Raw genomic sequence first — 115,343 nt, 5'->3', positions numbered from 1 at the left:
GTAGCTCCTCTTTTCTAGTAAATTAAACGGGCAATATACTAAGGTATTATTGGATTATAGGTTCATTCTATAAAGATTATTTCTTTTATATATTAGACCAATAAAGGCCTGTAGCGATATTATGTTATTTATAATAATAATGCGGAGGAATGGTCTGATGTCTATTTATGATTTTCAAGCGAAGTCAATTAATGGTGAGCCTGTTGAATTGTCAATTTATCGTGGAAAAGTTCTGCTTATTCTGAACACTGCCAGTAGATGCAGCTATTCTCGCCAATTACCTGATCTTCAAAGCCTTTACGAAATTCACCATGAGCAAGGGTTTGAAATACTAGGTTTTCCTTGTAACCAATTCAACGAGAAAGAGCCAGAGAGTAACTCGGAAGTACATGAATATTGTGAGAGCAACTTTGGAGTTAAGTTTCCTTTATTCGAGAAAGTTGAGGTTAGGGGACCGTCTGCTCATCCGTTATTTCAATATTTAACACAGCAAGCACCATTTCAAGGGTTCGATACTGAGACATCAGGCGGTCAATGGATGCAGGATTTTCTGCGGGAAAAGTATCCGGACATATATGCCGGTGACGGGATCAAGTGGAATTTCTCAAAGTTTTTAATCGATCGAAACGGTCACATATATGGTAGATACGAAACTACGACTGAACCATTTGACATAGAGGTATTTATTGAATCACTTCTTTTAAAGTAAATGAATCCGATTAGTGATTAAGCTAACGGGCAGGATAGTTCAATCGTTTCTCGAATATTTTATGAGTTGGATAATTTTATGACCTTTGTGATTATAACGTTATCTGAAAAATACGCAAAGATAATTTTTTGAAGGGATGATTAAATTGAAGCAAGGGATACTAGTTTATCTAAATGGAACTTCAAGTTCTGGAAAGACCTCCATATCGACTGAACTGATAAATCAGAAAGAGATTCCTTTTTATCATTTATCAATTGATGATTTTTTTAATAATTACAATGATTTTATTAATAATAAATTTCCAGATGAACCTCCAAGAGAAATAGATCATCAAGTTGTCTCACAAATACTTGATGATTCCATATTCTCAGTGTACCATTCGACAATTAAATTGTTATCAGAAGTGGGTTTTAATGTAATAGTAGATACCGTAATCGACAATGACAAGAGGTTTAATCAGTTTCTTGATCAATTTTTCGATCAGCCTACGTTATTTATAGGTGTAATATGCTCGAAAGAAGAACTCATAAGAAGAGAGCAAGCAAGAGGAGATAGAAAAATTGGACTAGCAACTTCACAGTTTAGCAAAGTATATTGCTTTGATGAATATGACCTCGAAGTAAATACTGAAGAGATGAATCCAAAAGAATGTGCCGAAAAGATATTAAGTTTTATTAAGTCCAATAAGGAATACTCGGTATTTAAGAAATTAAGTAAAAGAAATGTTAGTGTTTCCTAGTAGGCGTATCCATCAGATAACACCATATCAAGCGTTGGGGCTATCGCCTCTCGGTCTGCCCGAGGGATTTCGGAATTAAGCTAACGGGCAGTTTAGTTGAGTGTCAACCAATAGGATTTGAGTATTAGTTTGCAGAGTTTATAGACGAACACTTCAATTTCGAAAGCAGGTGAATAACTTGACAGTGCCACCATTGCTGGATGGAGCAAATGTTTTGATTTATACAGCAAACGAGCATTTCAATAATAACGGATATGTTTTGTTCGAGGGTGAAAACAAAAAAGAGGTTATCACTGCTTTCGCGGTAGCTAAATATGACGGTGCCAGAGGTTACTATCTATTCTCATGTGACCTGGAGTGGAATGTTATTGGTGACACTCTGCACGATTCATTGCAGGAAGCTAAAGATTGCGCAGAAAACTCAAGCCATGTACCGATAAATTGGATTTCAATAGTCATTCATCATTACGAAATCTTAGTCGAACGTTTTAAGAATAAGGAATACGGAATTGAAGAATTACAGCGCAGATTAAACACCGCTGTAATGCCTGATCCTCCAAAAACTGAAATTTCGACTAGACTCTTAAAATTGGATAATGATTTAGAGATGTACGCCCAGCATGGGCGTCATCTCTAGGGTGAAAGTCTCTCACGGGGGCTGGCAAGTTTACCTTAAGCGAAGGGCAAGGGTATCTACCGCGAGGTGAATCTGAAGGAAGTTGGAGGCAAAAGTACGGGCCAAGGCAGACGAATCTACTTTGAGGCGGCTGCAGCCGTAAAGATGACGTTCTTATTCTTAGGAGGCCTGACGGATCGATGAGGTTAAATGGGTACGCTTTTATCATTGATTTCAAAACATTGTGCTATTTGCCGAGAACATGCGGTAACAAGGGAAGCGTGCATTTTCGCTGGGGGAGATATGCTCTGATCCAACGGTGTCTCCGCCGTTTTTTGTGCTGTTTGGTAAGTGAAGCAAGAGGCTAATTTGAAAAACACTGGCCTAGCTGTGCTAAGCTATCTGTACCTCAAAGCCGTCCGGGTCCAGAACATAAAAGAACCGCAAGCGGGGATTCGGCGTGATCGGCCTGCGCGCTACCGGGATGCCCTGATTTTTCAAATGATCTATTGCCTCATCCAGTGACTCCACCTCGAACCCAACGGAAGCGCCGCATTCTGGCTTCAGAGCCGGTCGGTTCCCTGTATAAGCTTGATCTTGGGCTGTCCCTCCGTGCCTAACATAAACAATCTGTTTTCCTCTGCTCTCAAATCTGCGGTCTATCGGAAGTCCCAGAATCCTGTGATGAAAATTAAGGGATGCCTCCAGATCGCGCACCCTTAGCGTAATCCAATTCAGGCTCAATTTCATGACTTTAATATCCCCTTATGTGAATTTATATTTTGTTCATTATACGCCATTTTGCACTGAAACCGGGGAGGATGAGGAATCGTGGGGCGTTTATAAGGGATTTGGCAAGCGGCTTACCCCTAGTCAAAAGTATGAAAGGGGTCCATCGTGAGACGGGTTTTCTTTTTTGGAAATGAAACAGTTGGAAATTGATCATTGCTTTGTGAGGTGAAGTATAGGGCAGTGCCCCTGACCACCACGCCAGAGCGCATCGCTGCAGCGATGAGGTCAGGGGTTCGATCCCCCATGGCTCCACCAACAATTGTATACATGGACTCTTAGCTCAGTTGGTAGAGCCGTTGACACTTAATCAATTGGTCCAGGGTTCGAGTCCCTGAGAGTCCATCCAGAAGAAAAGGCGGAAATGCAGTTTTTTTGTTGTTAATGGGAGTTGGAGGAATATGCAGAGAGTGGGGGGTTCTGAGCTGCAAATGCCAACGGCAACAGCCCGCTCGTGCATCCAGACCGGAACTCACCCTCTGAACTCTAGATGTTAAAGCTAAACGCCAAGCCGATCGCCAGTTACGATCGGTGCTCGCTAACCCCGAAATTCAACTTCAGACTAACCAAGTTCTTGTCCCGAGCTGAGTACAAGAACTTACATCGTTAGCCGAAATGAACAAGAACTTTGAATCATAGCTGATTAGATGTATGTCTAATATTTGAAGGGACACGAGAGATAAAAAAACAGTTGGGGAGGCAGCCTGGAGATCAGCTGTCTTATTCTCAACGGGCAGGATAGCGCAACAATCGCCGAATTCCCTTGAAAGACGCAGTCTTAGCATTATGACTAAAGAAATGCAGCCAAACTAATGTGAACTCTAGGGGGTTACAGAATGTCTGTCATACCTGATGAATCAAGACGAGCGAAGTTCTCTACCCTAGCCAATGCGATAGTCTATTAAGTTTGATTATCCGACAAGGGAGCATGTAGATGGTCGATTTGTCTTAATTAAAAAGCCTAATCAGGTAAAAAATCAAAATATAACTGAATCCCCAAATAGTCCCCTAAAAGCCTAAAAGTACGTTTCTCTTCATGTTCATGCCGTTGAATATAAGATCACGCTTGATGTCAAAAAAGTGTATTCAACATTATGCTAAGCTGATAACGAATCAAACCAGATAATCCGTTCTAATGATTATGTCCTGATTATGGACTTCCTTTAATCTCATCTCTATAATAGGTGAAACATTATTGAAAACGTTCACAAGGGAGTTGCCATGAAAATTCGTTCCAGCAACTATTTCACCCGTCTCTTAATGTACAGTCTGCTGATTGGCTCTATTCCAGTGATCATCGTTGGAATCATCTCATATTTCAAAGCTTCCTCAATCGTGCAGGACAAGGTAAACCAGAGCAGCATGGCGACACTTCAGCAGACCCAACTTCGTGTGGAGCAAACCCTCAAGACGATCGATCATTCGGTTACGCAGTATATTAGCTCGCCCCTTGTGGTGAATGCGATGTCGCTCCCTTATTCTGCAGCCCATTATCAGGTTTATAATGAGATGTACCAGAACATGGTGCGCAGCCAAACCTTCGAGCTGACGATAAACAATATGACTGTAGTAAATTTAAAAGGTAAATGGGGCGTCGACAACAACAATATTTTTACATTTGACGATGTAAGGAATCTGGATCATCTTCTCCGGTATGAGAAGCTGCCTTCATTTTCTCTTTGGGTAACGGACGAGGACAAAAGCTCGCCAAGTATTAGTCTCGTGAAGAAAATCCCGTTGAATTCGCTGAAAGCCAACGGACTGGCCATCGTGACCATCGCCGAATCGCAGCTGGCGAGCCTTCTGGCGGCCGACAACCAAATCGGTAGCATTATGGTAATGGATAAAGATTACCGGCTTTTGTCCCGAAGCGATCGGAAAATACAGCAATCCGGTTTTGAGCAACTTGTTGCCGAGATGCAAAGGCGAAATGAAACGGAAGGACAATTCAACGTTGAGCTTGATGGGGACAATACAACCGTTATCGTTCGTAAGTCAAGTTATAATGACTGGATTTATGTTTCCGCCATATTCATCAAGGATATTACCCGAGATTCCCGCTCTATAGGCTGGGTTACTCTGTTTGTATGCCTGCTCATGGTTCTGATAACCGGCGGACTCGCACTACTTGGTTCCCGTAATTTCTACCGGCCAGTTCGGAAATTGGCCGCAACGATTGCCAGCAGATTCGGAGATCCGCCAGATGAAGCCCGTACCGACGAATTCACCATGATCGGCTGTCGGTTGCAATCCATGCTGCAGACGGAATCCCGCCTCCTGGCTCAGCTGACAGGACAAGTACGGGAACTAAAGCAATTTTTTGTCATGAAGCTGATTCGCGGCGAGGAGAAAGAATCTCAGTTACCGGCCAGATTGAAAGAATATGGCTATCACGCCGATTGGAACTGGTATGCCGTACTCGCCATTCAGATCGATTTTCTGGAGCGGTCCCGGTATAGCGAAAACGACCGTGATCTGCTGCTCTTCGCGATCGCCAATATCGTCGGCGAGCTGATCCCCGCCGAGGAACGGCTAGATTCTGTGTTGCTGGAACAATCCCAGATCACGGTTGTCGGAGGTGCCGTAACTACGGATGTGGAGTACAAGAACCGGTTGTTTGCTGTAGCAGAACTGATCCAGAGAACAGTACTGCAATACCTGAAGCTGCATATTAGCATCGGCATCAGCCGTCCCCAAAATCAGCTCGTCGATATTTCTATCTCTGCCAAGCAAGCACTGGAGGCGCTTCGCTATAGGATCCGTTTCGGCGCGGAATCAGTTCTGTTTATCGATGATGTCCAGCCTGAAGACTTAGTATCCAGCGTGTTCCCGCACCGTGCAGCCAAAGAGCTCTACGATGCAGTTAAGCTCGCGGAGCGGACAAGGGCTGACGAACTGTTGGAGCGCTGCATTGGATTGATCTTTGAAGAGCAAGCCGACTGGCGCCAATATCGGATGGCATTGGTCAGGCTGTACACGATACTGACCGAGCTTGGACAGTCCGAGATAACAGCAGATACAAAGAAGAATACAGACGCGGAATTTCCACCCGATCAGGAAAAACAGCTTTTTGACAGATTGCTTGATCTAAAATCCCAGGAGGAAATCCGATTTTGGTTTAGTGAGACAGTCATTACTCCAATCATGCGCAGGCTGGAGCACCAGAGAAAGTCTCATGTCAAGAAAATATCGGACCAGCTAACTGATATGATCCATCAGAACTTCGACACCGAGCTTACGCTTGAAGCATGCGCAAAGCAATTGAATTATCACCCCAACCATTTGGGGCCGCTGTTCAGCAGGGAAAAGGGGATCAGCTTCAGCGAGTACCTGCAAAACTACCGTTTACAGATGGCGAAGCAATGGCTGGTAGAGACTGATATGAAGATCGGAGATATTGCGGATCGATTAACCTACACCAATCCCCAGAACTTCATTCGCTTTTTTCGCAAGATGGAGAACATGACGCCCGGACAATACCGGGATTTGCACTGCCATCAGAAAAAATGAACGCTTCAGCCGAAGACTCCCTGCGATAGGTCCACAGCCTGTCGTTGGGGGTCTTTTCATTATGATGTTACAGAGTAACAAGAAGTTACTCCTGATCGTATCCTCATGATTGTTCCGCACGTGATCATGATTATAACCTAAATAGTGGCAAATACCTTCCTTGATGATTATCCCTTGATTATAGACGTCGGCTTGTCGGACGCTTATCTTGAAGGTACGCACAAATAACACGAAGGTGGAGTCGAAGATGAATCAACCCAAAGGAAATCTTGCGATTGAAATATCTGCCCCGTTGAGAAAGAGACCCTATTTCTGGGGGCAGATACGGAGAAACAAATGGTTGTACGGGATGCTGGCCCCCGGGGTCCTTTACTTCCTATTATTCAAATACGCCCCGATGTGGGGACTTCTCTTGGCTTTCAAGGATTATCAGCCTTTCTTGGGCTTTTTCGGCAGTCAGTGGGTTGGCATGAAACACTTCGAGCGGCTATTCCATGATCCCGCGTTCTGGATGCTTCTGAGGAATACCCTGGTACTGGCCGGATACAATATTCTATTCTTCTTTCCTGCACCGTTCCTGCTCTCTCTTATGATTAATGAAGTGCGCCGTGAGAAATTAAAAAGAACCATACAGACCGTCATCTACATCCCGCATTTTGTCTCATGGGTCGTGGTAGTCGGCATCGCCTATACCTTCTTTACAATCGACGGCGGACTGGTGAATGAAGCCATTATGGCAATGGGTGGAGATAAGATCAATTTTCTCGCCAGTTCAGGCTGGTTTAGAACCATGGTTACATTGGAGGTGATTTGGAAGGAGACGGGATGGGGAACCATTATATTTCTTGCAGCCTTGGCAGGAGTTGATCCCCAGATATATGAAGCGGCAAAAATGGATGGTGCAGGAAGGTTGCGACAATTATGGCATGTGACACTTCCGGCCATTCGCTCCACCATTATTATTCTTTTCATCCTCCGGTTGGGAAGCTTTTTGGATACGGGCTTTGAGCAAATTTTCCTGATGCTAAATCCGATTAACCGTGAGGTCGGAGAAGTGTTTGATACTTATGTATATACGGCGGGGATTACGCAAGGGCAGTTCAGTTTCAGTACCGCTGTTGGCCTTTTTAAGTCGCTGGTTGGATTTGTACTGGTCATCGGTTCCAACTGGTTGGCCAAAAGATTCGGCGAGGAAGGAGTGTATTAATCTATGAATCAACAAAACCGAAGCTGGAGCACCCGTATGTTTGACGGGATCAATGTCGCAATCCTGCTATTGGTATCGGCTGTGATGATCATCCCGTTTATTTACATCATATTGATTTCCTTCGCTACAGAGCAGGAGGTGCTGTCCAAGAGCTTCGTCGTATTTCCAACGAAATTCTCGTTAGAGGGCTACCGATATATCTTCTCTACTCCAATATTGCTGCGCAGCCTGGCAGTTACCATTGGGGTGACTGTGATCGGGACATTGGTGAACCTGCTGCTGACTGTGCTGATGGCGTATCCACTTGCCCGCAAAGATCTTTACGGACGGCGCGTTGTCATGCTCATGGTTATCTTCACAATGCTATTCAACGCCGGTATTGTACCTACTTTTTTGATTGTCAAAGAGCTGCACCTTACCAATACCTACTGGGCGCTTATTATTCCCAGCGCGATCAGTGCTTTTAATATGATCATCATCAAAAATTTCTTCCAGCAGTTGCCTGACGGCCTGGAGGAATCGGCCAAGATTGACGGTTGCAATGACCTTGGGATTTTATTCCGTATAGTCATCCCACTATCTCTGCCTGCGCTGGCAACCTTTTCACTGTTTTACGCAGTAACTCATTGGAATACCTTTCTGAGCGCTATTTTGTATATCAACGATTCGAATAAATGGCCGATCCAGGTCCTGCTAAGACAGATTGTGATTCTCTCGGAGAAGGGGTTGTCTGATATGAGCGAGGCCCCTCCGCCGCCGTCCAAGATTATCAATATGGCGGTTATTGTGTTCTCCACCGTCCCGATTCTGTCAATTTATCCATTTTTGCAAAAGCACTTTGCCAAAGGAGTGCTGCTAGGTTCGGTTAAAGGATGACCCTATTCATCTTTTAATACAATATCTTCAATATAATGAGGGGGAGTAAGACATGAAACAGTTAAGCTACAAAATGTTCCTGACAGGTCTCTTAGTCATTCTGACAGCCGCAAGTTTGTCGGCGTGTGGAAGCAAACAGGAAGGGAAGAGCCCGCAGGCAGGTGGACAATTTTCATTTACAATGATGAACCAGTATTCCTCGACTGAGCCGCCCAAAGCCGACAATTCGATTATCAAGCAAATCGAAGAGTATACGAATACCAAAATCAATGTCACTTGGGTTCCGGCGTCTGCTTACAATGACAAGGTCAACGTCTCTATCGCCTCCAATGATCTACCCCAGGTACTGATGATTGGGGATACCAAGTCCTCATCTATCATCAATGCGGAGCGGTCGGGTATGTTCTGGGAGATCGGACCTTATATCAAGGACTATCCTAATCTGAGCAAGTACAACACCAATGAACAGGTACTGAAGAATATATCGGTAGATAGCAAGGTTTACGGTTTGTACCGCGCCAGAGCTTTGGCCCGCCAAGGCATAACCTTCAGGCAGGATTGGTTAGATAATCTAGGCTTGCAGCAACCCAAGACCATCGATGATCTCTATAATGTTATCCGCGCATTTGCCCTAGACGATCCGGACAAAAATGGAAAAAACGATACATTCGGGCTGGTGGAAGCCGAGGATTCCGGCGGCGCAGGGTCCACAGGTCTCCTTGGATTCCAGACCATCGCGTCCTTCTTCGGAGCGCCCAACCAATGGGATATTCAGGATGGCAAAGCAGTTCCCGAGTCTATGACTAAAGAAAATATGGAAGCCATGAAGTTCTATAGGAAGCTGTATGAGGAAAAGCTGATTAATCAGGATTTTGCGGCTACCAAAGTCAACAAACAGCAAGAGCAATTCTTCCAAGGTAAGGCCGGGATGCTGTTCACCACCCTTGACTTCGTGATCACAGGAGGAAACGAGCTGAAGAAGGCCAATCCTGACGCCAAAATTGATATTGTCAGCAGAATTCAAGGACCAAAGGGGGAACAGGTATTTGCGACCACTGGATATAACGGAATGTTCGTGTTCCCAAAGGCTACAGTCAAGTCGGAGGCGGAGCTGAAACAGCTTCTTGGTTTCTTTGACAAAATCGTCGATGACCAAATGTTGTATACCTGGACGTGGGGTATCGAGGGGGTCCATTACACCAAAGGAGAGGACGGAGAACCGAAAATCACTGACCAAACAGCGTATGCCAACGAGGTATCTCCACTAAAGCAGCTGCCTACCTATGATGGTGCGCTGATGATCTGGAAAGGGAAGGGGGAGACGGACAATAAATTCCGTACCATGATGAAAGAAAACGAGGCCATTGCCGTATCCAACCCGGTGGAGCCCCTGATCTCTCAGACCGCTGTGGAAAAGGGAACGGAGCTGAACAAGATCATAACTGACGCCCGTGTCAAATTTATTATGGGAACTCTTGATGAAGACGGCTTCAATAAAGAAGTGGAGAAGTGGCGCTCTCAGGGCGGGGACCAGATGATCAAGGATTATACGGAGCTGTATGCGAAGCAGGCTAAGAAATAATGTGGCTATTTAAAGAAAATGAGGTGCGTTATGAGTTATTTGCTGGAGGACTTTGCATTTGATCTGCGGGCTTGTCTTGCGCCTAAGGAGCATATTTGGGTATGTAGCGGTTATAGCACCGTAGCTCCGGAACGAAATATGGTAATGGGAGTTAAGGGGTGCTACTCGCCCCCTTTTGCCGCTAAGGATCTGCATGCTGGGATTCACATGATCGTGAACGACCACGATATTGAGGATACAGGAAACTTGGGCAAGGGAGACTGCGGAGTACTTTACGCCGAAGAGCGCTGGCGCCCCGATCGAATTTTCCGCCGTGGCACATACCATCATTTTATCGGAGAAAGGCTGATTTCCTTAAGCGTTTGCAGTGAGCTGGTTCCATTATTGAACACCCATGGATTTGTTCTGAAGGTGACCATCCGCAACCGCAGCGGCAGCCCGGTGCCAGTTAGGTTGCGTCCCCGAGTAACACCGGGCAGCCCGGCTTATGTAGCTTATGACTTGTGGGACTATGGCTGGCCAGAGGCGGCAGCAGCGCCTGCTCAGGAATTGGAGCCTGGCTTGTGCGAACGCGAATCTGGGGGCTTGACCTTTGCAGTGTCCGGTGTTTGGGAGAATGAACAGGTCCGAGTAACTCTGCTGCGGGAAGGAGTTTGGGAAGCGGAGCTGGCCGACGGGGAAGATCTGGAGGTACGTATTGGCATCATCATGACCGAGTCTGGAAATCCATTTTGCCCGGATGAGACGCTGGCAGAGCTGGAGCAGCGGACGACAGCAGGTTGGGAGAAGCGATTGGAGGATGCCGGCAAACGTCTGCCTTACTTGCAATCCGATATTCCTGGGCTGGAGGATTATTATAAACGTTCGCTTATTAGCGGACTCGTATGTTTATGGGAAAACCCTGAGTTCGTCATGACGCCGTTTCCTGCGGTATCTGGTATGGAGGGGGCGGGCATATGCTGCTATCCGTGGGATGTTGGCGGCTACGCAGCCAAAACGATGGTTCTTCTGCTTGGCAAGGAGAAGAGCCTGGAGTTGGCCAGACTGATGGTGGCAAGTGGAATTGACCGCCACTCTCGGTTTGCCCCAACCGGCAGAGGAGCGGACGTCCCTTACTCCTATAGCCTGTGGTCCTTTATCCATTTTGCTTGGTCCGCTATTGTGCTCCATGGGGAAGGGAGCGATCTGTTCCCGGCGATGAGACTGCTAACACTGTATGATGACCAGCGCCTTACCGAATGGAATGATTTGCTGGATTACGGTTTGCAGCATAATTTGCTCGAAATGCGCGGGGCGGGCTATGAGCACATTGTAGCCAGCCCTAATGCCGAGCGGGCCTGGAGCTACGACCGTCTGGCGGAGTTGGCATTGCATTTAGGAGCAGACCATGAGCCGGTTAAGGAGTGGCGGGAAAAGGCGGAGCGGATTCGAAAGTCAATCCGGGAGCATCTGTGGGATGATGAGGCTGGCTGGTTCAAGGCACTCTATCCCGGGGGCCACGAGGAAATAATCTACTCGATCCAATATTATGACGCTTTGCGCTTTGGCGCTTGTAATGAGACCATGATGGCCGGAATGCTCAGACAGGTAACAGACGATGCATTCCTCGGAGCTTACGGAGTAAGCAGTGTATCCGCCAGGGATGAACTTCATTATGAACTGAATGATCCGGACTGGTCCGGCAGTGGATCATACACGGGAGACGGACCGATGCTGGCTTTGACTTTATGGGAAAATGGCCAAAGTGGACCAGCTTGGAATGTACTGAAGCGTTTACTGTGGATGGGAAGGCATCTGCCCTATTATCCGCAAGAGCATTATTGTGACAGGCCTGCTGTACCTGCACATAAACGGGCCAATGTGGTGGCGGGGTTATCGGGGATGGAAGCTCTACTGTTTGGTATGGCGGGTATCGAACCAGGATTGGACGGCAGCTTATGGATACGTCCGAACCCGCCGGAGGAAGGTACGGTACGCGTTTCCGGTTTCCTATTCAGGGGACAAAGCATTGACGTCAGCATGAACCCCGGATATTGCGAGATTTCATGCAATGGCAGCATCGTTTATAGCGGTGCTCCGCAACGAGTATGGGTAGGTCGTTTTTCCGCAGAGGAGAGAGAAGTTACGGATTTAGGGGGTCTAACGATATGAACAAAGAGTCTTTTGATTTTGATATTATCATCGCGGGTGCGGGTGTCGGAGGTATTAGCGCGGCGCTTGCTGCTGCAAGATTGCAGATGAGGGTGCTACTGATCGAACAAGCCGGGGAAGTGGGGGGAACAGGTGTATTCTCGAGTGTATCCTTAATATGCAACTTCCGGGATTCACGTGGAAAACCGATTACCAGCGGCATTCACCGGGAGTTGTTCCCCGCCGCATATACGCATTACAATGAGAAGCTCGTTCCTACCTATGATGAGCAGGAGTTGAAGGCTGCATATGAGGGGCTATTGGCTTCCGAACCGACCCTTACGCTGTGGACCGACTGTAAGGTCTTCCAAGTTGATATGAAGAATGGACGAATTGTCCGTCTGCATATTCAGGGCAGCCGAACAACTGCGGTTACCGCTAAGATATACCTCGACGCCACTGCCGACGGCAATCTTTCCGCGTTGGCGGGATTGGAGTACAAACTGGGCAGAGAAGGCGACGGTAAGCTGCAGTCCGCCACTGCCACCTTCAAGGTCAGCGGTATAGACTGCTCCCGGCTGAAGGAGCCGGATATTCGGCAGTGGTCAGCCATTCATTCGTTGCGAAGGGAGCTGTTGCCTTATTACCTCGACATGAAAGCGGCAGGCCTCACCGGCAACACCCGGCAGAGCATTACTTGTTTTCCTTATCCAGATGAAAAAGCCCTGCTGTTCAACTCTACTTCGGTGCTGGATGTAGACCCCACCCGGCCGGAAACAGTTATTAGAGGGAAAGGAGAAGGTATTCGGCAGGCGCAGGAGTTGTTTGAGGCTATTAAGCAGCATCCCGCTTTCCATCATGCCCAGCTGGAATACATCGCCCCTAAGCTGGGTATCCGAGAGGGGCGGCGAATTGTCGGAGAATACGAACTGACTGCAGAGGACTGCCTGCAGAGCAGGCGCTTTGATGATATGGTGGCAGCATGCGCTTATTCCTTGGATATTCATAGTCCGGATGGAGGCGCCAGTAGGCTTGAGAGCATCCCTGAGCCAGGCTACTACCATATTCCATACCGTTCGCTTATCCCCAAGGGCTGCACCAATCTATTACTCAGCTCCCGATGCATCAGCGGCACCCACGAAGCTCACAGCTCCTACCGGATCATGGCCTCGGTAAGCGCCATCGGGGAAGCATCGGGTACAGCTGCTGCGCTCTATATATTCCAGGGGCTACAGAATGTCCGGAAGGTTCAAACTTCCCACATCCGGTTCCTTCTCCAGCTGCGTGGTCAATTTATAGAAGGAGAGGTGGAGCGGATTCCAATGCCAGCAAGCTCTGCATGGGCGGAAGAGATAAATTAATACGGAAAAACTCTAATAATCTTTGATAACGCTTACAGAGTCATTTGTGATTGAGTTCCAGTTCAAGATAAGGGAGTGAACGTCATGTTCGTGAAAAAGTTGATGATCCGTTTGGTACTTGTCTTGCTTGTGTCAGTCAGTGTTATTGGGGCGGTAGCACCCCATACCGTCGCTGCCCAGCCCCAGGTCGACGTAATTTTGAGCTCACCCCCAATATACAGCGGTGTTAACAAGGCTTGGCCTGGTGACGCAGACAAAGACCCGACACACGCTGCGACGACCAGGAACGGCAGGGCGTGCTGGACGACGTCACAAGATCCCCTAAATCCCTTTCTCTACATTGATGTAGGGAGCTCCGCGAAACCTGATGGCGCGACGTACGCAATCGTGTCCGTTGACTACTTTGACGCAGCGGCGACGACCATGGCCATCGAGTATGACGGTCAAAACAACGCATACCAGGCCACCCCTTGGATGCCTACAAGCGGCAGTCAGACTTGGAAGAATCAGATTTTTGAACTGAACGGAATTAGGTTCGCAAATGGCACAAACGGTGCAGATTTCCGTCTGCGCGTTCACAGTATCAATGGCGTCATGCCGGAAATCTGTTTCGCGCGAGTCCAGGTGACTTTTGCAACGACCCCAGCGCTATCCGTGATGAACCCGAGTCTGCTCTTCACAACCAATTCCGCAAACCTGGATTTTGGCACAGTGGGTGACTTGGTTTCATATGAAATTACGGATGATCAGGGCGTGAGTCTTCGCACGGGATCTGTACCCGTAGGAGCTGACGGACATGCTTCGCTATCGGTGCAGGACCTCGGTCCGGGATTCTACAACCTCACTTTCTCAAGCCTGATTGATGACCAGACGGTAACGCGCACCACAACGTTTGGCATTGTGACCCCGACGCCAGCCGGCGCCTTAAGCCCTGATTCCTTCTTCGGGATCGACACACACTTTGGTCACTACAAATCCCTTGAAGACGGACTCATGAATTCTCTGGCGACAATCGGCTATGGCCACATTCGCAGCGATATTAACTGGTCATTAATTGAAAAGCAGCCAGGCGTGTACAACTGGGCTGGGTATGGTTTTGAAGCCAAATCACAACAGTCTCTTGAACTCGGCATGACTCCCCAGGGTGTTCTGGCCTATAACAATACAAATTATGACAACGGGAAAACGCCGAGCTCCGCGGCTGGCCTAGCCGCGTTTGGTCAGTTCGGAAAAGCTGCCGCCGAGCACTACAAAGGGAAGGTCAGCGATTTCAACATCTACAACGAGTTCAATGGCACCGGCTTCAACAACGGTGCTTGCGGTACTACTGCAGCCTGCTATGTACAGATGCTTCAGGCTATGTACGGCCCCATTCACGAAGGAAACCCCGACGCGAATGTCATAGGCCCGATTCCATCTACCATTGACGATAACTGGAATAATGCCTTTTTCGCTGCCGGCGGCATCAACTACATTGATACGTTCGCGACGAATGTCTACGGTTACGCTCTCAAGGGGGCAAACACCCCGCCCGAGCAAACCCTATTGGTATCGAAGCTTCCTGCGTTGGTGCAGCAGGTGAGGCAGGCGGCTGGAAATCGGCATGTCCCCGTGTGGATTACGGAGAACGGTTGGCCCACGTATGCCCCTGGCTCTACGGAGCTCCAGCAAGCGGATAATCTGGTGCGTGCTCAGGTGCTGGCAAAGGCAGCAGGCGTGGATGTCTTCAGTTGGTACTCGGCTATGGATGACGGTACGGACCCCAATAATAGGGAACATCACTTTGGACTGTTCGGGCAACCCGTCGATGGCGTAGTCGGCGTAGCTCCGAAACCGGGAGCTGTCGCAAACGCTGTGCTCATTCGCGCGGTGACCGGAAAGACTCTTGGTGCCCGCGACAGCCTCGGCTCCGCTACCGCCTACTCGTATCCGTACACAGGAGGAGGCTCGACGACTCGGGTGATGTGGTCCACGGGCTCCGAGGACATTGCTTTGCATACTACCCAGCCTCTGATCGTCACTGATGAATATGGCTCGGCTCAGACGGTGAATCCGACAGACGGCGCGGTCATTCTGACGCTCAACGGCAGCCCGATCTACGTCACAGGCAATGTTGACAGCTTAGGCTTAGCGCAGTCAGCGATCACGATGAAAGTTGCCGACCAGTCGATAAAAGGAGAGGCGATTCTTGTAACGGTGACTGCAGATCGCTCGGACCGCAAGACGGATCTTCCCAATGAGTTGACGATCATTGCGAACGGGGCACAACCTATAAAGCTTCGAACTTCCCCAGGCAAGGTAACGAGCGCCACTATCAGCGTTCCTGCAACCATGCTCCTTGGCCAGCGAACTATAGCCGTAGATGTAACGAAAGCGAAGCCGGGGAAAGGGGGCAACAATAAGCACGAGCCGAGTCTTGTTGCCGGCTTGAGGGTAACGACAAATGTCGTCAAGCCGTTCGAGATCAGCGTCCAGCCAACAATCACCTCAGATGCGACGTCCCGAAGCTATTTTCTCGACATCGATCTGAAGAATAATCGAACCAGCGCCTTCACGGCGACCCAAGTTACCTACCAAGTTGGGCCGGCATCTGGGGAGGTGCCGGATGTGGCCAATGTCTCTGCGAATGGAACTGCATCGATGCGGTTCCCGCTCTCCGACATTCCGTTGTTCGATTCCCTGAGGTATAGCGTGACCGTCGATAGCGAGAACGGTTCGGACACTTTATCCGGATCGATTTCCTACGCTCCCATCGAGCCCACAGACCACCAATCGTTGCCCGCAATCGACTTGGCGACGCAAGCGACATGGGTATCGATTTCCGGGTCACGAAGCGGCAACAGCGATCTCAGTGGGCATCTGCGCATCAACTACAACAGCGACGCACTTGTGATTGACGCCATGGTCACAGACGATAAACATTTCGGCGCGCGCACTCCAAGCACACTATGGCAGACCGATTCCATCCAGTTCAGTACCTATGACCGAGTGCCAGGACACGCTGGCGGACAGCGTGTTGAAATCGGGGCTGCACTTCTCGACAGCGGACCGTCAGTTTACACATTCGCGGCGCCGGCCGGCCAGCAGTCGGGACCAACCCCTGGCGCTAAAGCGAACATCGTTCAAGACGGAAGTAACATGCACTACGTCATCTCTGTCCCGTGGACCTCGCTAGGGTTTAGCGGACCGCCGATGCAGACCATTGGAATCTCGTTCCTGGTGAATGACGATGACCGGGGATCCAGTGGCGATTCCCGCGATGGTTTCTTGCAGTGGGGATCAGGAGTCGGCACGACACCGAAGAACCCCTCATTGTTTCGCCACGCACAGCTGGTACTGTAAAGAACATATCTGAACCGAAGATGCAGAAGATTTGATTTATAAGCACGGAACAGGACACGAGATAAAAAAACAATAGAGACAGCCGGTAGATCGGCTGTCTTTTTCTATTATAGCGTGCCCAGAGGCAAGCATTATCTAGTTGGTGAAAGTCCAACCAAAGGTGGGGCTACAAAGTCTTATAGGTCCCTTCGGGATTTCCCTTAACATGGTGAGGTCTTTCGATGGTGGGGCTATTCCAACCGTACTTAACGCAAATAGAAAGGATCCGATTATTCCGAACGTTTGTCCGGTGAGAAGCAACGGGACTATCAGAGCGCTTACGAGCGTGAGCATTATGCGTAAAAAGCAGACATGCAAAGGGCAAGGAAGGAACGGTTCAAAGATGAAGTACCAATTACAGATGGCTACACAAATCAAACTTTAGAGCGAGATGGCCAATCACATATCGAACATGTCATATCCGCAAAAGAACTTCATGATGACGATTGGCTTCGATTATATCTAGACGTAGATGAACGCAAGGATTTAGCGAATAGCGACAACAATAAGACTTGGACGAATGCCAGTTTAAATAAGTCTAAACAGGACCAAGACCTGATAAAATGGATGGAAACTCCATCTACAAATGACGAAACAAAGACAAACGCGCAGTATTATAAAGTAGACAAAGAACAGGCCAAAGAACTTTATTCACAAGCTCGCCGGGAAAGAAACAAACGTCTATACAACAAAGTCGGGAAGGAAGTCATGGTGCAGTGTGAAAGATTTGCTGAGCAAAAAGAAGAAACAATCCATTAAACTAAAGGACGAGCTTCCAGGACGCCTGAAATCCATTGCCCTCCTTATCACGGACAAATGGAAGGAAGTCATTAAGCAGTTTATAGACGGTGCAATTACTGGATTCGTATCAGAACTAATCATCTTCCTGATCAACAACTTCATTACCACGATGAAACGCATGGTTCGGATCATCAAAGAAGGACTTATGTCCCTTGTTAGTATGATTCGCTTCCTTCTTAATCCACCGGAGGAGATGTTACCGGAAGAGGTCCATCACCAGTGTATGAAGTTGGGGATGTCTATCCTCGTCACATCGGGCGGTATTTTGCTGGAGGAAGTAATCGAAAAGTTTCTCATGGCCTAGGTGTGGATAGCACCGATAGCGAACTTCCATGCACCTGTAATAGCAGGTCTTTCAACGGGACTCATTCTTTCCCTCTTAACTTATGGGATCGACAAACTCGATTGTTCGGTGCACGAGAGAGAAAAATCGACAGACAAATATCGCAATCTATCATGGACCAGCTTTGGGAAGTTGAAGTGGAGTTAAGCAAGATATATTTATCGAAGAAATCGTCACATCGTTCACTAGTGCCTGTTCAGCTAACTGACAGGATGATGTAGCAATGATCCCGAATTTCTAACTAAGTAAATTATTGGAAGTGAAATATTTATTAGAAATGCTGAGGTGAAAATGAATGATAAGAGAAGTAGAGATGCTTGCTCATTCCATTAAAGAATTGAAGGAGTTTTATGTGGATTCTCTGGGGCTAACTGTAATTAAAGAAAATCAAACTTCATTTAGTGTAAAAGTTGGGGAGTCTAGCCTATCCTTTAAAGAGTCTGAACAAAGCGTAAAACCTATGTATCATTTTGCTTTTAATATACCTGAAAACAAAATGGACGAGGTGGTGCGATGGATAACTCCTAAGGTCCCTATAATACTCGATCAAGACAAGCAAGTAGTGCACTTCAAGGACTGGAATGCCCATTCTATTTATTTCTGTGATCCCGCAGGCAATCTTGTAGAATTGATTGCACGGCATAATTTGAACAATTCAACCGATCAATTATTTTCTCAAGCGAGTTTATTATGCGTAAGTGAAATCGGTTTGCCTGTACCCAACGTTGAAAATGCAGTACTCAAACTATCACATGCAAGGATCTTTCCTTGGCGGGAATATCACAGCAAATTTGCTGCTGTCGGTGACGAGCAAGGGTTGCTTATTGTTGTAAAGGAAGGCAGGGTCTGGTTTATGTCAGACAAAGAATCGTATCCATATAAACTAACAATAAAGACTGATGTCTGTGAAGTTACCCTCGATGATTCAAATGGAATGAATGTCACGAGGTTATAGAACCTACGTAGAAAGGCCGCTTCTTCAACTAACGGGAAACGTTAGTTAAATGAACCAGCGACAGTCGAGGATTTTATCGTCCTTTGCTGTCGCTGTTTCAATTTCTAGGGTCAGTCTAAAACTTATTTTTATGGATTCTGATGGTATGATAGTTCGAAAAGCCTCGTGGAATAAAGACATTCAGTCTAAATGCTGTCAAAAGGAAATAAAGTTGTAGACTGAGAAAATAAAGTATTAGACTGAAGGTGCTTCATTGATCGGGTAGGTTAGTTTAACTCAGGAAACAAGAATAGAGAACAAGCGTGCTTTATATATATAATATATTAGTATAAATCAAAACGAAACGGAAACGGAGATCTGGTTTGCTTGATAAAGCAATGTAGATTCTTCTTTAGTGTAAGAATATTATAAATAACTCAATTTTGGAGGAGTCTGTATGCCATATTGTTAACTTATATTATTTATAAAGTTGGGTTTGGTGAATTAAGACAAGGTTTTGGTACGGCGCTGGCCATGGTCTTGTTCAGAATCATACTGATCATTACAGTCTTCCAGTTGGGCAAATCGCACTTTTTTTGGTTACCTTAGTAGTGGCTATTCTATTTTTCTTTCCTATTTTCTTTAATTTGATGTCGGCCTTTAAGAGTAATGCAGAGATCATGAAGGATGCCATTGCTTTTCCGAAAACCCTTTATCTGGACAGCTTTAAATACCTGTTAACAGAAACAGAGTTTCCACGAGCGATTCTGAACAGTCTGATTCTGACAGCGGTGTCTATCTCCGCACAGGTCTTGATCATTCCCATGGCAGGGTATGCCATTGAACGTAGAAATACTAGATGGACTCGATTTATGTTCGTATATTTTTTGGCTGGTATGATGATTCCTTTTCAGGCGTATATGATTCCTTTGTTTAAAGAGCTTAGAATGCTAGGATTGTACGGTAGCCTTGCGGGACCCATTCTTATTTATGTAGCCGGTGCAGTAGGTTTTGGATGTCTAATGTATACCAGTTTTGTCAAAGGAATACCTAGAGAAATTGAAGAAGCGGCAGAGATTGATGGCTGTTCTCGGTACGGGATATTTTGGAGAATTGTTTTCCCGCTATTAGGGCCTGTTACGGCAAGTATGGTTGTCTTGAACGGACTTGGAATCTGGAATGATTTCTTGATGCCGATGCTGGTATTACCTTCAGGACAGGCTAAGACGATGGTTGTGGAAATTTACCGTTATATCGGAGAATTCTCTTCCCGTTGGGATATGATTTTTGCGGGAACAGCGATGTCGGTGGTGCCTGTGTTGATTGTGTTTATCGCTTTGCAGAAGTATTTTGTGAAGGGGATTGCGTCGGGAGCGACGAAGGGGTAATTCATAAGAGGGATGTATCCTGTAACCACTTAGTGGACAGCGGAATACACCCCTTTTTTCGTAGGCGTAAAGATCTTTAAAGTGTGCTTGGATTCGCAGTTAAACGGCGATAGCCCATTGGCGGGAGACCTGTCCAGCGTTTGAATTGTTTGCTGAAATGGGACACATCACGGTACCCCAGTCGTTGAGCAACCGATTCGACAGATAGACTATTATCCATCAGCAGCAGTTTGGCGTGTCGAATGATTAAGCGTGATAAATATTGCCTTGGTGACATCCCATAGATTTGATGAAAAGCACGATTACAGTGAGTAGTGCTATATCCGAGCTTGGCAGCAATGTCCTCAATACCGCCACCTCTTTCGCCTGTGCTGGCAGCGGTGGAGACGGATTCCTGCAATAGTCCTTCAATAGCGTTAGCCAGGGCAACTGTATTTTCTGTAGCTTCTGTATCTGCTGGGAGAGGCATTTCCGAAAGCACCCAACCGCTGAGCGCGGTCAGAAGCTGCAGTGAAGCATGCAGTGTGATCAAGCGATTTCTATGTGTGTCTTTAGACTCTGACAAGATGGAAGAGTTAATGATTACATCTAGCGCGGAACGGATGGCCAGCAGTTCGGGGGTGTTCCCGCTGAGACTAACAGCATCTGCTGTAAGTAAGGCACGCCGCAAAATCAGGTCATCAATATCAAAATGCAGGCAGTAATAAGTCATGTCACAGTCAGCATTTGAACCCATACTACTATGCTCAACACCGGGACGAATGAATAAAATATCACCGCTTTTCTGTATAAAAGACTTATTGCCTACCGTCATTTGTTGCTCACCTTGAAGGACAATATTAATCTCAAACATCGGATGAGTGTGTACAGGATATTGCCAATCCGAATTTACTTTTCTCCAATGTGCGGCGAAGATATGAAAGGCTGCTTGAATGTCTGGTGACATCTGACCGTCAATAGAATTATGGAAGGCGGGATCATTCGAGATCATTTCAATCCTCTTTTACAATAAAATTTGGCTTAATTATATCATAGGTTGTTATCGATGTTTGATTTGCCCAAATAATAGAAGGCTTTAGCCCTGTTGCACTTCCAGAAATATCGATAACATGGATATATAGCCCGGAGGTATCCGGGATCATGTTGGAGGGAGTGCATTTATTTATGTCACATAATAAATTCTTTAATGCTCATCATTCACCGATCGGTGCATTTGCGAGTTTTACCTTAGGATTTAAAGGAGCTAGTGGTGGTTTAGATTTGGAGATGGCCAAACCTCCTAGACAGAATATATTCATAGGATTAGAACGCACTGATGGGAAAGGGTATGACACACTACCATTTCACGAGATTGGCGGAGATGACGAGAGCAAACGCTATGACATCGAGAATCCAGACCCCAATCCAGACAAGGAGAATATTCTATTCCCTTTTCAAGATCGTGAGATTTCTAGAGATTTTCAAGTAGCTACAGACAGCTGGAGTGCGGGGGATCTGACCTTCCGGATTCTCTCGCCAGTTCGATCAGTACCAGATCCTGAAACTGCGTCTGTGGAAGAAATGAAGGAAGTGTTGCTGCCAGCAGTACTGGTTGAGCTCGAAGTGGATAACACCTCATCAGCTACCTCACGTCGCGCGTTCTTTGGTTTTCAGGGAACAGATGTGTATAGCGGAATGAGAAGACTGGATGATGTGTCATCTGAAATTACAGGCGTTGGACAAGGAAGATTTATTGCGATTGCTGCCGAGAAAGGCACTACAAAGTCCGCACTTCATTTCACGATGGAGGATATTCTAAGTGAGGAGCTTCAGGAAAATTGGACCTTTGGACTGGGTCGCGTGGGTGCTTTAATCATGGATGTTCCAGCCGGAGTAAAAGAAACGTACCGGTTTGCGATTTGTTTTCACCGTTCGGGTTATGTTACCTCTGGTATGGATGCTTCCTATTACTATAATCGCTATTTTAACAATGTTGAGGCAGTAGCCGAATATGCATTAGCTAAATTCGATGTTCTTAAACAAGCAGCGGAGAAAGCTAACGAGATGTTTAATCATGCAAACCTATCCGAAGACCAAACCTTTATGCTAGCGCATGCGATTCGTAGTTATTATGGTTCCACACAATTACTGGATAATAAGAATAAGCCATTCTGGATCGTCAACGAAGGCGAATACCGGATGATGAATACCTTTGATCTGACCGTCGATCAGTTATTCTACGAGCTGCGTCTGAATCCTTGGACGGTTCGTAATGAGCTGGATATGTTCGTAGAGAGATTCAGCTATGAAGATACGGTACGTTTCCCTGGGGATGATACAGAGTATCCAGGTGGGATTAGCTTCACACATGATATGGGTGTAGCCAACGTAGTTTCACGTCCGGGCTATTCCTCCTATGAGTTATATGGCATTGATGGTTGCTTCTCTCATATGACACATGAACAATTGGTAAACTGGGTGCTGAGTGCGGCAACTTATCTTGAGCACACGGGTGATCGGAGCTGGATGGAACGTAATCTGAGTATCTTGGAGAAGTGCTTGGATAGTATGTTAAATCGGGATCATCCAGATCCTGAGCAAAGAACCGGTGTTATGGCGCTAGATAGCTCACGTACGATGGGTGGAGCAGAGATTACTACCTATGACAGTCTGGATGTCTCTTTAGGTCAGGCTCGCAACAATATTTACTTGGCAGGAAAATGCTGGGCGGCTTACTTAGCTATGGAGAAAATATTTGCAGAGTATGAGCGTGTGGAGCTGTCCAAAACAGCAGGGGTTCAAGCAGAGAAATGCGCCGCAACGATGGTGGCAAGCGTTACAGCAGATGGATATATCCCGGCTGTGATTGGAGAAGGTAACGACTCCAAGATCATTCCAGCTATCGAGGGTCTTGTATTCCCATACTATACGGGTTGTAAAGAAGCTCTTGATCGCAATGGACGATTCGCCGCATATATCAGCGCACTCGACAAACATCTTCATGCGGTGTTGAAGCCGGGCGTTTGTTTATTTGATGACGGCGGTTGGAAAATCTCATCCACTAGCAATAACAGCTGGCTTAGCAAAATCTATCTCTCGCAGTTCATCGCCCGCAACATTCTGGGACTGGAATGGGATGAACGCGGAGCGGCAGCAGATCGCGCTCACGTGGCATGGCTTACCCATTCAGAATTATCGATCTTCAGCTGGAGTGATCAAATTATTTCCGGGGAGATTACGGGCAGTAAATATTATCCTCGTGGAGTAACAGCGATATTGTGGTTGGATGAGAAGTAGGGATTTGGAGTTTCATTGAATAAATGGCAAACGGACCTCTTATTAGGGGAGCGTTTGCTTTTTTTTGTTAAATTATGAATTTCTTTTTTTGATTTATATTCCCAAAACTAGTACTATAGTATTAATTTGTAATTAATTCTAATAGGATGCGGAGCGGTGTATATGGTAAAAGTTACACGTACAAGGTTGCGACTAACAATTCGGAAAAAACTGCTCATGATGTCACTCACACTACTAATTCTTCCCATCGGAATATTAGGAGCAGTTATTTATCAGATTTCAGTCAAAGAAACGAATCAGCTCATTGAGAGTAAACTGAGTTCAAGCGTAAACCTGGCTGTCGCCTTAATTGAGAATTTGGAAAATTCCGTTCAATCGGGGCAGTTGACTGAAGTGGAAGCCCAAGAGCAAGTACGGACCTTACTACTTGGAAACAAAAATGAGGATGGTACTCGGCCTATTAATCAATCAATTGATTTGGGTCCAAACGGCTACTTCTTTATATTAGATAACAAGGGGGAACTGCTTGCTCATCCCAAACTAGAGGGAGATAATATTTGGGATAAACAAACCTCAAACGGTACTTTTTACATACAGGATTTGATTAAAGCAGCACAGAACGGTGGTGGAGCTACTTACTATAAATGGCCGCTACCTAAATCGGATGGTACTGGAAACGCTGTAGGAGAAGAAGCGTTGAAAATATCTTATGCTAAACTATCGCCCTCTTGGGGCTGGGTCGTAGCAGCAGGCTCTTATATGCAAGACTATAATACCGGGCAACAAACCATTCTAAAGGGAATTATTACTACATTGATTGTATGCGTTGTCATCGGAATCGCTGTAATATACATATTTGCACAACATATTTCAAGACCGATTGTACGCATAGCCCGTGAAGCTGAACGGATCGCTCAAGGGGATCTAAGCGGTAAAGCATTGACTGTGCGCAATCGGGATGAGATCGGACAGCTCGGAATCAGCTTTAATCAATTATCGGGTAATATTCGGGAATTAGTTGGGAATTTAACTATAAGCTCGGAGTTATTAGCTTCTTCCTCCAAACAGTTGTCTTCAACGTTAGGTGAAACCACAGCGGCACTTGTTCAGACTTCATCCTCAATGACTGAAGTGGCGAACAATAGTGAGAAACAAGCTTCCTCAACGCAGGAGACTTCCCAATCGATGGAGGAGATGGTAAAAGAGATTCAGCGAGTAGCTGAATCCTCTACACATGCCTATCAGCTGTCCATGCAAACACTGGAAGAGGCTGATAAAGGAAACAGCCTTATCATTAACTCTTCCGAACAAATGAACGCAGTAAGTAATACTGTTGTTGATTTAGGAATCACCGTTACTAGTTTAAATGACCAGTCTCAACAAATAGGCACCATCGTCAGTACTATTAAAGGAATATCTGAGCAAACGAATCTATTAGCGCTTAATGCGGCAATTGAAGCTGCTCGATCAAGAGAACAAGGCAGAGGATTTGCAGTGGTAGCTAGTGAAGTCCGTAAGCTGGCAGGACAAACAAGTGAAGCAGCTGAAAGGGTTTCAGTCATGGTTGAAGAAATTATTACGAGTATAGGTCATGCCCATCATTCGATGAGTAAAGGCCAAAATGAAGTCGCAGCAGGGGTTCAAGCGATTGATGATACGGGTAAAGCATTTGAACGCATTTTGCAGGCCACCCGGACCATCGTAGATCAGGTGGAGCAATCCTCGACCGCTGCACAACAGATGTACACGGGCTCCGAACAAATATCTGCTGCGGTGATGGAGGTCGAGCAGGTTTCATTGCACTCAGCTTCGGCTGCACAGACAGTATCTGCTGCCACTCTGGAGCAGCTTGCATCTATGGAGGAAATTGCCGCATCTGCTCGCAAGCTCCAAGAGGGTTCAAATGAGATGCGTGCTTTAGTAAATCAGTTTAAATTGGAATAGATGTTCAGACTTAGAGTTACAGAAATAGAATATGTAAAATATTAAAGAGGGGAATTAACCCCTCTTTTTTGCTGTTCTGACGTAAATAACCTTTTGAATACTATGAGGAAATTAATATAGCTTTTACAGCTCATTGACGCGGAGCGTATACTGGCTTGCTATATTGAAGGGAAAAGGGGGATGAATATGAAAGAAATGGAAGAATCGTCCTTTGCAGCTGCTCAGCCTGTCCTTGCAAGTGATACTTTTGGTTGGGATAAGCTTCAGGTTTCGCAATGGTATAGCCCACAGCAAGCTTTCACCCCATCCTCGGAGTCTAAATATTTAATAGGAATTCACTGCACAGCCTACTACGAAAATTACTACACCATTCATATTACCCCCTGTAATGAGAGCCTTCTTTGCCCTTGGGGCAGAACCTCGCTCTATTTTTTGAAAATAGAAATTACGCCAGCGGTACTCGAAGAGATTGCTCGTGAATCTGGTTATCTAAAGGAAGGCCATATCCAGTTGGACCGCAAATTTCATGTCAAGGATTCCAAGCTACTGCAATTAGGGCTTTGGATGCTGGAGGAATTACAGAATGGTGGTGCCAAAGGAAAAATATATAGCGACTCTTTATCCAACATGTTAATTATTCACTTGTTACAACACTATTCTTCAGTGATTCCCCAGCATTCAAACCGAAAAACGCCAGCCAATCAAGAAATATTTCAGGTCATTCAATTTATGCGTGAGCGTTTAGAAGATGAGATTCAACTGACTGATCTCGCTGGCATGGCTAATATGAGCCAGTCGCATTTTATTCGGATTTTTAAACAACAAACAGGATATACTCCCCATAATTATTTAATTCGCCTGAGAATCGAACGTTCTAAATTTCTTATTCGTTCCGGAAAAATTGGTTTGAAGGAAATTGCATCTCAGGTTGGTTTTGCCGATCAAGGTCATTTTACTAGATTATTCAAACGAGAAACCGGCCTAACCCCAAAGCTGTATGCGAATCAAAGCTCCTCCAAACCTAATCATATGATTTATTGATTTTATTCTTGCAAATGAGAGTTTTGTTCAAGGAAAGAAGTGTTTTGTTCAATTAGAGAGCTGTTGCCAGCTCCTATAATAAGGTTGAAGTAAGGCGCACAAATGCCGAACTACAACCTTATTAGGAGGAGAGAAAACATGAGATTAAAGAGATTATTCAGTCTGATTTGCGCGGGGGTACTTACGACCAGTTCTTTATCTTTAGTAGCATCTGCCACACCAGTCGGACCGGATAACCTAGTAAACACTGAGGTAGAAATCAGTGCAGAGTCAACTTCGACTTCAGCTACAACTGCTGGAACTTGGCATGAAGTATCTAAGCAAACCTTCTGGTTACTTGATGCCCTGGAACGGGGACAAGGGGTGGCTACAGATGGGAATTCATGGATCTTTAATTCCTCGTATGGGCTCTTACGGACTGGACTTGATGGAAAATCCGTAAAAGCACGGAATGAATTGGCTATTCCACTGGAGATTGCCTCCCAAGGTGGAGACCATATCGGTGATATTTCCTACTATAACGGTAAAATATACGCTCCTATTGAAGACGGCAAAAACTATCAGCATCCTTACATCGCTCTCTATGATGTGAACACTTTGAAATATACGGGTACATCCTATGCTTTACCGTTGAATCTGCATATTGGCGGTGTGCCTTGGGTAGCCGTTGATGCTGCTCGCGGTCAGGTCTACACAGCTCAGTGGAGTAATGCAAGCGTCTTGAATGTACTAAGTCTTGACGATATGCATGTGATCACAACCATTCCACTTTCCCAAAGTATTGATCGAATTCAAGGTGCCGAAATGTACAACGGTGTTCTGTATGCTTCTACGGATAACGCAACCCAAACGGTTTATCAGATTGATCCGGAGACTGGAAACGTATCTGTTGCCTTTGATCGCAATCTGCCTAGTGGTACTGAAGCCCAAGGAATTGCTGTATTGCCTACCGCTGATGGTGCACAGCTCCATATTCTTGATGTAGGCTCGAATCGCATTAGTGTGAACTTTCGCCATTATGCATTTTAATTCAAATCCAAGCGAAAAAAGGGGCTAACAGAAATGCTAAAGCAAACCAAAACTATTCTAACACTGCTATCCGTCTCAATGCTGGCAGTAGCGGGCTGCGGACAATCTAATAACAGTACGGCTGAAGCCAAAGAAAATACCGCTCAACCCACAGCAATCGCTGCAACTCCGGAATCCACAGAGACTCCAGCCGTTAAGCCGGTGGAGATTACATTTTATTATCCGGTTAATGTTGGTGGTCCCCTTACAAAAGTAATCGATGGGATGGCTAGTGCATTCATGGAGCAGCACCCGGAAATTAAGGTTAATCCCGTGTACACAGGTAATTACGGTGACAATACCGTGAAAATTCAAGCAGGTGTGCAGGCCAAACAGCCACCGGATGTCGCGGTCATGATGTCAACAGAGCTGTACAGTATGCTCGATATGAATGCAATCATTCCGCTGGATGATTTTATTGCAAAGGACACGGATATTCAGATGGCTGATTTTTATCCCGCCTTTGTAGAGGATACACAGTCTGAAGGTAAAACTTACAGTCTGCCTTTTCAGCGGAGCACGATTGTTATGTACTACAACAAAGAAATGTTCAAAGCCGCAGGACTTGATCCAGAGAAACCACCCACTACATGGGATGAGCTTGTAACCTATGCTAAGAAACTGAACAAAGACGGTCACGTGGGGCTGGAAATTCCGGGCAATGATGATTCGTATTGGATGTTTCAAATGCTTGCACGGCAAAATGCTTCCGATCCGAAGCAAAACATAATGTCCTCCGATGGCAAAAAAGCGATGTTCGATACGCCGGAGAATGTGGAGGCATTGCAATTCTGGTTAGATTTGTCCCATAAATATAAGGCGATGCCGGAAGGTGTTATTGATTGGGCAACCGTTCCGACAGATTTCATTCAAGGCAAAACAGCCATGATGATGCATACAAGCGGCAACTTAACCAATGTAAAAAATAACGCGAAGTTCGAATTCGGCGTAGCGTTCCCACCCGCACAAAAGCAATTTGGATCACCTACTGGAGGAGGTAACCTGTATATTTTCAAGGACACATCTCCTGAAAAACAAGCTGCAGCTTGGGAATTTGCCAAATATATGACGGCTTCAGAACAAGCTGCCCTCTTTAGCAGCTCATCCGGTTATGTTGGCGTAAGAAAATCCGCATACGATACAGATGCTATGAAGAAGTATACGGCGGATTTCCCGCAAGCATTGGTAGCGAGAGATCAATTGGAATATGCGTTTCGGGAATTGTCCACTCATAATCATGGTAAAGTATCGACGGCAATTACGAACCAGATTCAAGCGGCATTGGCAGGAGAGATTGATGCAGCAGGTGCACTTAAAAAGGCTCAAGCAGAAGCAGAACAGGCACTTGCTCCCTTCAATAAGTAAGCTTTGAGGTATGGAATACGCCAGGACGGCTCGATAGCTTGTTCTGGCGTCATTACTTTATTCATTAATCGTAGAAACCTTAATCATGGAAGGATTGAATGGTATGAATGCCGGATGGAGTGAGAGGCTTAGACGAAACGGATTCGGCTGGGGACTAGTGTTGCCTTCGCTGCTCTTTCTTTGCTTGTTTACTTATTACCCTATGTTTAAATCGTTCTGGCTTAGCTTTTATGAGAAAAATTTGGCGACTCCTGAGCCTCTGTTCGTCGGTTTTGACAATTACGCTAATCTATTGCACGACAATGTCTTTATGAAGGTGTTCAGTAACAATATATGGTTCGCCATTGGCACAGTACCCACTTCATTAGCTTTGGCTTTCTTGATGGCACTGTTTGCCGACAAGGCGATAAAAGGGCGGGGACTGGCACGTTTTTCATTTTTCTATCCGAATATGATCCCGATGATCGCTGTGGCGAACATCTGGTTGTTTCTGTATACCCCTCATTTTGGGCTCTTTGCCAGACTGGCTTCATGGATCGCGGATCAGCCTGTGAATTTGCTGGGAACACCTGATACGGTGATGGGCGCATTAGTCATTATGATGATTTGGAAAGAAGCCGGATATTTTATGATTTTTTATTTAGCAGGAATGCAGCAGATTCCCAAGGATTTATATGAAGCGGCTGCAGTAAGCGGAGTCGGTACATTCACTTCCATCCGCAGAATCACAATTCCGCTCACGATGCCGACTACGTTGTTTGTGGCTGTTGTGGCGATAACCAATTCTTTTAAGCTGGTAGACCATCTCTGGATTATGACAAAAGGCGGTCCGAATAATGCAAGTAATCTGCTGCTTTATTATATCTACGAGTCCACCTTTAATTTCTACGATCAAGGGATGGCCGCATCGATGACGGTGGTCATGATCGTGCTACTGCTCCTGATTTCCTCTTTGCAGTTTTTTGGCTGGGATCGGAAAATCCATTATGAATAGGAGGTGGAATCCATGGAGGATAATCCACTAAAGCTGCCCTTAGTATTAAGGCAGAATACACGCAAAGCTTTAGAAGAGGAGCGCATGCTGAACTCCGAAAGAACGAAGCGCCGAATCGGGCAGATACTGTGGCATGCGGTTGGATTTACTTTTGCCGCGGCCTGGATCATTCCCTTCCTATGGGTGGTCAGAACGGCTTTTCTACCTAAAGATGTTGCTATTGATGCGGGATGGTCTTGGGGCTTCACGTTTGAGAATTTGATTCATGTCTGGAATGGAGCGCCTTTTGGACGATTTTTTATGAATACATTGCTTGTGTGCGGTGTTGTGCTTGCTGTGCAACTCATTACAATGACGATGGCTGCTTATGCGTTCGCACGGGTACGATTCTTCGGAAAAGATCTACTATTCATGTTATTTTTGGTGCAAATTATGGTGCCGCCGGATGTACTTATCTTTTCCAACTATCAGGTGTTGAACGAAATGGGTCTGCTGGATACCAAGCTGGGGATTATGCTACCTTACTTTGCCTCCTCCTTTGGAGTGTTTCTGTTAAGGCAATCCTTCAAGCAATTACCCTATGAGCTGGATGAAGCTGCCCGGGTGGAAGGCGCCTCACGCCTGCATATTCTTTCAAGAATCTATGTCCCACTGTCACGCCCGATTTATGTGTCCTTTGCGATCGTGTCGGTCAGCTTTCATTGGAATGATTTCTTGTGGCCCCTTATTGTAACCAATTCGGAGGAGAATCGCTTATTAACTGTAGGCTTGGCGATGTTCGCAAAAGCCACAGAGTCGGGTGCACAGTGGTCTGATGTCTGCGCGGCTACGTTGATTGTTTCGGCACCCTTAATGATTGGATTTTTATTGTTCCAGCGGCAAGTGATAGGTAGTTTTATGAGCTCTGGCATTAAAGGTTAGGAGGAGGCATTTATGAGGCTGGCGATTATTGGGGACTTACATTACCCGGACGAATTGTTAAACAACAAGGTTTTGATTAAAGAGGCACGAGATGCTTTTTATGAGCAATTTATGAATCTATTCTTGTCCATCCCAGCCGATTATCATATTTCCGTGGGAGATATGGTGCACGCAGGAGAATTTAGCGAATTTAATTATATCATGGGTAAGATTAAGGACAGCAAGCATTCTAGACGTTTTCTACATGTTCTTGGTAATCATGATACGTACACTTATCCTAAGGAAGAAATCCTTTCCGTCACCCGGCAGCAGCGATACAGTGTGATTGAAGAGACAAATGCAATCATTATTTTGCTGGATACCGCACGGGAAAATCGTGACGATTGGAGCGGAACACTTGATGATGAACAGCTGACTTGGCTCGAAGCACAAATGAAGCGGAAATCGGAAAAGCCTTTATTCGTCTTCGGTCATCATCCCTTGTATAATACGACGGCCAGATCAACTGAGCCAATGATGTCACTGGATCCCAGCTTGGACATTTGGCCGATATTGAAGCAATGGCAAGGTGTGGGTTTCTATTTCAACGGGCATAATCATGTGCATTCTATCGTTAGAAAAGAAAACTGGCATTTCATTCAAACAGCCTCCATCCTGGATATTCCTGCTGCTCGAATCCTTACTGTGCTTGAAGATGAAATCAGGTTAGAGATGGTGAATCTGGCAAGCGAGCAATTGAGTAAATGGTCTTCATTATTTACCTTCAGCATTTTTGATTATGAAAAATATCCGCAGGCTGAAGGGGAGACAAGAGATCAGGAGCTAATCATCAATCGACTTCAAATGGATAGAAAGCAGGTGGACCAGCAATGAATCGTCAGCCAGTAAGATTAGCGATCGTAGGTGGAAATCGCGGAGCCAGTTTTATGAATGCACTGTACTCTCTATCGGATCGGATACATCTAACCGCCACTTGTGACTTGAATGAGTGGGTACTTAACCAATGGAAAGAGAAATTCCCAGAAATCCGAACGTATCGGGATTATCATGAAATGTTAAAAGATTCGGCGATAGATGCGGTGTTTATCTTAAGCCCCATGCATTTGCATGCCAGACAATCTATTGATGCTTTAAAAGCGGGTAAGCATGTCCTAAGCGAAGTGATTTCGATTCAATCTTTAGAGGAAGCTTGGGAGCTTATCGAAACTGTTGAACAAACTGGACTTAAATATATGATGTCTGAAAATTACTGCTTCTCGCGCTCAAATCTGACGATTAAACATATGGCGGATCAAGGCATGTTCGGTGAAATTACTTATCTGGAAGGCGGATATATCCATGATTTACGTCATTTGACTCATCATCCGGATGGTTCTCTGACTTGGCGGGGGCAATTACATCAGCAGTATAACGGGATCAATTATCCGACACATTCTATTGGTCCAGTTGCGCAATGGATTAACCTCAATAAGCCTGAGGGTGATCGATTAAAAAGCGTCTCGTCTTTTGTTTCCAAATCTAGATCCTTACAATATTATTTCGGAGAGCATTATGGAAAAGATCACCCAGCAGCACGGGAGGGATTCTGGCGGCAAGGGGATAGCGCGGTTGCGGTCATTCAAACGGAAAAGGGTGTACTGATTGAACTGCGTGTAGACTGGTCCTCCGTTAGACCGCATAATAAAACTCATTATTTACTGCAAGGAACTGAGGGAGCGTATATTACGGGCCGCCATCAGTACGAAGAGGATTTGATCTGGTTCAAGAATCTCTCGCCCAAAAATATAGCGGATGGAGAGGAAATGTGGGAGCCTTTAAGCAGTTATCAACCACTCTATGATCACCCGACATGGATGAAATGGGGCGAATATGCAGCTGGGACGAAACATGGCGGAGGCGATTTTATGGTGCTTGAAGAATTTATTTCTGCCATTCAGGAGGATCGAACCCCCTCGGTGGACGTATATGATGCCGTTACTTGGAGCTCTGTGTTTACATTGTCTATGGAATCTGTAGAGAATGGTGGAAAAGCAATAGCCTTTCCTGATTTTAGAACGAGAGTGAGGAATTGACGGTGGATCAGGCCCTTTCCAAACTTGTGATGAAAAAAGAAATGCTGTCCGACTTGCCTGTTTTTCACTGTCCTACCGGGTATCTAATTCGTCATTTCGAGCCGGATGATGAACGGAACTGGGAAGAGCTTATACGCCATTCTTTTACAAGGGAAGTTAAATTTGCTCATAAAATGAGTGATCATGTACCCTTGTATTCGGATCGCTTGTTGTTCATTTGCCGCGGGGATCAACCTGTAGCTACTGCTACGGCCTGGGAGTCGGGTAGTGAGGACAATAAGAACTGGTACTTGCATATGGTTGGAGTGCTTCCAGAATATTCTGGTAAAGGTCTCGGCTATGCTGTGAGTCTAGCTGTCTTGCACAAAATAAGAGATTCAGGGGGAACGGTGGCATGTTTAGAAACCGATGATTTCAGACTGCCTGCCATCCGCATTTATTTGAAATTAGGCTTTCAGCCTGTGTACTTGGATGAAAGCCATCCTGGAAGATGGGAGCGAATCCTGCAAAGGCTTTAAATTTGTTGATAATTAGGGGGGGGCTTCATGCCCCTTTATTCATGTTGGAGTTTCAGAAGGGGCAGCATCCAAAAATTATGTTGTCGTTAAGAAGTATTCCTGCTATAGTCAAACTGACTTATTAAATGCATTTAATAAGTCAGTTTGACTATAGGTGGGAGAGCCATGGCAAGTGATAAAAGACTTCCTTCACAGCAACTCAAATCCGAAATTATTCGGAATATTCGAACAGCATTATTAGAATTCGGAAGGGCTACGAAGGCGGAGTTAAGTCAAAGATTACAATACAGTTTTCCAACGATCAGTAAATTTCTAATGCAGATGGAAGAGACTGGGGAAGTGACGATCATTGGCCTTGATGAGTCTAGTGGCGGAAGAAGGGCAATAAGATACGCCTATAATCCGAATTACCGATTAGGGATGGCTATTTTTTTGGAAAAAAATGAAACGAACTATACGATCTATAATTGCATTGGCGATGTTGTAAAAGAAGGGAATTTACCTAGTATTCTTGAGGAAGACGTTAGTACACTGGTCTCGCTTATCGAAGGCGAAAAAAAGGTCAATCCTAAGATTCAATCTGTAGCGATTGGTGTTCCAGGCGCGGTGAAACAGGGGAAGATTTTTCTGATCCCAGGTTATGCGAAATATCAGAATCTAGATTTGAAAAGATGTATAGAAGATCAGCTCTCTATCCCGACAATCGTGGAAAATGATATGAATGCCGCTGTAATCGGTTATATGGCGCAAAGAAATTTGAAGGAGAATATTTCTTTGATGTATCTGTATTTAGGGAAAAACGGACCGGGAGCTGGGATAGCCGTTAATGGTGAAATTGTTCGGGGAAAGACGTTTTTTTCAGGGGAAGTTCAATATATGCCCCAGTATGACAATAGAAATTTCATAGAAGCATTAACTGGAGATCAGGGTGGATCAAGCATGCAGTCGGATCATAAAGTAGATGCGATTAGTCGGTTAGTGGCTACTATGACCTCTATTTTGAATCCGCATTATATTATTTTTTGTGAGGATGAATTAGCTCCAGCTATGCTTAATCAAATCGCTGAGCGAACTGCTACATACGTTCCTAAGGAACATCTTCCGGAATTAGCGGTAAGTGACTTGAAGCGTGATTATCTGAATGGATTACAAAGTCTTGGATTAGGTTTATTAGTTTCACAACAAATAGATTAGAACCCTTAAGGAGATAACGATGGCTACTTTTTTTCTTATTATTATTTATTTAGCATTTATTAGTTTAGGACTGCCAGATTCATTACTTGGATCCGCATGGCCGGTAATGAGAATAGATCTAAATGCCTCATTAGGTACTGCTGGAATCCTTTCAATGGTTATTGCAGTAGGCACAATTGTCTCCAGTTTGATGAGTGGTACAATCCTTAAACGTTTTGGTACGGGGAAAGTGACCCTTGTAAGCTGTATAATGACGGCTGTAGCTTTATTTGGTTTTGCATGGTCACCTTCATTAGTATGGCTAATTGTTGCTGCGATTCCACTCGGTTTAGGTGCGGGATCTGTAGATGCTGGATTAAACAGTTATGTTGCTACGCACTATAAAGCCCATCATATGAGCTGGTTACATTGTTTCTGGGGAGTGGGCGCGACGCTGGGTCCGATTATTATGGGGTCTTTTATCTCTGGTGAAGGTCTATGGCGAGAAGGTTATCTTACGGTTGCTTATATTCAATTGAGCTTAGTTGTAATTCTCTTCGTTACGCTGCCTTTATGGGATAGAGTGGCTGGAAACAATAGCAGCCCGAATGCTGAAAGTGAGCATGAGTTCAATGATCCGGAGCTAGAGCAAGCTGCTGAGAACACAAAACCTTGGAAGCTAAGAGGGGTTAAGCTTGCGATGTTAACCTTCTTATTTTATTCTGCCATCGAAACGAGTATGGGATTATGGGGGAGCAGCTTTCTAGTAAATATCAAGGACATCCCTGCATCCACTGCAGCGACATGGGTATCGGTTTTTTATCTAGGGATTACCTTCGGCAGAATGGTGACGGGCTTCATTACGTTTAGAATGAGTAATAAACAGCTAATACGATATGGCCAACTCATTGCATTAATCGGTACAGTGCTGTTAGTATTACCGCTTCCAACGATAGTTTCGCTGGTAGGCTTTATGATTATAGGTCTGGGCTTAGCCCCCATTTTTCCATGTATGCTACATGAAACTCCTGTACGTTTCGGGAAGAAGCACGCCCAGTCGATTATGGGCTTTCAGATGGCAACGGCATATACCGGTACCACGCTGATGCCGCCGTTTATCGGCTTACTTGCATCGAATTTTACGCTGGGTATATTCCCTGCGATGATCGTTTTTTTCGCTATCGTCATGCTCTTATGTACAGAAAAGCTTAATAAATACTCAGCTAAAGTAAATGTAGGTTAAATTTGAATTGAATATATTACGGACTAACCCTTCATATATATAGATGTAGAAGGGGGGGAACCGTAATGTGGTTGTTAATGGTTATAGGCGTTGGATGTCTCTCCGGTTTTATTTTGTTCAGAAAGAATACTTTGACCACTTATCACGAGCCTATTCAAGGACCGGAGAAATTGTCCATCATCATTCCCGCAAGGAATGAAGAATATAATTTGCGCTTTTTGCTCGATTCACTTCAGTCTCAGACCCTTACACCCTATGAAATTATTGTTGTAGATGACTTCTCGGAGGATCGGACCAAAGAAATTGCTGAGAGCTATGGAGTTAAGGTTATTGCGAACAGCAGTCTCCCTGAGGGGTGGACGGGTAAGAGCTGGGCAGTATGGAATGGATATTTACAGGCCTCGGGCGATATTTTTGCTTTTTTGGATGCGGATATTCGATTAAAGCCTAACGCCCTGGCTTCATTATTAAAAGCAAGGGAGCTATCGAAAGGCGTCATTTCGGTAGTTCCTTTTCATCATACAGAAAAGCTGTTTGAGAAGCTCGCCCTAATCATGAATATGCTGGGGATCTTCACGTTCACCTCAGTTTTTGAAAGGAATAATGCCAAAAAAGGGCTGTACGGCTCGTGTATTCTAGTATTAAGGCAGGATTATGAAAAAGTTAATGGCCATCAAAGCATTAGATCTGAAGTGCTGGATGATTTGTCTTTAGGAGAAAAATTTATTGCGGCAGGTGTTCCGATCACCAATTATATCGGGTATGGCTTAGTATCGTTTCGCATGTATCCGAAGGGAATCAAAAGTGAAATTGAAGGGTTCAGTAAAGGGGCTGTCTTAAGCACTTCAACGATAAGTCCGCGGACAATTATTCCAATCGCGCTTTGGGTAATCGGACTAATCATCTCAGAAACCGTGTTTATTTTTGCGAATACTTCATGGTTTATGCCTTTATTGATCGGTTATCTCCTTTATATGTTCCAGCTCTTTTATTTTATAAAATATGTAGGTGTATTTGGCATCGTTATTCCTGTATTTCACGTGGTAGCAACTGTTTTCTTTATCTTGATCATGCTGTATTCGATTTATCAGGTTGTTTTTCTGAGGCATGTAAGCTGGAAAGGAAGGCATATCCAGGTGGGAGGCCATAGGGACTAATGATCATATTGTGGGTCGCGGGTTTATTTTTGTCGGGATCTCTTATGTTTTCCTATTGGCTTGGTCTAGCGCGTAAAAAGAACCTGAAAGACATTGGCGACGGTAATCCGGGGGCTTTGAATCTATGGAAGTCGTCAGGCTATAAATTCGGCATATTGGGGATTATATTGGATTTTTTAAAAGGGTATCTACCACTTCTATGGGTAATGGGAAGTCATTATAGTCAGGGGTATTTCATTATTCCGTTAGCCCTAGCTCCCATTGCGGGTCATGCCTTATCTCCCTTTCTTAAAGGAAAAGGTGGTAAGGCAATTGCCGTAACCTTTGGGGTATGGAGTGCATTGACAGGATTCAAAGCTTCTTTAGCGCTAGCAGTCATTTTAGCAGTGCTGAAAATGCTCAGCAGTTGGTTCAAAAGCAGAGGAAATTCACCTGTATCGGATGGTGTGCAAGTAGTTAGCGGAATGCTGCTTCTTTCCGTTTTTTTGTACATTAGTAATTGGTCTGCTCCTATCTTATGGGTATGGTTTGGAAGTTTTGTGATCCTTGTGTATACGCACAGGTTAGAATTGGCAGTGTGGGTGAGGAAGTATTCATCAAGGAAACGATAAGGAACATAATATAGGCTTGGTATAAACAAGGGTGTCCCAGCAGCTATCGCATAGCTGTTGAGACACCCTTGTTTGGTGAAGCAGTAGCTTCGTCTTTTCTAATATTAGTGTTCTAGGATTGAGGATTTACGTTTTGACACAGCACGGATAATAAACGCAGAAGCTAAAAGAAGGATTGTGGCAGTGGCAAGGACAACAATAAATGACTTATCAAAAGCTGATTGTGCGGCTTCAACGAGCGCAGATCCAGCAGCAGTAGGCATATTTTCTGCGGCTAGAAGAGCTTCGTCAAGGCTGTCGCGAACGATCGGCGGGACTGTTAGTTCATCAGGGAGAACTAATGATGCTGTATAGATGAATGACGAAAGACTGCCCAGAAGTGTAATACTTAGGGCGCTGCCGAGTTCGAACGATACTTCCTCTATAGATGCGGCCATGCCAGCTTTTTCGACGGGGACATTTAGCATGATTGAATTTGAGGCGGCAGTCATGGCTCCCCCAAGACCTGCACCCAGAATCATTAAGGCTGCGAATTGTAACAATATATTTCCGTCATGGAAGAGTAGAAGGGTGTCCATTCCTATACCTGACACTAACAGACAGACCCACTGTACTTTTATTTTGTCCACTCGATGCAACACAAGTCCGATGAGTATCCCTGAGATGAAGGACGCTATCGAAGTGAATACAACGTACAAGCCTGCTTCCAACGGTGTATATCCAAGAACAAGCTGGAGCCGTTGAGTCACGATCAATTCCATTCCAATAAGTGCGAAACAAGACAATAGAGCTGTAGCCACTCCAGTAGTAAAGTGGGAGTCTCTAAATAGTGCAAAATCTATTAATGGATTCTGGCTCTTACGTTGATGGCGCATAAATATGATCATAGCTACGACACCAATCACGGCAGATAACACAGCGATGGAAATTGAACCTTCACGTCTGCTGATCTCCTTAACTGCATAAACAAGGGCAACCAGACCAATCATAATTTGAACGGAACCAATGAAATCCCATTTCTTATTCTTATTCCCTTTAAGGTTTGGGATTAGTAAGATGGCCAAGATCAGTGCAAGAATAACTATAGGAATATTGATGAGGAACACCGATCCCCACCAGAAATGTTCCAGTAAAAAACCACCAACGAGTGGACCCATTCCTGCTCCCACAGAGGAGACAGATGCCCAAATACCTACGGCTAGTGAACGCTCACGCTCATCCGAAAAGGTAGTTCGAATAATGGAGAGTGTTGCGGGCATCATCATGGCTGCACCAATAGCTAGTAGGGTACGCGCAGCAATAAGCACGAGAGGTGTCGGCGCGTAGGCGGCGATTAATGAAGCCAACCCAAAGATAGTAAGTCCCATAACGAAGAGTTTTTTATGCCCAAGACGATCGCCTAGTGTGCCAAGACCGAGTAATAATCCTGCCATTACAAGTGGATAAATATTTACGATCCATAGTTTTTCCGATGCAGAAGCAGCAAGATCATGCGTAAGTCGTGGTAGAACCGAATAAAGTACGGTCATGTCGATGACGATCATAAAGAGTGCGCTGGACACAATCGCCAGCACGATCCAGCGTTGAAATTTAGATAGATTTGATGAAAACATGGGTAATCCTCCTAAGATGATAGTAGCTAATAACGTTACCTTGACAAGGTAATGGTGTTCCGTTATTGTACTTTGAGGTATAGGGTAACCCGATAGTCAAGAGGAGTGATCTGAATGTCTATTGATTATGATCAATACTTTACGACGAGTGAGTTCGCAAAGGTATGTGGGGTAACGAAGCATACGTTATTCCATTATGATGAAATTGGTATATTAAAACCGGAGATCGTGAAGGAAAACGGATATCGTTATTATTCCTATAAGCAGTTTTATACCTTCGATATTATTGCCGTACTAAAAGGGACAGGAACGCCGTTGAATGAGATCAAAGAATATATACAAGATCAAAACACATTGCATTTTTTATCCATGCTTAAGCAAAAACAGCTGCAGTTGGTTGATGAACAAAAAAAGTTAGAGCGAATGCAGAGGCTTTTACAAGGGGCTATAGATAATACGAATCGTGCGCTCTACGTTGATTGTGGAGAACCCTGGGTCGAGGAATGTGATGAAGAGTATTTTATTGCGGTTAGACTCTCGAAGGAGAAGGGTGAGAAGGATCATGTACGAAAAGTATATCGAATCTTCGATTATTGCGATGAACATCATCTTGAATATGACTTTCCGATAGGTTCGATTATTTGTAAAAGCAGTTTGGAAGAAGGTGACTATGACCCGGATTATTATTGTAATAAAATCAATGAAAAGCATAACGGTGAATTACTTTATATTAAGCCAAAGGGTAAATATTTGATCATGAATCACAAGGGATCTTATGAAACCTTACCTGCGTCCTATGAGAAGCTAAAGTCTTATATTGCTGAAAATGATTTACACATAACCGGAAACGCTTATGAGTATGAATTGCTTAGTTATTTAGCTGTAGGGGATCCGGATAAGTATGTTATTCAAATTGCGATCCAAACCTTTTGAGGTTTAGAGCATTGGATTGACTTTAAAATTGGCTTACAAATTGACACGCTTGGGATTCCAAGCGTTTTTTTTATGGATACCTGATGGCTTGAGCATTAGCCAGATGCGACATTTTTATTATCTATATTGATTGACAATGATAATCATTATTATTAATGTGTAAACAGGCGTGAATCCTTATGCTCACCTTACCGATGCCAATGCCTCTGAGCTGGTGCACTATGATTGAGTTTTGTTGATGATTATCCATAGAAGAGACTACTATTGAAATGAGGTATGCATTGTGAAAATAGATGTTAATCAATTAGCAGAGCATTTTGCACACACTCCTTTCCAAGTAGAAGGAGTATATCGATATGCTGAAAATCCAGGTGTGCCTTACGCTGACTATACAGATTCTTTTCCTGGATTTGTGTTTCCACTTACAGGAAAGATTAAATTTAAATTTAATGGCACGCCTTATATCTTTTCGCCTGGAAAAGTTGTGCATGGGGGTGCAAAAATGAAATTAGATCAAAAAATGTTAGGTAGAACCAATTGGGAATATATTCTTGTTCAATATCGGATATGTAACTCAGAACTAAAAGAGTCAAGCTTTTCTCATCAGCATTTTGAATTATTAACAGGTCAATCTCCTCGTCTTATTGAATTAATTATGCGTCTTTGGCATGTGTATAATCAGCGTGGAGGCATTTCGATGTTTCAGACTGAAATGCTGTTTCGCGAAGTGCTGAATGAGGCCTTATTATGTGTTATTAATAGGGAAGATAGCTGTGAATCACATACTTTATTCGAGCGGGTATCTAATTATATTCATCAAAACTATTATCAAAGTCTTACAATAGCTTCGCTTGCAGAACAAAATAACGTTAATCGAAATCGACTTTCTTACGTATTTAGAACACATGCCGGTATGGGACCAGCAGAATATTTATTAAAATATCGTATAAATATAGCGCAAGAAATGCTATTTACAAGTGATGCGCCTGTACAACAAATTGCGCAAACCGTTGGAATGGCTGACCCCTTTTATTTTAGTAGAGTGTTCAAAAAACAATGTGGCATTTCACCTACCGAATATCGAGAGAAGTTCATCAATAATCCATTGTAAATTCAACCTGCATCCATTCTTATCTAAAAAGTACTTTACTATAATAATGGTTAAGCAAAGAAACCATTATGTTGGAGGAATTTCGTATGAAAAAGATTAGAGGACTGCTAGTCGCAACACTATTATTAGCAGGTATACTAGCGGGTTGTACTGAAACACCTGCTGAAAATAAAGAATCAACTAAAGAAGGCGTATCTTCAACAGCAGTTAATGTAGATGCAGCTGATTGGCCAAGAACATTTAAGGATGCCTTAGGTAAAGAAATTGTTATCGAGAAAAAACCGGAAAAAATAGCCTCGCTATGGTATTTTTATCCTGAAATATTAGTTGCATTAGGTGAGCCACCTGTTGCATCTACAGAAAAAGATTATCTATCTTCTTTATCTTATTTAAAAGGAAAGCTGGATTCAGCTGAAGAACTAGGAGATAAAGTGTCTCCTAGCATTGAGAAAATTCTATCTATTAATCCTGATTATATTTTAGCAACAGAGCATCATGAAGCAGTGTATGATTCACTAGATAAAATTGCACCAGTCATTACATTAAAATACAAGGACATCTATGAAGATTGGCAATATGGACTCCGTACAGTAGCCATGATTATTGGAAAAGAAGACGAAGCGGAAAAAGTAATTGATAAAATGATGAAAGATATTACAACTGGGCGTGAAACATTAAAGTCGATGGAAAGAGAGACAGTATCGCTTATATTGTCTTGGGATGGAAAAACTTTTAATGTTCTAGGTGAAGGGAATCCGGTCTATAAACTTGCTTTTGATAAAGAAAAGGGACTGGGGCTTACACCGGATGATACATATACAGGTAATAATAATGAGTTTACTTCGTTTGAAGGAATATCAACTGTTCAAGCAGACCATATTTTCCTTATAGGTGACATTACAAAAAAGGAGGAATTAATGAATAACTTAAAACAAAGTAATGTGTGGAATGCTATGAATGCCGTAAAGAAAGGCAATGTCTATTTAATGGATAATTCCGCTATTACTGGTGGACCATTAGCTATTGATTACGCTTTACAAAATATATTATCAGCCTTGCTTAAGCTCTAATAAGTTGAGGAAAATAAGGAGTGATTACTATCCATTATCAAGCTATTAATCTGAAAGATAAGTTATCTAAATTTAACGACCTTTGGTCTCCGAAAGTCATTGGTGAAATGAATGACTATCAATTTAAACTTATTAAGATCACTGGGGATTTTGAATGGCATGTTCATCAAAATACCGATAAGGTATTTTTCACGCTCGAAGGGGAGATGATCATTGATTTTCGTGATGGTCAGGTTAAAATCTCCAAGGGTGAGATGTTTATTCTCCCAAAGGGAGTCGAGATGAAGCCTTCCGCCGAAAAGGAATGCCATATCATGTTGGTGGAGCCTAGAAGCGTAGTAAACACTGGCGGTACTGAGTCCGAATTAACAGCAGCCAATGATACTTGGATCTAGTTAAGGCTTTCCTCCGCTATTCCCTTAAGGTTTCTGCAAATTGACATAACACCAAATGGTGTTATAATAAAAATGAAACCAGAAGGTGTTACATTAAAATGAATTTTGGAGGAAATTTATGCAAACTCAAGGACCACTACAAGATATTCGTCAAACAATTACACTCAATGCGCCCATTGAAAAAGTATGGAAAGCTGTTTCCACTGCTGAAGGAATAGCTGCCTGGTGGATGCCAAGTACATTCGAGCCAGTGGTAGGTCATGAGTTCATTCTACATGCTGGACAATTCGGGGATTCCCCATGTAAAGTTACCGAGATTGATGAGCCGAACCGTGTTGGTTTTAATTGGGGGAAGGATTGGCATCTTGCCTTTGAATTGAAAGAAATTGATGGGAAGACGGAGTTCACCGTGATTCACTCTGGATGGGACCCTGAAAAGGTAACTGAATTTGGTCAACCGCATCCAATCGTTCGTGGCTTTATGAACGGCGGCTGGGAGAAAATCGTCCAAGAAAAACTTCCTGCTTATATCGAGGTTTAAGATGCCAGTCGCTGAATCTGGACATGATGTATTTCAAGCGATAGCAGATCCTACCCGCCGCAGTCTGCTAAAGCTGCTTGCTAATAAGGAAATGTCCATAGCATCCATCTCGGACTGCTACCCGATCAGCCGAACCGCTGTTAACAAGCATTTACAAGTATTGTCCGATGCGCAGCTTGTTAGCAGTCAGAAAGTCGGTCGGGAGACTCGGTACAAGCTTCAGCCAGAGCCTCTACTGGAGCTTCAAGATTGGCTTACCTTTTTTGAACAATACTGGGCTAATAAACTGTTTGCGCTTAAAGAATATGTTGAAGCAGATCATAACAATGAATGATAAACCGAGAGGCGTGAGATCGCGCTTCTCGTTTTTTTTGATGCATTGTGCAAAAATATTTAAATGAAACAGATATAATGGATTCGTATATACATATGAACTGCTATTTGCTCATTTTGAGGCATTTGGGGCGAGTTGCGGACTAGAGAGACTTTAATCATCATTATCAGGGGCAATATTGTGTACTTTCAGTCCGATAAAGCTCCATGGAGTCCGTTAGCATTCCAGATGAACATAAGGACAAGGCAGAAGCATTTTTGAAAGAATAAACGGCGTAGCATTGAGCTACACCGTTATTTCTGCATTTACAGGATAGCTTTCAACGGAAAGCATATCTCATTTATAAACTCAGTTTAAACCTTCGTTTAAATTCAGTTTATAAAAGGGAGTTAGCATCACAATACAAACTAAAACGTTGGAGGAATTGTAATGGTTAATGAACGCAAAAAAATAATTGAGCCTAACCCTGGAGATTGGGCCGTCGAGGCGCGTGGACTGGTCAAAACCTTTGGTGACAATCGCGCGGTGGATGGGGTGGATTTGAACGTGAAAGCAGGTACGATCTATGGCGTACTTGGTCCGAATGGGGCAGGAAAGACTACCGTCATTCGGATGCTGGCAACCTTACTTCGTCCCGATGCAGGTACTGGGCGTATCTTCGGGCATGATGTGGTGAAGGAGTCGCAGATTGTTAGGCAATTAATTGGTGTGACAGGACAATATGCCTCAGTCGATGAGTCATTAAGTGCTACAGAGAATCTTATTATCTTCTCTCGGCTATTAGGGCTTGGGCGCGCAGAGTCGCGGAAAAAAGCAACAGAATTACTGGAAGAGTTTGGTCTGACTGAGGCGGCTAAACGGCCTCTTCGAAATTTTTCTGGCGGTATGCGTCGCCGTCTGGATTTGGCAGCTAGCCTTATTGCACAACCACCTTTAATTTTCCTGGATGAACCGACTACAGGGCTTGATCCTCGCACTCGTTCACAGATGTGGGATACCATTCGTCGATTGGTGAATACGGGATCAACAGTTCTTTTAACGACGCAGTACCTTGAAGAAGCAGATCAACTTGCAGACCGGGTGGCAGTTATTGACCGTGGGCAAGTCGTCGCCGAGGGCACTGTGGATGAGCTGAAATCATCCGTGGGTACCACATCTTTACTATTGAAGGTCCGAGAGCTAAAGGATTTTAAACAAGCTCGTCAGCTTGTAGAACATGTTCTGCATGTCCAATCCAATGTGTCTTCGTTGGAGGAAGGGCAGATTTCTGCACCGATGGCGAACGCGGATTTAGTGACTGACCTACTTATTGCTCTGCGCGAAGCAGGCATTCCACTTGCAGAGGTGAGTGTGCAGAAACCAACACTTGATGAAGTATTCTTAACAATCACGGGTCAGGGTGTAACAGATAACGCTTCAAATGCGTCTGGGCAGTCAAACAAGAAGGAGGCAGTAAGAGTATGAGTACAAGAACTTCTGCAATAAACTCAGGAACTACAAGACAATTGAAAAACCATACGAGTCTCAGACAGAGTATACGAAATTCATTCACAATGGCGTATAGAGGTATACTAAAAATACGGCGAACACCTGAGCAATTATTCGATGTTACGCTTCAGCCTATTATTTTTACTCTGATGTTTACCTATATTTTTGGTGGAGCCATCTCTGGTGACATTGCTAGCTATTTGCCTGTTATCATTCCTGGTATTCTCGTTCAGACCGTAATTACTACTTCGATCGTTACTGGAGTTCAATTACGTGAGGATATGGATAAAGGTGTGTTTGACCGATTTAAATCACTGCCAATTGCAAGGATAGCTCCGTTAGCAGGTGCTCTATTAGCAGATACGATTCGGTATACGATAGCGACTGTGCTCACTTTCACCATGGGTTATATTATGGGATTACGGCCCGAGGGAGGGCTGGGGCATGTTGCTGTAGCGGCACTTCTTGTTATTGTCTGTGCTTGGTCGATTAGCTGGATCTTTGCTTTCTTTGGTGTCATTGCAAGAACAGCCTCAAGTGTACAAGGGATCTCGATGATTGTGCTGTTCCCGCTTACGTTTCTGTCTAACGCATTCGTACCGGTAGATACAATGCCTAGCTGGCTTCAATGGTTTGTTAAAGTCAATCCGATCTCACATTTGGTGACCGCGGTGCGGGAGCTTACTAACAATGGTACCGTAGGCTGGGATTTCGTAATCTCTTTGATCGGAGCAGCTGTCATCGTTGCGATTTTTGCACCAATTACAGTTCGTGCTTATATGCGCCGGACATAATATGAAATGAAAAAACGGCAGAAATGCCGTTTTTTTGTATTAGCCGCAAAAAAGCTTCTTTTTTAATTATCGCTTCTAAAGAACGTATGGATTAAATTGGATACTGATCTATCATACAATGTTTTAGCAGCTTCCTCATTTTGAATATGTCCCCCCAAATGCAGATGAATGACGCCATGCAACGATGCCCACACCAGATTCACAACAAGGAGGGGATCTTTCTCCTCAATAAACCCTTGTTCGATGGCTTCTGTAATAAGGGCTATTACTTGTTGAAGTGCCGTGAAGATAGCATGTAAACTTTCTTCCTCCGGTTTGAACTCGCTAAAAGCCCCTCCAAACATAACCATATAATAGCTGGTATGATTCCGTGAGAAATCCCAATAAGCTTGTCCAAGATCGCGAAGATATAAATTTAGATTGTCTTGTTTTGGAACCGCTTGAAAGGCAGCGGCCAACAATTTACACCCTTGCAGAAAAAGCTCCTTCGCTAAACCTTCCTTGTTTCCAAACAAGTTATAAATGATTTTTGTGGGACATTCCATTTTTTCAGCAACCTTGCGAATGGTTACACCTTCAGGTCCGGATTCATGCATAATGGCCGCAGCGGCTTCGATAATATTCAGTCTTAATATTTCTGCATGCTGTAGTTTTGCTTTTGGGTAGGTTGTAACGGATTGAGCATCTATAGAAGATATTTTGGACGATTTTTGCATGTAGTTTCACTTCCTTAGAACTTTACTTTAGCTTTTTCAAATAGCCGTTATTTCTAAACCTTATTTTACTGATGTAGAAGAGAAATAGCCAATATTTAAATGTAGAATTTTATTTGACAACGCAACCTCACTTGGATACAATGATTCATATTGAAACACTGTTTCTAGATGGTCATTAAAGGGAGAGATGATAGCAATGATTACAATTCAAAATAAATGGACGTTGATTACAGGTGCTTCTTCAGGAATAGGTGAAGCGTTTGCTCGAGAACTTGCAGCCAAAGGAAGTCATTTGATATTAGTCGCCCGTTCCGAAGATAAATTGATTGCTTTAGCGGAAAAATTACAAAGAGAATTTCATATTCAAGCGGAGGTTATCGTTGCTGATTTATCGCAAGAAGGTTCTCCTAGCAGGCTCTATCAACAATGTATGGAACGTGGTCTGAACGTTGATATTCTGATTAATAATGCAGGTTTTGCTACGTATGGGCTTTTTGAACAACTGTCTGGTCCAAGACAACATGAAGAGGTGATGCTAAATGTTTTGGCGGTTGTAGATCTGACCCATTTATTTTTGCCAGGTATGTTAAAAAGAAAAAGTGGTGTGATTATAAACGTTGCTTCAACAGCAGCATTTCAACCTCTTCCCAATATGGCTGTATATGGAGCGACAAAAGCTTTTGTATTATCATTTACACAAGCGCTATGGGAGGAAAATCGGAAACGGGGAGTACAATTTCTTGCGTTATGTCCGGGGTCTACGGAAACAGAATTTTTTAATGTTGTGGGAGCCGATGAAGCTTCAGTAGGGAAGCGAGATACTCCAGAAAATGTGGTTCAAGTGGCTCTTCGGTCGCTTCAGGCAAAAAAAATATTTGTTGTCCCAGGATTTTCAAACTATATTTCAGCTCAAATGTCACGTTTTTTCACACGTAAACAAATGCTTTATTTAGTTGGACGTATGCTCCGTACTAGAAATTAATAAGTCAACATTTTGCTTCGATGATGTAAAATAAAGAGCCGTTATCTATGGATTACTCCATGATAGCGGCTTTTTTCAAAAGTTAATTACCTAACTCCGAATTTTAACCCTACTTCTTCATGTCCTTCGATGGTACTATGATATAAAAATAGAATGATGCATATAGAAAGGACGACAGTATGAGAAACTATCTAATTTTGGGGGCAAGTAAAGGTTTGGGAGATGCATTTGTGAAAGGTTTACCTGAGTATGGTGATCGAGTGTGGATCGTCTCCAGAAGCAGACCGGGCAGTCTGGATCTTAATGATGGCATACAGCGGGTATGGATTGCAGTAGATCTATCGCAGCCAGATGCCGCACAAGTCTTATCAAAGGGAATTCAAACGGAGAAGATTGATGTTTTAGTTTATAACGTGGGTATTTGGGAGAAAGAAGGTTTTGAGGATCACTATACTTTTGACAAGGATGAGACGAGTGACATTGCCAACATTATTAATGTGAATATAACTTCAACAATTACCTGCATACAGGCTGTACTGCCTAATCTTCGCCAATCGGAAGCAGGAAAAATTATTCTAATTGGCTCCACAGCAGGACTGGATCATACCAATAACGCCCAGGTATCATTTGTAGCTTCCAAGTTCGGTCTGCGTGGCATTACACATGCATTACGTGAGCATGTTCGTAAGGATGGCATTGCAGTAACTTGTGTAAATCCGGGTGAGCTGGCAGCAGAAATTCCTTATGAGGATGGCGCAGAAAAAGCGATTGCAGAATATAGCGGCACAAGAATTCCTGTTCAGGACATTGTCTCCATTGTGAAATGTATCGTTAACCTCTCTAGCGCTTCCTGTGTCAAAGAAATTCATATTCCAGCAATGGCGGATTTGAATGCATAATAAATCTCATTTATCCGTTAAGATTTCATTAAGATTCAATATGAAGATAAACCATATAATTGGATTATAGAAAGGTTATCAAAAAAATGCTACATAAGCGCGCCGACTAGCACGACGTATTATTAGGTTGTAGTAAAAAGTGAATATATAAGGCTGTCTACCAGTAGAATCTTACTAGTAAACGGCCTATTTCTGTTGGGATTTAATAGAGAGTCGGGTGGGTTTTATTAAAAGAAGACTTATAAATTCCCAACTTTTTTTGGACATATATTGGGCTAACGAGAATATAACTATACAATAAAACACTTGTTGAAGAAGAGGAAAATACATTAACGGTTAGGAGAAATGAACGATGGAATTCGAACTAGGCAGCATTTTGAAACTAGTGAAACGTAGGCTGCTGTTCATCATTGTATTATGTATTGTTGCGGTCGGAATTGCTAGCTTCGTTAGCTACTATGTCTTGAAACCGAAATACGAGGCGACGGCTTCTATTCTTATTCAAGGGGATAGGCAACAGAAAGCAATCAATGACATTATGGCTGGGCAAAAACTAGTAACCACTTACGGAGAAATTATCCGAAGCAGTAGAATCGCTGAAGAGGTCGTTAGAAGACTGCAATTAAACATGACCCCTGAAAAACTATTAGAAAAAGTGAAAACAAGAACAAGTAGCGAGTCACTCGTGACGACGGTAATTGTATCGGATTCTAATGCTCAGCGGGCAACGAATATCGCGAATGGCTTTGGTGAGGCCTTTAATGAGAACATCCAAGCGATTATGGGGGTAGAGAATGTTGTGCTTCTTGACCGAGCCAAGGTTCCTTTCGAGGCGATCTCACCCAAGCCAGTATTCAATATGGTCGTTGCTTTCGGACTTGCATTGATTGCTGGGATCGCATTTTCCATTCTACGGGAATTGGCGGAGAAACCTGTGAAAAGCGCCAAGAATATTCAGTTGGATTTGCAGCTTCCTCTTCTGGGAACGGTGGGAAAATTGAAGCCGCGGAAACGGCGGGAGAAGACGAAATCTAATTCAGTAGAAGGAGCCAGCAGACATGAAGAAGAAAACGCCAAGATTGTATTGCCTGGAACAACCGAAATCATCTAATGGTGACCAATTCCGAACGATACGATCTAATATTCGTTATACCCGAGTTGGTGGAGAAATTCGATCTTTATTAGTTACAAGTTCACTTCCGAATGAAGGTAAATCAACAGTGGCGATGAACTTGGCCATAGCGATGGCAGAAACGGGAAGAACTGTGCTGCTGATCGATGGGGATTTGCGTACACCAACGGTGCATAAGGCATTCGATCTACCCAATTGGATCGGATTAAGTAGTATCCTAGTGGATCAAACCCGTGTGGATGATTGTATTTTCCCTATTGAGGGATCAGAAGGACTTTCTGTAATGACATCGGGTCCGATCTCCCCAAATCCAGCCGACTTACTAGGATCAACAGGAATGAAAAGGTTATTTGCAGAGCTTAGTGAGAGATTTGATACGATTGTCATCGATTCTTCTTCGGTGTTAATGCCTTTTTCGGATGCCCTTATCTTGGCAAAGATGACCGAAGGGGTACTGTTAGTCGTAAAATCCGGGAAAGTGCTCTTAAAGCATACCAACTCTGCAAAACAGATCCTTGAGCAGCAAGGAGCACATATTTTGGGAGCGGTTTTGAATTATCGAAAAAGTAGCAAACGTTACAAGATTCGCGGTGAAGATTTTGCCGATTGGGCCTCAACTTCAGGGTTGGTCTAACGCATTATGACACTTGCTTCTCTTCGTTATTTATTCGGAAATATCACATACGCTGGCGCTCAATTCGTGATTGTAATTTTGCTTAATAAATTTGGCTCATCCGAAATCGTTGGGCAATATTCGTTGGGGCTTGCGGTGACTGCTCCCATCTTCATGCTGTCGCATCTGCATCTGCGTTCGGTCTTGATCGTTGATACATCTGGAAAATATCTTTTTGGAGATTTTTTTGGCCTTCGTCTCGTGACAACCGCAGTTGCATTCACGGTTACAGCAGGTTGTTGCATCCTTAGTGGTGCTGATTGGAATACAGCTTTAGTCATATTTTTCATAGGATTGTATAGAATTGTTGAGTCGGTCAGCGATATTTTATTGGGTATCGTTCAGAAGCAGGAAAGGCTAGATCAAATCTCTTTCTCGAGAGCTGCTAAAGGATTGTTCTCCATACTTGTCTTCGCCCTCGTATTTATCCCTACTCAGAGTCTCATTCTAGCGTTATTAGTCATGATTATCGGATGGTTAGCAATAACCATTGGATATGATGCTCGCAAAGCGAGAATGCATACGTCGCTCAGGCCACTTTTTAACAAAAGACGATTATGGGGCTTGCTGCTCGTAAGCTCACCCCTTGGCGTGGTGCTGGCGTTGATGTCACTAAATACAAATATCCCACTATACGCGATTTCATATTTTAAAGGAGAACATGACTTAGGCATATACGCTACGCTCTCATACATGATCGTTGCCTGCAATGTTATTGTGACTGCACTCGGTGAAGCGATAACACCACGTCTTGCCCGTTGGCACGCTAGCGGACGACATAAGGAGTTCATCTCTTTACTCAGTCGAATGATTGCAATGGGTATAGGAATTAGTGCGATCGCTTGTTTGATCGGGTGGATCTTTGGTCATCAGCTACTAACTCTTCTATTCAGTCCAGATGTGGCTGCTGAGATAGGTTTATTTCATTGGTTGCTCGTTTCTACCCTATTGGTATTTGTAACGTCTTACCTGTGGTATGCCATAACGGCTACCGGGAAGTACAAAGCGCAGATTCCCTTGTTTCTGTGTTCCGTGATCACTAATGGGCTTTCTTGTCTAATATTCGTGCCTATTTTCGGGGTGATAGGTGCTGCGGTGGGGGCTAGCTTGGCCTTATTCGTTCAGATGATAGGTAGTGTGATCGTACTTTTCTTGGTAATCCGCCAGGCAAGGAAACAGGTACAACGGGAATTGGCCGCATAGAAGCAATTTCTCATAGGAAAGTAGGGGCTTGTATGACATCTGTACTCGTTGTAGGGAAACCCTACACCATGCGTAATTTATTTCTGTTTGCGGTTATGGGTTACATCATCTGCCTTCCGGCTCAAATTGATTTCGGCGGCGCATTTCGAATCGCACCCTCTGACCTTTTCTTAATGCTTGGTTTGTTTGCAGCAGGTTTACACCTCAAATTGGACCCGAGGCAGTTCAGTTCATGGCATTGGGGGATGTTGTTTATTTTCGTCCTTGCTTCATTTGTATCCATTTGGCGCAATGGATTCATTACGCAATACGCTCTATTGCAAAAAGATTTTGGGTTTATACTCCTACTGCTGACTTACATCATGCTTGTTCAGGCTGTAGACAGCTGGGATCGGTTATATAAAATGCTACGAGCTTTTTTGATCAGTGTGCTGATCTTCAATGGCGTCGCTTTGTTCGATTTTTTTAGTGGAGTAAAGGTTCCGTTTATGGTGCAAGACGGTCGCCTCTCCGGGATGCTAATTGATCCGAATGCATACGGCGGATTACTAGTTACGGCTTTTGCCATTCATATCATGACGAGTGGAGACGGGGTAAAGCTGCTTAGAGGATGGGTGAGTACGCTAGCGACGATCACCTTAGCCGGGGGCATAATAATGACTTTTTCGCGTTCGTCATGGATAGGATTGTTCCTTGTCCTGCTTACATTACTGCTGACTAATCCTTCTCGACTTCTCAAGATCGGTATGGGGTTTAGCGTCGCGTTTGGAGCATTGCTGTTGTATAAAGGTACAGCTTATCTGGATGTGCTTGGGAATATGGCCAGCAGACCCTCGCAGATTCAGTCGCGTCTAGACATCATTGGGAAGGCTGTGGAGTGGATCGCTCAAAGTCCATTATTAGGGATTGGACTCGGTAGCTATAACTATGAACTGCGGATTATTATCCATAATACTCCGATCTGGTTTATGACAGAATTTGGCTTGTTGGGCTTGATTGTGTACGGCGGATTCATGATCTGGTTCTTCATCGTTGGGATCCGTTCTTATCGCGCGGCAGATAGGGTGAACAGACCGATCATTATGGCATTATTGCTGTCTCACGCAGCGATGATTGGACTTTCGATGGGTATTGAAGCCTTATTCCAGCGGTATTGGTGGTTCATGATGGCTATGAACGCAGCTTGCATCCGATTAACGAATACGGGATGGAAAGGAGTGAAGCGATATCGAACCAAGGGCACTGAAAAGTCAACGGGTCGTAACCTACGACAACAAACAGAACAAGCGCAACAAGCGCAATAATAAGAGGTTCGGGAGCATACCTGCTGAAGACTGTGGGCCGGTAAGAGTTGCTTTTGTAGCCTCCATTTTTGGGCATTTTGAGAGTTTCCATCTACCTTACATGGCGTTATTGCAGCAAAAAGGTTGTGAAGTGCATGCTTACGCGCAGCCCGGGGAAGCGAGATTGCGATTAGAAGAGAAGGGGATCGTGTGCCATGATGTGCCCATTCAGCGTAGCCCTTTACAGATGCAGAACTGGGCAGCGCTAGGGATACTAACGGAAAGCTTCAAGGAGGAGGGGTTCCAGTTCATCCATGTACATACGCCAGTCGCTTCGATTCTCGGACGGATTGCGGCCCATAAAGCAGGTGTACCTTGCACATTGTATACAGCGCATGGTTTTCATTTTTTCAAGGGAGCTCCTTTTCTGAACTGGATGCTTTATTATCCGCTCGAGAGGTTAATGGCCCGCTGGACAGATGTGCTAATCACCATAAATAGAGAAGATTATGAACGTGCCCAGAAATTTTCTATACGGAAAAAGGTGACTTATGTGAGTGGTGTAGGACTTGATCTCCAGGTTTACGGCAGTGAACAGGATCATCCTGAAACTGCGTCGGAGAAGGCAGATAGGCGACGCCAACTGTTTGATCTGCCGAAGAGTGAGCATGATGAACCTCCCTTCGTCATCCTATGCGTTGCGGAATTGAACGCCAACAAGAACCAGAAGCAGTTGATCGAAGCGCTGGGTCAGTTGGGGTCTCAAGCAGGCAACATCCATCTGGCTTTTGCGGGTACAGGACCGTTCGAGCAGACTCTATTGGAACTTGCTAATCGGCTGGGTGTCAGCGATCGGGTGCATATGCTTGGGTACCGTAGAGATATTCCGGATCTACTCAGAGCATGTGATGTTGTAGCACTTGTGTCTTATCGCGAGGGGCTACCTCGGGCGATTATGGAGGCGATGGCAGTAGGAAAACCCGTTATAGGTACGCATATTCGGGGGATTCATGATTTGATCGAACATGAGTCAACAGGCATGTTGGTTCCTGTTGGTGATATTACCGCTACCGCTAAGGCTTTTACTCAATTACGAGATGATCCAGCATTAACTAGGGCAATGGGAGAAGCAAACAAGGAGAGGATCATTCGTTACGGGTTGCCTGCGGTGCTCCGTGAAATGGACTCGATCTATATAGAAGCGCTAAACAAGGAGGAAAGAAAGCGGGTTCCGTCTGAAATGCATGCCAGCCTATCGGGGGATTGAATATTCACTCTCACTTAAAAGGCGAGTAAATGAATTTTTAGTTAATTAGGGAGAAAGAAGTGATGAAAATGCGGATCGTCCGTTTGGTCATGTTGGATGCAGGGATTATTGCGGCTTCAGTGTGGCTTGTGTTTTTACTTCGGTTTGATTTTCAAATCCCTGAGATGTACGTGTGGATGCTTCCGTGGGCAATATTGATTCACATTGCGGTGTATGCGGCCTTCTCATTTGGATTCAAAGTGTATAACAATATCTGGCGATACACCGGAATGAGAGAGTTACTGCAGCTTCTAAAAGTGAGTGTATTAACCCTCGTTGGAGTGATTGTTGTCAACGTATCCACCCATGCAGTAATTCCTTCCTATCGACTACCGATTTCTATCTATTTTGCAGCGGGTTATGTGTTTCTGGGCATTGTTGGGTTACGAATGGTTAAACGTCTTCTAAATGATGGATTTGAGACAACGGGTGTGAAGGATGCCTTCGAAGGTAATCTTCTAATCGTTGGGGCTGGTAAAGCTGGAATCCTCGTTACGAAAGATATCAAGCATTCAAGGTTCAAATTTATGCATCCCGTTGCCTTCATTGATGATGATGCATCTAAACAAAAGCTGGAAGTAATGGGGCTGCCGATTGTGGGTAACCGAAATTTCATTCCCGAGGCCGTGAAACAGCTGGACATTGCATTCATTATTATTGCCCTTCCGACAGCGCCACATAACGACTTAATGGAGATTATTGAGATCTGCAAATCAACAAAAGCACAGATTAAGCTAATGCCTAGTATGACAGAAATTTTGGACGGGAAAATGGCAGTCAATCGAATTCGTGAAGTGTCCGTAAATGATTTGCTGGGTAGAACGCCTGTTGAGATTAATACTGAAGAGATTCGTGAGAATTTAGGGAGTGAGTGTATTCTCATCACGGGTGCAGGAGGCTCCATTGGCTCAGAACTGTGCCGTCAGCTAGCTGCGTATCGTCCGAAGGAAATGTTGCTGCTTGGTCACGGTGAGAACAGCATTTACCTGATTGAACAAGAGCTACGCCAGTTATATCCCGATCAGAAGATTCAACCTATCATAGCTGATATTCAGGATGTGTCGCGGATCGATAGTGTTTTTCAGAATTTCCGACCTACGATTGTGTATCACGCCGCTGCGCATAAACATGTGCCCCTGATGGAGATGAATCCGGTGGAGGCGGTAAAGAACAACGTTATCGGAACAAGGAATGTAGCGGAAGCGAGTGCCAAATATGGTGCTAAGCGGTTCATTCTGATCTCTTCGGACAAAGCGGTTAATCCAACAAGTGTCATGGGAGCTACAAAGCGAGCTGCAGAAATGATTATTAATGATCAGAATTCATCTAGCAAGACGGTTTTTGCTGCTGTCCGTTTCGGTAATGTTCTCGGTAGTCGGGGAAGTGTTATTCCGTTATTCAAAAGACAGATCGAGAGTGGTGGCCCGGTTACGGTTACCCATATGGATATGGTGCGGTATTTCATGACGATCCCTGAAGCAGTGCAGTTGGTTATCCAGGCGAGCGTACTGGCACAAGGTGGCGAGGTGTTCGTGCTTGATATGGGTAAGCCGGTTCGGATATACGATCTAGCAAGAGATTTAATACGTCTGTCGGGCTTAGAACCCGATAAAGATATCCCTATCGTGGTCACGGGCATTCGTCCCGGAGAGAAATTATTTGAGGAACTCCTGACAGAAGAGGAGGGATTGATGGTCACCAATAACTATCGCATCATGATCAGTCGGCCTCAAAGTGTTTCCAGATCCGAATTGAATTTGGTCCTTGGTGTGCTGGAGAATTTGTGCAAACGGTACGAATTTGTGCCAAGCAGTTATCAGATTAAGAAATTATTAAAGCAGCTTATTCCAAGCTATTCGGGCTTTCAGGAAGAACCACAGGTGGCTACTCATGAGCTTGAACGGATCAAATCCGAAGTTCATGCGGGGATCTAAGTGATGAAGTCGTTTATGAGTAGATGGAACAAGAAATTGCGTTTGCGTGGCAAGAGTGACAAGAAATTCACAAGAAAGCAAATAGTCATGCGGCGAATTGGAAGATTCGCCCTGATTAGTTTTCTGATTGTGATTGTAATTGGTGGCATTTGGATTAGAGGGGTATTAAATGCTGAGCAGCGATTTCAAAAGGCTACCCTTAATCCATTAACGATACCTAACTCGAAAATTTCTGCAGTACCTGTGGGGAAGACGCAGTCGGATGGGACTACAAAAAGTCCAGCAAATGCGGATGGCGTGGTACTACCATCGACTGAACCAGCAGCATCGCCAGAAGCAACCGATAAAAAAACTTCATCCTTTAATGTTGTATTAATTGGAACAGATACGTGGGGTGGGGAAATCTCGCGTGCAGACACGATAATGGTTGTGCATGTAATGCCGGAACAGCGGAAGGTGAACATCGTCTCTGTACCGCGCGATACAAGGGTTTATGTACAAAATGTTGGCTACACCAAAATTAATCATGCTCATATTGTTGGTGAGTCCAAAGGTGGGAATGAGCAAGGAACGTTGACGCTCATTCAAGCGGTGAGCGACTTTATGAATATTCCCATTCATCATTACATCAAGACGAATTTCTCTGGAGTTCGTGATTTCATCGATTCAATCGGTGGGATCGACATGGTAATCGATCAGGATGTCACAATAACCCCAGAGATTACCATCAAAAAAGGCGAACAGCATTTGGATGGTGTGCATGCTCTCTACCTTGCTAGGGCGCGTTACTCTACTCCGAACGGTGACTTTAGTCGTCAAGAGGAGCAATTCAATATCGTTAGAGCTGTGGCCAATAAGCTGTTGAGCCCTGAGCATCTTCCGGATCTGGCGGGATTATTGCTCCATGAAAAGAAAGACATTATCGATACAAGCTTCAGTGACAGTGATTTGCTCAGCTTAGCTTGGTTATTCAAGGGAATAACTTCCGAGGACTTTAAATACGAGCAGATTCCAGGCAACAACAGTTTTGGTTCTGATCCGCTAGTCAGAACTAAGGTGTACTACTGGAGTGCTGATTTAAAACAGGTGAACTCACTGAAGGAACGTCTTTTTACGGATTAAGAGAAAGGCGGGAGGAGTACTAACATGTATCGCCATATGAAACGAGGCTTCGATCTTGTGGGAGCGATCGTTATGTTATGTATATTTAGTCCAGTCATGGCTGTGGTGGCGTTGTTGATTCGAATGAAGCTTGGAAGCCCAATCTTGTTCAAGCAGCAACGACCAGGGCGGGGAGAGAAACCCTTCTTTATCTACAAATTTCGGACCATGGCTGAACTGTATGACACGCAGGGTCAGCCGTTACCAGATGAGCGACGATATATCAAATTTGGCGGAATCATCCGGAAGCTAAGTCTGGATGAACTACCACAATTGGTGAATGTTGTGAAGGGAGAAATGAGTCTGATTGGTCCAAGACCCTTACTCATGCGTTATAGCCCATACTATTCCGAACAGGAGAGGTTGCGTTTCTCAGTAAGACCAGGAATTACGGGATTAGCACAGGTGTCAGGACGTAATACTTCGTCGTGGAAAGACCGGCTTTCGTATGATGTCACCTATGTCGAGAATTTAAGTTTCAGACTTGATGCGCTGATATTATGTAAGACCGTTTTGAAGGTGATTCGCCAGGATGATGTTGTAGCCAATCCAGGTCGGCATAGCCTGCCTCTGGATGAGTATAGGCTGAATAAAAAGGAGGGCCAGGCATGAGTGTGCAGTTTAGACCGCTGCATGAAGACGATATACATCATGCATGCCGGCTCTTGAAGAGCAACTTACCGGAGCATGTGTACAATCAAACGATATTTGCTTGTACGGGTTATCCAGCATATCTACAAGCGGCTTGTAAGTGTGGAGGTCATTCGGCCACATTGTTGATTGGAGCCTATATTGGAGAAGTGCTCATTGGATTCGCGGAATGGCGAAGAATGGAACAAATATTGGTTCTGAATAATTTAAACGTGGATGCGGCGTTTCGCAAGGACGGTATTGGCGGAATGCTCATGGCGTACGGAGAGAAATTAGCCAAGAAGGACGATATTAAGAAGTTGGTACTGGATGTGTTCTCGTGGAATGAACAGGCGCATGCTTGGTACCTTCGCCTTGGCTTTGTAGAAGAAGGACGTACTTATTGGTATGTGAGGGATCTGGATCGTTCATTAACGGCTAGCGCAGATGTTATTGCTTCTGGAGTGGATATAGATGATGAAGAAGTGACTTACATTATTGATGATTACCCAATGGCAGAGGCTCATCATCTAAAATACGGATTTTCTTCATTTAGGATTAGAACGAAGCAGAAGACTTCAGTTGTGGGCCGGCTCGGCGAGCAGTATTTTCGCATCCAACTGCAAAGTGGGGAGTGGGACGGCGGATATCCACTAACCGATGTGTTACTCGACCTTGACCGGGAGAGAAAGCTGTTATTGCTCTCATCCGATGCATTCTTACGTGAGAGAGATCCAGCGCTAAGCTTAAGCACTGAAAGTATACGTATGATCAAGATATTGGATTAGCAGCGAATGCTTCCAAAGTAAGTTTTGTCGAAGTACCTCAAGGAAGCGTACGCTAACATAACTTTTAGGAGGTGACGTATGAGTGATTTCATTGTGCTTAATAGCTCGCATTCTGAAGAATGGGATGCTTATTTGAATCAGATGGATAGTAAGGATATCTATTTTTCTGCAGATTTTTTTCGGCTGTTTGAGGATGATGATCACCAACAGGCAGAGCTGTTTGTTTTTAAGCAGGGTGAGAAGCTCATCATTTATCCTTACTTACTTCGCTCCATTAGCCATCTTCCCGCAGTCATCCAGCTGGGACTTGAAGGAGAATGGTATGACATCAGCACACCTTATGGATACGGGGGGCCAATATCTAATGTGCCTATAGGAGCGGAACGAACAGAGTTGTACCGACAATTCAGTGATACGTTTACAGATTACTGCAGAGAGAAAAAGATCATGACCGAGTTTGTAAGATTCCATCCTTTCATAGGCAATGCCGCTGAATACCAAAAAGGGCTTACTACGGAGCTCAATCGGAATACAGTATACATGGATTTGACAGTTGGCTCAGAGTCAGTGCTAATCCAGAACTATGGCAGCAATCATAAAAGAAATATCCGTAAATTAAAGTCAGCTCCATTCACCATTCGAAAGTCGGATCTTAAGGATCGGATCGAGCCTTTCATCGAGTTATATTACGGGACGTTAAATGATTTACAAGCAGATCCCTTTTATTATTTCCCTCGAAAATTTATAGAAGATACAAGCCTTATGCCAGAAGGACGGGTAGCGCTGTTTGAGGCGATGGATGGGGAGAGGAGTGTAGGGGCAAGTATTGTACTCCTTGATCGACCATGGATGCATTATCACTTATGCGGTTGGGATCGAGCTTATCTGCAGTGGTCACCCACCAAATTTCTCATCCACGCAGCAGCCGTGTGGGGGATGGAGAATGGATACGACAAATTCCATCTCGGTGGGGGATATAAGGGGAATGACGAGTTGTTTCAGTTCAAGCTAAGATTCGCTACTCAACTAGAACCACTAGATTATTACTTAGGTAAGCGAATATTTTTCCCCGAGGTGTATGAACGAATGATTGCACTCTGTGACACTGGGGTTGCGGGAAATTATTTTCCGCTCTACCGGCATCCATCTCTGTTGAATCAAAATATCATGGACCACGCTCTGAAGTAAGACAATAAGATATGTATTCCATTTGGATTAAAGCATCCAAATGGAGAAAGGAGCAAGGCATGAGTATTCGTCAACCACGCATTCTACCACGAATCTTGTTATCCCCACCGCATGTAAGTGGACGTGAACAGGCTTATTTGGAGGATGCAATTCACTCTGGCTGGATCGCTCCCATCGGACCACAAGTCGATGCTTTCGAGCGGGAGATGGCCGACTATACAGGTTCAAAGGGTGCACTTGCATTAAGCTCTGGAACAGCGGCAATTCATCTCGCACTACGTCTAGCTGGCGTTTCTCAAGGAGATTGCGTGATTTGTTCGACGCTCACGTTCGTAGCTAGTGCCAATCCTATTTTATATTTGGGGGCTACACCTGTATTCGTAGACTCAGAACCAGAGACATGGAATATGTGTCCACTAGCCTTTCAGCGGGCCTGCCTGGATTTGAATGATAGAGGGATACTGCCTAAAGCAGCTGTTGTTGTCAATTTGTACGGGCAGAGCGCAGACATGGAACCAATTGTAGAAATCGCGAATCGTTACGGTATTGTTTTAATAGAAGATGCTGCGGAATCCCTCGGTGCCTTTTATCACGGAAAGGCCAGTGGTACTTGGGGCCGCTTCGGAATCTATTCTTTCAACGGGAATAAAATTATTACAACCTCAGGTGGAGGTATGCTTGTATCGGATGATACCGATGCATTAGATCAAGCCCGTTTCTGGTCTACCCAAGCACGTGACACTGCTCCACACTATCAGCATTCCGAAATGGGTTATAACTACCGGCTAAGTAACCTGTTGGCAGCTATAGGACGAGGGCAACTGGAGCTACTTGAGGAAAGGGTCGAACGTCGTAGATATATTTCTCAAGTGTACTCAGATCGATTGGGATCCATTCCGGGTCTTCATTTCATGCCGGAAGCGCCAAATTGTCGCAGTACACGCTGGTTAAGTGCGCTAACGATTGATGAAGAAATCGCAGGCTTCTCCGCTAATCAACTCTTAAAGTGCCTGGAATTCAACAATATAGAAGCTAGACCTGTATGGAAACCACTACATTTGCAACCACTGTTCGAGAACGCCTTCTATTATCCATACATGGAGGGACATAGTGTATCTGATCAATTGTTCACAAAAGGTGTATGTCTACCTTCCGGTAGCTCTTTATCGGATGATGATCTGGTACGCGTAATGGATGCGATAGAGTCTTGTATTCAGAACCGCTGAAAAATTACTTAGCAATCCATCCGTTAGCACCGGTTCCGCTTTCCTTCACATAAAAAGTGGCTTTCGCTACACCATCTGTTCGCATAGCCAGACTTCCAATCGGAGCGGTAATGGTTCCCTCAGGCGTTCCTTCCACGATAAATACTGCAGGAAGTAATGTTCCACCAACGAGTCGGACTGCCCGTTTGAAGTTACCATAGGTAGAGAACCATTCAGTTAAAGCATACGGATTATACAAGGTACCAAGAGAAGTACCCTGCATGGCAACCAATGTTTCGAATTCTAGAATGCGTTTTACCTTTACAGAACGGGTATCGAACACTGCTACATTGTTCAGGTGCAGGAAGGGCTTAGCTGCACCATAAGAAGACGCTAGCACGACTTGATTGGTCCCGCTGTTACGGACAATCATATTGTCGACAGTAACCATCGCGTCAGACTCTGTTGTGAATAATTGTAAGGTACTGCCCGTTAAGTCCTGTGCATCTATCGTCCCCACATAAAGATCTCCTCCGTCGATTCGGACTCCGCTTGCTAAGGTGGAACCCGAGCCGTACATCCCTAACGAGCCGATATGCAATCTTGGTTTTCCTCCAGCAGCATTAAACGCAGCGTAGATCGCAGGGCCGCCGATTCCATCGAACCTTGCGCTTCCGATATCAATAAATTGTGAATAGATCGTTTGTAGACCGTAATTAGCTTTATGATCCGTCGAGCGAATAGACAAATGGCTGATTTTTAGCGTCAATCCATAGGACAGCAATGCTGGACTTACTGATCCACTTACACGCATATCTAGTGAACCGATGTCGAGAGTCCAGAGTCTCGTTATCTCATCTGAAAGTCCAGTTGTCATATCATTGCCGAAACCAGTTGTTGTCAAAGAGTCGAATCGCTGATAAAAGCTACGCGTTCCCTTGAAGATGTCGGGTTCTACATCGAGTGAATTGGCGCCATTAAACCCAGGTGCACCACCTCGACTGTTATTTAATACCGCTCTGTTGACATGAAGCTGGTCTACAAAATGGACTACAAAGTTCTTTCGACCAGCCGTTTCACAGTACGCATATCCGATATGCACATTAACGGATGGGATATCTTCTGTCCCTCCAATGAAAATATTATCACCATAGCAATCATGAGAGTACACCGATTCAATCGTTATATTTTGCGAAGAAGAAATGAACAAGCCATGAAGTTGATCGTTGACGGCTGTTTTAACAGTCGAAGCACTTCCGTCTATTTCGAGGCTGCCGGATATCGTGATGTTTGCGGCATTTAACATAACGAGAACTCGAGTATCCGATGGTGGGTTAGGGGCAAGCACCAATTTTGAGCCGGCTTCAAAGCTTAGGTTAGTTCCGGTTGGAATACGAAGACACCACCATTCTAGGACTGAAGGGTTACGCATGTGGCCGGAAGAGACTTTATATACACCAGGCGGAAAAATAACAACCTTGCGTTTGGCATTTCCAGCATTAATTGCATTTTGAATCGCGACGGTGTCATCTTTGGTACCATTCCCTGTAGCTCCATAGGATCGAACATTCACGTAACCGTTAGTTTCAGGATCTAATTTAATAGAAGTGACTGCTCCGTCCGCAATAACGGACGTTGTTACAGAATTATCTGGAATAGGTGCAGTTGCCATATACTTCACTCCTTTATTTTTTGATTTGAAATATAAGGCTAAGTTTCACGTTATAAATCATCCTTATATTTCTACGAGTAACGGTTGTCGTCCATAAAGGATGACAACATCGTTTCTTCTTAAGTATTTTATGTGAACTTTTCTACAGATGCATGGTACAAAGAGCACTTTACAGGGCGAAAGGAGTTTTTTATTTGAAGGTATTAGTAACTGGGGGGCTTGGTTTTATTGGGTCACATGTTGTTGACCGGCTTATAAGAGAGGGGATCGAAACTGTAATTGTAGATAATTTATCGGGTGCTTCCGGCTCATTCTATAGAAATCCTTCCGCTGTTTTATATCCGTACGACATTCGGGACGAGACTCTGGGTGAAGTCTTTATCCGTGAGAAACCGGATGCGGTCATTCATCTGGCTGCACAGATTGACGTAGGAGAATCTCAGCGCAATCCATTGTTTGATGCGAATGTGAATATTGTTGGCACACTTAACGTCCTGCGGATGTGTGAGGCCCATCAGGTTGAAAAGATCGTGTACGCCTCGTCGGCCGCTGTATACGGTAATCCTGAATATTTGAGCATTGACGAGAAACATCCCTTAAATCCTGAATCTTGTTATGGGGTATCAAAAAGTGTTCCTGAGTCTTATATTCGGATGTTTGCCAGCATGCATGGGCTGAAGTACACCATTCTTCGTCTTGCGAATGTATATGGACCTCGACAAAGCTCGCATGGTGAAGCTGGTGTCGTTTCGATTTTTCTGGATCGCATAAAGCAAGGCAAGGAGCTTGTGATTTATGGGGATGGAGAACAGACCAGGGATTTTGTCTATGTTGAGGATGTTGCACAGGCGTTTGTAAATGCGGCTTGTACAGATGAGAATGCGGATAATCAGATCATAAATATTAGCTGCGGGGTGGCGACCTCCATTAATACGATTGTAGAGATGATAGGCGGTATTACAGGTCGGGAATCCCAGACAACCTATGAACAGGCTCGACCGGGAGATATTCTTCACAGCTATTTAAACAATAGTAAAGCAAACGAGTTGATGTCCTGGTCACCTCACCATGATCTTCACCAGGGACTCAAGAAGACGATTGCAGCCCGATTGACTGTAGGCAGTGCTGTGGACCATTAATCGCAAATATCGAAAGGGGTCATCCCCATGGAACGAAAATTAAATTCGGAAATGTTTGTTCTACGTAGTATAGCCTGCTTAAGTATAGCGCTGTTACATGCTTTATATCGAGTCTATGACGATGGGAACACGCCTTGGGTAGAGTCAGTGGGTCTACTGCTTACATTTGGCACACCGGTATTCGTATTTATCTCGCAATTCGTATTGTCTTTTGCATACCCGGGCGGAATTCCCGCGAAATTTTGGGAGAAACGGATCAAGTATATTTTGCTTCCTTACTTTTTTTTCGGAGCTTTGTACGCAGGGTTAAAAGGATTGGATATGGCGGGCAGTGAGGGGATTCCGCTTCTTCAAGCTTTTTGGTACTTTCTCTGGCGTCATTGGTTACTTGGCGATTTTCATGGCTACTTTATCCTAATTATCTTTCAGTTTTATGCCTTGTTCCTCTTATTTCAAAAGCATGCCAAAAAATTCACTCCACGCTCTATACTGATTGCGTCATTCGTTATTAATGTGGCTTACTTAGGTTTTTTCAATTTCACCAAACCCGTAGATACGGTAGCTGCTCAATATATTTGGGATAAATTGTATTGGGTTTTCTCTCCGGGGTGGATTTTCTACTTTACTGTGGCTTATTACTTGGGGCGAAATGAGGCTTGGTTCCGGGAAAAATTAAAACAGTTCCGTTTAGCTGTCTACGTGCTTCCAGTTGTAACAGGCGCGTTTGTGCTATTCGTGAATGGGCAAGGCTGGATTACGGCACATAGTTCCAAGAGAATTGATATGTTACTTTTCGCCATGAGCATGATTCTACTACTATTCACAGTGGCTTCTTCATTGAAAAAAGTGCCGCGTGTGCTGGAGTGGAGCAGTAGATACTCCTTCGGCATATATTTGCTCCACCCGTTGTTGTTGGCTTTATTCGTCAAACTTCCTTCTTCGTTCGGGTTGCAAAACCTTGGACTATTCAGTGTGCTTCTCCAATTTGTTGGATGTGTGGTAGGATCGGCGATCATCATGAACATAGCGAATCGTATTCCAGGCGGAGCCTTTGTGTTCGGTCGAGTCGGGATTGGAATCAATCAGAGAAAACCCCCGAAACCGCTGGATAAGCCCATAAGCTCGAGTATAGGGAACATGAACTAGCTAAAAATAGACCACTAAACTTCCGTTTTTCAGGTGATTAGTGGTCTTTTAATATTGTCTTGGCTCTTACATCGCACTAGTTTCGGACCGTATAGTTGTTATTTCTATAAAAACACACATTTTGGTATTGGTTTTGAGCAAAAAGCAGCATCTGAGTCCAATAATCTCGCAAAATGGACAAAACCATTAAAATAAGGGCACCTCAGACCGATCAATAATCGAGGGGATCTGAAATAGTTGGAATTATCGGTGAATCCTATTATAATGGGTTTCTTGATTAAATGTAATTATGAATATTCAAACAATTACATCCAGAGAATAATGCATCGTGCAGAACTTTAGGAGGAAACGAAAGTGGAACTTGGAATAAGTACCTTTGTCGAGACAACGCCCGATGTCCAAACGGGTGAGACAATAAGTCATGCAGAACGACTACGTGAAGTAGTGGAGGAAATTGTACTTGCCGAAGAGGTGGGACTAGATGTATACGGAGTGGGCGAGCATCATCGTAATGATTATGCGGCTTCATCACCTGCGGTTGTGTTAGCTGCAGCTGCATCGTTGACTTCGAAAATTCGTTTGACCAGTGCCGTAATGATCCTGTCTTCAGCAGATCCCGTACGTGTATTTCAAGATTTTGCAACGCTAGATGGCATTTCGAATGGACGTGCAGAAATTATGATCGGCCGCGGCTCGTTTACAGAGTCTTTTCCATTATTCGGCTATGATCTGAAAGATTATGAAGAACTCTTTAATGAGAAGCTGGAATTGTTATTAGCCATCCAAAAGTCAGAAAAAGTAACCTGGAGTGGTAAACATCGAGCGGCCATAAACAATTTGGGGATTTACCCGCGTCCGGTTCAAGATCCGTTACCGATTTGGATTGGGAGTGCAGGTAGTCCAGAGTCTGCGATCCGCACTGGAGCATTAGGTTTACCTTTTGTATTAGCTATTATTGGAAATGTTCAGCCGCTTGATTATGCGAAGCATGTGCAGCTTTACAAAAAAGCAGCGGCTGAAGCCGGATATGATCTTTCAAGCCTGCCTATTGCCTCACACTCACACGGGTTTATTGCTGAGACTAATGAGTCAGCACTGGAGAAATTTTTCCCTTCAACGCATGCTCGGACCAATGTGCGGGCGAAGGAAAAGGGGACACCACCATACCATCGTTCCGATTATGATTCAGCATGCAGCTTTGATGGCGCTTTGTACGTAGGTGATCCAGAAACCGTTGCGAACAAAATCATTCATCTTCGCAAACATGTGGGAATTACGCGATTCTTTTTACATATGCCTCACGGTACAATGCCTCATGAGGATGTTATGCAGGCGATTAGACTGCTGGGAACGGAAGTAGCTCCTCGTGTTCGTGAAGAAGTAGCGCGCTGGGAAGCAAGTAATCGTTAACGAATAAGCTGCGTCCTTAGGACGTGGCTTTTTTTGTGCGGTATACTAAAATAACGAATAACGTTATATAAGGGAGGGGCAATGGAGACTATTCATTATTTATCTCAATTCAATTTGCTTCAATCGTTAGCGCTGGAAGATCTAATGGAAATGGAAGAGTTAACTCGAATAACAGTAGTTCCGAAAAATACATATATCCAGACACCGACAACCTTCTCTGAAGGATTATTTTTTGTGAAAAAAGGAAAGGTGCGTTTATACCGATTGAATGCGGATGGGAAGCAGTTTACTTCGGATATTCTGAGTGAGGGTAATGTTTTTGGTGAAATGAACGTGATTTCGTTTGGAACCAAAGATCATTACATTGAAGCCATGGAAGAGTGTCATATCTGTACAATTGATCCTGTAAGATTTGAGGAATTCGTAGCTACTCGACCTAGATTTTTGATGTCATTAATGCAAGTATTGAGTGATCGTATAAAAAGTATGAGTCAGTTAACTCAAAACCTAGCCATCGGAAATCTGCATGATAAAATATTGTGCGTTCTTTTAAAGCTATCGGATCAACTAGGCGTTAAAAGTGAGGATAATTATTATAAAATCAATGTTCCACTGTCACATCAAGAAATCGCCAATTTGATTGGTGCGAGCAGAGAAGCGGTTACTGTGGCATTGCAAGAATTGGTAAAAGCTGAGGTGCTTCAGACTGGGTTCAAAACTATACGTATCCATCATGATAAGATTTTGGAAAGAAATTTATAAAGATTATGAGTTGTAAATGAGATTACATCTTTATGGTTAGAAATACCCGTATCCTAGATATAAGAAGAAGGTTATCCAAGCCTTTAAAATCATAGGTGAAGGGAAGATTTATATGGAGCATAGGAAGGGAGCTCGAAAAGTTAGCGATATTCCTGCTGATGTTGTTGGACTATTGCATAAAGGACAATTACAGACTGTAAATCTAACGGAATGGCTTGCTGTGGACCATATGGTCTTGATAGAAAATGTACTGGACGAGCTAGGTTTTAGACAGGAATCCGAACCAATTTTACAAAGGCTTCGCGATTCATCGGAAAAGAAAATCATGAAGCTCATACCGGCTATCGCGCGGGAGTGGCAACAGGTATTGGAGTGCAAATCAGAGGTGGAACAAGTCCGAGTATTCTCAGCATTAGCACAGCATCGTTCCGATAGTGTCCGCTGTTGGGCTGCCTATATGATCGGTCTAAATCAATCTTTAAGTCTATCGCAAAAGCTAATGGATATCCGTCTCTTTGCAGCGGATGATCATTTTGGTGTACGTGAGATTTCATGGATGGCTTTAAGGGAATCGGTCATTGCAGAATTGGATGAATCCATTAAGTTCTTAGAGAGCTGGGTTCATGATCAAGATACGAACATAAGGAGATATGCAATCGAATTGACGCGGCCACATGGGGTATGGGCGAAGCATATTACTGCGCTAAAAGAAAACCCAGCAATAGCACTTCCATTATTAGAACCACTTAAGTCAGATCCGGCAAAATACGTTCAGGATTCTGTAAGTAATTGGTTGAACGATGCGAGTAAAAGCAATCCAGACTGGGTGCAACAGCTTAGTGAGAAGTGGTTAATTTCTTCGGATTCCAAGGAAACGAAACGGATTGTAACACGGGCAACTAGGAGTATTACTGATCTACGTTGAAAATGAATTGTCGCTTTAGAATGGATGATAAACGTCAAACACTATGGCTAATTAGCTAATAAGTGTTGGCGTTTTTTTATTGTACCGAAGAAGGAGGCTTGGATAATTAAAGATATCTAATAGTTCTGATTTATTATTTAAACCTAGAAGCGTATAAATATTTATATTGTTAATCTGGAATCCATCTGTTATACTCAAAAACACAAAATGTTATAAAATCTAACATTGAATTGAGTTGAGGAGGATTTGACTATGAAAAGACGAACGTTTCTGAAGGTTGGTGTCATTTTATCAGCGGTTTTGCTAGCAGGATCGTCATCTAATGTTATTTTTTCTGACACGATGGAAAGTGCGTATAAACCGAAAACGCATGTTCTAAAGGCGAATTCGGAGACTGTTCGCTGGGGGAATATTGGTAAAGGTGATCCAGCTTTAACAGTACAATCGGGAGATATTGTGACGGTCGAGGCCATTACGCATCATTCCGGAGATGATTACGATCGGATGATTAAAGGGGATGCGGGTGTTGAAGATATTTTTCACTGGATAGAAGGGGAGAAGAACGAAGCGCTTCGTGGACCAGGCGTACATATTTTGACGGGACCTATCGCAGTAGAAGGCGCTGAGCCAGGGGATGTTCTGGAAGTGAAGATTCTGGACATGAAGCTGAGACCTAATGGAAATGACAAATATGCAGGCAAAACCTATGGCGTGAATGCCGCGGCGAACTGGGGTTATCTATATGGAGATATGGTTGAGGAGCCGAAAAAACGTGAAGTGGTCACCATCTATGAGATGGATACTGAAGGTGGGACGGATTATGCAACAGCTGTTTATAACTACAAATGGACAGTGCAAACCGATCCGGATGGTCAAGTGCACCCGACAATCGACTACCCAGGTGTAATTGTAGACCATAATACGATTGATAAGAACTTTGATGTATTGAAAGGTATAAAGATTCCAGTACGTCTCCACTTCGGCACGATGGGTGTGGCGCCTAAAGAAGCGGATATTGTAGATTCAGTATCTCCTTCATACAATGGTGGCAACGTTGATGATTGGCGGATTACTGAAGGTGCAACGATGTATTTTCCTGTATCCGTACCGGGTGCGTTACTGTCGATTGGTGACCCGCATGCCGGCCAAGGGGATTCCGAGATTAACGGAACTGCGATCGAGACATCAGTTACTGGTGATATACAAGTCATTCTTCATAAAAAAGCAACGCTTAACCAAAAACTGAGTGGGTTAAGTTTCCCATTACTTGAAAATGAATACGAATGGGTTGTGCATGGCTTCAGCTACGCTAATTATTTGGAGGAGCTGGGGGCTAGTTCTCAGACGGATATTTTTAAAAACTCGTCCATCGACAAAGCAATGAAGGATGCCGCTCATAAAACAAAAGATTTTTTAATGGCTGGAATGGAATTGAGCGAGGATGAAGCGTACTCACTGATGTCTGTGTCCGCGGATTTTGGAATTACACAGGTGGTGGATGGAAACTGGGGTGTGCATGCTTTAATCGATAAAGGCCAATTCGGTGATTCGGAGCGCAAGGCAGTGGGATTACGTAACAGCTTTGAAAGCTTTGGTGCGAAGGTGAGCTGGAAGCCGACTACTCAGACAGTAACTATAAGCTACAATAATAATGTTCTAGAGATGAAAGTCGGGGCGACGACAGGAATGTACAATGGAGAGATCGTTAAGCTCGTTGCTCCAATAGAAGTTGTAAAAGAGAAGGTTCAGGTCAGCGAATATTTCGCAAAATTTTATAAAGCTAAGTTATCTAAAACAGAGTAGGTCGAATTAGCAATCATTTCATAAACATAATAAGATCCAAACCAGAGAAGAACCGTCTTAAAGTCGGTTCTTTTTTTATATATTTAGACCATCCTGATTTTTGTGGCGTTTTAATAAGATTTGGTTTTCTACACGGACTAGACCATCCAGACAGTAGATGGATTCATGCATAAACCGCTCCATCTCTTCAAGGTTCTCAACTAGAATATGAATGTGAAGAATGCATGGCCCTGTCATTTCATAAAGTACGGCTACGCGTTCATTTTCTTTTAGGACTCTGACAATATGATTTAAATGGGCAGGCTCCACTTCAAGCTCTAGATACGCCGAAATTTTCTTTCCTAATTTTTCTGCGTTGATGACGATTGAGAATTGCTCAATAATTCCTTGATTGACGAGCCGATCAATACGATCCTTAACCGCGACACTTGATAAATTAACTTCTTTAGCTAGATCGGTGTAGGAAATTCTGCTGTTTTGAGTTAGGCGTTCTAATATATGATTATCGATTGGATCAAGCATACGGAGTCGTTCACCTCTTTTTCGTAATTGTAACAGAAAAAAACAGGCAATGACTAGTAGTGCGTCACAGCAGGAGTGTGTCTCAGCATTCTCAGCTTAAGATGTTGACATTGAAGAATTATTTCACTATACTGGCTGTAATCTTATATACGATATACGTTGAAGAAGCCCAGTAGTAGCTTAGTCCCTGTTTCAGAAAGCCGGGGGTTGATGAAACCCGGTACACACTAAGAGTACGAATTACACTTTGGAGTATCTCGGCTAACACCGAGCGGAATGGCGAACGATATCTCGTCACGAGTGGCATCAATGCTGTGTTTTAGCATTAGCGTTTCATTGGTGCAATCTGGGTGGTAACACGGTTATTCAATCGTCCCTATGTCTACAATAGACAAGGGGACGATTTTTTTGTTTTTAAATATAAGGATTTATAAGTTTCTCTTCATCAACTATCCTTATATTCGCTTGGCGGACTGATGATTCGTTATAGGATATCTACTAATTTAAGGGGTGTTAGGCAATGAATATTATCGATGAACTAGAATGGCGCGATGCCATCAATCAACAAACCGATGCCGAAGGGCTTAGAGAATTGACCAACCAGAAATCCGTTTCGGTGTACTGCGGTGTAGACCCGACGGGTGACAGTATGCATATTGGTCACTTGATTCCGTTCATGGTACTCAAAAGATTCCAGCTTGCAGGACATCGTCCGGTTATGCTAATTGGTGGTGCTACAGGTACGATAGGTGATCCGAGTGGACGACAATCCGAGCGTTCATTGCAGACGCTGGAGCAAATCCAAGCTAACGTAGATGCGCTTACCGCACAAATGAAAAAACTGTTCGTTACTGATGGCGACAATCAAATTCGTATGGTGAATAACTACGATTGGACGCATAAAATCAATGTGATCGAATTTTTGCGTGACTATGGTAAGAACTTCAGCATCAATTCGATGCTTGCCAAAGATGTTGTAGCGAGCAGATTGGACAGCGGAATTTCCTTTACTGAATTCTCCTACCAAATCCTGCAATCCCTAGATTACCTGCATCTGTACCAGCATGAAGATGTGCAGCTCCAAATTGGTGGCTCCGATCAATGGGGCAACATTACAAGCGGTCTGGATCTGATCCGTAGAAAAGAAGGACCTGAAGCAAAAGCATTCGGTCTAACGATCCCGCTTATGTTGAAAGCTGATGGAACAAAATTCGGTAAATCAGCTGGAGGGGCAATCTGGCTCGATCCAAACAAAACGACTGCGTTTGAGTTCTACCAGTTCTGGGCGAACACTGATGACCGTGATGTTGTGAAATACTTGAAGTACTTTACATTCCTATCTAAAGAGCAAATTGATGCACTTGCGGAAAAAGTACAGACTGAACCGCATAAACGCGAAGCACAAAAAACACTTGCTGAAGAAATGACCAGATTCGTGCATGGTGAAGAATTGCTGGAGCAGGCTAAACGTATTACTGCTGCTCTGTTCAGTGGAGATATCAAATCCCTAACTGCTGATGAGATCGAGCAAGGCTTCAAGGAAATGCCGACCTACGAAACTACACTGGAATCTAAAAATATCGTAGAGTGGTTGGTTGATCTCGGTATCGAGCCGTCTAAGCGTCAAGCACGTGAGGATATCACCAAAGGAGCAATCTCCATGAATGGTGAGAAAGTTAGCGACGTAGCACTGGAAGTTACAGCTAGCGAAGCTATCGGCGGCCGGTTTATCATTATCCGTAAGGGTAAGAAAAACTACAGCTTGGTGAAATTGTCCTAAAAATAAGAGCCTTCCTTATGAATAAGGGAGGTTTTTTGTTGTATTTTAAGTATAGAGGCGGATCATTTGCATATTAAGTGAAATTTGAAAGGTGAAATAGCGAAAATTATGGTAAGCTTAGGATTCGTGTGATTTATGGATTAACATGATATTCTACAACTATAACAGAAAATTAGGAGTGGTAATTTGAGAAGACAAAAACCAATGACCATGGAAGAATTGATGAATGAGTTACAAGGACAGAAAACGTATCAAGAAGATCCCAATCACATCTCTTTCGAGAAATTGTTTAATGAAGCGTTTATGAGTAAGTATTCCAATTACAAAAGTTTCGATGAGTTTGTAACCAAAGGAAACTTTCAAGTAAAGACAGAAGAAGATGTTGCTGACATACCTGATGAACTTTTTGATCGTCATGTAGTTAGAGAAACTAAATTTGCGGATTGGAAATCAATGTTGGAAACAGCGAATAAGGAATACGTCCGTAATTAAAGAAACAGTGTCTGGTAATGCTCTATTTATCTTCAAAGAAAATACACTCCGCATTGTTTTAACAGACAATGGGGAGTGTATTTTTTTATCTCTAGATATTCGACAAACTATGATGTTTTACTCATCGTTGATGCACATACCTATGATTTAATTGAAGAAATAGGAAATAGGTTTCACAAAGCAAAGATTGTATTTACATAGGAGGGGCAGAATCGTATGACAACTTGCATACAGACCTCGAGGCCTGCGACTCTTCATGTCATGTGGAAAACCGTCTCAGAGGATTGTAATCTAGCCTGTGATTATTGCTATTACAGCACAGCAGGGGGACATCCTCATCATCCGATCCGAGTGATGGATACGGATCTTCTGGAGCGGTTTATCGCTCAGTACATGAAAAGATCATCTGGTATAGCGACTTTCTCTTGGCAAGGAGGGGAGCCGCTATTAGCCGGACTTCCATATTTTGAACGCGTGATTTCACTCCAAGCTAAGTACGCTCCACCTCATACGATGATCAGTAATGCGCTGCAGACCAACGGAACGCTAATTCATGAGAAATGGGCGAAATTTTTTAAACGGTACAACTATTTGGTTGGGATTAGTGTGGACGGTCCTGAGCCTATTCATGATGCACATCGTATAACGGGTTCGGGGAAAGGTAGTTATGATCTAGTTATGCGTGGGATTCGCCATCTACAGAATGAAGGTGTGGACTATAGTATTCTGACGGTGATTCATGAAGATAATGTGATGAAACCAGACGAATTGATGGCATTCTACCAGAAACAACAATTTCCTTATATTCAGTTTATCCCTTGCATGGATTTTGTTTCACAGAAGAGTGATATGCCTGGCCGCTTTCGAATTACACCTGAACAATACGGAGCGTTTCTATGCCGTACATTTGATCTGTGGTACAACGATGGGTATCCGGAGCTTCCCATTCGTATTTTTGAGAATATGCTTCTAGTATTCATGCATCATGAGGCGGAGTTATGCGTCCACAACTCATGCTGCCCGAAGATGATGGTGCTTGAAACGAACGGGGATGCCTATCCTTGCGATTTCTTTATAGATGAAGAGCACAAGTTAGGAAATATCGGCCATACCGACCTTGAAGCATTGCTTACCAGCCCCATATATGATGACTTTTTGTTAATGAAACCCAATATGAATGAATCATGCTATAAGTGTGAGTATCTTAGCTTTTGCAATGGGGGGTGCCCGCGCAACCGGAATTGGCTTGATGTTCATGATCGTACTGAGGTTGATTATTTCTGCCGTAGTTATAAAATGTTCTACTCATATGCCTATGAACGGATGATACTGCTAGCAAACCGACTTAAATCGGAGCAGATGCTGGAGTTCAGGAAAAGTGCCAAACCACTTCCAGGTAGAAATGATCCATGTCTCTGCGGAAGCGGGAAAAAATTTAAGAGTTGCTGTCAACCACTATAGCTCAAATTAAAAAAAGGCTGTCCCAACAATCATGCAAATGGCTGTGGGACAACCTTTTTATTATGTTAAAAAACCATTTGATTTCTCACCATAATAGCCGCACCAGTCACCACAGCTTCTTCTTTTAATGTACCTAGGGAGAAGTGAGGTTGGTATTCAGGATAACGGTAAGTGTTTCGCTGTGCCACTTCAACCGCCGTTTGGAAAAACAACTCGTGAGAGTGGATGAGCGCACCACCTAGAATGATGGTCCCAGGATGAAACAGGTTGATAACGTTGGCGAGGCCAATACCGAAGTGAATGGCGGCTTGAGTAAATAATTCACGCGCATGTGGATTACCGTCTCTAAAGGCTTGTACCAATACATCATAAGTTAGTTTCTCAGGCGCCACTTTATATCTTTGGAAGATCAGATCGTTGTCTATTTTCGCCTCTGAGCGCGCACTTTGTTCTAGCGCCTGCACAGATACGAATGCTTCCAGAGCTCCGTAGTTCCCTTCATTATTTAATCGGGGTCCATCTGTCTGGATGATCATTTGACCAATGGCATCTTCCATATCCATCGTGCCATGAACAATACTTCCATGCGACATCATCGCATAGCGGAGTCCTGCTCCAGCATGAACATAGAGCATATGTTGAATGTTAGCGTGACGGATGGACCATCGTTCTCCAAGGAGTGCGGAATTGGCACCGTTGTCGAGTAAAGCTTTGAAGCCCGTTCGTTCCTGCACCAGTTTGCAAATAGGGAGATTGTTCCATCCAGAAGAAGGGAAGTGTAGCGGTTTTAAGATTAAACCATTTTCCCGGTCAAGCGGTCCCACGGCTCCTATTCCTATCCCAATAATTTGACTGTCCTTCAGCTGATGGTCTCTAAGGAAGGCGCGTATTTGATTACTTATGTGATCCATAAATCTTTCAGGTGTGAATGCCTGATCCATTCGCCAGTGAACAATTGATTTTGGGTTCATTTGCATATCAAATAAACCAAGGGAAGAATACAACCTGGAAATCTCTAAACCGATGATGTAGCCGTAGGAAGGATTGATCTGGTATAAAATAGGTCTTCTGCCTCCGCTAGATTCCCCGAATCCGCATTCTATCAGCAAGCCTTCTTCCGTCATTTCATCTAATATTCGGGTCATTGTGCTTTTGGTAAGTGAAAATGTTTGTAGAAGATCTAACTTGGAAACTGTGCCTTGTTCGGCGATTCGGTCGTATAGGAGTTTCTTTGGGGATGGAATGTGTGTCGAGCGCTTTTCCACGATATACCTCCAAGCTATATATAGGATGAACTAGTAAGATCGTTTTTTATAAAGTTTGTATTTATTAACATTAATATAGTATAACGCATAAACCATAGATTGTATTTTACCGTTCAAAAAACTTAATTCCATTTTGGGAAAAAGTGATATAATGAAATTACGACAGAAAATATAAGGGTGGAATCCATGAGAACAACTATGAAAACAAATGCGACGACGAATACAGACCTAAGGATAAGTCTATTGTTCCAGTTGTTTTGGGTATTTGTTCGAATCGGTCCCGTAACTTTCGGGGGAGGTTATGCGATGATCCCTATGATCGAACGGGAAATTTCCACTAAACGGAAATGGCTGGCTGAAGAGGAGATGGATGAAATTCTATCTTTAGCTGGCGCAGCACCAGGTGGGGTAGGTGTAAATGCGGCGGCATTCATTGGTTATCGTCTTGCTGGAGTGAAGGGTGCGATTGCTGCAATCGCTGGGATTACGATTCCAACCTTTATCATTGTTTGTTTGCTTAGCGCCGTTTACTCACAACTGGCCGACCAACCAAAAGTTATTGCCGCCATGAAGGGGATTCATGGTGCTGTTATTGCCTTGATCCTAGTAGCAGCATATCGAATAGCCAAGAACGCTATATTTGACAAGACTACGGCTGTTACGGCGTTGCTTATACCGATTGTTTTATTAGTTTCCGGAATCAATCCCATTTACGTGATCGCAGTTGGATTGATTATCGGTTTTGTATATATGCCAATCAAACAGCTCTTAGGGCTCCAAGTTCGGACAGAGAAGGATTCCTTGAAAGCTTCTGATGAAGAATCGAATTATCCGGAGTATTACATCTAGGGGGAAGCGATGTGATTTGGAATTTATTTTTTATCTTTATAAAAATTGGACTGCTCTCCTTTGGAGGAGGGTACGCCATCATTCCGATGATTCAGCATGAAGCTATGGCTGGTGGTTGGTTATCTGAAAGGGAATTTCAAGAGGTAGTTTCCATCGCTGGGATGTCACCGGGCCCTGTTGCAACGAACAGTGCAACCTTGATTGGATATCGTGTAGCCGGAATAGAAGGAGCGATTGTGTCCACATTAGGCATGGTTCTGCCTTCATTAATCATCATCATTGTTATTTCCATCTTTTTTTATCGGGTGAGGGACAGTCAATGGATTAAAACGTTATTTTATGGGTTGCGACCAGTGATTACAGGTTTGATTGCCTATGCTGCGATTCGGTTTGGTTTAAATAGCGTGGAACACGCCTTCGTTACTTGGCAAACCATTGGCACGTTGATCATTGTATTCGCTGCACTTTATGGTTTAATGAAATATAAGCTGCATCCGCTCACCATTATCGTTGCCTCTGGTATTCTTGGTGTAGCCTTTTTTTAGACAGAGCCGGGACGATCCCAGATTGGAGGTAAGTACATGTCAGAGAATATACGGGCTTGCTGTTCAGCTAGTCGAAATCAAGTCAAGAAACAAGGTTCCATCGATGTTTGTAAGGAGAACACAACTATCCAAAGACCAGAAGGGGATAAAGATTTCTCGGACATGATCCTTATTCCTGGAGGCACTTTTCTTATGGGGACGGATGACAAAGAAGGGTTCCCCGCAGACGGAGAAGGGCCTGCTAGGAATGTTACCTTATCTCCCTTTTTGATTGATGCAACCGCAGTTACGAATAAGCAGTTTGCTGCTTTTATCAAGGAAACAAACTACGTTACAGATGCGGAGCGTTTCGGTTGGTCTTATGTGTTTCATTCTTTTGTTTCCATGGAGACAGGGAAAAAGGTGATCCAAGTAGCTACTCAAACTCCCTGGTGGTGGGTGGTAGAGGGAGCGAATTGGTGTCATCCGGAAGGTCAGGATTCTCAAATAGACGAACGCCTTGATCATCCGGTGATCCACATATCTGGGCATGATGCTGATGCATATTGCAGCTGGGCCGGCAAACGTCTGCCTACGGAAGCGGAGTGGGAGTATGCCGCACGAGGGGGTCTAGTTCAGAAACGATATCCTTGGGGGGACGAATTAAAACCGGGTGGTGAGCATCGCTGCAATATTTGGCAAGGAAAGTTTCCTTATAAAAATCATGCCAGCGACGGTTATGCAGGTACGGCACCTGTAAAATCCTATCTACCTAACGGATATGGTCTTTATAATATGTCAGGAAACGTGTGGGAATGGTGCGAGGATTGGTTTACTAAGGCCTATCATTTAACTTCCGAATCCGTGAATCCTAGAGGCCCGGTAAGTGGTGTAGCAAGGTCGATGCGCGGAGGATCGTATTTGTGCCATAAATCTTATTGTAACCGTTATCGGGTGGCGGCCAGGAGCAAAAATACACCAGACAGCTCTGCAGGAAATATTGGCTTTCGATGTGCGGCTGATTATACCGGTTGAGAATACATAAAGACTACTACATTAGAAGGAGGAACTTCTTTGTCCTCTATCATTCATAGTCAGTTTGATATCACCGTGCTGGACGTCATAAAAATTCAATATCAGAAGCGGGTCTTATTCGATTACGTCCAGTCTTGTTATACCGTCTCTTATATCCAAAAAGGTGAGGTATTGACGACATCCTCCGAGGGAGAATATGTTGCTTCTGCCGGAGACGTGATGATCCACCGTCCTAACGAGCCATTTAATGTGATCTCCAAAATGGAAGGCGTACATTATCTGTTTAATATTAACGTAAAGGTGCGAGACGGAGATGACTTCTTCAAGTTATTCCCGCTAGGCAAGGTGATTCGGATTCGGGATCAAAGCGAATATGAGCGAAGGTTTGACGAGCTGCGAAGCCTGTGGTTGCAGGAGGAGGATGATTTCAGAAATGTTCAGGTCGGTTCATTGGCATTTCTCCTCCTTTATGAAATTATGGAGAGCACCAAGCTTGGCGGGCGCCGCTCATCACGAGATCCCTATGTCACGGACCGCTTTAACGAGGCGTTGAAATATATGGAGGAGAGACTTGATCAGGAGATTAGTAGAGAGGAGCTTTCCAAGCTATATCATATGAATCCTGTTTATTTTAGCCGGGCGTTTCAGAAAATATATAAATTGACACCTATGCAAATGTTACGAAAATTACGGCTGCAGCAAGCTAAACAAATGTTGGAGTATACGGATTATACCATCGAGCATATCTCCCAGAGATGTGGTTATTATGATGCTTCGCATTTCAGTAAGGTATTTCGTGGCGAATACGGCAGGGGTCCGGCAGAGTACCGAAAAAGTATCGAATATACAAAAACAAACATCGCTACTCCATAGCGGAGCTTTCCATATTCATTTACTCTATAAGCATGAGCAGATCATTCTGAACTGCCCGAATCGATGCGTAACCATTTCGATTAAAAGGAAAGGCAGGTTATAACTCATGAGAATCTTGTATTTGGATTTGGATTCGCTTCGCCCGGACCATCTGGGATGTTATGGCTATCATCGGAATACCTCCCCGAATATCGATTCAATCGCTAAAGAAGGTGTCACCTTTACCAACTACTATTGTTCAGATGCGCCGTGTCTACCGTCCCGTTCTGCTTTAATGTCGGGACGATTTGGCATTCATAATGGGATTGTAGGACATGGCGGGACCGCTGCTGATATGCGTAGAGAAGGGGCGAAACGCGAATTTAATGACCGGCTGGGAATGGAGAGTCTTCCCGCTATATTAAGGCAAGCAGCCATGAAAACCGCGTCGATTAGCACCTTCGCCGAACGGCACTCGGCCTGGACCTTTAATGCCGGTTTTCAAGAAGTGTTCAATGTTGGTGGAAGGGGGCATGAGACGGCAGAGCAGGTGCTTCCTGTGGCACTTAAATGGCTTGAGAATAATGGGGAGTCCGAAAATTGGTTTCTGCACCTGAATTTCTGGGATCCTCATACGCCTTATCGTACACCCGAGAGCTACGGTAATCCGTTCGAGAAGGAGCCTTTACCTGATTGGATCACGGAAGACGTGTTTGAGCTTCACCGGAGTAAAAAGGGGCAGCATAGTATTGAAGATATGAATGCACTCGCGAAATCGCATTATCATCAGCATTTTAGGCATCATCTGGAGATAGAGAATCGTGATGACCTGCGAGTTATCTTTGACAACTATGATGCTGGAGTTAAGTATCTGGACGAGCATCTCGGGAAAGTATTTTCTAAGCTCAGAGAACTTGGCGTGATGGAAGATACGGCTATCTTGATCTCAGCGGATCACGGAGAGAGCCTGGGCGAGCTAGGGATTTACTCCGAGCACGGCACGGCAGACGAGGCGACTTGCCGCATTCCGATGATTATTCGCTGGCCAGGCGGCAAGAAGGGAATAGTGGAGGATGGGCTACATTATCACCTTGATCTCGGACCGACATTAGCAAGCCTTCTGAATTTGAAAGGGGCTCCTTCTTGGGATGGTGAAAGTTATGCTGATACCATTCTGGAGGGACAATCAGGAGGGCGTGAGTATCTCGTAATCTCACAATGCGCGCATGTGTGTCAACGCAGCATCCGATTTGAGGATTGGTTATATATACGCACCTATCATGACGGACACCATGGATTTCCGAAAGAAATGTTGTTTGATTTGAAGCATGATCCTTACGAACAACATAATCTCGCCGAAGTGCGTAAAGACATTTGTATGAAGGCTGTCTATCTGTTGAATGAATGGCATGACAACATGATGAGCTCCATGGACTGTGATATCGATCCATTATGGACGGTACTTATGGAAGGTGGACCCTATCATGCGAAAGAGTATGCGAGCTCATCCTCACAGGATGCTTAGCGTTGTCCCTTTGAATGAGGAAAGAAAGACAACTGAGAAGGAGGCTGCCCCTGAATGGGCAACCTCCTTTTTTATTCTCTGGCTTCTTGCTGATCAATTAAAGCCCCGGGAAGTCTCAAAACGGTTTTCGTCCCGCTACCTTCCTTACTGTACAGCAGAACGCCGCAGGGATCACCGTACTTAAGATTTAGACGGTTGTTGACGTTTAGGAGCCCGATATGATCACCGGATTCTATGTTCTTTCCAGCCAGCAGCTCGGTTAGCTGTTCCAGTCTCGCAGCAACGATGCCTACACCATTATCTTCTACAGCGATTTCAAGCAGTCCCGCTTCGCTTTTCTCTACTGTGATCAGCAAGACTCCCTGACCTTGAGCCTCAAGTCCATGACCAAGCGCATTTTCGACAATAGGTTGAAGGATCATTTTAGGTACGGGAATGTGTAACCATTCCTGTGGACAGAACAGCTTGTAACTGAATTTGTCAGGGAAACGGCCTTGGTAAATCCTCACACAAGATTCTGCGATTTTCAGCTCTTCCCCAAGAGTTACCTCCTCCTTGCCTTTGATGCTGTACTTGAGCATTGTGCTTAAGGCGGTAGTCATTTCGTAGATTTCCCGATTTCCTTTTACGATCGCAACGCCTTTGATTGTATCTAAAGTATTGCTTAAGAAATGGGGATTAATTTGACTTTGCAAATACGAGTATTCGGCACGTTGCTTTTCCAGATCTGTCTGGTAAAGCTGGGTGTTTGCATCGATTAATTGGTCCGTCAAATCGTGAATCCGCGTTGTCATATCATTGAACTGTCGAGAGATGATTTCAATTTCAGCATAGCCTTTTAAATCGACCTTGTTGTTCAATATTCCTAGACTTCCGCCTTTTAATTGATTCATATAGCGCATAAGCCTAGACAACGGTCTTAAGAGATTCATCATGAGTACAGAGTAGGGAATAGAGACGACCAATAAGATTAATGCTAGAAGAGCATAGCTGACCTTCTTTAATTTCTCCAGTTCTTTCATTAAATTATGGACAGGAACAGCGGTTATAATTTTTCCAGAGATCTCCGGTAAGATAAAGGACTGAATTGCATAATTCTTTCCGTTAACTGTTTCGACGATTGACTCTCCATCCCTTCCAGTTGCCCGAGTTTGAAACTGCTGGAGCATGTCCTCCGGCTCATCACTATTTGAGTAGATCAGCCCTTTATCATCCATCATAAAAAAGCTGGTTCCGACTAATCGAGGGTACTCTGAAATTTCAGTTTGAATAGCCTTCATATCCACAATAACTGCGATGTAGCCGATTTTTTCGCCATATAGGGACGTGTCACCTGAAGCAAAGATGTTCATCCCGAACAGTAATTTTCTCTTGTCAATGACCTTGTCTGGAGGACTGTATCCGCGATAATGAACGATTCCATCATCCCCAGCCGTCTTCATAAGATCGACGGCATATTTGGTTCTTCCCGCTAAGGAAATACGTGTGTTAGAGCTGCCGATAACAATAATATCTAAAATGTCCGTATTCATATTTCGCGCGATACTCAATAGTCCCTCTACCTTTTGGGATAGGTCGTAGCCTCGAAGCTTATCATTCTCGACTAGGAACTTTTGGACGGTCGAATCGTATCCTACATTCATCATCATGGAAGAAACGTTGGCATAGTTGTTAGAAATCCGTTGCTTGAGAAGGGAGACCAGCTCCGTATTGTATTGCGTATTTTGATTAATGATGGTCTCGCTTGATAGTTGGTAGACTCGTGAAACGATGATTGGGATAATGGCAACAATAAATAAACCAAATAACAGAACCTGAGTACGGATGGATAATCTCTTAAATGTCTTCATTGCTTTGTTCCCTATATTGCGTAGGTGTCATTTTGAGATGCCGCTTAAAAATTCGTGTGAAGTAGAAATAATCCTGAAAACCGCATTTCTCACCGATTTGGTAAATGGAAAGGTCGGTCTCGACCAGCATTTTACAAGCGTATTCAATTCTTAAACGACTGATATGTTCGATGATGGTCTCGCCGACTTCTTTCTTGAATAGTTGGCATAAGTAATTTGGACTTAAGAAGAACTGATTGGCTAAATGCTGAATCGAAATTTCTTGATTGAAGTGGTTGCGGATGTACAACATGATTTCTTTGACTTTGTGGTTTGAAATTCGTGAAATATCAGTTTCGTTTCTGTTCATAAAAATATCAAGTGTCATAAGAATCAAATCATCGATCATAGCTTCAGCCGTACCGTATCGATAATAGAGCTGTTCATATCCTTCAAAAAAACGGCCGTTAACCCGAGTCCCTTCCCGAGGAAATAAGTAGAGGATGGATGTGTAGAGCAAATAGGCTTCTTTAATGGTGAACGTTCCCTCTTTGAATAATTTCTTTATCGATTCCATGGCTGCTATAAAACCGAGCCGGTCTTTATTATGAAGAATCCGGGAGATCTCTTTGAGCTTCTCGTCGATCGGTATTTCCTGTTGTGGATTCACCCGATAACACCCAGGCATCCCCGTTGCGAACATACTGAAAGCAGCATGAGAAGCGGATTCTAAAGCCGCATCCAGTTGATGTATATCCGAAATAGGAGGACCGATCCCGACCCCGCATTCTTGTACAACCTCTGTATGTTCAAGACCCCGAAGGAAGACTTCGTATTGGCACTCTTCCAATAAGTAACCATAACGTCGGCGGCTCATCGGGAAGACCAAGGAAGAGAATTGCCCGACATCTGCGGGCGAACTTAACCCTTGGATAACAATGGGGATATGAGGGCGATCTTCCGACAAGGGTATTCGCTTCTCGTCCAACCATAAGCTAATTCGTTCAAGATCTCCGGAACAAACCGCTTCATATAGTTCGAAGTCATGGACAGGGATTTCTTTAGCCACCTTCGATTCGTGTTGCTGGGCTATTCGGTTAAGCATTCCTTCAATTTCTTCGATTTCAAAAGGTTTCAGGCAGTATCCGAACGTACCATAATTCATCGCTTTTTGTGCATAAGCGAACTCTGCATGTCCGCTGAGTACGATGAAAATTGTATCAGGTGCGATGGCTTTGCCACGTTGAATGAGCTCTAGCCCATTCATTACAGGCATTTTAATATCTGTTAGAACAAGGGTGGGGCGAAGCGATTGAATTAATTGCAGGGCTTCTTGCCCGTTTTCGGCATCGTCGATCACTTCAAAGCCGTATTTCTTCCAATTCACTCCTGCTTTAATTCCCTCTACAATCCACTTCTCATCATCTGCAATAATCACTGAACGCATAAGTGAATCCCCCTTTCTATATGGAGCTCTTAGATTTATCCTAGCGATTGTGGATCAAGGGGGGTATGGACTATCTTACGCTCACTATGTCCGATATTACGTGTCACAGGAAGGTCACTCACAAAGGTGTGAAAAATCCACATGACCGGAGTTGTATCCTCTATACAAGAGAATTTACACTCCCGATATAATTTACCATATAAACCGCTTACAAGCATAAACAATCTCATACAGAAAGGTGGGGAGAAGATTGGCTGATTCTGTAACCGCTCGTACGCCTAAGCGAAGCTTAAAGACTCGTACTCCTAAGCAAAGCCTAGGAAAAACGATTTTACAGTACAAGTATTTTTACCTCATGGTTCTACCGGTGTTAATCTGGTACGCCCTCTTCAGCTATGCTCCCATGTACGGTGTAACGTTAGCATTCAAATCCTTTGATTACAGTAAGGGGATCCTGGGAAGTCCCTGGATTGGCTTAGAGAATTTTCAAACGCTGTTGACCGACCCCGATTTTCGCAGGGCATTTTGGAATACGGTCATTATCAGCTTGATGAAGCTGATCACTCATTTTCCGATGCCCATTATCCTGGCGATTGTTTTATATGAGTTTTCCAGGACAAAAATGAAGCGGTTTTTTCAGACGATCCTGACGTTTCCACATTTTATTTCGTGGGTTGTGCTGTCAGGGATTATCATCAATATTTTAAGCAAGGACGGGATTTATAACCAGATCATCATGTTGTTTGGCGGGGATCCAAATTCTCCGCTTGTAGATGAAAGTGCATTTAGACCCGTTCTGTATATCACACATGTGTGGCGAGAGATCGGTTGGGATTCAATCATTTACTTAGCGGCGCTTGCAGGGATCAATCCTGAGCTGTTTGAAGCGGCGGAAGTGGACGGAGCGAACCGGTTTCGCCGTCTGCTAAACATCGCATGGCCGGGCTTGAAGAGTACCGTCGCAGTTTTGTTAATTCTTCAAGTTGGACAATTATTGACGCAAGGTTCGAGCTTCGAGCAAATATTCAATCTGTATAGTTCACCGGTATATTCGGTTGCCGACACGATCGATACATACATTTATCGGACTTCATTCACGATTGGAGGCGACTTTGGATATATGACCGCCGTGGGTGTCGTCAAGTCCATTATCAGCCTAATCCTTTTATGGGCGGCCAATACGTTCGCTAAGAAGATGGGCGAGGAAGGACTGTATTAATTTGGCAGGAAAAGGGGAGAAGCAAGTGACCGACACAACGGTTAAAAAGAGAAAAAAATGGAGTGTCTTCGATATCGTCGCATTCGTGGTTCTGGGGCTTCTAGCACTAGTAACATTTTTTCCCTTCTATAATGTTCTTATTATCTCAGTTGCAAAGTTCGAAGCGATTAGTAAAAGCGACTTTTATATTTTTCCGCTTTCGTTTGACCTGTCGGCATACAAGCTGTTGCTTCAGGATATGAAGTTTTGGACTTCGATTTTAAATTCTGTCATCGTAACGGCGGTTGGCGTGTTGTTCAGCATGACGATCTCTGTAGCGGGAGCATACGCATTATCCAAGCGGGGCATGCCGGGAAGAAACATAATGCTTAGTTTGATCTTGTTCACTATGTTTTTCAATGGCGGTTTAATTCCCTTTTATCTAGTCGTTAAAGATCTAGGATTCGTAAACAATATACTCGTCATGATCATACCCGCCGGTCTCAATACGTTTTACCTGATCATTATGAAAAACTATTTCAACACGATTCCAGAAAGTCTGGAAGAGTCAGCTAAGCTGGATGGGGCAAATGATCTGTACATCCTTTACAAAATCATTATTCCGATCTCTGCCCCATTCATGGCGACCTTTGCTTTGTTCTATGCTGTGGAAAGATGGAATGAATGGTGGTACGCGTTGATCTTTATCAGTGACGCTTCAAAGGCCCCGCTTCAGATTTATTTACGTGAGACACTCATTACTTCGAATTCCTTGCTAAGTCAAATGGCACAGACGATGGCCGAGCAGGAGCAGACGGGGAAGGTCTACACACCTGCACTTCAAATGGCAGCAATTGTAGTTTCGAGTATTCCGATTATTGTTGTTTATCCGTTCCTGCAGAAGCATTTTAATAAAGGCATTATGGTTGGTTCGATAAAAGGATAAGAAAGATTTTAAATAGATTGATTCTATCCTAAAATAGTATAAAGGGAGGTTTCAAGCATGCTTAGAAAGAAAATGATGACACTGGCATTATGCATAACTTTATTGGCTTCGGTGCTCACGGCTTGTGGTGGAGGCAATAACGACAAAGGGCAGGCGGCATCAAACGGTGAAGTATCTCCGGATTCTTCTAATTCCACGGACAACCCTTACAAGGATCCAATGACCATTTCTCTTGGTTTCTGGGACGCGGATGCTGAAATTGCTAACATCGAAAAAGACCCGATCGCCAAACAAGTATTAGAAAAATTCAACATTACATTAAAACCTGTCAATATGACCTGGGATGACTATACCCAGAAGATTCAAATGTGGGCTGCTTCCGGTCAATTGCCTGATATTTTCGCGATCGACGCTGTCGGTACGCAATATCAGCGTAAATGGGTTGAACAAGGTGTTGTCAAAGCACTTCCGGATCTTTCTAAGTATCCTAACCTTGCAAAATACTTCGAATCGCCGGACATTAAAGGTTTAGGTGTAGACGGAAAGTATTATACCGTTCCTCGCCGGATGTTCCCGAGTGTCGATTGGAGCGCGCTGGATCGTATGGTGTTCTATCGATGGGATCTTGCTCAAAAAGCTGGAATCACAAAAGAACCCGAGACCTGGGAAGAGTTTGAAGCTATGCTTGATGCAATCGTCAAGTCGGATCCGGAAGGTAAGCATATTACCGGTCTTACGACGACAACTACCAAGATGCTGGGCGGATTCTTCTGGTTGTACGGTAACCCGGTCGCCACGAGTGATGGAAGCGGCAGTGACTTTAAATGGATCAAAGAGGACGGTAAGTTTATACCTGCTGTATTTTCGAAAAATGCACTTCCGGCGTTACAAAACATGAAGAATATGTACGAAAAAGGTTTGATCGATCCAGACATCGCGCTTGTAAAGCCTGCAGAGTCTTATGACAATTTCGTAGCAGGTAAAGCAGCTGCTCTTCTAAGCGGTGGCGGCTTTATAAATTTAAATAGCGATATGTATGAAAAACGCTGGAAAACAGCTTATCCGGATAAAGATATCATGGAGAGCGTAAAGGCACTCAAGCCACTTATTGGACCTGATGGTGAACGCTCACATGCTATTTTTAAAACGTACTGGTCGGAAAGTTATTTCAGCAATAAGGTTGACGATAAAAAGATGGATCGCATCATGGCACTCTATGATTATGTGTTGTCTCCTGAAGGTAAGGACCTGTTGACTTATGGCATTGAAGGTGTCGATTACAAGATCGAAAATGGGCAGAAGGTTGTCGTTGAAAAGGGTTCATTAAATGAGAAGTATCCTGCTAGCAGATTTCTAAAAAATTTGGTGGCTTATGAAACTTCAGATAGCTATAACATGGATAACCCGACGATCGCTAACGAAGGGATCCGCAAAGAAGCTGTCGATTATATCGATTGGATTCAGAACAATACGAAGGTTCCAGAATACGACATTCGGTTAACGTATTTGTCCACCCCAACAAAGGATAAATTTACTGTGCTGGACCATGATGATCTGCTTAAGATCATGCTTTCCAAAGAACCCGTTGAGAGTTACTGGAATAACATTGTGAACGATTATAAGGCTAAAGGTCTTGATAAAATGATAGAAGAAGTAAATGCGAAGGCCAAAGAACAAGGTATTGAATAATTGATGGATAGAGAAGATCCGGGCTGAAGCAGCCCGGATCTTCCGTTTAATGATTTGAAGAAGAACCAAGAATGTGCGGCGCTACTGATCGCATACTTATAATAAGATTAGGAGGGGAAAGTCTATGATACATAGCATTCACTTGACAGGGTTAACCGAGAAACAGTTAGCAGCTGTTTCAGAAGTAGCGGGAATATTGAGTATCCGAATAGAACGGTCAGGTATTCCAGTAAATTGTAAGAAACAAGGGAAGGGCATTCGAATATCTTACGATGAGATTCAGGCCACTATTGAGTATGAACAGGAACATCAGTTGATCCGGGCACTCAGCCGATTGCTAGAGAATTTACGTCGTGGTGAGAGAGTTGGAATTAATGAAATGTCGGTTTATGAACAGCTAGGTTTCATGGTAGACTGCTCAAGAAATGCTGTTCTTAACCATGAAGGATATAAGGAATTGATTCGGCGCTTAGCGCTTATGGGATATTCAACGGTTCAACTGTATACGGAAGACACCTACGAACTTGAGGGGTATCCTTATTTCGGTTATTTAAGAGGTCGATATACAGGGGAGCAAATTCGGGAGATGGACCAGTATGCCGCGTTATTTGGTATAGAATTAGTTCCTTGTATCCAGACGCTGGCTCATCTGGGCCAAGCATTGAAATGGCAAGCACATGCACCGCTAGTGGATTTCCAAGACATTCTCCTCATTGATGATCCGAGAACTTACGAGTTAATTGATCGAATGTTCGCTTTCATGGCGACCCATGTAAGCAGTCGTCGCATAAATATTGGGATGGACGAAGCGCATATGATGGGACTTGGTAAATATCTAGACAAGCATGGGTATCAAGATCGATCCTCCTTGATGTTAAAACACTTTAGTACTGTTATGGAAATCGCCAGGAAATATGGTTTCCGTACGATGATGTGGAGCGACATGTTTTTCCGTCTGGCTAGTTCCGGAGAATATTACGATGCTGAAAGTCCAATCAGCCCCGATATTGTTAAGCTGATTCCTGAAGATGTTACCTTGATCTATTGGGATTACTATTCGGAAACGCAGGAGAAATACGACGGAATGTTACGCAAACATAAGCAGCTGAATGATCATATTGGATTTGCAGGTGGTGCTTGGAAATGGATGGGCTTCGCTCCAAACAATGAATTCAGCTGCAAAGTCAGTCTGCTGGCTCATGATAGCTGTGTTAAGCATGGAATTCAAGAAGTGCTGATTACCGCATGGGGAGATAATGGTGCTGAAGCTTCCGTCTTCTCGGTTCTTCCTACCCTTCAACTTTGGGCGGAGCTGTGCTACACGGGATGTTTCGTGGAGAATCATGTCAAAGAAAGATTCAGTAGCTGCGTGCAAGGCCATTATGATGACTTTATGGCACTCGATGCGGCTAACCTGGTTCCAGGTAATTCGGTTCCGGGGGGGTGTTCCATCAATCCGGCTAAATACTTGCTTTATCAAGACATTTTGTGTGGTTTGTTCGATCGACATGTTATTCCTAGCGTGTATTCGAAGCATTATCAGCAAAGTGCGAAAATGCTCGAACAGGCGATTACTCGGAATTCGCCTTGGCAATCCTTATTCTCTGTACAAGCCAGCTTGTGTCGCTTGCTTGCGATAAAGAGCGAAATTGGGATTTCCATACGTGATGCTTATCATCGAGGGAATGTTGAGGAATTGGCTCATCTTGCCAAGGTGACTTTGCCAGAACTATCAGATTTAGCCGTTCGATTTATGGATGACTATCGGGTGCAATGGGAGCTGGAAAATAAGGTGTTTGGTCTTGATGTTTTTGATCTTCGTATGGGAGGTATGCTTCAGAGGATTAGGACGGCTATTCATCGAATCAATAGTTATGTCGAAGTGAAAGTGGAACAGATAGCTGAATTAGAAGAGGAGCTACTTACGTTCGACGGTCTCGTTGACGATGACGGCCCAAGGGCGATAAGTGCGAATTTGTGGCACACGATCGCAACACCGTCCGTCATCGCAGGAGTATAAGAAGGGAGTGAGCTTATGATTGACACTAATCTGGACCATCAAAATGGCTCAAAGCGGCCCAACCTTATGCTTATCACAGTGGATCAGATGCGTTTTGATTGCCTGAGCATCATGGGACATCCCGTCGTTGAGACACCCAACCTGGATTCTCTTGCATCAAGAGGGATATTATTTGAACACGCTTACTCAGCTACCCCGAGTTGTATTCCCGCAAGGGCTGCTATCATGACAGGAATGGGCCAACGATCACATGGGCGGGTGGGGTATCAGGATAAGGTTGAATGGAATTACGCCCATACGATTGCCGGAGAGCTTGCTCAATCTGGTTATCATACGCAGTGTGTTGGCAAGATGCATGTGTATCCTGCACGTAATCTATGTGGATTTCATAATGTAGTGCTTCATGATGGATATCTTCACTACAATCGGGACAAGAGCCAAGCCATATATGATGAACACTATGATCAAGTAGATGATTATTTACAGTGGCTGCGAAGACAAACCAATGCCAATTCGGATATCACTGACTTAGGACTTGATTGCAATGCCTCAACGGTTGCCCGCCCCTGGCATTTGCCGGAATCGATGCATCCAACGAATTGGTGCGTAACCGAATCGCTAGACTTCTTACGAAGAAGAGACCCTGGAAAACCATTTTTCCTATGGTCCTCCTTCGTTCGCCCACATTCCCCCTTGGATCCGCCGCAATGTTATCTAGATATGTACATGGATTTGGAAATTCCTGATCCTCCAGTCGGAGATTGGGTGGACGAGAATGCAGCTTTAAACAGTGCTAAGGATCCAACATCTTCGTTCACTCATTTGCCAAAGCGCAGATTGGATCGTGCCCGTGCCGCATATTATGCACTAATAACGCATCTTGACGACCAAATTGGGAGGTTGATCAATGGGCTGCAGGAATATGGAGTTTTAAATGAAACTTTGATTCTATTTACTTCTGATCATGGTGAAATGATGGGGGATCATCGTTACTTTCGCAAATCTCTTCCTTATGAAGGAAGTGCTAAGATTCCTTTCATAGTGTTTGATCCGGGAGAAACGCTTGGACTTCTTGCAGGCTCCCGGCTTGATTCCATTATAGAGCTTCGCGATATTATGCCGACGTTTCTTGAAGCTGCTGGCGTCCAAATACCAGTTACAGTAGAAGGGCAAAGTGTGTTGCCGCTGTGTAAGGGAGAACAGATAGTGTGGCGGTCTTATATTCATGGGGAGCAAGCCTATGGAGAAAAGTCTCACCACTTTTTAACGGATGGAAGAGAGAAATTCATATGGTATTCTCAGACAGGCGAAGAGCAGTACTTTAACCTAGTGACCGATCCCTTAGAGAAGGTTAATGCAATCGGATGTACCGATAATTTAGAGCGTATACGTGAATGGAGAGAGCGTCTTATTCACGAGCTGGAGGGACGAGAGGAAGGGTTTGTAAACAACGGCGAATTGATTGCCGGACGTCCAATTTCTCATATTCTAAAGGCATCCGAATTGGGGAAATGATCTTAACGAAGGACAACCTGAACATTCAGGTTGTCCTTCGTCTGTTACGGAAAGATTAAGGAGTTTAGCATGTGTTTTGATTTACCAGCTACTCCGGCGCTGAGGCAATGGGTCCTGATCTTGAATCATTCGATTGACGAGCAATTCTACCATCGAACGGCGAATTTCACTATAATCGGGATCTTCAAAACGATTGTAGTTTTCATGAGGATCCTCTTTCAGATCATATAATTCACCGTAGGTCTCTCCTGCAAAGATAACTAGCTTATAACGTGTAGTTCGCAAACACTTAGCGTTTATGCCTCGATCATGAGCAATATAAGCGGTAAGGGCAGAATTACGTACATGGGACTCCCTGCCAGCTAGCACTTCCATCTGTGACACGCCTTGAATTCCGTAGGGGAATTTGAGACCTGCGGCTTCAAGCAGTGTGGGGACAATATCAACATGTTCCATCAAAGCAGAGACCCGTTGCCCGGAAGCAATCCCAGGACCACGTACGATCATCGGGATCCGTGTTAACCCTTCATAAAACCACGGTCCCTTGTAAATTAGTCCATGGTCACCGAGCAGTTCTCCATGATCGCTGGTAAAGAGGATGACAACATCATCGTACATTTCTTTTTGACGCCAAGCTTTTATAATACGTCCGATCTGCTCATCAATGAAGGTAATCATCGCATAATAATTTCGAGTGAGCCGTTTCATATGCGCTTCATCAAGAGAATGCTCCTCACCGCCACCAGGCCAATATCCTCCCTGACTCTGACGCAGCAAATGTGGAGGACGAAGATGAACGTCGTCAGCTTCTCTGGTTGGTGATGGAATGTCAATGTCCGCGTACATATCCGTATAAACTTTTGGAGGGTCAAAGGGATGATGCGGATCAACGAAACTGGACCATAAGAATAACGGTTGCTCGGTTTTGTGGGCGAGGATAGCATCGATACTCCGTTCAGCAATCCAGTAAGTCTGATGCAGCTCCGGAGGAATTTCGCTCTCCCACACATCGTGTTGAGCATCGGAGGCTCTGAAACGGTCTTTACTGAATCGTTCTGCTACTTCCGGGTTGCGTTCCCTAAGCCACTCCATATATTCCCCGATACAATTGTCTTCAGTAATATGATGCTCATCAAATCCGTAGTACGTTCCATCGGAAGCTCTTCCGCGGTCACGATAATCAGGATCTTCATATTCTTGTGAAAAGTCCCCCTTCATTTGTGGACGGAAGTGCATCTTTCCTATACCGATGGTTTTATAATTCGCTGTCTTTAAATGATCGCACAAGGTAAGTTCGTCTTCTTTTAGTGTGGTACCGATGTTCCAAGCACCATGGACATGAGGGTACCTTCCAGTAAAAATGGAGGAACGTGAGGGCGTGCAAACGGGACTAGCGCAGTAAGCTCCAGTGAAGAGCGTGCCTTCTGAAGCAAGCTTGTCAAGCTCAGGTGTCAGTACGGAAGCGTTCTCGATACCTAGTGCATCCGCACGCATTTGATCTGTGGTAATTAACCAAATATGAGTTCTTTTTGACATCCGTAAAACCTCCTATGAATATAGTTTATAGCATCACAAAAGCCTCTAGCAACCAATGAATTCTCCATATATTTCATTAGAATTGTCCATATGGGTTGATATTTTTATTACCTATAATTGAATAGTCTATCTCAATGTTGGAGGAGAAATTATATGCGGAAGTTATCCATATCAGGGGATCATTTTATATTAGACGAACAACCCATCCGGTTGCTTTCTGGTGCGCTTCATTACTTCCGGATCGTTCCGGAATATTGGCAGGATCGTTTGCTGAAGCTGCAGGCTTGCGGATTAAATACTGTTGAAACCTATATTCCTTGGAATTTACACGAACCAGAGGAGGGGAACTTCAATTTTGATGGATTTGCTGACATCGAGGCTTTCGTTAGACTTGCTGGAGAGCTTGGTTTGCACGTGATTTTGCGGCCAAGTCCTTATATTTGTGCGGAATGGGAATTCGGTGGATTGCCAGCTTGGTTACTTGCGGACGATAACATCCAGCTGCGTTGTAATGATAACGTCTATTTATCTAAGTTGGATGCCTATTTCGATGAGTTGCTTCCACGTCTGCGGCCTTTGTTAAGCACTAACGGTGGGCCTGTGCTTGCCCTTCAGGTAGAGAACGAATATGGAAGCTTTGGGAGTGATAAGACTTACCTGCATGATCTAAAAGCAGGAATGATCGCCCGCGGCATGGACGTTCTGCTGTTTACTTCAGATGGAGCTGAAGATCATATGCTTCAAGGCGGTATGATCGACGGAGTGTTCGCCACCGTAAATTTCGGTTCACGGGCAAAGGAAGCCTTTGCTAAATTACGTGAATATCAGCCTACGGGACCGTTGATGTGCATGGAATTCTGGAATGGATGGTTTGACCACTGGATGAAACCGCATAATACCCGCCCCGAATCCGAAGTAGCGGAGACTTTGGATGAAATGCTGGCTCTAGGAGCCTCTGTTAACTTCTACATGTTTCATGGGGGGACGAATTTTGGATTTATGAATGGGGCAAATCTTTTTGACAAATATGAGCCCATCGTAACCAGCTACGATTATGATACACTGCTGGACGAATCGGGTAAGCCAACTGCAAAATTTTATGAAGCTCGAAAAATTATTGAGAAATACGTAACGTTGCCGCCACTGGAATTACCGCCGTTAATAAAGTCACAAGCTTATGGTAAAGTGTTGATGACAGAAGCAGCACCACTGTTCACTCAGTTAGACGTTTTGTCTCGTCCAGAACGTAGAGCATGTCCCGAGCCAATGGAGAAACTGGGTCAAGATTATGGATTTATCTTGTATTCAACGAAGATCAGTGGACCCCGCAGCAGTACGGAGCTCGTTCTTCAAGAAGTTCGCGATCGTGCGCTTGTATTCGCGAATGGGGCCTTTGTCGGTACAGTTGAACGCTGGGATCCGCGAGGAATTTCATTAGAGATCCCGATTGAGGGACTAAAAATCGACATTCTTGTGGAGAACATGGGGCGCGTAAATTATGGCCCTCTGCTTCGTGATCCGAAGGGCATAACCTGTGGCGTTAGACTCGGCTATCAATTTTTGCATGATTGGACCATTCGTTCCTTGCCATTAACAGATCTTAAAGGATTATCATTCACATCGATAGATTGCGAAGAACGTCAGCGGCCCACTTTCTACCGGGGGAGCTTTCAAGTCAGTAAGCCTGAGGATACTTTTTTGCGGCTGGACGGATGGAGTAAAGGTCAAGTTTTTATAAACGGCTTTAATCTAGGTCGTTACTGGGAGGAGGGTCCGACAAAAACGCTTTACATACCGGCACCGCTTTTGCGTCAAGGCGGGAACGAACTAATCTTGTTTGAATTACATGGCGTAATGGAGCCAGTGGTTACTTTTGTAGATACACCTGAGCTCACATGATTTTTAAATATTTAATGGGTGAGTAAGTATCATGATTCTATAGTATGGGTCTGATGATTTTTAATATATAATCAAAACAGCCCAACAATTTATAGGAACTGAAAATGCACGATTAGGGTGGTTTAGAGGAGGATTGCTAATGAGTTATGATTTGATGGCGTTCGAGACGTCTAAAGCACCGCAAGAGAGAGCAGCGTTTATGAAGTGGTATGAGCAGCAAGTGCAGTGGTCGGAAGACCATGCCTATAATGATCCATCAGTTTTATCGGAGGCGCTGCAACGCTTTTATAGTGAGTTGTCCGAGCAATTTCCTAATATGAATGTAGAGGATGAGATTTTTGAGGCGATGGAGGAAGCCGGAACGGATAACCGGTTGACTGACTACTCGCTTGGCACATCCGTCATCTATGCGGCGTTCGCGTATTCCGTAGCGGACCAAGCTTACACGGCGATGCGGGAGTTGGCTATAAAACACAAAGTAGGATTTTTTGATGTAAGCAGTAACGAAGGCGATATTATTTTTCCTTGAAGCAAAGTGATTTAGAGTGTAGACAGCTGGTTGCTCTTCTTGATGTTAATGAAGTGGCAACCAGCGCATGTTTCTAACTTTTTTACTCTATTACAGACGGAATTATACAATCCTTAATCAGAGGCCACCGGTCACGAGGCTGAAGTGTGAATTCTGAGGCGATAGCTACGACAAGTTTTTTTTCTGGAATGCAGCAAATGACATTACCACCATCCCCTAACGCTGAGTAAGTGTAAGTCCCATCTTCTTCGCGTAGCCACCACAAATAACCGTAATGATTAGGGTTCATCGCTGTTGATTCTTCAATCCATGTCTCCGAAATAATCTGATTATTCTCCCATTTTCCACGGTTCAAATATAATAAACCAAAACGCGCCATATCACGTGGAGACAACATAAGTCCCCATCCTCCTGTGGTGATACGATTGGGGTCTTCCACCCATCCCTTCACATTTACCCCAAATAAATCATCAAACCCAAATGATTTCATCTCATAATCCGGGATTTCCGTCATGCCGATAGGGCTGAATAATCGCTCGTTAGCAAACTCACGGGCACTTTTTCCTGTGGAACGAGTGATGACAGCTGACAGTAAGTGCGCCCCTGCGCTGGAATATTTAAAATCACCGACATTCCCTTGGTGGCCAAGGATATCAAGTGTGTATTTGACCCAGTCGGACGATTTACAGAGTTGCTCCAGTGGCTCGTGCCAGTCTTCAAAAGCATAGGGAGCTGTCATGGTGAGCAAATGGCGTATAGTGATTTCTCGTTTTTGTAGATTGGCAGCAGCATCGTCGGGAACATAGTCGGGGAAAAAATCCAGCACCTCCTGATCAACATGCTTGATAAATCCGGCTTCAATGGCAATACCAATGAGGGCGGATAAGATGCTTTTCGTTACAGAAGCCACATGATGCAGATCATCCGGGCCATAGTCATTGAAGTATTGTTCATAGGCAATATATCCATTTCTCACCACTACAATTCCGTTTATATTACTATAGTCGGTTTTAATCTTAGCTTCTAGTTCTGAAAGTTGTTCAGCATCCATTCCTAAGGTAGCCGGATCTGAAGTTTGCCAGTCTTTTGTAGGCCAGTAGTTTCTGTGCATATCGATAACTCCTTTAATTAAATTTTTGTGTGAATATGAGTGTGGCTACGATCTTTTCTTAACTGGAAAATACACCTCAGTAACAAGATCCTCAGGATGAGTAGTTTGCGTGGGGTCTGTTATATATTTTTCATAGGGTGAGTTCACCATTTCATAACCTTCATTTTCAATCCATTCTGTGAGCTTCGCATAAACCGATGTTAATTCTGAATAAGGGCCCTTATAAACAGACTTCGCACACAGCCCTTCACGTAATTCTCTCGTTCCATTTACGATCTCCTCAATAGGTAGGGCAAACTCTGTATCATTCCCGGCAGGATTATATTCCTCACTGTGATAAATTGTTATTGGCGTGCCCAGCAAGGTCAGCTTTTCAGTGGCAATAGTTTCATACAGTTTGCTAAAATACTTACCATATCCAAACGCATAATCATCACTGCTCAACATTTGACGTGTATATAGGATATTCATTGGTTTGGTTTCAACAAGTTGCACTTCTATCTTATTTAGGTAGGACATCATAGATATTCCTTTTTCTAAATTTAGAACATCACTATTAAGTTGCTTTAATGTATATTCGTAAGTTCGTAGTTTCTCTTGTAGTTTTCTTTTTTTGAGATTTAGGGCTGTACTAAGCTTCTCTTCAAAATGATCCTGCTCCCATTCCAGAATATCTTTGATTTCTTCTAGTGAGAAATGATAAGATTTCAAACGATTGATAAAGAGTATTTTTGTTAGTTGTTTGATGGAATAATACCTATAACCGTTCTCGGGATTAATCTCATCGGGATGAATTAATCCAATTTCATCATAATACCGCAGCGTTTTGGTTGACACTTCGCATATCTTCGAGAATTCTCCTATGGACAGCAACAATCTCATCTCCATTTCTTCGATATTTAATGATATATAAACTTTGAATTTCGGTGGTTTGTTCAATTCCACTATGCATCTTCCCCTAAGGGTAAAGTCAATAGCCAGACTTCTTATCTGGAAATAGGTTTAATGTTGTGTCTTCACAAATCGGTTTAGATCATTTAAATATTGATCTTCCACCAATTGTCGTGGAAAGAAAACAGCGGTTAAATAAGTCCTTAAGGGGGATGCGGCATTCTTCTTTGACAGCATAGAGTGGTCAGCGTTGGGAAAATAAGAGACTGAGAGCAAGCTTGCAGGTATTTTTTCACGATAAATACGTTCGGTTTCCTCAATATCTACATTGATATCTTGACCGCCGAGTACTAAATGGACAGGAGCATTGAAGTAACTAAGGTCTTCTGTGGCATCAGACTGATAGTTTTTGGCAATAAATCCCCAGCGTTCCTTAGAAATCAAGTCCTCGGATTGTGCAATACGCAAGTAATCCTCGTAAGATGCTCGTTCGTTAAGTAATTGTAATACTTGAGCATTATAATATTCTTTCGCTTGGATCTCATTTTCCGAGAAGCCTTCTTGTTTCATTTCTAATCTTGTATTGTATTTACCTTGAGAAATCCAGTTCACCGCAGGCGATACAAGAATACTGAACGCGAGATCAGGAACTTCTTTTACAATCTTGGGAATCACCCAACCGGCCTGACTTGCTCCCCACAAACCAATAGACTTCTTATCAATCATTGGTAAGTTCTTCGCCCAGTTAATCGCAGATATCGTTTCCTGAGCACGATCTTCCATGCTTTGCTCCAACCAGTTACCAGAGGAACCACCAATACCAGGCTTGTTAAGAGACAAAGACGCATATCCGGCAGATGCGAATTTCTCCCATAAAGGTTTATATCCGTCATCGTATGTGTCATTTATGGGACCATCACCATGAACAAAAACTATTAGCCCTACGTTTCCAGAATAGTGCTGGGGTAGAATTAAAGTTCCTGTTAGTTTACCCTGAGGGGTTTCGATTTCTATCTTTTGCTCATTCATTGCATAGGAATGCTGATTTAATACGAATAAGACTGAAGCTGCCATTAAGCCAATGATCAAGCATGCGGTTAATTTAATATTTTTTTTCATTTATTGAGCTCCTAGGATGTAGTGGTAAACGCCTCGTCATGTAATGCCAATTAGCCTCTTTAAAAAGAAGGTGTCTAATCCCGCTATAGTTTGATTGATCGATAGCAAAGTCCATCTGTTGGTACATATGAATAGCTCGTTTATTATTTTTAGCAACATGTAGCGTTAATTTGTCCACTTCTGAGTGACTGTTTACAAAATCTATTGCCCAACTAAGCAACTGCTTACCGATTCCTTTATTACGGTGGCTAGATCGAACGGCCAAATGATCGACATAACATTCTTTTGCGCGAGGCTGATAATTCAAAAAATGTAACCCAACCATTAACTTACATACATTTAGATATCCAAATTGCTTAAATAATTGTGAAAAGGAACTATGGTGAGATGATATAAATTTACTTCTGTCTGAGGCTTGGTTGTCCTTCCACTTAATGCTGAGTGTACCGACAACCTCTCCATTTTCTTTAGCTACGATTTGTTGTGATGATGCGGACGGTTGATCATGCTCCCAGAGCCCAAGAAGTAGTTCAGCAATATCATCGTCCTCTAGTGAGATGAGGGAGTGGAACTTACCGTGGAACGCATCCACTAAAAGACTGCACACTGCTCTATGATCTTGTTCTTGGTAGTGAGCGATTGTTATCTTGTTCGGACTTATCATGCTACACCGTCAGAGTCATGCTTGATATTAATTTGGATTTCATAATGAAGCTTGTCATTGTTGAATAGGGATAGATATGATTTTTCCAAAAGGATCAATGGTCCCTGAATTGTATAGTGATGTTGTGTTATATAGTGTTCCAGTTGAGCAATCTCAAGTTCAATATCATGATCATCCGTCACGAAAAATGCTTTATATAAGTAGCTGCCTTTTTCTAGGATGATGTCCGGTAAGTGAGTGCTTTCAAAACATAAGGTTACTTGTTCAGTATCGTATAAATAATGCAGATCTGTTTCAAATAAATGAGTCGGTTGCGGCTTTTTTTCATACAGACTTCGAGCGGTGAGTGACTCATCTTGCTCTATTTCCATCCATTTTTTTAAATGACGAGTATCCAATTGTTTAATGTGATATTTGTCTTCTAGAATGTCGGAGTGCTCGTATTCCTTAAGTACCTTTTGTAAAAACTGCTGCAACAACATTAGCTGGTTTATTTCAGAGTTTATTTTACTTAGAGACTGCTCCAAAAGTTGATGGTAGTCATTTTTGGTGAAGTTATTCATGCTTTTGTTAATCGTACTGACAGGCACGTTCAATTTGCGGAGTAATAGGATCTGGGCCAACTGATAAATCTCATTAATTCCGTACATCCGGTATTGATTGCTATCGGTATAGGCTGGAAATAAAATCTCTTTCTCTTCAAAATATCGGATTTGATGTACGGATACATTCATAAGTTTTGAAAGTTCACCAATCGTAATGTAATGATTCAATGGAGGTGCTCCTAACTATATTGGTATTTGTTGATTTAACTATAAACCTTAGGTCTGACCTAAGGTCAAGCGTGGATCTCAGTTTCGTGTCATCGCTAATCACCATTTATTTTGTCGAAACATGAAGGAAAACAGAAAATTTTATAGAATTATCTATCCTATATAATCCAAGTGTTGCACGATGCCCCAAGCGTTTGCGCAGCTTAACATCACCATAGAAAAGGGGCCTACGATGCTCAAAAGGACGTTACTTATTTATTTAATTGCTTTCATCTCGTTAGCAACAATCCCACTATCCATTTTTATAGATAATGATCAACATGAGAATTATCTGCAAGTTCAGAAGGGGAGCATGGATCTTTCAACTTGGGATTATGGGCAACAAAAGATCATCAAGTTAGATGGTGAGTGGGAATTTTATTGGAACCAGCTGCTAATGCCTGAGCATTTTATAGAATCAAGCACAGACAAACCTGCTCCTACAGCATTAATGGAGGTCCCCTCACGATGGAATGGCAAAGTGGTTGATGGACAACCTTTACCTGCATTCGGTTCTGCTACTTATCGGATGGTGCTGAAAAACTTACCTGTAAACGGTGTATTCGCTTTGAAAAAAACGAATATCCGCTTTTCGAGTGCGATTTATGTGAATGGGCATTTACTCATTAAGGATGGAAACCCCACTATGAGTACTGCCGATTACCAGTCGGGGAATATTCCGCAGATTGGGCTTTTTTCGTCTGAAAAAGGTGATGTAGAGATTATCATTCAAGTTTCTAACTATGAATATGTAAATGCAGGTATTCCGGTATCTCTAACTTTTGGCGAGGAAGCCGCTATGCTGGAGAACCAGCAGAAGAGTACGGCTCGTGAATTTAGTACAGTTGCAATATTGGGAACATTATCACTTATTTTTGTCATCTGCTTTGTAGCGGCTGCTTTATACCGTAAGAAGGATTACTCCTTACTTGTATTTGCTATTATTTGTTTACTGCTTGCGATCTATCATGGCTTGATTGGAGAACGTTCGCTGTTACTGTTTTTCCCAAACCTTTCGTTCATTGTGTTATACAAAGTGAAGGATATTAGCTCCATATCGTGTTTTATTGTTCTGGCTATATTTTTCTACCAAATGCACAAAAGCATAATCTCTTTAAAACTTACGCAAGTCGTAACCATTATACTAGGCAGCTTTATAATATTGGTAGCAATCCTGCCTATTCGTACTTACACGCTTTTCTCTACCTATGTGATCATAGTATATGAATTGATGTTAATTTGGATGTTGTTTAGAGTGGCTATCTTGTATATCAGAAGTCCAGAAGTAAATCGAATCAAATCGTTGCTGCTGTTCTTGGCGATTCTTGCTATCAATCTGTACTCGATAGACATCATTCTGTTTGCTCTTTCGATGAAAGAAAACCTTTGGCTAGGACAGTTTTACATTGTAGCCTTTAATATCATTATGATCGTTCTGATTGTTCTCCGTTTTTTCGAGGCTTATCATACGATAGATGAAATGAAAAACCAACTGATCGGTCTAGACAAAATTAAGGACGAATTTCTCTCCAATACCTCTCATGAGCTGAAGACACCACTAAATGCCATAGTGAACATTACTGCTACACTACTTAATGGGGTTGAAGGTCCAGTTACCGAAAGGCAAGCGCAGAATCTAGCGATCGTAATGGGAAGTGGAAGAAGATTAACTTATATGGTAAACGAATTACTCGATTATTCCAAAATGAAGCATGGAGATATCACCTTATATAAAAGCACCTTAGATCTGAAAGCTGTTGTAGATTCTGTTATCGGTATACATTCGTTTCTGCTCGGAGAAAAGTCGATCTTTCTCGTAAACAATGTTGCTCCAGAGTTTCCACCTGTACATGCAGATGGCAACCGTTTGATTCAGATTTTGCACAACTTGGTAGATAATGCGATTAAATTCACGGAGCAGGGTGAAATAAATATTAGTTCCAGATTTACTCATGAATGGGTTGAGGTCCGTGTGGCAGACTCGGGAATCGGAATTGCACCGGATATGCAGAAACGTATTTTTATGGCCTTTGAGCAAGTGGACGAAGCTGAAATTCATAGTCATGGTGGGACAGGTCTCGGACTAAGCATTACCAAGAAGCTGGTTGAGTTACATGGCGGGAACATTAGAGTGGACTCTGTTGCTGGTAAAGGATCGGTCTTTATATTTACTCTTCCACGATGGGATCGAACATCTAATCAAGTCACGGGTCCAATCGTGGATAAGACTCTTCCTTATAGAGAAGTTTTCTTTCCGCGCCAGGAGTATCCTATATATATTCAAGGTAAAATCAATGAGCCGATTTTGGTCGTGGACGATGATTTTGCCAACCTGCAATCTATGATCAACTTGTTCAAGCTTGAGGGATATTCCATTGTTGTTGTGAACCGCGGGCAGCTGGCACTTGATGAGTTATCGAAGAATTCAGACTTCTTTCTCGTTGTACTGGACATTACAATGCCGGATATTTCTGGCTATGAGGTTCTGCAAAAGATTAGAGAGAGATTCACACCCTTTGAGCTGCCTGTGTTAATGCTAACGGCGAAGAATAGAGTTAACGATATGAAAATGTCCATGGATAATGGGGCAAATGATTATGTGGGGAAGCCGTTTGAAGCGGAAGAACTAATGGCGCGTGTGAAAAGTCTGACCCGATTGAGAGCTTCTGTGAAGAAAGCTAAAGATGCCGAAATTGCCTTTTTACGTTCTCAGATCAAACCTCATTTCTTGTACAATGCCCTGAATTCAATTGCTGCATTATGTGTGGAAGAACCTGAGCAGGCGGAAGAATTAACGCTGGAGCTGTCACAGTATTTGAGAAGCAGCTTTGACTTCAAACAGTTGGATTCGTTAACTACCTTGGAGGGTGAGCTAGAGCTGGTTAAAGCATATATTAATATTGAAAAAGTGCGCTTTGGTGCTAGATTACAAGTGGAATATGATATAACCGCAAATACGGATAGCCGGATTCCCCCACTTATCCTACAACCATTAGTAGAAAATGCTATAAGACATGGACTGATGTCCAATTTACGGGGAGGAAAGGTAACTATATCTGTGAAAGAGTCGGATCCTTCTGTAGTCAGCTTTGTTGTAGAAGATAATGGACGCGGAATGAGTGAGCACAAGCTGGAGGAAATCATGAAATCAGATGTAGATAAAAGAGGCGTAGGGCTTTGGAATATTAGTCAACGCATCAAACTTCTCTATGGAAAGAACATTCGTATTCAAAGTGTTGAAGGAAAAGGCACACGGGTTTCTTTTGATATCCCCAAACAACACATGAAGCGGATAGGAGGTTGAAGTATGCTGCGAGCCATTATCGTGGATGATGAAGAATTATCAGTAAAGCGCTTAAAAAGGATATTATCTCAGAGTGGAGAGATTGAAGTATACGATACTTTTCTGGATCCGACGGAAGCCTATGAATTTGTGAAGGGGAATTCGATTGATGTAGCTTTTTTGGACATTTCTATGCCTGACACAAATGGAATGAAGCTTTCCACCCTTTTGCATGAACTAGATGAATCGATTAATGTGGTTTTTGTTACAGGGTATGACGAATACGCACTGCAAGCCTTCGAACTGAGTGCTGTGGATTATTTGCTGAAGCCTGTAACTGCACAGCGTTTAACTAAAACTTTGGATAAGATCAAAAAAATGAATAGAGGTGTGACGGTTCAGCCCGTCATAGAAGTTCTCTTATTTAATGGACTAAAGATATACCGCCGTACGCAAGACAGAGAGCCCATCAAGCTAAGGAGCCCAAAAACCGAAGAATTGTTTGCCTTTTTGATTAGTAAAGGGACGGTTAGCCGAGATGAAATTATCGATACCTTATGGAGCGGGCTGGAGCCTGATAAAGCGTTGAAGAATCTGAACTCAACCCTATACTATATTCGAAAAGCAATCGGAACTAGCTTTATTAAAGCCAGCAGAACCGAAATTAGTATAGAGGAACGCAGTATTTATTGTGATTTGTATGAGTTTAAGCGACAGCTGAAGCAAATTAGGCAGGTCTCGAAAAAAGATTCTGAATGGTTCAATCAAGTAGAAACATTGTATACGGGGTCCTTTCTCAAAGGTAAAGCATACGATTGGGCTAGTGGGAAGACACACCGACTTGAACAGGATTTTATTGGACTGCTGGAACTAGCTGCTAGATTTCATATGGAGCAGAACGAGCGTCAACAATCGCTGCACTACTTTGAGAGAATCTTGAAATTGGATCCCTTGAGAGAAGATATCCATCAGGAAATCATTCATTTGTATATTGAACTAGGGCGTATGAATGAAGCTTATCGGCGATATGGGCAATTGGAAGAGACCCTTCAACAGGAGCTTGGAACTTCACCTGATCCTAAGCTCAAAGCTCTGATTAAGAAGATGATGAACTAGTATAAAGAAAAAGCGAACCGACGAATGGTCAAGCCCCCATTTTATAGACACTGAAAAAAGACCCTAGGCAATAAGCTGTTTCCGGTACTCTACCGGAGGCAGCTTATTTAGCTTTCGTTGTGGCCGATGTTGGTTATAAAATCGAATGTAATCTTCAATTTTCCTTTGTGCCTCATCGATATTTCGGATATCATAAGGATAGAGTCCTTCCGTTTTGAGATGCGAGAAGAAGCTCTCCATAGAGGCGTTGTCATAACAATTGCCTCGGCGAGACATGCTGATTCGGGCGCCAACCTTTGGCAGCATGTCGTGGTATGCATGAGACGTGTACTGGAACCCCTGATCGCTGTGAACGATCAGTCCGGTCACGTCTTTTTGTTGACTCCACGCCTGCTGAAAGGTCCGGAGAACCAGTTCATTGTCGTTCCTAGCGCTCATTTGATAAGCAATAATTTCGTTATTGAACAAATCTTTAATAGCTGAAAGATAGAGCCACTTTTCGCCTATGCGATATTGCGTAATGTCTGTCACCCATTTTTGGTTGGGAGCATCCGCTTTGAAATCCCGTTTCAATATATTTTTCGCCACACGATCTCCTTCGGAAGTAGCATAATTAAAACGATGTTTTCGGCGGATCCTCGAACGAATGCCTAAATCCTGCATAATTCTGAGTACCTTCTTATGATTCATCCAAACCCCATGGTCTTGTAGCAAGAATAATTGAATTTGGCGATAACCGTAGACTCCGTTATACCGTTCATATACCTTTTGAATGAGCGCCTTTGCTTCCTGATCCCGATCTGTTCCTTTGCGCTTCAAGAAAGCGTAGTATCCACTTCTGGAGACCCTAAAGAGTTTACACAGGTCGCTAACGGCATACTCTTTTGCAGCGCTCTCAATGGCTCTATATTTGTGCGTTTCACCTCCTGCATCCAGATTTCCAAACACTTTTTTAGCATTTCATTTTCCCGTCTGAGCTTTTGAACATACCTATCTTGATCGATATATTCTTTACGACGCCCCCGTTGATCTAGTAACCCAAATTCCCCTAGCTCTCGGTATTTCTTCATCCATTTCTTTACCCGCCCTTGGTCTTGAATCTCAAAATGCTCCGTAATTTTCCGGTAAGTCCATCTTTCCTCCACATGTAAACGAATGGCCTCTTTTTTAATCTCATCCGAGTAAGTTTTGAACTTCTGTCCTTTAATCGCCATAAAAATACACCCCCTAGAATTTCATCGGACAAACCAGGGGTTTTATCCAATGTCTATTCTAAGGGGTGCACTTCAGAATCGATTAGAATTCGAAGGTTCTTTTTTTGTTTATTTTTCGTTTATCATAATTTTGTATAATACTCTCGATTATTGTCGAAATGATGACATGATTTAAGCTAGAGGGGGAAAAAGAGTTTGAAGCCATCATTTATGAAAATAGGCATTAGTATTTCGTTAGCCACTGGAGTTGTGGTGCAAGGTGTGGGGCCGATCCACACTCAAATAGTGAGTGCAAAATCGGACTTTGGTTGGATCGTGAATAGCCCAGCTGTGATACCGTCCATCAATGAAGACGATTCTTCCAACGCAGGCGTTGTTGTGTCTAGTCTTTTGTCGGGTAAGGTAACTGACCCAGCTTCAACAGGAATTGCTGTGGTGTCATTTGATAATACCAATGGGGCCTGGCAATATTACAACACGCAAGCAAATATTTGGTATAATATCGAGCCAGTGTCTGACACTAAAGCTTTTCTGCTGCTGAAATCGGAGAAAATTCGTTTTGTCCCCGCTAAAGACTGGAACGGAACAGCTTCCATTGACTTTAAGCTATGGGACACAACAGCAGTCGGCTATCAAAATTATCAAAAAAATGCGAATACCACTGTTTCTGCAGCATTCAACCCAGATCTAGGTACTGCTACAATTACTGTAAATCCAGTGAACGATGCACCTTATCTGACAGAACTGAATGGTGGGGACTATCTTAGTTTTGACGGCAATGGGGATTATGTGACGTTCCCAGATCAACTGTTATACAAGAATTCTTTTACAATTGAAGGTAATTTAAAAGTCAATGGTTTTAATACCTGGATGAGATTCTTCGAATCTTCGATCGCAGAGCAGAACCACAATATTTTTGTGGGTTTTAACGGCAAAAAAATGCATTTCATCGCTTACACCAATAAAGGAGATATTAATGTCACAGACGATTTCCCGATATCCAAGTGGGTACATGTCTCGATTGTTTACGATCACAGTCAGAAGAAGGGGCGTATTTATTGGGATGGTGTTCTTAAGGCAGAAGGGGCTATGGATTTAAGTACAGTTGGAAATATGGCACGTCCGAACAACTGGCTTGGTAAAAGCACCTGGAGACAGGACGGAGATTACAGCGGTGGGATGAGAGACGTAAGGTTTTGGAGTAAAGCTAAAACCCAGAGCGAAATTGTTCGCGAAATGAACGTCGATTTGAATGGATCAGAGCCTAATCTGGCTTTAAACTATAAATTAGCAAATAGTAAAGATGGTAATGTTGCTGTCAATACAATCACCCCACTTAAGAACGGTTCAATCACTGGTGCTAGCTGGAAGCAGGACACAGGCTTCATGGGAAGTACTACAACGGAAAAAAATAAATCTGTATCACGCTCCTTTAAGGTTATTGATGTGGATGGGGATGACCTAAATGTATCAGCTACATCTTCTAATACTTCCCTAATTCCGAATAATGGACTGAAAGTAAGTGGAAGTGGGGATGTGCAGACGATAGAAATAACACCAGCGAAGAATGCCTACGGAAACAGTGTGATTACTGTTACTGTAAATGATAGCACTATAAGTAGTTTATACACCTTCAATGTGCAGGTAAACGATGTGGGAGATGTCCTCGTAACTGGAGTGACTTTGAATAAAACATCACTTAGTTTAACAGAGGGAGAAGCAGGAGATACACTAAATGCTGTAATAGAACCTGCTAATGCCACGAACAAAACCGTGATCTGGAGCTCCAGTGATGCAACTGTGGCGACAGTTGTGAATGGAGTGGTCACCCCAGTTGGCGTTGGAACGGCAACGATAACAGCAACAACAACAGACGGAAGTTATACTGCGACATCCACCGTAACTGTGAGTGCTCCAATTGTGAACGTAACCGGAGTGAAGCTTGATCAGGAGACGCTCGACTTAACTGCTGGTGAAGCAGATGCCTTACTAAAGGCGACAATAGAACCTGCAAATGCGACAGATACAGATGTGATCTGGAGCTCCAGCGATGAAACTGTTGCAACAGTCGTGGATGGAGTGGTTACACCAGTTGGTAAGGGTATAGCAATTATTACTGTAACGACTAAGGATGGAAGTTTTAAGGCTTCAACAACTGTGAATGTGGCAGCACCTAAGCCACCAATTGTTATAGTAACCGGAGTAACCTTAGACCAGGCAACACTTGATTTAACAGTTGGAGAAGGTGATAAAACGCTACAAGCGACAGTCGCACCTGCCGATGCAACCAATAAGGGGGTAATCTGGAGCTCCAGTGATGAAACAGTAGCTAAGGTTGTTTACGGAGTAGTAACCCCAGTTGGTGTTGGAACAGCTACCATTACGGTTACGACTAAAGATGGAAGTTTTACTGCTTCAACAACAGTGAATGTAAGTGAACCAATTCCACCAGTTGTGAATGTAACTGGGGTGAGGCTAGATCAAGAGACGCTCGATTTAACAGCTGGTGAAACTGTGGGAATACTAAAAGCGACAATAGAGCCTGCAAATGCAACAGATCTAGACCTGATCTGGAGCTCCAGCGATGAGACTGTAGCCAAGGTTGTGAATGGAGAAGTAACTCCAGTTGGTGAGGGAACAGCCATCATTACAGTTACAACGAAAGATGGAAGTTATAAAGCTTCAACAACCGTTACTGTGAAGGCTCCTGCTAAGCCAATTACAGCACCGGGTATTCCAACATCCGTAACTGCAACTGCAGAAAATGGTCAAGCGATCATCACCTTTACACCGCCGGTAAACGATGGTGGAAGTGAAATCACAGGATATATTGTAACGGCTCATCCGGGAGGGCTGACGGTTACGGGTAATGGAAGTCCGCTTACAATCAGTGGTCTTACGAATGGTACAAGCTACACCTTCACGGTACAGGCCATCAATAAGGCTGGCTTTAGCGAATCATCTGCTGAATCCAATACAGTCATCCCGAGCGCTCCATCCAGTGTTGATGTTCCTTCTCAACCAACTCCATCAGCAACGCCGGCACCTGTGGCAAATGATGCTTCCATTTTAATCAATGGTAAAGCGGAAACCGTGGGAACTGCGACGAATGGTAAACGGAATGATCAAACGCTAACCACCATTGCTTTAGACCAGAAGAAGCTGGAAGACAAGCTCGCCGCTGAAGGTAAAGGTACGGTGGTTTCTATCACTGCCATTAGTAAATCTGATATTATCGTTGGCGAACTAAACGGACAAATGGTTAAAAATATGCAGGGAAATCAAGCAATACTTGAAATCAGAACGGGAAATGCGACATTTACACTGCCTTCTGGGCAGATTGATATTGACGCCTTATCCGCGCAGATTGGCAAGTCTGTAGCTTTACAAGATATTAAAATACAGATTGAAATCAGCGCACCAACTGCCGATCAAGTTAAAGCATTAGGAGCTGCTGCGCAAAACGGATCATTTTCATTAGTCGGCGCACCAGTAAACTTTACAGCTAGAGGTATTTACGGAGATAAGAGTATTGAACTATCCCAATTCAATACGTATGTGAAACGTACGATTGCTATTCCGGATGGGATGGACCCGAATAAGATTACAACCGGTGTGTATATTGATGCTGATGGCTCAGTGCGTCATGTACCTACTAAAGTGATAGTCATTGAAGGCAAATATTTTGCTACAATCAACAGCCTTAGTGGCGGCACTTACTCTGTAATCTGGCATCCGCTTGAATTCAGTGATGTTGCTAATCACTGGGCAAAAGATGCAGTGAATGATATGGGTTCCCGTTTAGTTATCGAAGGGACTGGCAATGGTCAATTTACACCTGATCAAGCGATTACCCGCGCAGAGTTTGCGGCGATTGTCGTTCGCGGTCTCGGACTAGGATTGAGTCAAACGGCAACACCATTTTCGGATGTTAAAACTACGGATTGGTATAACAGTGCGATCAATACTGCATATGCATATCAATTAATCAATGGTTTTGAAGATGGCATGTTCCGCCCTGATGACCAAATTACCCGTGAACAAGCGATGCTAATTATCGCCAAAGCGATGAAAATTACAGCGCTAAAGGCTAACCTTCCTAATCAATCCGTTGAAGGATTCTTGAACCCATATACCGATGCCGGCAAAGCATCTGACTGGGCGATTAGCGCAATTGCTGACTGCTTGCAGGCAGGCGTAATTATGGGACGAAGCAGTAATGTACTTGCTCCCAAGGATGAAATGACCAGAGCTGAGGTTGCAGCGATCGTTAAGCGGCTTCTTCAAAAGTCTGATTTAATTTAAAAATTGGCTCACAATATACATTGAAAAGATAGAGTGTTCATTCGATAACCTTCGAATGAATACTCTTTTCTTTTGGCTATATTAAAATCTAATGTTGATATTTGACTGCTAATCATACATTTTTTGGCTTTATATCTGGGGCATTTTTTAATGGCTTTTGAAGTGCGTCCACAATGGCTGCGATGATACTTGTTGCTAAAAGAGCCATTAGACATAATGATGTAGGACCCGCTGGATCATCACTATCTGTAACTTTAGCAAGCACCCTTAAGCTTACTAGTCCTAACAAAATGAGGAAAATGACTGCAAAAGCACATTTCTTTATAATCTTCAAAGAGTTAAGGGATAATTCAGAGAAAGCATTGTTCTTTTCGATGTTGTTTAATAGTTTATATGCTTGGTAAAGCGCAACAGAAAACGCAATACAGAATCCGTAAGCACATACTAAAAAGGGAATCAGGAAGTAAGCCGTATCTGGATGTACTTTTGCATCTCTTACCGCTATCTCAGGCAACCAGATACACAAAGCAAGCACTGCAATTCCAACCAGAAAAATAATTACTTTTAAAAAAGTGGTTGAACCTCGTTTATCATTCATTTAAAACACCTCACTTATTTAATGACTTCATGATTTTAGCATTTAATTTATTGATTTACAATAAATTTGTATTGTTTTTTGTGTTTGTTATTTTACGAGAAATGGTTATCGTCTTTAAAAGACGACAACGTCGTTTCTTCTTGTTAGCAGGAGAATGGCTTAACTATCCAGAAAAAATAAGCTAAATCATTTCTTCATCAATTGAAAAGAGGCGAAATCTAATGGAACTACGGCAAAGTATTAATGAAGTTTTTCAGTCGGCACAACATGGCGATGCTGCACGGCTAACAGAAATTTTAGAATTCCATCCGGCTCTTGCAAATACGGAAAATAATGAGGGCCTTACACCTTTGGGATATGCAGCACATTTCGGTAAAGAAGCAGCGGTGCAGGTATTGATAGACCATGGTGCTGAGGTTGATGCAGTATCCCATTCCAAGATTAATTTCATTCCTTCTAATACTGCACTTCATGCTGCAATTGCTGGGGAGCGGAATATGGGTGTTATCCAACTGCTATTGAACAAGGGTGCTCAGACACATATTTTTGATAGCGATGGGCACACTGCCTTGCATTCTGCAGCTTTTCATTCGGATAATGTGGAGCTGATACGCTTGTTAATCGAACACGGAGCTGACATCCATGCTAAAATTGAAGGTGGTGAATCAGTATTAGCTATAGCTATCCAACAAGGAAACCACAATGTAAAAGAATTTCTTATTGAAAAAGGAGCAATTTAGAATGCAAATCACATTAAACCGTAAAGACAATTCAACAGTAGCTTTGATTTCCAGCGAGGGTATTGTAATTAATAATGTGAATGATGCATTGGATCTAATGGCAAACGTTAGATATCAAGAATGCGATAAAATGATTCTAAGAAAAGAGCAAATCACAGATGATTTTTTTGAGTTAAAGACGGGGCTTGCCGGAGAGATTCTTCAAAAGTATACAAACTATCAGATGCGAGTTGCTATTGTGGGAGAATTTACTGGCTATAATAGTAAAAGTCTGAATGATTTTATTTACGAATGTAATCAGGGAAATAAAATATTGTTCAAGAGTACAGAAGACGAGGCATTGGCAGCACTTCATCAAAGTTAAATGTGAACTTGAAACAGAGAGGGGACTTATTGTGGAGGCTAAAATCACGTATGAATCGATCGATGACTATATTTCCAAGTTTCCATCTGAGATTCAGGAAATCCTTAGTACAATAAGAAAAGTAATAAAAGAAACGGCACCTGATGCGATTGAAAAGATTAGCTATCAGATGCCTACTTTTACACTGCACGGAAATTTAGTGCATTTTGCGGCTTTCAAAAACCATATTGGATTTTATCCAACGCCTAATGGTATTGACGCTTTCAAAGAAGAATTATCAGTCTATAAAGGAGCAAAAGGATCCATTCAATTCCCTCTTAATCAGCCGATGCCCTATGAATTAATTAGTAAGATCGTGAAATTTAGAGTGGCTGAGAATATCAAAAAAGTTGAAGATAAGCGTAAGTAATTGGTGTGTAAAGAAAACATTGTCCACTGGCACATCTGAAGCTTTCGATCTACACTGGTTTCAGGTGTGCAATTCTTACGTGTTATCATGTACTCGATACTGAACGACGCACAAACGACAGGATAATATCCTGTGAGTAGTCTCCGAAACCACTTCCGAATAGATTAAGTCCTCGTCTATTGAGGGCATCCTCGCGAATCTCAAATCGTACTCGAATGGGCTCATTAAATGCCAGCTTCAGTGAGCTAATTGTAGTAGGGGAAGAAGCAGTTCCATTTATTTTGCTACCCTGTTCTGAGATACTCCACTCTGTCAGCATTCCATATTCTGTACCCCCCTTCCATCGTTCGGGTGTTAACTTTCCTTTCCGGTTACCGAAATCTGATGGACAAGTCCAAGTACCGACATGTAGGTCATTTATAGTTAATGTGATGTCACTTGCCCAATCTTCCCGAAATGCAGGTGCTTCAGAACAAACCTCAGCCGAAATCCGAATCTCATCAAGCTCGACACCAGGGGGTAGTGGATTGGCAAAATAGTATTCGACATAGCCAGAGTCAGCGAACCATAAGAGAGATGCATCAACTCGTTCCGGCATGTAGAATACCCGTGGATCATCCTGAGAACCGATGACTCCGCCGTCTTTTCCAGTCATACCACAAGAGGGTTGAATAGAACAGTGGGAGAACATCCCGATGGGCATATGTATTTCTTCCGTTTGATGCAGACCATCGCCTAGCTTCGAAGGAAGATCGAGATGGATGGATCGGCAGGTGACCGCACATATTTTCTCGCGATTTGCACCCTGTGTAGATGAGATTAAGTTAACTTGCTCAAGGGTCTGTACATTGATTGAAATTGTTGGTTGAGCTACGCCAAGTGTCTCGGCCAATTGACTGACACTCATGGGCTTGTCACCAAGGGCTTCAAGAATACGGACTCTGACATCTCCAGAAAGTGCTTTAGCAACATCTAAGATGCGTGATGCGGGGTACCGTATCGTTTCTTGCGAAATATCATTCATTGGTTGTATTCCTTTTCGTTAGGATAGGTTGAGGATATTGTACACTGAAGATTCTATATTGTAAAATTATAATATACATTGCGAATTTTATATACTGGTGCTAAAATGAGCTCAACTTCTTATTTTGAAAGGCTGTGCTCATATCATGACAACTTCCGTACTGAATGTTGAGAGTCTTCCGATTCCTCGTCCCGAACATCCGCATCCACATTGGCAACGCAACGAATGGATGAATTTGAATGGGGAATGGTCATTTAGCTTTGATCCGAGCAATGAAGGAATTAGCGAACATTGGTATTCCAATTCCGAAATCGCTTACAGTTCGATGATTACTGTTCCTTTTTCTTGGGTAAGTCCATTATCAGGTATTGGCAGTGATCATAAAGGGATAGGATGGTATCGGCGGACTTTGAAATGGCAGACTACCGACTCTCAGACACGACTATTTTTGCGATTCGGGGCAGTAGATTATTCATGTGACGTTTGGATTAACGGAGTGCATGTTGGTTCACACCAAGGTGGATATGGTTCATTTGAGTTCGAAGTTACTCAGTACTGGGTTGAAGATTTAGACAATATAATTGTCGTTAGAGTAGAGGACTTCGATCATGATTACCAAACGCGTGGCAAACAGGGTTATGGAGAAATTCGCGGAATCTGGCAGCCCGTATGGCTAGAATCTCGGCCTCAGACTTATATGAAAGATGCTAAGTTTGTGACCACTATTGATGGGCAAGTGAACGTGACTACAAGAATCATTGCACAAGAAACTGGTTCGGCAGATTTCACGATGCAGTTCGCAGAGAATTCTATATTGCATACTGAGAAAATAGATCTTATCGCAGGGGAGAATGAATTTAAGCTCTCTTTCCATATAACAGATCCAAAATTGTGGAGTCCAGATACACCTTATTTGTACGAAGGCGAACTACAACTTAGCGGATCTTTTGGCACAGACACAGTCAGTACCTACTTCGGAGTTCGAGAAATCCAAACTGTGCGTTTTGATGAGCGTGGTTATCGCTGGATTACCCTCAATGGTAAGCCGATTTATTTAAACGGTACCCTTGACCAGTCTTATCACAAAACGGGCTATTTCACTTATCCGTCTGATGAAGATATGCGGGATGAAATCTATCTAATGAAACGTTTGGGACTGAACTTTGTGCGTATTCATATCAAGCCAGAAGAACCACGCAAACTATATTGGGCGGATAAACTGGGTATTTTGGTGATGGAAGACATGCCTTGCTTTTGGGGAAATCCCGATGAACAAGCACGTAACGCGTATGAACGTGAAGCACTCGAGGTTATTGAACGAGACTATAATCATCCATCCATTTTCTCATGGGTAATGTTTAACGAGACTTGGGGCTTGAAGACGAACGCTCAGGACACTAGTCTGACGAGTGATGTACAACAGCAGACCAGTTATCTCAAAGTAACACAGGAATGGGTTCGGGAACAATATCGCTGGGCAAAACGACTAGATCCATCTAGAATCGTTGAAGATAACTCACCTTGTAACTATGATCATGTGGAATCTGATATCAATACTTGGCATTTCTACATTAATGGTTATGATCAGCTTAGAGCTCATTTGAATGAGGTTGTAGACAAAACTTTCCCAGGTTCAGACTTTAACTGTATCGGAGGTAATGTACAATCTGATGCCCCGCTTATGAACAGTGAATGTGGTAACGTGTGGGGAATCGAAGGCGGGGCAGGGGATAGTGATTTAGCGTGGCATTACCGCTATATGATGAATGAATTCCGGCGGCATGATAAGTTATGTGGTTTTGTGTTTACCGAATTTCGCGATGTTACGAACGAGTTCAATGGTTATTATCGGTTAGATGGCAGCGATAAAGATTTTGGTTATGATGACTTTGTTCCCGGGATGACGATTTCTGATCTGCATTCTCCGGACTTCATCGTGATCGATGCACCGCCGTGTCAGACCGTAAACGCAAAGGATGAAGTTAAAGTTCCGCTCCTTCGTTCCAGCTTCTCAGATAAATATCATGGACAGCATGTGCAGATGAAGTGGGAGCTTTGGTACGACAATTTGGGAACAAGAGTTGTTGCACAAAGTGAGCATATGTCAGTGAATTGGGACGGATATGGAGTAGCAGATTTACCACCACTATTTATTATTATGCCCGATCAGGATGCAGTTGCAGTGCTAGCAGTTTCTTTGATAAATAATAAGGGAGAGGTAATCACTCGCAACTTCATTACGTTTGATGTAAGAAGCGGTAATCAGGGTGTAAGGTTTGAAGGGGATGGAGATTGTATTAGTATCCCTGTTGGTGCGTATAAAGAACACAACTTTAATCAACAATGGGAAGCTATTCAATGCGCAAAAATCAATGGAGCTGGGCAAGGCCGTTATGCATATGATGTAACTCTTCCAGATGGTATGGAGAAAAAGATGATTGGCGAGATCGAAATCATGTTCGAAGCCAGCGCAAAGCGAGTATTGGCTCGAAATGTTGAAGGCGCAAAGCAAAATGAAATGGGACTTGATCTCATGCACGGTGCAGATGCTAGGGTGGAGTATAATCCGAATACGTATTATATGACCGACGAAGAACGTCATCCTTCACGTGTGAATGTTCTGATAGAAGGTCAACGGATTGGCTCCTTCTATTTGCCAGATGATCCGGCCGACAGCCGAGGTGTATTATCTTGGCATTATCAGCCATTAGCGAATAAGTTGGATGAGGCGGGCTCTTACGGCTATCTGTGTAAAGTAAGTGTACCGGGGCAGTTAGCAGCTAAACTAGATCGCA

96 protein-coding genes, 1 tRNA gene and 1 other annotated feature (1 of these 98 only partly in view) are annotated in these 115,343 nt (G+C 43.6%); of the genes, 78 read left to right on the top strand and 19 right to left on the bottom strand.

The window, feature by feature from the left end; genetic code table 11:
• Positions 1 to 157: 157 nt before the first annotated feature.
• From NST34_RS18985 to NST34_RS18975, 3 genes are all read left to right on the top strand, one after another.
• Complete coding sequence (locus tag NST34_RS18985; protein ID WP_341128554.1) at positions 158 to 709, top strand: glutathione peroxidase; 552 nt, start codon at positions 158 to 160, stop codon at positions 707 to 709.
• A gap of 145 nt (positions 710 to 854) precedes the next feature.
• The gene (locus NST34_RS18980; RefSeq protein ID WP_341128553.1) at positions 855 to 1,448 is read left to right on the top strand and encodes a chloramphenicol phosphotransferase CPT family protein; all 594 of its coding nucleotides are present in this window, start codon (positions 855 to 857) and stop codon (positions 1,446 to 1,448) included.
• Positions 1,449 to 1,626: 178 nt separating this feature from the next.
• Complete coding sequence (locus NST34_RS18975) at positions 1,627 to 2,085, top strand: hypothetical protein (protein ID WP_341128552.1); 459 nt, start codon at positions 1,627 to 1,629, stop codon at positions 2,083 to 2,085.
• Positions 2,086 to 2,457: 372 nt separating this feature from the next.
• Here NST34_RS18975 and NST34_RS18970 read toward each other — a convergent pair whose 3' ends face one another.
• Positions 2,458 to 2,814, bottom strand: a complete 357-nt coding sequence (locus NST34_RS18970) for a VOC family protein (RefSeq protein WP_341128551.1) — start codon at positions 2,812 to 2,814, stop codon at positions 2,458 to 2,460.
• Positions 2,815 to 3,125: 311 nt separating this feature from the next.
• On the opposite strand from NST34_RS18970, the gene NST34_RS18965 reads away from it, so the two are divergent.
• The 12 genes from NST34_RS18965 to NST34_RS18910 all read left to right on the top strand — a co-directional run bounded on the left by NST34_RS18965 (position 3,126) and on the right by NST34_RS18910 (position 20,366).
• Positions 3,126 to 3,198, top strand: a tRNA-Lys gene (locus NST34_RS18965).
• Between the two features lie 876 nt (positions 3,199 to 4,074).
• Complete coding sequence (locus tag NST34_RS18960) at positions 4,075 to 6,363, top strand: helix-turn-helix domain-containing protein (RefSeq protein WP_076286697.1); 2,289 nt, start codon at positions 4,075 to 4,077, stop codon at positions 6,361 to 6,363.
• Positions 6,364 to 6,610: 247 nt separating this feature from the next.
• Entirely contained in the window at positions 6,611 to 7,570 is a 960-nt protein-coding gene (locus tag NST34_RS18955) for an ABC transporter permease (RefSeq protein ID WP_076286698.1), read from the top strand.
• A 3-nt stretch (positions 7,571 to 7,573) separates the two neighbouring features.
• A complete protein-coding gene (locus NST34_RS18950; protein WP_341128550.1) occupies positions 7,574 to 8,446 on the top strand; it encodes a carbohydrate ABC transporter permease in 873 nt (290 codons plus the stop codon).
• Between the two features lie 52 nt (positions 8,447 to 8,498).
• On the top strand, positions 8,499 to 10,028 hold the full coding sequence (locus tag NST34_RS18945; protein WP_076286700.1) for an extracellular solute-binding protein: 1,530 nt from the start codon (positions 8,499 to 8,501) through the stop codon (positions 10,026 to 10,028).
• Between the two features lie 30 nt (positions 10,029 to 10,058).
• Positions 10,059 to 12,179 carry an MGH1-like glycoside hydrolase domain-containing protein gene (locus NST34_RS18940; protein WP_341128549.1) on the top strand — a complete coding sequence of 707 codons (2,121 nt, stop codon included), beginning with the start codon at positions 10,059 to 10,061 and terminating at the stop codon, positions 12,177 to 12,179.
• Entirely contained in the window at positions 12,116 to 13,519 is a 1,404-nt protein-coding gene (locus NST34_RS18935) for an FAD-dependent oxidoreductase (RefSeq protein ID WP_341128548.1), read from the top strand. The genes NST34_RS18940 and NST34_RS18935 overlap by 64 nt, the downstream gene beginning before the upstream one ends.
• Positions 13,520 to 13,906: 387 nt before the next feature.
• Complete coding sequence (locus NST34_RS18930) at positions 13,907 to 16,861, top strand: hypothetical protein (RefSeq protein ID WP_341128547.1); 2,955 nt, start codon at positions 13,907 to 13,909, stop codon at positions 16,859 to 16,861.
• Positions 16,862 to 17,212: 351 nt separating this feature from the next.
• The gene (locus NST34_RS18925) at positions 17,213 to 17,659 is read left to right on the top strand and encodes a hypothetical protein (protein WP_076286704.1); all 447 of its coding nucleotides are present in this window, start codon (positions 17,213 to 17,215) and stop codon (positions 17,657 to 17,659) included.
• Positions 17,619 to 18,005 carry a hypothetical protein gene (locus NST34_RS18920; RefSeq protein WP_341128546.1) on the top strand — a complete coding sequence of 129 codons (387 nt, stop codon included), beginning with the start codon at positions 17,619 to 17,621 and terminating at the stop codon, positions 18,003 to 18,005. The genes NST34_RS18925 and NST34_RS18920 overlap by 41 nt, the downstream gene beginning before the upstream one ends.
• A gap of 334 nt (positions 18,006 to 18,339) precedes the next feature.
• On the top strand, positions 18,340 to 18,999 hold the full coding sequence (locus tag NST34_RS18915) for a VOC family protein (RefSeq protein ID WP_341128545.1): 660 nt from the start codon (positions 18,340 to 18,342) through the stop codon (positions 18,997 to 18,999).
• Positions 19,000 to 19,589: 590 nt separating this feature from the next.
• A complete protein-coding gene (locus NST34_RS18910; protein WP_445667673.1) occupies positions 19,590 to 20,366 on the top strand; it encodes a carbohydrate ABC transporter permease in 777 nt (258 codons plus the stop codon).
• 76 nt (positions 20,367 to 20,442) lie between these two features.
• Here the strand turns inward: NST34_RS18910 and NST34_RS18905 are convergent, their stop codons facing one another.
• The gene (locus tag NST34_RS18905; RefSeq protein ID WP_076286707.1) at positions 20,443 to 21,357 is read right to left on the bottom strand and encodes an AraC family transcriptional regulator; all 915 of its coding nucleotides are present in this window, start codon (positions 21,355 to 21,357) and stop codon (positions 20,443 to 20,445) included.
• Between the two features lie 173 nt (positions 21,358 to 21,530).
• On the opposite strand from NST34_RS18905, the gene NST34_RS18900 reads away from it, so the two are divergent.
• The 14 genes from NST34_RS18900 to NST34_RS18835 all read left to right on the top strand — a co-directional run bounded on the left by NST34_RS18900 (position 21,531) and on the right by NST34_RS18835 (position 37,749).
• Positions 21,531 to 23,642, top strand: a complete 2,112-nt coding sequence (locus tag NST34_RS18900) for a glycoside hydrolase family 52 protein (protein ID WP_341128544.1) — start codon at positions 21,531 to 21,533, stop codon at positions 23,640 to 23,642.
• 162 nt (positions 23,643 to 23,804) lie between these two features.
• Positions 23,805 to 25,586, top strand: coding sequence for a methyl-accepting chemotaxis protein (locus tag NST34_RS18895; RefSeq protein ID WP_341128543.1), 1,782 nt, complete (start codon positions 23,805 to 23,807; stop codon positions 25,584 to 25,586).
• Between the two features lie 186 nt (positions 25,587 to 25,772).
• Positions 25,773 to 26,627 carry an AraC family transcriptional regulator gene (locus NST34_RS18890; RefSeq protein ID WP_052404329.1) on the top strand — a complete coding sequence of 285 codons (855 nt, stop codon included), beginning with the start codon at positions 25,773 to 25,775 and terminating at the stop codon, positions 26,625 to 26,627.
• A gap of 138 nt (positions 26,628 to 26,765) precedes the next feature.
• Entirely contained in the window at positions 26,766 to 27,656 is an 891-nt protein-coding gene (locus NST34_RS18885; protein ID WP_076300873.1) for a DUF6923 family protein, read from the top strand.
• 33 nt (positions 27,657 to 27,689) lie between these two features.
• Positions 27,690 to 29,060, top strand: coding sequence for an ABC transporter substrate-binding protein (locus NST34_RS18880; protein ID WP_341128542.1), 1,371 nt, complete (start codon positions 27,690 to 27,692; stop codon positions 29,058 to 29,060).
• 85 nt (positions 29,061 to 29,145) lie between these two features.
• Positions 29,146 to 30,054, top strand: coding sequence for a carbohydrate ABC transporter permease (locus NST34_RS18875; RefSeq protein ID WP_445667672.1), 909 nt, complete (start codon positions 29,146 to 29,148; stop codon positions 30,052 to 30,054).
• An 84-nt stretch (positions 30,055 to 30,138) separates the two neighbouring features.
• Complete coding sequence (locus NST34_RS18870) at positions 30,139 to 30,975, top strand: carbohydrate ABC transporter permease (RefSeq protein WP_341129570.1); 837 nt, start codon at positions 30,139 to 30,141, stop codon at positions 30,973 to 30,975.
• A 12-nt stretch (positions 30,976 to 30,987) separates the two neighbouring features.
• Positions 30,988 to 31,848 (top strand): metallophosphoesterase family protein, encoded by an 861-nt coding sequence (locus NST34_RS18865; RefSeq protein WP_339286959.1) that lies wholly within the window; start codon positions 30,988 to 30,990, stop codon positions 31,846 to 31,848.
• Positions 31,845 to 33,047, top strand: a complete 1,203-nt coding sequence (locus NST34_RS18860; protein WP_076118940.1) for a Gfo/Idh/MocA family protein — start codon at positions 31,845 to 31,847, stop codon at positions 33,045 to 33,047. The genes NST34_RS18865 and NST34_RS18860 overlap by 4 nt, the downstream gene beginning before the upstream one ends.
• Positions 33,048 to 33,076: 29 nt before the next feature.
• Positions 33,077 to 33,565, top strand: a complete 489-nt coding sequence (locus NST34_RS18855) for a GNAT family N-acetyltransferase (RefSeq protein WP_341128541.1) — start codon at positions 33,077 to 33,079, stop codon at positions 33,563 to 33,565.
• A gap of 165 nt (positions 33,566 to 33,730) precedes the next feature.
• Positions 33,731 to 34,759 carry an ROK family transcriptional regulator gene (locus NST34_RS18850; protein ID WP_076286714.1) on the top strand — a complete coding sequence of 343 codons (1,029 nt, stop codon included), beginning with the start codon at positions 33,731 to 33,733 and terminating at the stop codon, positions 34,757 to 34,759.
• Positions 34,760 to 34,778: 19 nt separating this feature from the next.
• Complete coding sequence (locus tag NST34_RS18845) at positions 34,779 to 35,981, top strand: MFS transporter (RefSeq protein WP_341128540.1); 1,203 nt, start codon at positions 34,779 to 34,781, stop codon at positions 35,979 to 35,981.
• 65 nt (positions 35,982 to 36,046) lie between these two features.
• Complete coding sequence (locus NST34_RS18840; RefSeq protein ID WP_076286716.1) at positions 36,047 to 37,138, top strand: glycosyltransferase; 1,092 nt, start codon at positions 36,047 to 36,049, stop codon at positions 37,136 to 37,138.
• Positions 37,138 to 37,749 carry a glycerol-3-phosphate acyltransferase gene (locus NST34_RS18835; protein ID WP_076286717.1) on the top strand — a complete coding sequence of 204 codons (612 nt, stop codon included), beginning with the start codon at positions 37,138 to 37,140 and terminating at the stop codon, positions 37,747 to 37,749. The genes NST34_RS18840 and NST34_RS18835 overlap by 1 nt, the downstream gene beginning before the upstream one ends.
• Positions 37,750 to 37,853: 104 nt before the next feature.
• Here NST34_RS18835 and NST34_RS18830 read toward each other — a convergent pair whose 3' ends face one another.
• Positions 37,854 to 39,362 (bottom strand): MFS transporter, encoded by a 1,509-nt coding sequence (locus tag NST34_RS18830; protein ID WP_341128539.1) that lies wholly within the window; start codon positions 39,360 to 39,362, stop codon positions 37,854 to 37,856.
• 114 nt (positions 39,363 to 39,476) lie between these two features.
• Between NST34_RS18830 and NST34_RS18825 the strand changes: the two genes are divergently transcribed.
• The 8 genes from NST34_RS18825 to NST34_RS18790 all read left to right on the top strand — a co-directional run bounded on the left by NST34_RS18825 (position 39,477) and on the right by NST34_RS18790 (position 46,028).
• Positions 39,477 to 40,295, top strand: coding sequence for a MerR family transcriptional regulator (locus NST34_RS18825; RefSeq protein WP_076300877.1), 819 nt, complete (start codon positions 39,477 to 39,479; stop codon positions 40,293 to 40,295).
• A 283-nt stretch (positions 40,296 to 40,578) separates the two neighbouring features.
• Positions 40,579 to 41,406: an AraC family transcriptional regulator gene (locus tag NST34_RS18820; protein ID WP_341128538.1), complete on the top strand. Its 828-nt coding sequence runs from the start codon at positions 40,579 to 40,581 to the stop codon at positions 41,404 to 41,406.
• An 86-nt stretch (positions 41,407 to 41,492) separates the two neighbouring features.
• Entirely contained in the window at positions 41,493 to 42,476 is a 984-nt protein-coding gene (locus NST34_RS18815) for an iron-siderophore ABC transporter substrate-binding protein (RefSeq protein ID WP_341128537.1), read from the top strand.
• A gap of 29 nt (positions 42,477 to 42,505) precedes the next feature.
• On the top strand, positions 42,506 to 42,871 hold the full coding sequence (locus NST34_RS18810) for a cupin domain-containing protein (protein ID WP_341061150.1): 366 nt from the start codon (positions 42,506 to 42,508) through the stop codon (positions 42,869 to 42,871).
• A 118-nt stretch (positions 42,872 to 42,989) separates the two neighbouring features.
• Positions 42,990 to 43,412: an SRPBCC family protein gene (locus tag NST34_RS18805; RefSeq protein ID WP_076286722.1), complete on the top strand. Its 423-nt coding sequence runs from the start codon at positions 42,990 to 42,992 to the stop codon at positions 43,410 to 43,412.
• A gap of 1 nt (position 43,413) precedes the next feature.
• The gene (locus NST34_RS18800; protein ID WP_042128608.1) at positions 43,414 to 43,746 is read left to right on the top strand and encodes an ArsR/SmtB family transcription factor; all 333 of its coding nucleotides are present in this window, start codon (positions 43,414 to 43,416) and stop codon (positions 43,744 to 43,746) included.
• A 429-nt stretch (positions 43,747 to 44,175) separates the two neighbouring features.
• Positions 44,176 to 45,210 carry an ATP-binding cassette domain-containing protein gene (locus NST34_RS18795; protein ID WP_341061079.1) on the top strand — a complete coding sequence of 345 codons (1,035 nt, stop codon included), beginning with the start codon at positions 44,176 to 44,178 and terminating at the stop codon, positions 45,208 to 45,210.
• Positions 45,207 to 46,028: an ABC transporter permease gene (locus tag NST34_RS18790; RefSeq protein WP_076300880.1), complete on the top strand. Its 822-nt coding sequence runs from the start codon at positions 45,207 to 45,209 to the stop codon at positions 46,026 to 46,028. Before NST34_RS18795 ends, NST34_RS18790 begins: the two co-directional genes overlap by 4 nt.
• A gap of 62 nt (positions 46,029 to 46,090) precedes the next feature.
• On the opposite strand, the gene NST34_RS18785 is transcribed toward NST34_RS18790, so the two are convergent.
• The gene (locus tag NST34_RS18785) at positions 46,091 to 46,744 is read right to left on the bottom strand and encodes a TetR/AcrR family transcriptional regulator (protein ID WP_076286725.1); all 654 of its coding nucleotides are present in this window, start codon (positions 46,742 to 46,744) and stop codon (positions 46,091 to 46,093) included.
• 196 nt (positions 46,745 to 46,940) lie between these two features.
• Between NST34_RS18785 and NST34_RS18780 the strand changes: the two genes are divergently transcribed.
• The 13 genes from NST34_RS18780 (at position 46,941) to NST34_RS18720 (ending at position 61,149) form a co-directional block, all read left to right on the top strand.
• Positions 46,941 to 47,726, top strand: a complete 786-nt coding sequence (locus NST34_RS18780; RefSeq protein ID WP_341128536.1) for an SDR family NAD(P)-dependent oxidoreductase — start codon at positions 46,941 to 46,943, stop codon at positions 47,724 to 47,726.
• A gap of 179 nt (positions 47,727 to 47,905) precedes the next feature.
• The gene (locus NST34_RS18775; RefSeq protein ID WP_076286727.1) at positions 47,906 to 48,625 is read left to right on the top strand and encodes an SDR family NAD(P)-dependent oxidoreductase; all 720 of its coding nucleotides are present in this window, start codon (positions 47,906 to 47,908) and stop codon (positions 48,623 to 48,625) included.
• 352 nt (positions 48,626 to 48,977) lie between these two features.
• The gene (locus tag NST34_RS18770) at positions 48,978 to 49,736 is read left to right on the top strand and encodes a YveK family protein (RefSeq protein WP_042189097.1); all 759 of its coding nucleotides are present in this window, start codon (positions 48,978 to 48,980) and stop codon (positions 49,734 to 49,736) included.
• Entirely contained in the window at positions 49,684 to 50,391 is a 708-nt protein-coding gene (locus NST34_RS18765; RefSeq protein WP_042189094.1) for a CpsD/CapB family tyrosine-protein kinase, read from the top strand. Before NST34_RS18770 ends, NST34_RS18765 begins: the two co-directional genes overlap by 53 nt.
• A 6-nt stretch (positions 50,392 to 50,397) precedes the next feature.
• Entirely contained in the window at positions 50,398 to 51,633 is a 1,236-nt protein-coding gene (locus tag NST34_RS18760; RefSeq protein WP_341128535.1) for an oligosaccharide flippase family protein, read from the top strand.
• 32 nt (positions 51,634 to 51,665) lie between these two features.
• The gene (locus NST34_RS18755; RefSeq protein WP_076286729.1) at positions 51,666 to 52,937 is read left to right on the top strand and encodes an O-antigen ligase family protein; all 1,272 of its coding nucleotides are present in this window, start codon (positions 51,666 to 51,668) and stop codon (positions 52,935 to 52,937) included.
• Positions 52,861 to 54,183 carry a glycosyltransferase family 4 protein gene (locus NST34_RS18750; protein WP_341129569.1) on the top strand — a complete coding sequence of 441 codons (1,323 nt, stop codon included), beginning with the start codon at positions 52,861 to 52,863 and terminating at the stop codon, positions 54,181 to 54,183. The genes NST34_RS18755 and NST34_RS18750 overlap by 77 nt, the downstream gene beginning before the upstream one ends.
• Before the next feature lie 62 nt (positions 54,184 to 54,245).
• Positions 54,246 to 56,156 carry a polysaccharide biosynthesis protein gene (locus NST34_RS18745; RefSeq protein ID WP_341128534.1) on the top strand — a complete coding sequence of 637 codons (1,911 nt, stop codon included), beginning with the start codon at positions 54,246 to 54,248 and terminating at the stop codon, positions 56,154 to 56,156.
• A gap of 3 nt (positions 56,157 to 56,159) precedes the next feature.
• Entirely contained in the window at positions 56,160 to 57,278 is a 1,119-nt protein-coding gene (locus tag NST34_RS18740; RefSeq protein WP_341128533.1) for an LCP family protein, read from the top strand.
• 24 nt (positions 57,279 to 57,302) lie between these two features.
• On the top strand, positions 57,303 to 57,929 hold the full coding sequence (locus NST34_RS18735) for a sugar transferase (RefSeq protein WP_143759584.1): 627 nt from the start codon (positions 57,303 to 57,305) through the stop codon (positions 57,927 to 57,929).
• Positions 57,926 to 58,735: a GNAT family N-acetyltransferase gene (locus tag NST34_RS18730; RefSeq protein ID WP_340970572.1), complete on the top strand. Its 810-nt coding sequence runs from the start codon at positions 57,926 to 57,928 to the stop codon at positions 58,733 to 58,735. Before NST34_RS18735 ends, NST34_RS18730 begins: the two co-directional genes overlap by 4 nt.
• Positions 58,736 to 58,813: 78 nt before the next feature.
• Positions 58,814 to 59,923 carry a GNAT family N-acetyltransferase gene (locus tag NST34_RS18725; RefSeq protein ID WP_076286733.1) on the top strand — a complete coding sequence of 370 codons (1,110 nt, stop codon included), beginning with the start codon at positions 58,814 to 58,816 and terminating at the stop codon, positions 59,921 to 59,923.
• 59 nt (positions 59,924 to 59,982) lie between these two features.
• Entirely contained in the window at positions 59,983 to 61,149 is a 1,167-nt protein-coding gene (locus tag NST34_RS18720; protein ID WP_341128532.1) for a DegT/DnrJ/EryC1/StrS family aminotransferase, read from the top strand.
• A gap of 4 nt (positions 61,150 to 61,153) precedes the next feature.
• Here NST34_RS18720 and NST34_RS18715 read toward each other — a convergent pair whose 3' ends face one another.
• Positions 61,154 to 62,800, bottom strand: coding sequence for a glycosyl hydrolase family 28-related protein (locus NST34_RS18715; protein ID WP_341128531.1), 1,647 nt, complete (start codon positions 62,798 to 62,800; stop codon positions 61,154 to 61,156).
• Positions 62,801 to 62,994: 194 nt separating this feature from the next.
• On the opposite strand from NST34_RS18715, the gene NST34_RS18710 reads away from it, so the two are divergent.
• The 6 genes from NST34_RS18710 (at position 62,995) to NST34_RS18685 (ending at position 69,985) form a co-directional block, all read left to right on the top strand.
• Positions 62,995 to 63,939 (top strand): NAD-dependent epimerase/dehydratase family protein, encoded by a 945-nt coding sequence (locus NST34_RS18710; RefSeq protein ID WP_341128530.1) that lies wholly within the window; start codon positions 62,995 to 62,997, stop codon positions 63,937 to 63,939.
• Positions 63,940 to 63,966: 27 nt separating this feature from the next.
• On the top strand, positions 63,967 to 65,085 hold the full coding sequence (locus NST34_RS18705; protein ID WP_341128529.1) for an acyltransferase family protein: 1,119 nt from the start codon (positions 63,967 to 63,969) through the stop codon (positions 65,083 to 65,085).
• Between the two features lie 354 nt (positions 65,086 to 65,439).
• The gene (locus NST34_RS18700; protein ID WP_341128528.1) at positions 65,440 to 66,495 is read left to right on the top strand and encodes an LLM class flavin-dependent oxidoreductase; all 1,056 of its coding nucleotides are present in this window, start codon (positions 65,440 to 65,442) and stop codon (positions 66,493 to 66,495) included.
• Positions 66,496 to 66,576: 81 nt separating this feature from the next.
• Positions 66,577 to 67,257 (top strand): Crp/Fnr family transcriptional regulator, encoded by a 681-nt coding sequence (locus tag NST34_RS18695; protein ID WP_076286739.1) that lies wholly within the window; start codon positions 66,577 to 66,579, stop codon positions 67,255 to 67,257.
• Between the two features lie 112 nt (positions 67,258 to 67,369).
• Positions 67,370 to 68,182: a DNA alkylation repair protein gene (locus NST34_RS18690; protein WP_341128527.1), complete on the top strand. Its 813-nt coding sequence runs from the start codon at positions 67,370 to 67,372 to the stop codon at positions 68,180 to 68,182.
• Positions 68,183 to 68,434: 252 nt separating this feature from the next.
• Positions 68,435 to 69,985, top strand: coding sequence for an acetamidase/formamidase family protein (locus NST34_RS18685; RefSeq protein ID WP_341128526.1), 1,551 nt, complete (start codon positions 68,435 to 68,437; stop codon positions 69,983 to 69,985).
• Positions 69,986 to 70,060: 75 nt separating this feature from the next.
• Here NST34_RS18685 and NST34_RS18680 read toward each other — a convergent pair whose 3' ends face one another.
• Complete coding sequence (locus tag NST34_RS18680) at positions 70,061 to 70,507, bottom strand: Lrp/AsnC family transcriptional regulator (protein ID WP_076286742.1); 447 nt, start codon at positions 70,505 to 70,507, stop codon at positions 70,061 to 70,063.
• Positions 70,508 to 70,657: 150 nt separating this feature from the next.
• Positions 70,658 to 70,888, top strand: a binding site (T-box leader).
• Positions 70,889 to 71,027: 139 nt separating this feature from the next.
• On the opposite strand from NST34_RS18680, the gene tyrS reads away from it, so the two are divergent.
• The 3 genes from tyrS (at position 71,028) to NST34_RS18665 (ending at position 74,240) form a co-directional block, all read left to right on the top strand.
• Positions 71,028 to 72,287 carry a tyrosine--tRNA ligase gene (tyrS, locus tag NST34_RS18675; protein ID WP_060624193.1) on the top strand — a complete coding sequence of 420 codons (1,260 nt, stop codon included), beginning with the start codon at positions 71,028 to 71,030 and terminating at the stop codon, positions 72,285 to 72,287.
• Between the two features lie 204 nt (positions 72,288 to 72,491).
• Positions 72,492 to 72,779: a hypothetical protein gene (locus NST34_RS18670; protein WP_042189061.1), complete on the top strand. Its 288-nt coding sequence runs from the start codon at positions 72,492 to 72,494 to the stop codon at positions 72,777 to 72,779.
• A 216-nt stretch (positions 72,780 to 72,995) separates the two neighbouring features.
• The gene (locus NST34_RS18665; protein WP_341128525.1) at positions 72,996 to 74,240 is read left to right on the top strand and encodes an anaerobic sulfatase maturase; all 1,245 of its coding nucleotides are present in this window, start codon (positions 72,996 to 72,998) and stop codon (positions 74,238 to 74,240) included.
• Between the two features lie 65 nt (positions 74,241 to 74,305).
• On the opposite strand, the gene NST34_RS18660 is transcribed toward NST34_RS18665, so the two are convergent.
• Positions 74,306 to 75,505, bottom strand: coding sequence for an ROK family protein (locus NST34_RS18660; protein WP_341128524.1), 1,200 nt, complete (start codon positions 75,503 to 75,505; stop codon positions 74,306 to 74,308).
• A gap of 186 nt (positions 75,506 to 75,691) precedes the next feature.
• Here NST34_RS18660 and NST34_RS18655 point away from each other — a divergent pair, with 186 nt between their 5' ends.
• From NST34_RS18655 to NST34_RS18635, 5 genes are all read left to right on the top strand, one after another.
• Entirely contained in the window at positions 75,692 to 76,354 is a 663-nt protein-coding gene (locus tag NST34_RS18655) for a chromate transporter (protein WP_341128523.1), read from the top strand.
• Between the two features lie 11 nt (positions 76,355 to 76,365).
• Entirely contained in the window at positions 76,366 to 76,899 is a 534-nt protein-coding gene (locus NST34_RS18650) for a chromate transporter (RefSeq protein WP_076298782.1), read from the top strand.
• Between the two features lie 36 nt (positions 76,900 to 76,935).
• Positions 76,936 to 77,913, top strand: a complete 978-nt coding sequence (locus NST34_RS18645) for a formylglycine-generating enzyme family protein (protein WP_341128522.1) — start codon at positions 76,936 to 76,938, stop codon at positions 77,911 to 77,913.
• 39 nt (positions 77,914 to 77,952) lie between these two features.
• Positions 77,953 to 78,786, top strand: coding sequence for an AraC family transcriptional regulator (locus NST34_RS18640; protein WP_341128521.1), 834 nt, complete (start codon positions 77,953 to 77,955; stop codon positions 78,784 to 78,786).
• A gap of 106 nt (positions 78,787 to 78,892) precedes the next feature.
• Complete coding sequence (locus NST34_RS18635; protein ID WP_341128520.1) at positions 78,893 to 80,290, top strand: sulfatase; 1,398 nt, start codon at positions 78,893 to 78,895, stop codon at positions 80,288 to 80,290.
• A 71-nt stretch (positions 80,291 to 80,361) separates the two neighbouring features.
• Here the strand turns inward: NST34_RS18635 and NST34_RS18630 are convergent, their stop codons facing one another.
• Together NST34_RS18630 and NST34_RS18625 are read right to left on the bottom strand one after the other, a co-directional pair.
• Entirely contained in the window at positions 80,362 to 82,140 is a 1,779-nt protein-coding gene (locus NST34_RS18630) for a cache domain-containing sensor histidine kinase (protein WP_341128519.1), read from the bottom strand.
• Complete coding sequence (locus tag NST34_RS18625) at positions 82,127 to 83,566, bottom strand: response regulator (RefSeq protein ID WP_076298787.1); 1,440 nt, start codon at positions 83,564 to 83,566, stop codon at positions 82,127 to 82,129. Before NST34_RS18625 ends, NST34_RS18630 begins: the two co-directional genes overlap by 14 nt.
• Positions 83,567 to 83,816: 250 nt before the next feature.
• On the opposite strand from NST34_RS18625, the gene NST34_RS18620 reads away from it, so the two are divergent.
• The 5 genes from NST34_RS18620 (at position 83,817) to NST34_RS18600 (ending at position 90,934) form a co-directional block, all read left to right on the top strand.
• On the top strand, positions 83,817 to 84,785 hold the full coding sequence (locus NST34_RS18620; protein ID WP_341128518.1) for an ABC transporter permease: 969 nt from the start codon (positions 83,817 to 83,819) through the stop codon (positions 84,783 to 84,785).
• A gap of 1 nt (position 84,786) precedes the next feature.
• Positions 84,787 to 85,710, top strand: a complete 924-nt coding sequence (locus NST34_RS18615) for a carbohydrate ABC transporter permease (RefSeq protein WP_256716246.1) — start codon at positions 84,787 to 84,789, stop codon at positions 85,708 to 85,710.
• A 57-nt stretch (positions 85,711 to 85,767) separates the two neighbouring features.
• Positions 85,768 to 87,399, top strand: a complete 1,632-nt coding sequence (locus NST34_RS18610) for an extracellular solute-binding protein (RefSeq protein ID WP_341128517.1) — start codon at positions 85,768 to 85,770, stop codon at positions 87,397 to 87,399.
• 124 nt (positions 87,400 to 87,523) lie between these two features.
• Complete coding sequence (locus tag NST34_RS18605; protein ID WP_341128516.1) at positions 87,524 to 89,419, top strand: family 20 glycosylhydrolase; 1,896 nt, start codon at positions 87,524 to 87,526, stop codon at positions 89,417 to 89,419.
• A gap of 15 nt (positions 89,420 to 89,434) precedes the next feature.
• Positions 89,435 to 90,934, top strand: a complete 1,500-nt coding sequence (locus NST34_RS18600) for an arylsulfatase (RefSeq protein ID WP_076298791.1) — start codon at positions 89,435 to 89,437, stop codon at positions 90,932 to 90,934.
• An 81-nt stretch (positions 90,935 to 91,015) separates the two neighbouring features.
• On the opposite strand, the gene NST34_RS18595 is transcribed toward NST34_RS18600, so the two are convergent.
• The gene (locus NST34_RS18595) at positions 91,016 to 92,470 is read right to left on the bottom strand and encodes a sulfatase family protein (RefSeq protein ID WP_341128515.1); all 1,455 of its coding nucleotides are present in this window, start codon (positions 92,468 to 92,470) and stop codon (positions 91,016 to 91,018) included.
• Between the two features lie 153 nt (positions 92,471 to 92,623).
• Between NST34_RS18595 and NST34_RS18590 the strand changes: the two genes are divergently transcribed.
• Positions 92,624 to 94,369 carry a glycoside hydrolase family 35 protein gene (locus NST34_RS18590; protein ID WP_341128514.1) on the top strand — a complete coding sequence of 582 codons (1,746 nt, stop codon included), beginning with the start codon at positions 92,624 to 92,626 and terminating at the stop codon, positions 94,367 to 94,369.
• 139 nt (positions 94,370 to 94,508) lie between these two features.
• Positions 94,509 to 94,898 carry a hypothetical protein gene (locus NST34_RS18585; protein ID WP_341124894.1) on the top strand — a complete coding sequence of 130 codons (390 nt, stop codon included), beginning with the start codon at positions 94,509 to 94,511 and terminating at the stop codon, positions 94,896 to 94,898.
• Between the two features lie 82 nt (positions 94,899 to 94,980).
• Here the strand turns inward: NST34_RS18585 and NST34_RS18580 are convergent, their stop codons facing one another.
• From NST34_RS18580 to NST34_RS18560, 5 genes are all read right to left on the bottom strand, one after another.
• On the bottom strand, positions 94,981 to 96,009 hold the full coding sequence (locus NST34_RS18580) for a serine hydrolase domain-containing protein (RefSeq protein ID WP_341128513.1): 1,029 nt from the start codon (positions 96,007 to 96,009) through the stop codon (positions 94,981 to 94,983).
• Positions 96,010 to 96,054: 45 nt separating this feature from the next.
• Positions 96,055 to 96,882 (bottom strand): MerR family transcriptional regulator, encoded by an 828-nt coding sequence (locus NST34_RS18575; RefSeq protein WP_341129568.1) that lies wholly within the window; start codon positions 96,880 to 96,882, stop codon positions 96,055 to 96,057.
• 129 nt (positions 96,883 to 97,011) lie between these two features.
• On the bottom strand, positions 97,012 to 98,019 hold the full coding sequence (locus NST34_RS18570; RefSeq protein WP_076283437.1) for an alpha/beta hydrolase family protein: 1,008 nt from the start codon (positions 98,017 to 98,019) through the stop codon (positions 97,012 to 97,014).
• Positions 98,003 to 98,683, bottom strand: coding sequence for a GNAT family N-acetyltransferase (locus tag NST34_RS18565; protein WP_341128512.1), 681 nt, complete (start codon positions 98,681 to 98,683; stop codon positions 98,003 to 98,005). The genes NST34_RS18570 and NST34_RS18565 overlap by 17 nt, the downstream gene beginning before the upstream one ends.
• Complete coding sequence (locus NST34_RS18560; RefSeq protein ID WP_076298795.1) at positions 98,680 to 99,456, bottom strand: helix-turn-helix domain-containing protein; 777 nt, start codon at positions 99,454 to 99,456, stop codon at positions 98,680 to 98,682. Before NST34_RS18560 ends, NST34_RS18565 begins: the two co-directional genes overlap by 4 nt.
• A 232-nt stretch (positions 99,457 to 99,688) precedes the next feature.
• Between NST34_RS18560 and NST34_RS18555 the strand changes: the two genes are divergently transcribed.
• Together NST34_RS18555 and NST34_RS18550 are read left to right on the top strand one after the other, a co-directional pair.
• A complete protein-coding gene (locus NST34_RS18555) occupies positions 99,689 to 102,799 on the top strand; it encodes a hybrid sensor histidine kinase/response regulator (protein ID WP_341128511.1) in 3,111 nt (1,036 codons plus the stop codon).
• A 3-nt stretch (positions 102,800 to 102,802) separates the two neighbouring features.
• Complete coding sequence (locus tag NST34_RS18550) at positions 102,803 to 103,894, top strand: response regulator (protein ID WP_076298797.1); 1,092 nt, start codon at positions 102,803 to 102,805, stop codon at positions 103,892 to 103,894.
• A 63-nt stretch (positions 103,895 to 103,957) separates the two neighbouring features.
• On the opposite strand, the gene NST34_RS18545 is transcribed toward NST34_RS18550, so the two are convergent.
• Positions 103,958 to 104,758, bottom strand: coding sequence for an IS3 family transposase (locus NST34_RS18545; protein ID WP_256721794.1), 801 nt, complete (start codon positions 104,756 to 104,758; stop codon positions 103,958 to 103,960).
• Positions 104,710 to 105,108 carry a helix-turn-helix domain-containing protein gene (locus NST34_RS18540; protein WP_076301175.1) on the bottom strand — a complete coding sequence of 133 codons (399 nt, stop codon included), beginning with the start codon at positions 105,106 to 105,108 and terminating at the stop codon, positions 104,710 to 104,712. Before NST34_RS18540 ends, NST34_RS18545 begins: the two co-directional genes overlap by 49 nt.
• Positions 105,109 to 105,303: 195 nt before the next feature.
• On the opposite strand from NST34_RS18540, the gene NST34_RS18535 reads away from it, so the two are divergent.
• Positions 105,304 to 109,413, top strand: a complete 4,110-nt coding sequence (locus NST34_RS18535) for an S-layer homology domain-containing protein (RefSeq protein WP_341128510.1) — start codon at positions 105,304 to 105,306, stop codon at positions 109,411 to 109,413.
• 112 nt (positions 109,414 to 109,525) lie between these two features.
• Here the strand turns inward: NST34_RS18535 and NST34_RS18530 are convergent, their stop codons facing one another.
• Positions 109,526 to 110,011, bottom strand: coding sequence for a DUF2975 domain-containing protein (locus NST34_RS18530; RefSeq protein ID WP_341128509.1), 486 nt, complete (start codon positions 110,009 to 110,011; stop codon positions 109,526 to 109,528).
• Between the two features lie 221 nt (positions 110,012 to 110,232).
• Here NST34_RS18530 and NST34_RS18525 point away from each other — a divergent pair, with 221 nt between their 5' ends.
• Genes NST34_RS18525 through NST34_RS18515 form a run of 3 tightly spaced genes read left to right on the top strand, consistent with a single transcriptional unit; the run spans position 110,233 to position 111,524 of the window.
• Complete coding sequence (locus NST34_RS18525; RefSeq protein ID WP_341128508.1) at positions 110,233 to 110,751, top strand: ankyrin repeat domain-containing protein; 519 nt, start codon at positions 110,233 to 110,235, stop codon at positions 110,749 to 110,751.
• Between the two features lies 1 nt (position 110,752).
• On the top strand, positions 110,753 to 111,115 hold the full coding sequence (locus tag NST34_RS18520) for a DUF4180 domain-containing protein (RefSeq protein ID WP_076283444.1): 363 nt from the start codon (positions 110,753 to 110,755) through the stop codon (positions 111,113 to 111,115).
• 28 nt (positions 111,116 to 111,143) lie between these two features.
• Complete coding sequence (locus tag NST34_RS18515; RefSeq protein WP_076298868.1) at positions 111,144 to 111,524, top strand: iron chaperone; 381 nt, start codon at positions 111,144 to 111,146, stop codon at positions 111,522 to 111,524.
• Positions 111,525 to 111,609: 85 nt separating this feature from the next.
• Here the strand turns inward: NST34_RS18515 and NST34_RS18510 are convergent, their stop codons facing one another.
• Complete coding sequence (locus NST34_RS18510) at positions 111,610 to 112,548, bottom strand: ArsR/SmtB family transcription factor (RefSeq protein WP_076298801.1); 939 nt, start codon at positions 112,546 to 112,548, stop codon at positions 111,610 to 111,612.
• Between the two features lie 145 nt (positions 112,549 to 112,693).
• Here NST34_RS18510 and NST34_RS18505 point away from each other — a divergent pair, with 145 nt between their 5' ends.
• On the top strand, positions 112,694 to 115,343 hold the 5' portion of the coding sequence (locus tag NST34_RS18505) for a glycoside hydrolase family 2 protein (RefSeq protein WP_341128507.1). Its footprint extends 104 nt past the window's final position; only the first 2,650 of its 2,754 coding nucleotides appear in the window; its start codon is at positions 112,694 to 112,696; its stop codon lies off the right edge, out of view.

The sequence above is a fragment of the Paenibacillus sp. FSL H7-0714 genome (assembly GCF_038003765.1).
In the GTDB taxonomy this organism is placed as follows: domain Bacteria; phylum Bacillota; class Bacilli; order Paenibacillales; family Paenibacillaceae; genus Paenibacillus_AQ.
This window is presented reverse-complemented; position numbering and strand designations above follow the sequence as displayed.

Bases quoted from the DNA above. Each gene is read 5' to 3' on its own strand.
- NST34_RS18985 (WP_341128554.1), top strand. From the start codon at position 158: ATGTCTATTTATGATTTTCAAGCGAAGTCAATTAATGGTGAGCCTGTT.
- NST34_RS18970 (WP_341128551.1), bottom strand. From the start codon at position 2,814: ATGAAATTGAGCCTGAATTGGATTACGCTAAGGGTGCGCGATCTGGAG.
- NST34_RS18960 (WP_076286697.1), top strand. From the start codon at position 4,075: ATGAAAATTCGTTCCAGCAACTATTTCACCCGTCTCTTAATGTACAGT.
- NST34_RS18955 (WP_076286698.1), top strand. From the start codon at position 6,611: ATGAATCAACCCAAAGGAAATCTTGCGATTGAAATATCTGCCCCGTTG.
- NST34_RS18950 (WP_341128550.1), top strand. From the start codon at position 7,574: ATGAATCAACAAAACCGAAGCTGGAGCACCCGTATGTTTGACGGGATC.
- NST34_RS18945 (WP_076286700.1), top strand. From the start codon at position 8,499: ATGAAACAGTTAAGCTACAAAATGTTCCTGACAGGTCTCTTAGTCATT.
- NST34_RS18940 (WP_341128549.1), top strand. From the start codon at position 10,059: ATGAGTTATTTGCTGGAGGACTTTGCATTTGATCTGCGGGCTTGTCTT.
- NST34_RS18935 (WP_341128548.1), top strand. From the start codon at position 12,116: ATGGGTAGGTCGTTTTTCCGCAGAGGAGAGAGAAGTTACGGATTTAGG.
- NST34_RS18925 (WP_076286704.1), top strand. From the start codon at position 17,213: ATGCAAAGGGCAAGGAAGGAACGGTTCAAAGATGAAGTACCAATTACA.
- NST34_RS18915 (WP_341128545.1), top strand. From the start codon at position 18,340: ATGATAAGAGAAGTAGAGATGCTTGCTCATTCCATTAAAGAATTGAAG.
- NST34_RS18905 (WP_076286707.1), bottom strand. From the start codon at position 21,357: ATGATCTCGAATGATCCCGCCTTCCATAATTCTATTGACGGTCAGATG.
- NST34_RS18900 (WP_341128544.1), top strand. From the start codon at position 21,531: ATGTCACATAATAAATTCTTTAATGCTCATCATTCACCGATCGGTGCA.
- NST34_RS18895 (WP_341128543.1), top strand. From the start codon at position 23,805: ATGGTAAAAGTTACACGTACAAGGTTGCGACTAACAATTCGGAAAAAA.
- NST34_RS18890 (WP_052404329.1), top strand. From the start codon at position 25,773: ATGAAAGAAATGGAAGAATCGTCCTTTGCAGCTGCTCAGCCTGTCCTT.
- NST34_RS18885 (WP_076300873.1), top strand. From the start codon at position 26,766: ATGAGATTAAAGAGATTATTCAGTCTGATTTGCGCGGGGGTACTTACG.
- NST34_RS18880 (WP_341128542.1), top strand. From the start codon at position 27,690: ATGCTAAAGCAAACCAAAACTATTCTAACACTGCTATCCGTCTCAATG.
- NST34_RS18875 (WP_445667672.1), top strand. From the start codon at position 29,146: ATGGAAGGATTGAATGGTATGAATGCCGGATGGAGTGAGAGGCTTAGA.
- NST34_RS18870 (WP_341129570.1), top strand. From the start codon at position 30,139: ATGCTGAACTCCGAAAGAACGAAGCGCCGAATCGGGCAGATACTGTGG.
- NST34_RS18865 (WP_339286959.1), top strand. From the start codon at position 30,988: ATGAGGCTGGCGATTATTGGGGACTTACATTACCCGGACGAATTGTTA.
- NST34_RS18860 (WP_076118940.1), top strand. From the start codon at position 31,845: ATGAATCGTCAGCCAGTAAGATTAGCGATCGTAGGTGGAAATCGCGGA.
- NST34_RS18855 (WP_341128541.1), top strand. From the start codon at position 33,077: ATGAAAAAAGAAATGCTGTCCGACTTGCCTGTTTTTCACTGTCCTACC.
- NST34_RS18850 (WP_076286714.1), top strand. From the start codon at position 33,731: ATGGCAAGTGATAAAAGACTTCCTTCACAGCAACTCAAATCCGAAATT.
- NST34_RS18845 (WP_341128540.1), top strand. From the start codon at position 34,779: ATGGCTACTTTTTTTCTTATTATTATTTATTTAGCATTTATTAGTTTA.
- NST34_RS18840 (WP_076286716.1), top strand. From the start codon at position 36,047: ATGTGGTTGTTAATGGTTATAGGCGTTGGATGTCTCTCCGGTTTTATT.
- NST34_RS18835 (WP_076286717.1), top strand. From the start codon at position 37,138: ATGATCATATTGTGGGTCGCGGGTTTATTTTTGTCGGGATCTCTTATG.
- NST34_RS18830 (WP_341128539.1), bottom strand. From the start codon at position 39,362: ATGTTTTCATCAAATCTATCTAAATTTCAACGCTGGATCGTGCTGGCG.
- NST34_RS18825 (WP_076300877.1), top strand. From the start codon at position 39,477: ATGTCTATTGATTATGATCAATACTTTACGACGAGTGAGTTCGCAAAG.
- NST34_RS18815 (WP_341128537.1), top strand. From the start codon at position 41,493: ATGAAAAAGATTAGAGGACTGCTAGTCGCAACACTATTATTAGCAGGT.
- NST34_RS18805 (WP_076286722.1), top strand. From the start codon at position 42,990: ATGCAAACTCAAGGACCACTACAAGATATTCGTCAAACAATTACACTC.
- NST34_RS18800 (WP_042128608.1), top strand. From the start codon at position 43,414: ATGCCAGTCGCTGAATCTGGACATGATGTATTTCAAGCGATAGCAGAT.
- NST34_RS18795 (WP_341061079.1), top strand. From the start codon at position 44,176: ATGGTTAATGAACGCAAAAAAATAATTGAGCCTAACCCTGGAGATTGG.
- NST34_RS18790 (WP_076300880.1), top strand. From the start codon at position 45,207: ATGAGTACAAGAACTTCTGCAATAAACTCAGGAACTACAAGACAATTG.
- NST34_RS18785 (WP_076286725.1), bottom strand. From the start codon at position 46,744: ATGCAAAAATCGTCCAAAATATCTTCTATAGATGCTCAATCCGTTACA.
- NST34_RS18780 (WP_341128536.1), top strand. From the start codon at position 46,941: ATGATTACAATTCAAAATAAATGGACGTTGATTACAGGTGCTTCTTCA.
- NST34_RS18775 (WP_076286727.1), top strand. From the start codon at position 47,906: ATGAGAAACTATCTAATTTTGGGGGCAAGTAAAGGTTTGGGAGATGCA.
- NST34_RS18770 (WP_042189097.1), top strand. From the start codon at position 48,978: ATGGAATTCGAACTAGGCAGCATTTTGAAACTAGTGAAACGTAGGCTG.
- NST34_RS18765 (WP_042189094.1), top strand. From the start codon at position 49,684: ATGAAGAAGAAAACGCCAAGATTGTATTGCCTGGAACAACCGAAATCA.
- NST34_RS18760 (WP_341128535.1), top strand. From the start codon at position 50,398: ATGACACTTGCTTCTCTTCGTTATTTATTCGGAAATATCACATACGCT.
- NST34_RS18755 (WP_076286729.1), top strand. From the start codon at position 51,666: ATGACATCTGTACTCGTTGTAGGGAAACCCTACACCATGCGTAATTTA.
- NST34_RS18745 (WP_341128534.1), top strand. From the start codon at position 54,246: ATGAAAATGCGGATCGTCCGTTTGGTCATGTTGGATGCAGGGATTATT.
- NST34_RS18740 (WP_341128533.1), top strand. From the start codon at position 56,160: ATGAAGTCGTTTATGAGTAGATGGAACAAGAAATTGCGTTTGCGTGGC.
- NST34_RS18735 (WP_143759584.1), top strand. From the start codon at position 57,303: ATGTATCGCCATATGAAACGAGGCTTCGATCTTGTGGGAGCGATCGTT.
- NST34_RS18730 (WP_340970572.1), top strand. From the start codon at position 57,926: ATGAGTGTGCAGTTTAGACCGCTGCATGAAGACGATATACATCATGCA.
- NST34_RS18725 (WP_076286733.1), top strand. From the start codon at position 58,814: ATGAGTGATTTCATTGTGCTTAATAGCTCGCATTCTGAAGAATGGGAT.
- NST34_RS18720 (WP_341128532.1), top strand. From the start codon at position 59,983: ATGAGTATTCGTCAACCACGCATTCTACCACGAATCTTGTTATCCCCA.
- NST34_RS18715 (WP_341128531.1), bottom strand. From the start codon at position 62,800: ATGGCAACTGCACCTATTCCAGATAATTCTGTAACAACGTCCGTTATT.
- NST34_RS18705 (WP_341128529.1), top strand. From the start codon at position 63,967: ATGGAACGAAAATTAAATTCGGAAATGTTTGTTCTACGTAGTATAGCC.
- NST34_RS18695 (WP_076286739.1), top strand. From the start codon at position 66,577: ATGGAGACTATTCATTATTTATCTCAATTCAATTTGCTTCAATCGTTA.
- NST34_RS18690 (WP_341128527.1), top strand. From the start codon at position 67,370: ATGGAGCATAGGAAGGGAGCTCGAAAAGTTAGCGATATTCCTGCTGAT.
- NST34_RS18685 (WP_341128526.1), top strand. From the start codon at position 68,435: ATGAAAAGACGAACGTTTCTGAAGGTTGGTGTCATTTTATCAGCGGTT.
- NST34_RS18680 (WP_076286742.1), bottom strand. From the start codon at position 70,507: ATGCTTGATCCAATCGATAATCATATATTAGAACGCCTAACTCAAAAC.
- tyrS (WP_060624193.1), top strand. From the start codon at position 71,028: ATGAATATTATCGATGAACTAGAATGGCGCGATGCCATCAATCAACAA.
- NST34_RS18670 (WP_042189061.1), top strand. From the start codon at position 72,492: ATGACCATGGAAGAATTGATGAATGAGTTACAAGGACAGAAAACGTAT.
- NST34_RS18665 (WP_341128525.1), top strand. From the start codon at position 72,996: ATGACAACTTGCATACAGACCTCGAGGCCTGCGACTCTTCATGTCATG.
- NST34_RS18655 (WP_341128523.1), top strand. From the start codon at position 75,692: ATGAGAACAACTATGAAAACAAATGCGACGACGAATACAGACCTAAGG.
- NST34_RS18645 (WP_341128522.1), top strand. From the start codon at position 76,936: ATGTCAGAGAATATACGGGCTTGCTGTTCAGCTAGTCGAAATCAAGTC.
- NST34_RS18635 (WP_341128520.1), top strand. From the start codon at position 78,893: ATGAGAATCTTGTATTTGGATTTGGATTCGCTTCGCCCGGACCATCTG.
- NST34_RS18630 (WP_341128519.1), bottom strand. From the start codon at position 82,140: ATGAAGACATTTAAGAGATTATCCATCCGTACTCAGGTTCTGTTATTT.
- NST34_RS18625 (WP_076298787.1), bottom strand. From the start codon at position 83,566: ATGCGTTCAGTGATTATTGCAGATGATGAGAAGTGGATTGTAGAGGGA.
- NST34_RS18610 (WP_341128517.1), top strand. From the start codon at position 85,768: ATGCTTAGAAAGAAAATGATGACACTGGCATTATGCATAACTTTATTG.
- NST34_RS18605 (WP_341128516.1), top strand. From the start codon at position 87,524: ATGATACATAGCATTCACTTGACAGGGTTAACCGAGAAACAGTTAGCA.
- NST34_RS18600 (WP_076298791.1), top strand. From the start codon at position 89,435: ATGATTGACACTAATCTGGACCATCAAAATGGCTCAAAGCGGCCCAAC.
- NST34_RS18595 (WP_341128515.1), bottom strand. From the start codon at position 92,470: ATGTCAAAAAGAACTCATATTTGGTTAATTACCACAGATCAAATGCGT.
- NST34_RS18590 (WP_341128514.1), top strand. From the start codon at position 92,624: ATGCGGAAGTTATCCATATCAGGGGATCATTTTATATTAGACGAACAA.
- NST34_RS18585 (WP_341124894.1), top strand. From the start codon at position 94,509: ATGAGTTATGATTTGATGGCGTTCGAGACGTCTAAAGCACCGCAAGAG.
- NST34_RS18580 (WP_341128513.1), bottom strand. From the start codon at position 96,009: ATGCACAGAAACTACTGGCCTACAAAAGACTGGCAAACTTCAGATCCG.
- NST34_RS18570 (WP_076283437.1), bottom strand. From the start codon at position 98,019: ATGAAAAAAAATATTAAATTAACCGCATGCTTGATCATTGGCTTAATG.
- NST34_RS18565 (WP_341128512.1), bottom strand. From the start codon at position 98,683: ATGATAAGTCCGAACAAGATAACAATCGCTCACTACCAAGAACAAGAT.
- NST34_RS18555 (WP_341128511.1), top strand. From the start codon at position 99,689: ATGCTCAAAAGGACGTTACTTATTTATTTAATTGCTTTCATCTCGTTA.
- NST34_RS18550 (WP_076298797.1), top strand. From the start codon at position 102,803: ATGCTGCGAGCCATTATCGTGGATGATGAAGAATTATCAGTAAAGCGC.
- NST34_RS18540 (WP_076301175.1), bottom strand. From the start codon at position 105,108: ATGGCGATTAAAGGACAGAAGTTCAAAACTTACTCGGATGAGATTAAA.
- NST34_RS18530 (WP_341128509.1), bottom strand. From the start codon at position 110,011: ATGAATGATAAACGAGGTTCAACCACTTTTTTAAAAGTAATTATTTTT.
- NST34_RS18525 (WP_341128508.1), top strand. From the start codon at position 110,233: ATGGAACTACGGCAAAGTATTAATGAAGTTTTTCAGTCGGCACAACAT.
- NST34_RS18520 (WP_076283444.1), top strand. From the start codon at position 110,753: ATGCAAATCACATTAAACCGTAAAGACAATTCAACAGTAGCTTTGATT.
- NST34_RS18510 (WP_076298801.1), bottom strand. From the start codon at position 112,548: ATGAATGATATTTCGCAAGAAACGATACGGTACCCCGCATCACGCATC.